This window comes from Agrobacterium sp. rho-8.1 (genome assembly GCF_033957725.1).
Taxonomy (GTDB): Bacteria; Pseudomonadota; Alphaproteobacteria; order Rhizobiales; family Rhizobiaceae; genus Agrobacterium.
Genome location: NZ_CP192788.1, coordinates 2,221,065 through 2,334,470, shown reverse-complemented (window position 1 = coordinate 2,334,470; position 113,406 = coordinate 2,221,065). Strand labels below are relative to the sequence as shown.

Below are 113,406 nucleotides of genomic sequence, written 5' to 3'. Positions count from 1 at the left end.
AAGCGCGGCGAAGATATCGATACGACGCTGCGCCCGCAGACGCTGGATGATTTTACCGGCCAGGCGGAGGCGCGGGCTAACCTCAAGATTTTTATCGAAGCGGCGAAGAACCGTGGCGAGGCTCTGGACCATGTGCTGTTCGTCGGGCCGCCGGGGCTGGGCAAGACGACGCTGGCGCAGATCATGGCCAAGGAGCTGGGGGTGAACTTCAAGTCCACCTCGGGACCCGTGATCGCAAAAGCGGGTGATCTGGCGGCGTTGCTGACCAATCTGGAAGAACGGGACGTTCTGTTCATCGACGAAATCCACCGGTTGAGCCCTGCCGTGGAAGAAATCCTCTATCCGGCGATGGAGGATTTTCAGCTCGATCTCATCATCGGTGAGGGACCGGCTGCGCGGTCCGTGAAAATCGATCTGTCGAAATTCACACTGGTTGCGGCCACCACCCGGCTCGGGCTTTTGACCAACCCGTTGCGAGATCGCTTCGGTATTCCCGTTCGCCTGTCTTTCTATACGGTGGAAGAACTTGAACTGATCGTCCGGCGTGGTGCGCGCATCATGGGATTGCCGATGACGGAAGAGGGTGCTCGAGAAATCGCGCGTCGTTCGCGTGGCACGCCACGCATCGCCGGGCGGCTGTTGCGCCGTGTGCGTGACTTTGCCGAGGTGGCGCGGGCAGAATCCGTGACGCGACAGATTGCCGACGAGGCGCTGACGCGGCTGCTCGTGGACAATATGGGTCTTGACCAGTTGGACATGCGTTATCTGACGATGATCGCCGTAAACTTCGGCGGTGGTCCCGTTGGCATCGAAACGATCGCAGCTGGCTTGTCTGAGCCACGCGATGCCATCGAGGACATTATCGAGCCCTATATGATCCAGCAGGGTTTCATTCAGCGCACGCCGCGCGGACGTATTTTGACCGCAACGGCGTGGAAACATCTGGGCCTGCAGCCGCCGAAAGATATCGAAGCGGCGCAGTTTCGTTTGACGCTCGAGGACGACTGATCGTGATTACCCGTCGCGCATTGCTCAAGACGGCTGCCACCATGGCGGCGGGTCTGGTTTCTCTTGGCGCCTATGCGGGTGGCATCGAGCCTTTGGCGCGGCTATCGACCACGCGATATCGCATCAACCCGCCTGGCTGGCCCAAGGGGCAAAGGCTGCGGATCGTGGCGCTCGCGGATTTTCACGCCTGCGAGCCATGGATGCCCGCTGAGCGCATTGCCAAGATTTGCGATTACGCCAACACACTGGGTGGCGATGTCATGCTGTTGCTGGGCGATTATATGTCCGGCATGAAACTGGTGACAGGTGTCGTTCCACCGGAAGACTGGGCAAAGGCTCTTTCGGGATTAAAAGCGCCGCAGGGTGTGCATGCCGTGTGCGGCAACCATGACTGGTGGCAGGACCTTGAAGCGCAGAGACTGCGGCTGAAGGAAACGGTCGCGCATAAGGCGCTGCGATCGGTCGGCATTCAGACCTATTCGAACCGTGCTGTCCGTTGCGGTTCCGACACTCAACCGTTCTGGATTGCGGGGATCGAGGACCAATGGGCCTATTTGACCGGACGCCGCACGACGGGTCTGGACGATCTTCCCGGCACGCTTGCACAGGTCACGGATGACGCTCCCGTCATTCTTCTTGCGCACGAGCCTGACATTTTCGTTTCGGTCCCGGATCGTGTTTCGTTGACGTTGTCTGGCCATACCCATGGCGGACAGGTCAATCTGTTCGGGTGGCGTCCAGCTGTGCCGTCGCGCTTTGGCGAGCGTTTCGTCTATGGTCACGTTGTCGAGGATGACAGGCACCTCGTCGTCTCCGGCGGGCTTGGATGCTCCATCGCACCCGTTCGATTCATGTCGCCGCCAGAGGTCGTGGTGATCGATCTGGGCGAGGCATAAGGAACCATCCCGCACTTTGTGCCATTCACCGTTTTTTGGCGAGGAGCGCGTTATGACGAAATTCCGCAGAGGTACGAAAGTCCAGTGGAAATGGGGTTCGGGTAAAGGAGAAGGCAAAGTCGCCGAGAGCTTTACCGAAGACGTCGAGCGGAAGATCGAAGGCTCGGTCATCAAGCGCAAGGCAAGTGCGGATGAACCCGCCTACCTGATTGAGCAGGAAGATGGCGGGAAGGTCCTGAAAAGCCATTCGGAACTGGAAAAGATGGATTGATCCGTCACGGGTGACGGGTGCTCCTGATTGTTTTGCAGGTTGAGGAAAGTACTGTGGCCTATGATCCCGCGCGCGCATTCAAGAAGTTGGCGCGTAACAATCGTCTGGCCAATCTGAGGCTTCATGAGGCATGTCTTCAGCTGTCTCTTGATGACTTCGTGGCGCCGCGCACCAGCTTTTTTCCGACGATCTGCGCGACTTTGAACCACATCTATCTGGTCGATCTGTTTTACACCGACGCTTTGAGAGGCGGCGCGCTGGGATATGCGGCATTTGCTGATGACGAACCTTACACCGACATGATTGCCTTGCATAACGCCCAGTCGCAGCTTGACGAGGGATTGATTGCCTTTGTTGACAGGCTCCAGGCCGTCGATCTGGCAGCGACCGTTGACGTTCATCGCGCAGGCAGGATTCAACATGACCGTTGCGACGATATTTTGAGCCATCTTTTCCAGCACCAGACTCATCACCGCGGGCAGGTGCACGCAATGCTGTCCGGAACATCTGTCAAACCACCGCAACTTGACGAGTTTATTGTGAGCGACGACGCAGGGGTTCGCAAAGCCGAACTGGACGCGCTAGGTTGGTCTGAACGTGACCTCTTGTTCCCGGAAGAAAAAACGCATGACTGAAGATCTTCGCATCCGCATCAAATTCAAGCTGAAACGCATTTTTCAGATGCGGGTAGCGGGCATCGCTTTTCGGGATGGCCATGTGCTGGTGCACCGGGCGACGCACGAGAAATTCTGGAGTTTTCCCGGTGGCCGGGCGGAAATGGGCGAGCAATCGCAGGAAACGCTGGCGCGTGAGATGGTGGAAGAGCTTGGTGTCGAGGCCAAGGTCGGGCAGCTGCTTTGGGTTGCGGAGAATTTTTTCCATTATGAGGGCAAGGACTGGCACGAGCTTGGTTTCTATTATCTGATGGAATTGCCCGAGACGTTTCCTTTCCACGACGAAAACATTGTCCACCGCATCCAGGATGGCAAGCACCCGCTGGAATTCCGCTGGGTAAGAGCAACAACCGAAGCCTTGACGCAGCTGGATATTCCGCCCTATTTCATTGCCGGTGAGATCGAAAACCTTCCTGCCTCTACCCGGCATGTCGTCTGGGATGACGGCAATCTGGACGACAAATGAGCGATGTCATATCTTCACGGCACATGATCAGACTGGATCACAAGCCGCAGCTTTTCAGCTTTCGTGTGGCTGGCCTGGTGTTTCAAAACGGCCATCTTCTGGTCAATCGCAGTACGACGGACCGTTATTGGGCGCTTCCCGGTGGTCGCGTCGAGATAGGCGAAAGCTCTGAAGAAACCATCCTGCGCGAGATCAAGGAAGAGCTGCACGTAACAGCGCGGATCGAACGCCTTCTGTGGTCAGCCGAGAGCTTCTTTCCCTACGGCGAATATGACGCACATGAGTTGGCATTCTATTATCTGATCCATCTCGAACAGGCTTTTCCCTTTCATGAAACCGACATTGTCCATCGCGTCGTGGATGGCGTGGAAATCGAGTTTCGATGGTTGCCAGCAACGGCTTCGGCGTTGAAGGCGAACGATCTGAGACCCGCCTTCATTGCACAACGGATCGAGACATTGCCACACCGGCATGAACATCTGATCGTGCGTGAGGGAAAAACGCCAGACACACTGCAATCGGGACCTGCATATGACTGACCTTACCGTACCCCTATCGGGTGAGCTGATCGAACACGGCCACCGGCTGACGCAGCGCGTCTATTATGAGGACACGGATTTTTCCGGCCTCGTGTATCACGCGCGCTATCTGCATTTTCTGGAGCGTGGCCGTACCGATTATCTGCGCTGCCTTGGCTGCGAGCAAAGCACGCTTCTGACTGCCGATGACGAAGGGCTGGTTTTCGTCGTTCACCGCATGGAAATCGACTTCAAGTCGCCCGCGCGCATGGACGATGTGCTTGTCATCACCACGCTGACCGAAAAGGCGGGCGGGGCGAAAATGGTTCTCAATCAGGAAATACGACGCGGCGAAACGCTACTCATTGCCGCAAAAGTGATTATTGCCGTGATCAATTCGAAGGGAAGACCGCGTCGTCTGCCGGACGCGATTGCAGAGAAGTTTCTGAAGTAAGAGCTGAGAAATACGCGGCGGCTGTTAGACGTGCCTATTTCGTAACACTCTCTTAACCATAGTGTAGTCTACCTTAACCATTCGGTATTTGTGCGCCACACGCCTTCCTTTTACCAAATTTACGGTCAAGGAAGGCTAAATGGTAATATCGGGGCACGGCTCAAGGGTTTTTCGGCAATCGCCGCAGGACTTCAAACGTTGATGCGCGTTTAGATCGCCCGGTCATGCACCGGGCGTTTGGATTCGGGGATTGGATTTTTATGGAACAGGCAGGTTTGGCCGCGGCAACGCACGACGTAAGTCTTTGGGCTCTGTTCATGCAAGCTGGCCTCATCGTCAAGCTGGTTATGATCGGTCTTCTGGCCGCATCAGTTTGGACGTGGGCTATCGTCATCGACAAATATGTGTCCTTCGGCAAGGCAAGGCGCCAGTTCGATCAGTTCGAACAGGTTTTCTGGTCTGGCCAGTCGCTTGAAGAGCTGTACCGGACGCTGGCCGAACGCCAGAATACGGGTCTTGCGGCCATCTTCGTGGCGGCGATGCGCGAATGGAAAAAGTCATTCGAGCGTGGTGCGCGGTCTCCTATCGGTCTTCAGATGCGTATCGATCGGGCGATGGACGTGACCATGGCGCGTGAAGGCGAGACCTTCGAGGCGCGTCTCGGGTCGCTGGCAACGATTGGTTCGGCAGGCCCCTTCATCGGTCTGTTCGGGACTGTTATCGGTATCATGACGTCGTTCCAGGCGATTGCGGGTTCCAAGTCCACCAACCTTGCGGTCGTGGCACCTGGTATCGCGGAAGCGCTTCTGGCAACGGCCATCGGTCTTGTCGCCGCTATTCCGGCCGTTATCGCATACAACAAATTCACAGGCGATGCAGGCAAGCTCTCGGCGCGCATGGAAGGTTTTGCGGATGAGTTTTCCGCTATCCTTTCGCGCCAGATCGATGAGAAGCTGCAGACACGCCAGGCCGCGCAGTAAACGCGCTTCCGAGCGAGTGGAGTAAAACGATGGGAATGTCAGCAGGCGGTGGCGGCGGTGGATCCGGCGGACGCCGTGGTCGAGGCCGGGGTCGCCGCAAGGGTGGCGCGATCAGCGAAATCAACGTGACGCCACTTGTGGACGTCATGCTGGTGCTGCTCATCATCTTCATGGTGGCCGCACCGATGATGACGGTCGGCGTGCCTATCGATCTGCCGCAGACATCAGCCAATGCGCTGAACTCGGACACGCAGCCGATTACCATTTCGGTCAATGCAGAGGGTGTGATCCATTTGCAGGAAACCCCGATCGAGGCGGCGGAAGTTGCCGACAAGCTGCAAGCGATTGCGACCACCGGCTACAATGAGCGCATTTTCGTGCGTGCCGACTCGGTTGCGGCCTATGGCATTGTGGCCGATGTCATGGCGCGTATTCAGGCTGCGGGTTTCAAGAATATCGGCCTCGTAACGCAGCAGAAACAGGGTAATTGATCTCGGTATGAAGGGCAGCGTCACCACATCTGCGATCGTGCACGCCTCCGTGCTGGCTATTGCCTTGGTTTCCCTGGGCTCGCCGGCACCTTTGGAGGTGTCTCAGGCTGAGTCGATGCCCGTCGAACTCGTGTCCGTCGAAGAGATGACGCAGATCCAGCAGGGCGACAAGAACGCGCCCAAGGCCGAAAAGGCTGCTCCTGTTCCGACCACCCGTCCTGACATCGTTCCCAATGCCCAAAACGCCGGCAACAACAGCGCCGATCTCGACGCGCCGCCGACGCCGACGGAAAAACCCAACAATAACGACAGTGCCGCGGCTCCTCCCAAGCAGGAGAAGCCAGCGCCTGTTGTGGATACCAAGCCCAACGACGTCAAAGACATCGTCAAGGAAGAGACGTCTGCGCCAAAGCCGCAGGAAACGGCGTCACTGCCTATTCCAAAGCCGGAAATAGCAACGCCGCCGACGCCAACACAGCCTCCAGCGCAGCAACAGGCGCAGGAGCCTACGCCGCAAAATCAGGAACCGGCGGAAATTCCCGTGCCGCCGAATGTGCCGCGTCCGAATTCACGGCCAACTCCGCCTGAGCCGAAGCCGGAACCGCCCAAGGAAGCCGAGCAAAAACCGGCTGAGCAGAAGCCTGCTGAAAAACCTGCGGAAAAGAAGCCGGAGCAGGCCAAGTCGACAGAGAAGCCGTCCGACAAGAAACCAGCAGACCGCAAGCAAGAGACCGCCAAGTCTGCCGCTTCGCAGGCCAGCGAGTTCAACGCCGACGACATCTCAAAGCTACTGAACAAGCAGGCCCCGTCCGGCGGCGGTGCGAAACGGTCGACCGAAACCGCATCGCTGGGCGGCAAGAAGACGATTGGCACCGGCTTGAGCGCCAGCGAAATCGACAATGTCAGAGGCCAGATTCAAAACAACTGGAATTTGACTGCTGGTCTGACAGGGGTTGAAGAGGTGCGGGTTGTCATTCGCGTATCTCTCGACGAGGCCGGAAATATTGTGGGGACACCCGAGATCACTGCGACAGGTGGCCCGGAAGGAACGCGTCGCGCTGTCGAAAGCAGTTCGCGCCGTGCTCTTTTGAGGTCTGCGCCTTTGAAAAACCTGCCTCGCGAGAAATATGACGGTGAAAAGGGATGGAACACCCTGGTTCTGAACTTTGACCCATCCGAATTTGCGACTTAAACCGACAGTTTTGGGACCGATGACGACACATAAACCCAACTCGATGTCCAATTTTTGTATGAAGCTGAAAGGCTTGTCTCAATGATCAAGTTCTCTCTCCTGCGCGCGATGATGGTTGCCTCCGGCATGCTGTTGTCTTTCGTTGCAGTCACACCCGCCAGTGCCGAAGTTCAAATCAACATCAACAAGGGCAGTGTGCAGCCGTTGCCGATCGCCATCACCGACTTCATGTCGGGTGACGGTATCGGTGCGCAAGTCTCGCAGGTCATCGCAGCCGACCTCCAGCGTTCCGGGCTGTTTGCACCCATCGGCAAAAATGCGTTTATTGAAAAGATCAGCAATCCCGATCAGCAGCCGCGTTTTGAAGACTGGAAGGTCATCAATGCTCAGGCACTGGTCACCGGTCGTGTGACGAAAGAAGCTGATGGCCGCCTGCGCGCCGAGTTTCGCCTTTGGGATACGTTCGCAGGTCAGCAGATGAGCGGCCAGCAGTTCTTCACCCAACCGGAAAACTGGCGTCGTGTGGCCCATATTATTGCCGACGCGATCTATGAGCGCGTAACGGGCGAAAAGGGTTACTTCGATACCCGTGTCGTTTTCGTCTCCGAAAGCGGTCCGAAGACCGACCGCAAGCGTGCGCTGTCGATCATGGACCAGGATGGCTTCAATGTTCGCAATCTGACGACCACCAAGGATCTCGTCCTGACGCCGCGTTTTTCGCCGAGCCGTCAGGAAGTGACTTATATGTCGTTCGAGGGTCAGCAGCCGCGCGTCTATCTTCTGCAACTGGAAACCGGACAGCGTGAAGTTGTCGGCAACTTCCCCGGCATGACGTTCTCCCCGCGCTTCTCGCCCGACGGGCAGAAGGTCATCATGAGCCTTCAGCAGGAAGGCAATGCCAACATCTACACCATGGACCTGCGTTCGCGCACCACAACGCGCCTGACCAATACTGGTGCCATCGACACGGCGCCGTCCTATGCGCCGGATGGACAGCGCATTGCCTTTGAAAGCGACCGTGGTGGCCGTCAGCAGATTTACGTGATGAATGCCGATGGTTCCGGCCAAAACCGCATCTCCTTCGGCGATGGTTCCTACTCCACGCCAGTCTGGTCTCCACGAGGCGATCTGATCGCCTTTACCAAGCAGTCGGGTGGCAAGTTCTCCATTGGCGTGATGAAGCCGGATGGTTCCGGCGAGCGTATTCTGACCTCGGGCTTTCACAACGAAGGGCCGACATGGGCACCAAATGGCCGCGTGCTGATGTTCTTCCGTCAGGCAGCAGGTGCCGGTGGTCCGCAGCTCTATTCGATCGATCTGACCGGATACAACGAGCAGATGATCAAGACGCCGACATTTGCATCCGATCCGGCATGGTCGCCGCTTCTGGATTGATAACGCCATTGTGGCGGGATGTTGCAAGCATGCCGCCATATTTTCTACACCTGTGATACCGGGAGCTGTCTCTGCTTTTGCTGCCAAGTTGTTGTGAGGGCGCAAAAAAAAGCGGGACATTTCCTTTCTGTTAACCATAATTGTTTGGGGGCAATTAACTGCATTCGGTTATTGTCTGGCAACGTTACTGAAATTCTAAGGAGAGACCGGCTATGAGCCGTACAAACACTTCGGCACTCGGCCCGATGCAGAAAATTGCCCGTAACCCGGCTGTTATCGCCTTGACGCTGGCGCTTGCGCTGGCTGGTTGCGCCAACAAGAAGAACATGCCCAACAGCGCCGGCGAACTTGGCCTTGGTGGTGGTGCAGGTTCTGCGACGCCTGGGTCCGCACAGGACTTCACCGTCAATGTCGGCGACCGCATCTTCTTCGATACCGACAGCACGTCGATCCGCGCAGACGCGCAGCAGACCCTGCAGCGCCAGGCCCAGTGGTTGGCCCGTTACCCGAACTACGCCATCACGGTCGAAGGTCACGCCGATGAGCGCGGCACACGCGAGTACAACCTTGCACTGGGCGCACGCCGTGCAGCCTCCACCAAGGAATTCCTCGCTTCGCAAGGTGTTCCTGCAAACCGCATGAGGACTATTTCCTACGGTAAGGAACGTCCGGTTGCCGTTTGCGACGACATTTCCTGCTGGTCGCAGAACCGTCGCGCTGTCACCGTTCTGGGCGGCGCTCGCTAACGGTCTCGCGATTGTGTGATGATTTTTGAGAGGCGGTCTTCGGGCCGCCTTTCTTTTTTCCATAGTTTGGCCGAACTTAAGTTGCTTTTTGACGCCAAATGGAAAAAATCCGGATTTGCGTCGTTGGGGCGCAAATCAACCAGACAGGACGCAACATGAAGAAACTTGTCGTGGCGGGAATGCTGGGGCTTGCAGCCTGCACCGGCTTGGGCGGCGTGGCCGTCTCGGGGCCGTTGTTCGGTTCGGGTGGGGCCTTCGGCACGTTGAATACGCAAAATGCACCTGTCGTGAAGGTGCAAGCAAACGATGCCTATCGTGTCCAGCAACTCGAGGAGCAGATTCGCCAGCTGAACGGCCGTATCGAGGAAATGAGTTTCCAGTTGCTGCAAATGCAGGAAACGATCCGTAAAGCCCAGGAAGACAACGAGTTCCGTTTCCAGGAGCTTGAAGGTGGCAAGGGCGCCGCACCTGCACCGAAGAAGAAGGCGGAAGCCGACATTCCATCGGTCGGCCCGCAGGATGACGTTGCAACCATCATTGAAACGCCGTCCCAGGGCGGCGCTTCAGTGGGTGGCGGTGAGCAGGGGACAGGTCCGCTGGCGGCAGCGCCACGCAGCAATGCGGCTCCGGGAGCAAGCACGCTCGGTTCCATCGAACTGGATTCGCGTGGACTGCCCGTTGGTGGTTCGATGAACCCGAACGCCAATAACTCGGCTGGCAAGCTGCCTGGTGTCGAGACCGGCCGTTCAACGACTACCGATCCCGTCAATACAGCGGCGCTCACCAGCGAGAACGATATCTATCAAGCCGCCTACAGCCACGTTCTGTCCGGCGACTACAAGGCTGCGGAAAAGGGTTTCGAGCAATATATCCAGGGCTACCCAAAGGGTGCAAAAGCAGCGGATGCCAATTTCTGGCTGGGCGAAGCCCAGTATAGCCAAGGCAAATTTACCGATTCTGCCAAGACGTTTCTGAATGCTCACCAGACCTACAGCAAGTCGCCCAAGGCACCCGAAATGCTTTTGAAGCTTGGAATGTCGCTGGCCGCGCTCGACAACAAGGAAACTGCCTGCGCGACCCTTCGCGAAGTGCCCAAGCGCTACCCCAGCGCATCCAAGACCGTCCTGGGCAAGGTTACCAGCGAACAGAAACGCCTGAGCTGCTGAGCCAGTGACGACCGCTGACCATGGCAGGTCGTCTTCAGTGACGCCGGTTGCGCCCCTTGAGGCTGCTCGGCTTTTTATCCAGAAAATTTCAAGGCCGTCCTGTGTTCTCGTCGCCATTTCCGGCGGTAGCGATTCCACCGGATTGCTGTTGGCGCTGCATCAGGCCATTCGCGATCTCGGCAGGCAGGATGTTTCTCTTAAGGCCGTTACGATCGACCACACGCTCCGTCCTGAATCGGGGGAGGAAGCCGAAGGCGTTGCCGTTTTTTGCCGGACCCTTGGTGTCCCGCATCACCTTCGCCGTTGGGAGGGTCAGAAACCGAAGACAGGATTGTCTGCGGCGGCGCGGCTTGAGCGTTATGCGCTCATTGGAACGGTCGCAGATGAGATCGAGGCCGATATGGTCGTCGTTGGCCATACCCTGGGTGACCAGCAGGAAACGATCGCCATGCGCGGTGCCCGAAGCGAGCGACCGGACAATCTAGGTCTCGCTGGCATGGCGGATGCGGTGCTCTACGACGCGCGCCACTGGGTCATTCGTCCCTTCTTGAACGTGACACGACGGGACATTCGAGATTTCCTCGTTGCGCAGGGACAATCCTGGTACGACGACCCCAGCAATGACGATGCGAAATACGAACGCGTGCGGGTGCGCAATACACCTCGCGACGCCGAGGGGATGTTGATTGATCAGTCAATCAACCGGGCGGCGGCATCATCGGACGCCGCCCAACTCATCGGACAATACGCAATATGTTGCAGCTATGGGCTCGTTGCACTGGATGCAGGGTGTCTGAGTGGGAACTCAACAACGCTTCGACATGCGCTTTCTGCTCTTGCCTGTGTCATCGGTGGTCGGCGGTTCGCTTTGGCCGCTGCGAGCATGGACAAGGTCCTGTCCTTCGCCCTTGCTGGCGAGCAGGGACGGGTGACGGCCAGCCGGGTAGTGTTCGAGCGACGCAAGGGCGCCCTTTATCTGATGCGTGAAAACAGAGATGTTCCCGACGTGACGGTGGTCAGAGGTGCGAGCGTTCGATGGGATGAACGTTTCGATATCACGAATGGGTCAAACGAGGATGTTGTGGTTCGCGGATTTGGCACGGTCGATATGTCGACGCCTCATGACAATGCATCTTCCGTTCCGCTGAGCATCGTCAAGCGCGCCGTTCAGGCGATGCCGATCTACGGGGGGGAGGGCGCCGCACCATCGTTGACACCACCGCCTGGGGTGACCAGTCAATTCAGGCTCGCGCCTTATGATCTCTTTCTCACGCGATTTGATTTTGAATTGGCGAAGACCATTGCGAGGCTTGTCGGCCGGTCTGCCTATCCGCAGCCGCCTGTTTGAAGGTGCAATGGCGAGAAAAACGATTTTTCTCAGAGTTTTTACCGCAAATCGCAACTCATCTCTTCGCCTGCCTTGGAAACGGCAACTGTCCTCCTTATGTTAAGCGCAACATAATGGCGGGCGCACATTCGCCCGTTGCAGTTCGGGGAGTTCGATGAACCCAAATTTTAGAAATTTCGCCCTATGGGCAGTGATCGCTCTGTTGCTGATCGCTTTGTTCAGCATGTTCCAGACGTCGCCGTCACAATCGGCGTCACGAGAGGTTGCCTATTCGCAGTTTTTGAGTGATGTCGACGCAGGGCGCGTCCGTGAGGTGACCGTTACCGGCAACCGCGTTCTCGGCACATACACCGAAAGCAACACGGCGTTTCAGACCTATTCGCCTGTGATCGATGATGCGCTGATGGACCGTCTCCAGGCAAAGAACGTGGCTATCAACGCGCGTCCGGAAAGCGATGGTTCCTCTGGTTTCCTGAGCTATCTGGGCACGCTTCTGCCGATGTTCCTTATTCTGGGCGTCTGGTTGTTCTTCATGCGCCAGATGCAGGGTGGTTCACGCGGAGCGATGGGCTTTGGAAAATCAAAGGCCAAGCTTCTGACCGAGGCCCATGGCCGTATTACCTTTGACGATGTCGCAGGTGTGGACGAAGCCAAGCAGGATCTGGAAGAGATCGTTGAATTCCTGCGTGACCCGCAGAAGTTCCAGCGGCTGGGCGGTAAAATCCCACGTGGCGTTCTGCTTGTCGGTCCTCCAGGTACAGGTAAGACCCTGCTGGCACGGTCTGTCGCAGGTGAGGCCAATGTTCCGTTCTTTACGATTTCTGGTTCGGACTTCGTTGAAATGTTCGTCGGCGTCGGTGCCAGCCGTGTCCGCGACATGTTCGAGCAGGCCAAGAAAAATGCGCCTTGCATCATCTTCATCGACGAAATCGACGCAGTCGGTCGTCATCGTGGCGCTGGCCTTGGCGGCGGTAACGATGAGCGTGAGCAGACGTTGAACCAGTTGCTGGTCGAAATGGATGGTTTCGAAGCCAATGAGGGTATCATTCTCATCGCTGCGACCAACCGCCCTGATGTTCTCGACCCCGCACTGCTTCGTCCAGGCCGTTTTGACCGCCAGGTTGTCGTGCCAAACCCTGATATCGTTGGCCGTGAACGCATCCTGAAGGTTCACGCCCGTAACGTGCCACTGGCACCGAACGTCGATCTCAAGGTTCTGGCGCGTGGAACGCCCGGTTTTTCCGGTGCGGATCTTGCAAACCTGGTCAATGAGGCAGCGCTCATGGCGGCACGTCGCAACAAGCGTGTCGTGACCATGGCTGAGTTCGAAGACGCCAAGGACAAGATCATGATGGGTGCCGAGCGCCGCTCGTCTGCCATGACCGAAGCCGAAAAGAAGCTGACGGCCTACCACGAAGCCGGTCACGCGATCACCGCATTAAAAGTTCCGGTCGCTGATCCGCTGCACAAGGCAACGATCATTCCGCGTGGTCGCGCACTTGGCATGGTCATGCAGTTGCCGGAAGGCGATCGCTACTCCATGAGCTACAAGTGGATGGTATCGCGCCTCGTCATCATGATGGGTGGCCGTGTTGCCGAAGAGCTGACGTTTGGCAAGGAGAACATCACCTCCGGCGCGTCTTCCGATATCGAGCAAGCCACCAAGCTTGCCCGCGCGATGGTGACGCAGTGGGGCTTCTCCGATGCCTTGGGTCAGGTTGCCTATGGTGAAAACCAGCAGGAAGTCTTCCTCGGTCACTCCGTCTCGCAGTCCAAGAGCGTGTCCGAAGCAACCGCGCAGACCATCGACACAGAAGTGCGTCGTCTGATTGATGAAGCCTATACGGAAGCGCGTCGTATCCTGACGGAAAATCACGATGGCTTTGTTGCCATTGCGGAAGGTCTTCTGGAATACGAAACGCTGACCGGCGAAGAAATCAAGGGGCTGATCCGCGGCGAAAAGCCCGCGCGTGATCTGGGCGACGATTCGCCGAGTGGTCGTGGTTCTGCCGTACCGAAGGCCGGTACCAAGAAGGACGGCCCAACGGAAGCCAAGGATGGCGGTGAGGCCGAAGACGGCATGGAACCACAGCCTCGCTGATCTCTTCATGATCCAAATTTAAGGGCCGTCCATCAGGGCGGCCCTTTCGCGTTTTAACGTGTCTTGCGTGCACTCAATGGTTGGTAACAACATATATTGGCTGTTAGCGGTAATTGACGTGCTGTCGGCAGCCTTTTATGGCATTGAGCGAAAAAGGGACGTGGCGCGTATGATCGCAGCCCCTTCCGTGGAACAATCTGGAGCTCACATGACACGTCGCTATTTCGGAACCGATGGAATTCGCGGGGAATCCAATGTGTTCCCGATGACACCGGATCTGGCCATGCGTGTCGGTATTGCGGTGGGTACGATTTTTCGACGTGGTCAGCATCGCCACCGTGTCGTGATCGGCAAGGATACGCGCCTTTCCGGCTACATGCTGGAAAATGCGCTGGTTGCCGGTTTCACGGCCGCCGGGCTGGATGTATTCCTTTTGGGACCGATCCCAACGCCTGCGGTGGCCATGCTGACGCGCTCTTTGCGGGCGGATATCGGCGTGATGATTTCCGCCTCTCACAACCCGTTTGCCGACAATGGCATCAAGCTTTTCGGGCCTGATGGCTACAAGCTGTCCGACGAGTTAGAGCTCGAGATCGAAGAGCTTCTCGACCGCGATCTCTACGCACAGCTTGCCAAGCCGCACGAAATCGGTCGTGCCAAGCGCGTGGATGGTGACATCTATCGCTACATCGAATTCGTCAAGCGCACCTTGCCGCGTGACGTGACCTTGAGCGGTTTGAGGATTGCCATCGACTGCGCAAATGGGGCCGCCTACAAGGTTGCGCCTGCCGCTCTTTGGGAGTTGGGTGCCGAAGTCGTGACGATCGGTAATGAGCCGAATGGTACCAATATCAATTTCGAATGTGGCTCGACCCATCCCGATGCGTTGCAGAAGAAGGTGCATGAAGTCCGGGCAGACATCGGTATCGCGCTGGATGGTGATGCGGACCGGGTGATCATCGTGGACGAGCGTGGCCAGATTGTCGATGGCGATCAGTTGATGGCGACCATTGCCGCAAGCTGGGCCGACGACGATATTCTGCGCGGCGGCGGTATCGTTGCGACTGTCATGTCCAACCTCGGGCTTGAGCGTTTCCTGGATGACAAGGGTCTGACGCTTGCGCGCACCAAGGTCGGCGATCGTTACGTGGTCGAGCACATGCGCAACAACGATTTCAACGTCGGTGGTGAACAGTCGGGCCATATCGTTCTTTCGGATTACGGCACGACAGGCGATGGCCTGGTCGCAGCGCTTCAGGTGCTGGCGCGCGTCAAGCGGTCAGGTCGCCCGGTGAGCGAAGTCTGCCGCAAGTTCGAGCCGGTGCCGCAGCTGCTGAAAAACGTCCGTATTTCCGGTGGCAAGCCATTGGAAAACCCGGTGGTGAAGCAGGCTATTGCCGATGCGGAAAGTGCTCTCGCCAATAATGGTCGTCTGGTGATCCGCCCATCGGGCACTGAGCCGCTTATCCGTGTGATGGCAGAAGGCGATGATAGCGCGCAGGTCGAGCGTATCGTCAACGATCTCGTTGGTGTGATATCCAACGCCAAGACGGCGGCATAGCTGTTTCGCTCTGTCCATTTGACAAGAAGACCTTCCAGAGGCGAAGGAGTACGCGCCTATGGGCGCGTTTCCCGCTCGACCTTCATCTCGGCCATCTGGCCATCCCGCCTGCGCAATCGCTCCAGGCTTGCAAGACCATGTTCGTGACGCGCGATCGTGTCCGGCGGCAGCAGTGTGTAAGGCTGCGGGTCTTTCCAGACGGGTGGGTTAAGCTTGCGTAAATGATAGAGATAGAGTGCCGCAAAGCCCAGCGCGAAGACGCAAGGCATATAGATCAGCAGCACCTTGACACCATCCGACATCATGCGGAACGTTTGCAGAAGATCGGCCCAGAAACTGTATGTTTCCATTTCATTTCCCCATTTGGCGGCTGGACGCCATCCTGTTGAAACGGAAGCGACCGCCGGAGGGACGGACCTCTGGCGGCCGGGGAGTTAGAAAGCCGTAACTGGACGACCGCCCTGACCTTTAGGCGTGAGCCTTGAACATACGTCAGGACCTCCCCAGCCATATAAGAGGCAGAGAAGCTATATAGTCACAATGGACCGCCTCAGCCACAGATAATATGGCTGAGGGGTGTCATCACGGCCGACACCGGCCGCCAGTTAAGGGGTTTCTATGCCCCAAGACCGGCCCGTTATCTCCGGTCTCACTGCAACCATAGCGAAAGTTGCGCGGTTGGGAAATAGCTAGATTTAGCATGCGGCATGCTACGCGCACCGAGGCCGAGCTTGCTTTCGGTTTATGTCCAAACAGGTTTGCCCGGAACGGAAAGGCTGTTGTGTCAGAGGGGTGCTGGCCTTTTTTGCCCGTCAGGAGGCCAGCGGTTCTGCAGCCCTCGATATTTCCTCCGCGCACAGGAAATCGGCTATATCGCTCTCCGCCATGGGGCGAGAGAAGTAATATCCTTGCACCAATGTGGCCCCGAGATTGCGAATGACAGCCATTTGTTCTGCGGTTTCAACGCCTTCGACAATAGCGTCCAGCCCCATTTCACGGCTGAGGATCAGCACGGATTTGACAATTTTGTAGCTGGCCGGATTGCTTTGTACTTCATGGACGAAGCTGTGGTCGATCTTGATCTTTGTGAGCGGCAGCGAATGGAGCGATGTGAGGCTGGAATAGCCGGTTCCGAAGTCATCCAGTGAAATACCGCAGCCGATCTGTCTTAGCATCTCCACCGATTGCCGTGCTTGCCACGTATCGTGGATGAACGCCGTTTCGGTAATTTCGAGATCGAGGCGTGAAGCGGGAAAGCCGCTCGTCTCGATGATCGCGATGATGCTGATCACGGCTTCGGAACTGTTCAGATCCTGAGCCGACAGATTGAAGGACAGACGGATATCGGCCGGCCATTTGATGGCTGCATCTAGGGCTTTTTTCAACAGCGGCCGCGTGAGACTTCCGATGATGCCTGCGCGTTCGGCAATCGGAATGAACTGGCCGGGGGAAACCGGGCCCAAATGTGGACTGTTCCAGCGGGCCAGCGCCTCGAAGCCCGTCGTTCTATGCTGCGCGATATCGACAATAGGCTGGAAGACAGTGGAGAGTTCCCTGGTCAGGTCCGCTTGCTTCAGCGTTTGCTCTATGCGCGCATCGCGATGAATTTCTGCAACGTGCTGTGCGGTGAAGAGCGTGCTGTTGCCAGGCTTTCTTCGTTTGCCGTGATAAAGCGCATAATCGGCCCGGTCGAAGAGCTCGTCAGGCGTGGATGCAAGGTCTGGAAAAACGGCGATGCCGATGGAGCCGGAGATCATGATCGTGGCGTCGGGAAGGTTGAACGGCGAGCGCAGTTGGTCGCACATGCGGTTGCCGTCTCCCACGATATCATGGTCATGCGAGACCTCCGAAATGACGAACGCAAACTCATCGCCGCCGAGACGGGATAAAAACAGGTCCGATGAAGCGAAAAGCCGGCCAAGCCGGTTGCTGACTTCCACCAGAAGCCGGTCCCCCGCCGAGTGCCCGTAGAGGTCGTTGACGGGTTTGAAACCATCCAGATCGATCACACCGACCGCGAGCCGTTTGTTCTCGGCCTTCGCCGATTCAAATGCGTCCGCGAGGTGCTGGAAAAATGCCCGTCGGTTCGGCAATCCCGTGAGGCTATCGATATTTGCCAGCCGAAGGTTTTCGTTGCTGAGTGCCTGGGTCTGCTGCTGCGCAACGATCATCCGTTCGAAATTGCCATAATTCACGGTCAGCACCGCAAGCATGCCAAAACTGACCAGCAGGATGTTGATCGCGATGGCGAGGAAAGTCGGCTGGCCGGTGGTGGCGAAAAAGACGATGAAGGTGCCGTTGACGATGACCGCCACCATGAAGGCGGCAGAGCGAACATGCATCAGGCAGAAAATGCAAGAAATGACCGTGATCGCCATGTAAAAAGCGATGTGGGATTGCTGATAGGCGTTGCCATAGGGATAAAGCAGGAAAGACCAGAGCGTGAATGCGCCCGCTATGCCGATGGACAGGAGTTGGGTGCGCTTGAGAGCCGAAAGCGCCTGAGCTGCAGAAGGGGATTGCTTGCGCGATGTCCACCAGAAGACGACCCTGATGGCGCTGATCAACGTGAAGAGAGATGGCACGAAGATGGTCAGTAACGCCGGTGCAACCGACATATGCGTTGCCGCAAGCGCCCAAGTGCTGGAAATCAAGATGAAGTACATCATCGGCATCTGCTTGCAGAACGCGCGATATTTTGCCTTCAGCATATCCGGATTGTTGTCTGGAATGCGGAGGAATTCGATAATGTGATTCAAGGTCCTGCTCAATGCGTGACAATCCTGCCGTCGTTGCGGTGATGTTCGCGAGAATGCATCGCGCGGTCGTGTGGAATGTTATTTTTTGACCGGTCAGCGCATCATGGCTGCCTTAAACCGTGGATCGGTTAAGTGATCACAGGGCTTATACTGATGATGTCCTATGATTGTTGCGATTGGCACAATAATATTAGCTAACGAAACATTATTTTATATTGATATTATTACTTAAAGGCGCCGTAACGAAACATTCCCGAGCGCGTTGCAAGGGCTTCCAGCCTGCGTTCACCGCACATTAACCGTGAATGTTAGGAAATGAGGCGGCCATATCGGGATTTTAAGAGTGATTTAACTATTTTCCTTCAGATTTCATACATGAACAAATTAACGGGTCTTGCCGCGCTGGGCGCCTTTACCGTTTATGGAGCCGCAATCATGAAGAAGAGCCTGATCGGTCTTGTTGCCGTATTATTTGCGAGCCACACCGCATTTGCAGCTGATGTCTACCAAGAGCCACCACCGGCATTCGTCGATCAGGCGCCTGAAGTCGCCGTTCAGGAAGCCAGCGGCTGGTATCTTCGTGGTGATGTCGGCTATTCGTTCAACAAGGCGCGTAGCTTCGAATTTAGCCGTGCGAGTGGCGGAACGAACACTCTCATCCACTCTTCCAGAACCGACGCGGATGACAGTTTCCTCTTCGGCGCGGGTGCTGGCTATCAGATTAACAATTACCTGCGCACGGACTTGACGTTCGACTACATGGCGAAATCAGATTTTCACGGTCAGGCAAGTGCGGCGGGAGGCGGTGTTGATAATTTCAGCTCGTCGCTGCGTGCCTACAGCCTGTTGGCCAACGCCTATGTCGATCTTGGGACATACGGTCGCATCACCCCTTATCTGGGTGCGGGTATCGGTGGAGCACACGTGAAGTGGGACACAGTCAAACTTGATAGCGGTTGCTGCGAGTTTGAAGGTAAGGGCGATTGGCGCTTTGCTTACGCACTGATGGCCGGCGCATCCATCGATGTGACGTGTAATCTCAAGGCCGACGTTGGTTATCGTTTCCGACAGATCGGCAGTGGTGACATGTTTGGTGGCCGTGGTGCTGTCAGTCCAGGTCGTGACAAGGGTCTGACCTCGCATGAAGTGCGCATCGGTGGCCGTTATGTCTTCAACGGCTGCGATACCGCCCAGTATATTCCGCCCGCAGACATTCCGCTTCAGCCTGCGGTTTACAAATAACCGTCACGTTCAAGCTTTAGAGATGAACCGCTCGTGTCCATGCTGGATGCGGGCGGTTTTTGCTGTTTGGGCTTTTGGTTGCGTGGAGTCGCTGTGTCGAAATTCTTGTCGGCGGCGACATATTCCACTTGACCGGATCGGGCGAGAGGAATAGCAACGACGGCAGGCCACCTCTCCCTAACGAGAGGCTTTCTATCTGGAAGGATAGCATGATGACACAGATTACGAAGCCGGACCTGCGTCCGCAAAATTCTCATTTCTCTTCTGGTCCCTGCTCGAAGCGCCCCGGTTGGTCGCTCGACGCTCTTGCTGATGCACCGCTCGGTCGCTCGCATCGCGCCAAGGTTGGCAAAGCCAAGCTCAAGCAGGCCATCGATCTTACTCGCGAAGTTCTCAATGTTCCCGCCGATTATCGCATCGGTATCGTTCCGGCGTCCGACACTGGTGCCGTTGAAATGGCTCTGTGGTCGCTGCTCGGTGAGCGCGGTGTGGACATGGTTGCGTGGGAAAGCTTCGGTGCCGGTTGGGTCACGGACGTCGTCAAGCAGCTGAAGCTGAAGGACGTTCGCAGAATTGAAGCCGATTACGGCGTTCTGCCTGATCTTTCCACGATCGATTTCGACCGTGACGTGGTCTTCACCTGGAACGGCACGACCTCAGGCGTTCGCGTTCCCAATGCTGATTTCATTCCGGCAGACCGTCAGGGTCTGACGATCTGCGATGCGACATCTGCCGCATTCGCGCAGGATATGGATTTCTCCAAGCTCGATGTTGTGACCTTCTCCTGGCAGAAGGTTCTGGGCGGTGAGGGTGGCCACGGCGTCATCATTCTGTCGCCCCGTGCCGTCGAGCGTCTGACGACCTACGTTCCCGCATGGCCGCTGCCGAAGATTTTCCGCATGACCTCTGGCGGCAAACTGATCGAAGGCATCTTCACCGGCGAGACGATCAACACACCGTCCATGCTCTGCGTCGAAGACTACATCGATGCGCTGCTGTGGGCGAAGAACCTCGGTGGCCTGAACGCCCTGATGGCGCGTGCCGATGCCAATGCAAAAGTTATTTTCGACTTTGTCGCCGAGAATAACTGGATCGCCAATCTGGCGGTGGTTGACGAGACGCGTTCCAACACGTCCGTTTGCCTCAAGATCGTTTGCAAGGACGTGGCGGCTCTCGATGCTGCCGCGCAGGCCGATTTCGCCAAGGGCATGGTTGCCCTTCTCGAAAAAGAAAACGTGGCACTCGATATCGGCGCTTACCGCGATGCGCCATCAGGCCTTCGCATCTGGGCCGGTGCCACCATCGAAACGGCTGACATGAAAGCTGTCATGCCTTGGCTGAAATGGGCTTTCGAAACGCAGAAAGTTGCGGTTTTCAAGGCTGCTGCCTGACCTATTCCGGCCCTGCTCCGGTAGGGCCGCTCATGCCTCACTCTCAAGAATAAACCCATTTTCAAGGAGCCCATACAATGGCACCTCGCGTACTCGTATCTGACGAACTGTCGGAAACCGCCGTCCAGATTTTCCGTGATCGCGGCGTCGACGTCGATTTCCAGCCGAAGCTCGGCAAGGATAAGGACAAACTGGCCGAAATCATTGGCAATTACGATGGTCTCGCTATCCGTTCCGCCACCAAGGCAACGGAAAAGCTGATTGAAGCTGCGACCAATCTGAAGGTCATTGGCCGCGCCGGTATCGGTGTCGATAACGTCGATATTCCAGCAGCCTCGCGCCGCGGTATCATTGTCATGAACACGCCGTTCGGCAACTCCATCACGACAGCCGAACACGCGATTGCGCTGATGTTTGCCGTCGCTCGCCAGCTTCCTGCCGCCGACACGTCCACGCAGGCCGGCAAGTGGGAAAAGTCGAAGTTCATGGGTGTCGAAATCACCGGTAAGACGCTCGGTGTCATCGGTGCTGGCAACATTGGCGGCATCGTCTGCTCGCGGGCGCTTGGACTGAAGATGAACGTCCTGGCCTACGACCCCTTCCTGTCGCCAGAGCGTGCGCAGGAAATGGGCGTGACGAAAGTCGAACTGGACGAGTTGCTCGCACAGTCCGATTTCATCACGCTGCACGTTCCGATGACCGACAAGACGCGCGGTATTCTGGGCGCTGAAAATATCGCCAAGACCAAGCCCGGCGTTCGTATCATCAACTGTGCCCGTGGTGGTCTGGTGGATGAGGCAGCGCTTGCCGATGCCATCAAGTCCGGCCATGTCGCCGGTGCCGGTTTCGACGTGTTCGAAGTTGAGCCTGCGACGGAAAGCCCGCTGTTTGGTCTTCCAAACGTCGTCTGCACGCCGCATCTCGGTGCATCGACCACCGAAGCACAGGAAAATGTTGCACTTCAGGTTGCCGAGCAGATGTCGGATTACCTCGTCAAGGGTGCCGTTTCCAACGCCATCAACATGCCGTCGATCACGGCTGACGAAGCACCGCGCCTCAAGCCCTTCATCAAGCTGGCAGACGTTCTCGGTTCTTTCGTGGGTCAGGTGCAGGAAAGCGCCACCAAGGAAATCGAAATTCTCTACGATGGCGCAACCGCCAACATGAACACCAAGGCGCTGACATCCGCGCTGCTGGCCGGTCTCATCCGTCCGCAGGTGGCAGACGTCAATATGGTTTCCGCTCCGATCATGATCAAGGAGAAGGGTATCATCCTTTCCGAGGTCAAGCGCGACAAGACCGGCGTCTATGATGGCTTCATCAAGGTGACGGTGAAGACAGAGAATCAGGTTCGTTCGGTGGCCGGTACGGTGTTTTCGGACGGCAAGGCTCGTTTCATCCAGATCAAGAACATCAACATGGATGCCGATGTCGGCCAGCACATGATCTACATCACCAACACCGACGTTCCCGGCATGATCGGTTTCATGGGGATGACGCTGGGTGAAGCGGGCGTCAACATCGCCAACTTCCAGCTGGGCCGCGAAAAGGAAAGCGGCGATGCGATCGCGCTTCTCTACGTCGATGGTCCCGTGTCCGAAGAGGTGCTGGACAAGCTGCGCGCCAACCCGGCCATCCGTCAGGTCAAGTCGCTGTCGTTCAACATCGACTGAGCACTTCTGATATCAACACACGGCAATCATCACCCGGCACAGAAGAAATTCTGTGCCGGGTTTTTTATGTTTACGACCAGAGATTTATCTATGGTTGCATATCACGAAAAATTTTATGCCATGTCCCTAAAAATGATGATCCATAGTTGCTATATCGACGATAACGAGCCGCTCAATGGGAGGGTGGCGTAACAGGAGAAGACGATGTTTGCTGCCATCAGGCGCTTTAGGGGTGTGTTTGCGGTTGCCGCGCTGGGCATTGCCGTTTCATTCATTGCCGTTGACATGGCTGAGGCCAGACGTGCGAGCGGTGGATTTGGCAGCCGTGGCACGCGCACCTTTTCTGCGCCGCCGACAACCAACACCGCTCCTGGTCAATCTGCCCCTATCAATCGTAGCATGACGCCCAACACCAACCAGGCGACCCAGCCGGGTGCTGCTCAGCCGGCACGTCCGGGTGCGCAGGCCCCGCAACAGAGCCGCGGTATGTTCGGTGGCATGATGGGCGGTCTCATGGGTGGTTTGCTGATGGGCGGCCTGTTCGGCATGCTCATGGGCGGCGGCTTCGGCGGCATGGCCGGTTTCTTCGGCATGTTGCTTCAGGGTTTGCTGATCGGCGGTCTGATCATGCTGGCGATGCGTTTCTTCGCATCGCGCCGTAAGGGTCAGCCAGCGTTCGGTGGTGCACCCGGCAACACGTCGTCTCGTCATGATTATTCTGCACCGCAGACCAATCAGGGTTCGACGGGCGGGTTCAAAATCCCGCAGATGGGCTCCAAGGCCGGTGCTGTTGCAGGTGCTGCGGCAGCCACAGCCGCGCCCCGGGCGACACCGCATGAAAATGCGGTCTCGCAGGGCGATGAGATTGGTGTGACGCCTGTTGATCTCGAAACGTTCCAGAAAACCTTGCAAGACGTTCAGTCGGCTTATGCCGCCGAGGATTATGGCACGCTTCGCAAGCTGACCACGCCGGAGGCCATGTCCTATCTGGCCGAAGAGTTGAGCGACAATGCCACGAGTGGCGTGAAGAACGACGTTCGCGACGTGACGCTGTTGCAGGGTGACGTCGCCGAAGCCTGGCACGAAGAGGGCAAGGATTACGCAACCGTCGCCATGCGGTATTCCGCGATCGACGTCATGCGGGATCGTAACACCGGCAAGATCGTTCAGGGCAATGAGCACGAGCCGGAAGAATCAGTCGAGATGTGGACGTTTGTCCGCAACGGCAAGGCGGAATGGCAGGTTGCCGCCATTCAGGAAGCTGCTTGATCGTTTGAAATAAATCTCGCGGGAATTGTGGCCGGTGCAGGACGTGTTCTGCACCGGCCTTTTCGTTTTCAGATGCCTTGCAGGGCAGGGAAAAGCGCATTGTCGGCCATCAAGTGCTTGTTTCTGCTGGGCTCGATCTTTCCACGCAAATGCCTTTTTCCGTTCATCCAGCGTTCAGTCGTTCCCCTCTAACCAGAGCCGGAACACAGCAATGTGAAACTGACGCGAGCAGCAAAACGCGTTTTTCAGCGGAACCGTAGCTCTAAAACGGCGTTCACGATCCAAGTTCGGATGGTACCCCAAGAACCATCCCCTCAACCGGATCAGGCAACCTTAGCTCGTTAGGTTCCTGCGAGTATGGAGAGCAAGCAAGATGAAACGCTTCGACCTGATCGATGGAATGCGCGGGTATTTCCTCGTCTTCATGCTAATCAACCACCTCGTTTTTGCGGGCGGTCTGTGGCTGATGGAAATCAACCACAGACAGCTTGCCTTTGTTGAAGATGCTCAGGGCTTCGTCTTCCTGTCCGGTCTGCTGATCGGTATGGTCTACGCTCGCAAGATGATGAAATACGGATATGAGCAGGGCCGCGACCTCATCTGGGCGCGTGCACTTGAGCTTTACAAATATGCGATGGGCCTTGTTATTGCGGTGATGTTTGTCCGCATGATTATCCCGCACGCACCTTACATCTGGTACAATTGGCTCGGCATGACGTCGTTCGACGATCCGTTGCGCCTTGCAGCGATTGCGACCTTCCTGTTCCAGCCCACCTTCATGGACATTCTCCCACAATACATCGTCTACATGATCTTCGCTCCGCTGTTGGTGAAGCTCTGCCTTGATGGCAAGTGGGCCTATGTCATCGCCGGTTCGTTGCTGGTGTGGATGGCTGGTCAGCTTGGTTTGCAGCAGCTGTTTACCGCGCCGCTCAACGAGCTTGTCAAGGGTGCCGACGAGCAAGGCATTCGCGTCAGCTTCAATCTTTTCGGCTGGCAGCTCGTGTTCTACTCGGGCTTGGTCCTGGGCGCGATGACTGCGCAGAACAAGATTGCCTGGACGAAGATTTTCTCGCCTCAGCGTAGCTGGATTCCGAAGGCTGCTCTTCTCGTCTGCCTGTTCTTTGTACCGTTGCGGATCGCAACCGCTTGGAACCTGATGCCTGAATTCATGCTGGGCAAGTTCTCCACCATGGAAATCCGTGCAGACTTCGGTCCGGTCTACCTCATTAACTTCCTGGCCGTTGCGGTCGGGCTGACGTGGTTGCTGATTGCCGGCCCCAAGCACCACAACCCGCTGGTTCAGAAGGCTGCCGGCGCTGTGATCTGGGTTCTGTCGCTGAAGTTCCTGCAACTGCTGGGTCGCCATTCGCTTCAGGTCTATGTCTGGCACGTCGCCATCGTCTACGGCATCTACTATCTCGATGGCCGTACAGCGGAACTGACGCAATTTGAAAAGACCATCATTGCGCTGGTTGGCGTGGCGATGCTGGCTCTTCCAGCCCTGTGGCGTGAGCGGGACAAGTGGATCGGCAGCGGTCAGAAGACAGCTGGCGCCTGAAGCACTAAAATCCGAATTCTTAATGCGTAGAGGGCGGCCCTGCCGCCCTCTACTTGCGTCTTCGCTCAATTTTTTCTATATGCAGGCCAGAAAAATCTGGCTGAAGCCCGTGTGGATCGCGTGATCCCTCATCGGCTGGCCAGACACGACAGGCGGCGGGGCCTTGAACCTCGGTATGACTGACGATTGGAAAACTCGTGAACACGCTCGACTTTGATAAGAAGCCGGAAGACACCCGTATTGTTGTTGCCATGTCTGGCGGGGTCGACTCCTCGGTGGTCGCAGGCATCCTGAAACGCGAGGGTTATGATGTCCTTGGTATAACCCTTCAGCTCTACGATCACGGTTCGGCCGTTCACCGTGCAGGTTCCTGTTGCGCTGGACAGGATATCGATGACGCCCGCCGCGTCTGCGAAACGCTGGGCATCCCCCATTACGTCCTGGACTACGAGGCGCGCTTTCGCGAGACTGTGATCAACCCCTTTGCCGAAGCCTATGCCATGGGTGAAACGCCGGTGCCGTGTGTAGCTTGTAACCAGACCGTCAAATTTGCTGACCTGCTGGCGACTGCGCAGGAATTGGGAGCGGACGCGCTGGCGACCGGCCACTACATCCGCTCGCGCCTCAATCCCGTCCCCGAGCATCCCAACCGCCGTGCGCTCTATCGCCCTATCGATAGCGACCGTGACCAAAGCTGGTTCCTGTTTGCCACCACGCAGGAGCAGATCGATTATCTGCGCTTTCCGCTGGGTGGGTTGTCCAAGGCGCAAACGCGTGAGCTCGCGGAAGAGATGGGGTTGGTCGTCGCCAAGAAGGCCGATAGTCAGGACATCTGTTTTGTGCCGCAGGGCAAATATACCGATATTATCAACAAGCTGAAACCGAATGCGGCGCTGGTGGGCGATATCGTCCATCTCGACGGCCGCGTGCTGGGTCGTCACGATGGTATCGTACACTACACGATAGGACAGCGTCGCGGCATCGGCGTCGCCACTGGCGAGCCGCTCTATGTGGTACATCTGGACGCCCGTGGTCGCCGCGTCATCGTTGGCCCGCGCGAGGCGCTGGAAACCCACCGCGTCTATCTGCGGGACATGAACTGGCTGGGAGACAATGCACTTCTGGACGACGCCATCGGAGGCTTTTCCTGCTTCGCCAAGGTCCGCTCCACACGCCCTCCGGGAGAAGCGGTGCTGCATGCCGACGACAAGGGTATCTATGTGGATCTCGCAGTCGGGGAGGCGGGTGTGGCACCGGGACAAGCCTGCGTTCTCTACTCTGCCCCCGGTGCTGACGCGCGGGTCTACGGTGGTGGCTTCATCGAGCGCTCGGAACGCTCCGCAGACGCCGAAGCAGCACTGAAAGCCCTACTCCAAAACAAGGTTGCGGCCTGAAGTCGCTGAGGTTTTTGTCGCAAGACATAAAGCGACGTTTTTACGCATCTTGCGCTTGACACTCAAGGGAGCGGCACCTTATAAGCCGCTCATCCTTAGGGACGGATAGTAACGCAACTGTCACGTCCCTCTGTGGCGGGGTAGCTCAGGTGGTTAGAGCAGCGGAATCATAATCCGCGTGTCGGGGGTTCAAGTCCCTCTCCCGCTACCATTAATCTCTCAATGATTTCAATATTTAGAGCGAATTAGTCACGGTTGTAGGCTGTAGCGCGTTTCGGAATTTTGACACAGGAAGCCGGAATTTCTCACTTTTCCAAGTCTCGTGTCAAAGAATGACTTCGCCTGTTATTTTTGCTTTTCAGTAACACCTTGCCAAGGCAGGCTGATCTGTTTGGAGCGTCTGCCGAAGTGTCGGCGCGGCCACACACGGCTGTGATATCCGATTCTCGTTCTCAAGCCTTTTTTGCATTTCCAGCGAAAATCTCACGCAACGAAAAGGGCCGCCTTTGCAGGCGACCCTCTATTCGATCTTGCTGGTCGAGCGTGTCAGCCTTGGCATGAGGCAAGGTCTGAGCTCTCCAATTAAGGCTTACAGGCCAGGGCGGGGGTGGCGGTCGCGTTCCTTAGCGATCTGGTCTGCATCGTACGGATCGAGTGTGTCGTCGAACTGCTTCCAGCCTTCCTGATTGTAGGCTGTTCTGCGTTCAGTTGGGTCGACCCAGTTGGATCGCTGCAGGATCGCTTCTGCTTCGGGTACCATTGCTTCATCGACACGGGCGGTGACAATCGTACCGCCGCGGCGTACACCTTCGGCGTATACATGTGCATCTTCCTCGGATACGCCGGAGCCTGTGAGCGCGCCAACGATCCCGCCTGCTGCACCACCAGTGACCGCGCCTGCAACAACGCCAGCGGCCGTCGCTGCAAGCCAGCCTGCTGCGACAACGGGACCTACACCCGGGATCGCCATAATACCGAGACCTGTCAGGAGGCCGCCTGCGCCACCAACGACTGCGCCGATACCGGCACCAGTGCCCGCACCTTCGGCGGCTTTGGATTCGCCATCGACATCGCCACGGTGGTGACCATCGGTGTTGTGATTGTTCGAAACGATGCTGATGTCGCCCGACGGCACACCATGTGCCTCAAGGGCGTTAACCGCAGCGCGCGCATCGGAATGGTCGTCGAATAGTCCTGTGACAGTTTTCATGGATTCATCCTCAAATTGTGTTGGCTTACTTGGCGACGACGTTGCCCTGGTAGTCCAGAGCGACAGAGACGGTCTTGCCGTCCTTCATGCCCGATGCCATCCAGATGCCCTTATCGTTCTTCATGAGCTCTTTGACACCCGTCACGCCGTTTTCTTCCATGCGTGTCTTGGCCTGTTCTTCCGTGAAGCTGTTGGCGCCTTCTACAGGGGCGGGTGCATTGTTTGCACCCGGCGTGGCGACTGCGGGGGTGCTGCCGTCAGCGGTCGGTGCTGGTGTCGTCTGGGCCATAGCGGAAAGAGCGGACGCGCCAAGCAGCGCTGCCGCAACAATGATCTTCTTCATGGTGGTTTCCTCTCATGCGGGCCAGTCTCTGCGGCTCCGTGGTGATCTAACCGCCTCTACGGTCTTTCGTTCCATATTAGTTACATAAAATGAATAAGCATGGCGCGGCGCACTATTGTCCAACAATGTCGCCTTCCCGCCATTATCCTTGGTTCAATCAGGCGGTCGCGGCGATGCCACGTCATGTTTTTTTCGAAAGGACATTTGCGTCCTTCCCTCGTCACAGCATCCGTTTCGCTGACATCTGCGGTGACAAAAACAGCTAAGCTCTCGCAGAAATCAAGGCAGGGGACAGGCATCGTCGAAGAAGCTCTCCCCAGCGTCGCTCCCTCGCATCCTGGAACGACCGCGATTCTGGGTATCCGGAACTTTGACAAGGGAGGATGATAATCTCGAGGACAATTCGAACGCGCATTTGCCAAGTAACGCACCGCAGTTTAAAAAATTGACCTATGCCTAACGCGGTGGCGAATGTTGTTTTGGGTGCTTACCTCAACTTGAGATATGCAGTCTGATCTTTCGTTGATGACCTCCGAAGCGCTTGCGTTTTAAGGGATTAACGCAATTTTTTACATACGACGGAAAGCCTGTCTTTTTTTGGAACGAAATCCGGCGCTGGGAATTGTAGCGTTTGGGTGCAGTACGTGCGGGGACTATTTTGAAATTCATCGGCGGTGGCGAATGCGGGGATTTATTCCGGGATTTTGCTTGGGAGCAAAGTCCGCTGGGATTGCCGGATGAATGGCCCGTTGAATTGCAGACGCTCGTCAACGTGATGCTCGGGTCACTCCAGCCCATGTTGATGGTGTGGGGACCGGAGCAGATCACACTTTACAATGATGGCTATGCAGAGATGTGCGGCAATCGTCATCCTGCCGCCTTTGCACATCCATTCAAAGATCTTTGGTTCGACATTTGGGATGGTGTCGAGCCGATCATATCGGCGGCCTATGCTGGGCAGGGGACTTCGATGGATGACATCGAATTCATCATGCATCGCAAGGGCTATCCGGAAGAAACGCATTTCTCTTTCTCTTATACCCCAGTCCGCGACCGTGATGGTGTGGTTCTGGGCATGTTCTGCGCATGCTCTGAAATCACCACCGAAATCATGCTTCGGCGAGAACAGAAGAGCCAGCAGGAGAAGTTGCTTCAAATCTTCGAAATGTCGCCTGCGGGTATCGCCATGCTGAATGGCCCGACGCATGTGTTCGAATTTGCGAATGAGGAATATTACTCGATGATCGGCGTTGGCCGCGACATTATCGGAAAGCCGGTGGCTGAGGCCGTTTCTGAGGTCGTTCGGCAGGGCTTTATCGATCTGCTTGACGCGGTGTACAGGACAGGGGAGCCTTTTTCTGCGCGTGCCGTGCCGGTCGAGCTTAATCGTGGGCCGTCCGGCGAGCGGCAAAAGCGTATGATCGACCTTGTCTATCAGGCCATGCGATCGTCTTGCGGAGAGATCATTGGTATTCTGGTCCAAGCCCAGGACGTGACCGAGCGTCTTGCAGAGCAGAAGCACCGGGAATTGATATCCCACGAACTCGGCCACCGTCTGAAAAACCAACTTGCCATGGTGCAGGCGATTGCGTCGCAAACACTGAGGACGGCCAAGGATATTTCATCCGCCAGGCGGACGCTCTCCGATCGTATCGGTGTCTTAAGCGCAGCGCATGATACGGTTATTCTGGGCGGAATAGGAACATCCGAGGTCCACAAACTCGTCAACCAGATGATGCAACTGCACGACGATCCCATGGCGCCAAGGATTTTTGTATCAGGACCGAAATTGAGGGTCGGTTCGCGCCCGTCGCTCTCGCTGTCACTCATTCTGCATGAGCTGGCGACCAACGCGATCAAATATGGAGCGCTGTCATCGCCGGACGGCAAGGTGAATATTCATTGGGACGTCGTTGAGCATCATCCCGAACGGTTTGAGCTTGTCTGGAGCGAAAGAGGCGGCCCTGCGGTTGTCGCGCCCGAAAAGGAAGGGTCCGGTTCTCGTTTGATCAAGGCGGGCCTTGCCGGCGCCGATGACAGCCGCGTCGAGATCGACTATGACGCACGCGGCGTGCGCTGCCGGATTTCGGCAGAGCTGGTCAGTTTCCAGCGGGAGCATTAGCAATGCAAGAGCAACCACGCCTTCTCGTCGTTGAGGACGATGGGCTCATCCGACTTGATCTCGTCGATATGATCTCCGATCTTGGCTGTCTGGCATATGAGGCTTCGACGGCTGATCAGGCGGTGATGGTACTCGAGCGACAGCAGTCTATCAGCGCCATCCTGACCGATATCGACATGCCTGGGTCAATCAACGGTCTGGGCCTTGCCAACGTTGCGCATCGACGTTGGCCGCATATCAAGGTCGTGGTTATTTCCGGACGTTACACTCCCGCGGAGGGTATTTTGCCACCTGGGGCGATATTCATAACCAAGCCTGTTTCACAGCAAAGCGTTGAAAAGGCGCTCTCGGCAATTGGTGTTCTCTCGCTTTAGAAAAAATATATATTCCTTCCACGCACCGCTGCTGGCGATTTTCAGAGACGACAATATAGCAACGGTCGGACATCTTCTGCAAACTCACGAAATCAATCATTGATAATTCGTTAAAATCAGATTCGACATCTGATTCGATGCGGTGTAGAACTTAAGCGTTCAGTAAAATGAACGTCAGCATTTGGCATGTCTTGGGAGGATAAGTCTTGTCTTATGTGGCTTTTGAACGTGTCGGCGCACAGTTGTCGCCCCAGCAGGTCACTGATCTGCAAACTATATTCGATGGCGTGTGCTTTGAATGCCTTGAAGACCGCAGCAGTGACGTCGCCAATAAATGTGCAGCCGTTCTAATCCGAAGTGCTCAACGGGGTATTTGGGATCACGATATGTTGCGTGATATTGGTAAAGCGGTTCTCAGACGTCATTGACGTCTACAGGTACGAATAGTCCAAGCGCCCGGTTGCCCGGGCGCTTTTGTTTGTATCAGGCTTTTTCCTGAACATGGGCTTCCAGAAACCAAAGCGACTTATCCAGATCACGCGATGCGGCAGTGAAGATATCGGCGGTATTGGCATCACCGGCATCGTCCGCTTCATCGATGGATTTACGGATCAGGTTCGCAACGTCGCCGTAGCGCTCGATGAGTTCATCCAGATGGTCGTGAATTTTGAAGATGTCTGTCGGGTAGGCTTTGAGCTTGGAGGTCGAAGATACCGACTGGACGCTTCCTAGCGCGGTGCCCCCGAGCTGCACAGCGCGCTCCGCGATCGTGTCACTGTGCTTGTCCAGTGATGTGCGGAATTTGTCCAAGAGTTCGTGGATCGCGATGAATTGTGGACCTTTGAGGTTCCAGTGGGCCTGCTTGGTGACCAGCGACAGGTCGATAACAGAGGCTAGTGCCTCGTTCAGAAGTCCGATGACCGTTGCTTTTGCGTTGGAGGGTAAATCGTTTCTGGTCTTATGGGTTCTCATTTTCTTCTCCTGAAACACCGCTCGTTACTTTATTGTTTTGGGACGTTCGAGAAAGCAACGAGTGGGAGCGGCAGTCGTTCCAAAATCTATCTGTGTCTGAAACATTTCGTGTGGTGCTTACCGGTCAGGAGGTAAATCGCTCATGATCACACGGTTCATCAGGATGAGGGAGCGGTCCGGCGCAATGCGGTACGTCTCGTGAGCACGCCGACCATCTCCCATATTGAAATCGTGGCTCAACGTGCTTCCAACGGGCGACTTGGTGAGCTTCGTTCGCGGCTGTCCGCCATAAGTGATGCTGCCAGGGATGGGTTCAACGGTGGATGTCGCGGTCGTGCATGAGGCAAGTGCGACGGCGCACAAGAGAGCAGCGAGTTTGTTCATTCCCGTGTTCCTCGGTTCAAGCTCAGTCATACAATCATAACCAACCCGTAGCATTTGCGTTCCAGACATAAAAAAGCCCCGCATTCTTTCGAATGCGGGGCAGGGTCCTTGGGAGGATTGCTTTGTCAGTCTTCGTTGGCAGCAAGCTGTGTCAGCACCTGGCCGCGTCCGCGAATGCGCATGATCAACGGGATGAGGAAGGCGGCAGCTGCGACGGCAAACAGCGCGACCGCAATCCACGATGTGAACAGCACGGAGGGATCTCCCTGTCCGATGGCCAGCGCACGGCGTAACTGCTGTTCGGCGAGTGGTCCGAGGATGAGGCCGACGACGGCAGGCGCAATCGGGTAGCCGAAGATACGCATGATGTAGCCAAGGATACCAAAGGCGAGCAGCATGCCGAGTTCGAACACCGACGGGTTGGCACCAATCGTACCGAGCGTTGCAAACAGCAGAATGCCTGCATAGAGCCAAGGCTTGGGAATGGTCAGCAGCTTTACCCATAGGCCGATCAACGGCAGGTTGAGAACCAGCAGCATGACATTGGCGATGAACAGGCTGGCGATCAGACCCCAGACGAGCTGCGGGTTGGTCGCAAACAGCAGAGGACCTGGCTGAAGGCCGAACTGCTGGAAGCCGGCCAGCATGATGGCAGCGGTTGCGGTTGTCGGCAGACCGAGCGTCAGGAGCGGCACGAGTGTGCCGGCAGCGGATGCATTGTTGGCCGCTTCCGGACCGGCGACACCCTCGATGGCGCCGTGGCCGAATTCTTCCGGGTGCTTCGACAGCTTCTTTTCCGTCGCATAGGACAGGAACGTACCGATTTCAGCGCCGCCTGCAGGCATTGCGCCAATCGGGAAGCCGATCAATGTGCCGCGCAGCCATGGCTTCCACGACCGTGCCCAATCCTGCGCGCTCATCCAGACCGAACCCTTGACGGCTTCGACCTTTTCGTCGCCGCTCTGGCCTTGTGCGACGATGAACAGTGTTTCGCCGATGGCGAACATGGCGACCGCCAGTGTAGTGACTTCCACGCCATCCAGCAGATCGGGAACGCCGAAGCTCATGCGTGTCTGGCCGGTCAACTGGTCGATGCCGACGATGGCAAGCGTAAAGCCGATGAAGAGTGAGGTGAGGCCACGCAGGGCGGAATCACCGAAGGCAGAGGACACGGTGACGAAGGCCAGCACCATCAGCGCGAAATATTCACGCGGACCGAAAACCAGCGCCAGCTTAACGATGTAAGGTGCGACGAAGGCAAGCGCGATGGTGGCGATCAGCCCCGCAACGAAGGAGCCGATGGCAGCGGTTGCCAAGGCCGGTCCTCCGCGCCCCGCTCGGGCCATCTTGTTGCCCTCCAGCGCGGTAACGATGGACGCACTTTCCCCGGGCGTGTTGAGGAGGATCGATGTCGTCGAGCCGCCATACATGCCGCCATAATAGATACCGGCAAACATGATGAGCGATCCGGCAGGATCGAGCCGGTAGGTGACCGGAAGCAGCAGCGCGACGGTCAGCGCAGGGCCAATGCCGGGCAGAACGCCCACGGCTGTGCCAAGCGTGACACCGATCAGCGCGTAGAGAAGGTTCATCGGTTGCGCAGCTATCGCGATACCTTGTAGCAGAAACTCAAAAGTGCTCATGGACAGTTGTCCCCCTGTCGGGTGAAGCCCTCGCTGCCCTTAGAATGCGGGCGCCAAGGCTTCATATCTTCGTTGTTTATCGAGTGGATCGACCGTTAGAAAAACAGCCGTTCCAATGGGCCAGCGGGCAGCGACAATTGCAGAAGTTGCGCAAAGATGACCCAGATGACGAAGCTGAAAACGATACCGATCGGGATCGAATACCAGAGCTTGCGTCTACCGAAGGCGCGCGCCGTGAACGCGAAGAGCAGGCCTGTGGCAATCGAGAACCCGGCGATTTTCAGGAGCAGCATCTGTGCGGCAAGACCCGCGATAACCCAGAACACAGGTCCCATTTCCTGTTTTTCACGGGTCGGAAACTCGTTGCGCCACGCTTCGACCGCCGTCCAGATCGCCAGCCCGATAAGACAGGCACCAATGGCGTAGGGAACGGTTGCCGGGCCAACCGGAGAATAGCCGGTGACGCTGGCAAGCCGTGCCGAATCCCAGAAAATGACGGCTGCAATGGCGACCAGAAACACGGCGATGGCGAACGCCGCCCAATCAGGGCGGCGCTTTGTGGGTTGGGAAGGGGATGAACCCTGGCTCATTTTACCAGTCCGATATCTTTGAGAATGGTTTCTGTCGAAGCGGTGTCTTTTTCAAGCTGTGCCTTGAAGGCATCGCCAGCAAGATAGGTGTCCATCCAGCCCTTGGTTTTCAGTGTTTCCTGCCACTTGGCAGACTTCACCAGCTTTTCGATATCGGCACCAACGGCCTTTTCCTGCTCAGGTGTCAGCCCTGGAGGGGCAGCAACCATGCGCCAGTTCTGGATCACGACGTCGAGGCCGCTTTCCTTCAGCGTTGGGGCGTCGATACCGTCGAGCTTTGCTTCGCTGGAGATGGCGAGAATGCGAACGGTGCCGGACTTGACCTGGCTTTCGAATTCGCCGTAGCTGGAAATGCCGGCCGTAACCTGTGCGCCGAGAATGGAAGCGAGCGCTTCGCCGCCACCGGAATAGGCGATGTAGTTGATCTTCGTCGGGTCAACACCCGCAGCCTTGGCAATCAGTCCAGCCGTGATGTGGTCGGTGCCGCCAGCGGAGCCGCCGCCCCATGATACGCTGCCTGGATCTTTCTTGAGCTGCTCGATGAGTTGGCCGATGTTTTCGATGGGCGACGATGCAGGAACGACGATGGCTTCGTACTCACCGGTCAAACGCGCAATTGGCGTGACTTCCTTCAGCGTAACCGGAGCCTTGTTGGTGAGGATCGCGCCGACCATGACGTAACCGCCGACGATGAGCGCATTCGGGTTGCCGCTCTGCTGGCTTGCGAACTGGGCGAGACCGATGGTGCCGCCAGCGCCTGGAACGTTCTGAACCTGAACGCGCTTGGAAATGCCTTCTTCCTGCAGCACGCTCTGCAACGAACGCGCGGTCTGGTCCCAGCCACCGCCGGGGTTTGCCGGTGCGATGATGGTGTAGTCAGCTGCTGCTGCTGGAAGTGCGATTGCGCCTGCGAGAAGCGAAGCGATGAGGAAATGCTTCAAAGGGAACCCTCCTTGTATGCCGTTTCGGCACTGTTGTTGTGATCGCGGAAGGGGCGCGCACGGACGACATCAAGGGTGGCAATAGCAACCCGAACCATCTGTCCTGTGAGATTTTCCTCCCGCTTCTTCAGCCCGCCTCCACGGATGAACGAAGAATTGCACAGCACCATAGAAAGCTGTCATCTAACTGACGCTTGGCAGTTCCTCAGCGTATTTACTCTCTATTAATTTTTGAAATCCGTCTACTGGGCGCGCAAAGCTTCGTTCCAGCGCTCGATAATGCGGGCGCGCTTGACCTGATCGAGATAGACCATCAATCCCGGACTGACGGGAACCGGCCGCAATTGTGCGCCGTGGATGGCCTGCATCATGTTGGCGGTGTTTTCTCCCGCCACATCCGGGCTGACGGCGGGTATCTGCAACTGCCGGGCCATGATGGTCTGGCCTTCCTTGGACATGAAGAACTCCAGATAGCGGCGACCGAGTTCAGCATTCTTGGCCGCCTGCGGCACCAGTCCTATGCGCGACATGACGACGGTATAGTCCTTGGGCAGCACGATCCCGACATCAGGATGCCGAGAGGCCCAATCCGCGGCGTAGGAGCCGAGGATGTTGTAGCCCAGCACAAAGCGGCCATCGGAAATGCGCTCCAGAATGGCGGAGCTGGTGGAGTAAACCTTCACGCCCGCCGTTCCCATTGATTTGATGACGTTCCAGATATCGCCGAACTGTTCCTGATCGCGCGACATGAACAGGAAGCCGACGCCGGAGCGTTCGATGTCATAGGTCGCGATGCGCCCGTGCACCTCTTTCGCGTGGCGTTCCAGATAATCCACGAATTCGGCGCGGCTGGCCGGTGGCTTTTCCGTGGTGAAACTCGGCTTATGGTAGACGAAGACGGCGGGCTCGAAGGTTAGCGCATAGGCCGTGTTGCGCCAGTTGGCCCATGCGGGCCAGCGTGCGCTCATCGGCAGGTCGGATCGCTGGGCATAGCCGTCATTGCTAAGTTTGACCTGAAGATCCATGGCGGAGGAGAAGGCGAAATCGGCGGTTTTTTCACCCGCATCTGTTTCCCGGACGATGCGGTCGTAAATCTCGCCCGTCAGCATATCCTCGTAGGAAACCGCCACATCCGGGTTCGCCTTCTGGAAGCCCTCGATCATAGGGGTTGCCAGAGGTTCGTCCAACGAGGAATAGACCACGAGCGTTTCTGCATCCGCCTTGCCGGACAGGGCAGGAAACACCATCGGCTGCGCCTGCGAACAGGTGGCGACACCAAAGAAAAGACAGAGGGATAGAAGAATACGCATGGAAAAGATCATGCCGCAGGCCCTTGCCATTCACAAGACGGAACGGCTTCGATAAATTCGATCCAAATGGAGGGCGTCTGCTTGCGAATTCTGCTTGTGGAGGACAATCAGGTTCTGTCGGAAGGGCTTTCTGCGTTGTTGCGGGGTAGCGGCTACGCCGTGGATGTGGTGTCCGACGGCGCTTCGGCTGACGCCGCCATTGCCGCTGAAAATTTCGATCTGGTCATTCTCGATCTTAACCTGCCGGAAATGGACGGCATCGAGGTGCTGCGCTCGATGCGTGACCGCCAGGACAAGGCGGCGGTGATGATCCTGACGGCGCGTGGCACGCCGGAAGAGCGGGTGAAAGGACTGGATCTCGGCGCTGACGACTATATGACCAAGCCATTCGATATAACCGAGTTCGAAGCGCGGGTGAGGGTGCTTTTGCGTCGCAATGCCGGTTTGCGCTCTTCGCTCGTCAATTTCGGAGGGGTCTCTTTCGATCTGACATCGCGCACATTTTCCGCCGAGGGCATTCCGCTCGATATTCCTGCGCGTGAAGTAGCGCTTCTGGAAGTGCTGTTCATGCGGGCCGGAAAGGTGGTGGCAAAGGAAGCCATCGTGCAATCGCTGACGGGTTTCGACGACGAGCTGTCCGGCAATGCGATCGAGCAATATGTCAGCCGTCTGCGCAAGCGACTTGCTCCCCATGGGCTGACGGTAAAGACGGCACGCGGCATCGGTTATTATCTCGAAAAGTTGCCGGAGATGGCGCAATGAGGCAAGCCGCCTATTCGCTGCGGCGGCGTCTGCTGGGCTGGCTTCTGATTTCCACCGCCATCATCGGCTGCGTGGCGCTGGCCGATACTTATCGCGAAGCCATCAACACGGCCAATATCGTCTCCGACCGGGTGCTGTCCGGTTCCGCCTTGGCCATCGCCGAGCGGGTCGTCGTCTCCGAGAATGGGTCACTTGAGGTGGATATCCCATATGTTGCACTGGAAATGCTGACATCGGCGGCGCAAGACAGGGTGTTTTACCGGGTGGATGGCCCGAACGGTCAGTTTCTGACCGGCTATCAAAACCTGCCTTCGGTGGAAAAGGCGCGCAGCGACACGCCTATTTTCATAGATGCCGAATTTCGCGGCGAGCCTATTCGTGTGGCCGCAATCGAGCGTTTTGCATCGACGGGTGTGAATTCCGTGCCGTTTACCGTAACTGTTGCGGAAACTACGATTGCCCGCAGTCGCTTAGCGCAGGCCATTATCATTCGCTCGGCCTTGCGTCTTCTCTTCATGATTGTCGGTGCCGCCATCATCGTCTGGATTGCCGTGACGATTTCGCTGCGTCCGCTCTATCGGCTGAGCGAAGCCATTGATGAACGCAGCCCCAACGATTTGCACCCCATCCGCCAATCAGTGCCGGTTGAGGTCGAGAACCTCGTGGAAACCGTCAATTCCTTCATGGTGCGGCTGCAATCGGCATTGGATGCGCTGAGGCATTTTACCGGCAATGCCAGCCATCAGCTGCGAACACCGCTGGCCATCATCCGCACCCAGCTTGCGCTGTCGGCGCGGGCATCCACCTTGCAGGAGGCGCAGGCCGCGGCGCACAAAGGTGATGCTTCAGTCGCGCATGCGGAACATATTCTGGCGCAGCTTTTACGCATGGCGAACATTGACGCTGCCGGATCAGGGGAACAGCAGAGCCTTGTCGATGTCGATCTTGTCTCGTTGGCCCAATCCGTGACCGCCGATTATGTGCCTGTCGCCGCCGAGGCAGGGATCGATCTGGGGTTCGAACACGTAGAAACGGCCAGCATCCCGGCAGAGCCGCTTTTGCTCGGCGAGCTCCTCGGTAACCTCATCAGCAATGCCATCGCCTATGCGGGACGCGGAGCGGAAGTGACGGTCAGGGTAGGGAAGACCAAGGGGTTGGCCTACATCGAGGTGGAGGACAACGGCCCTGGCATCTCAGCCGAAAAACGCAGCGTGGTGCGCCAGCGTTTTGCCAGAGGAGACGGCAACGCAGCACCCGGTGCGGGTCTTGGTCTTGCGATCGTCGAGGAGATTGCATCGCTTTTCAATGGGCGGCTTATGCTGGAAGACGGCGCGTCTGGAAAAGGCCTGAAGGCGACCGTTCGCTTTTAAGGAAGCGGCGTATTGGCGCCGCTTCCGTCTCTATCAGGCGAATTTACTCGTTAATCTTGTCGATCAACTGCATCATGATGTCGGCGCACGCCTTCATCGGCTCGTCATCGGCACATTTGATGTCGATCTTGGTCTCGCCCTGTTCGAGGCGGAAATGAGCGCCTTTCGATGGCGGAGGTGGTGGCGGCATCATCATACGCTCACGCGGGCCGCCGTCTCTCGGGCCACCCTCGCGCGGACCCCAATGGCCAGGCGGTAGGGGCGGTGGAGGAGGGGCTTCCGCTCTGGGGCCAGCACCTGGCGGCGGAGGTGGTGGCGGTGGCGCGTCCGTCTGTTGACCAGCATCTGGTCCACCGGCTGGCGGTGGCGGCGGTGGTTGTTGGGCAAACGTCGAACCTGCCGCGAGCAAGAGCGCGGCACCGGCGATAATCAACTTTTTCATGAGGGAGACCTCTGGTGTGTGACAACGCAGGACAAACGGCCTCGAAAGCAACTCGGTTGCTCCTCGCCAAAAATAAAGATCGATGGTTTACCGTCAGGTCACCCCATCCGCTCTGACGCATAGGAGCCGGGGCTGGGTGGGAAGACGACAGTGCGGTTGCCATTGATGAAGGTGCGATGGTGGATGTGGGCGTGGATGGCGCGGGCCAGCACCTGGCTTTCGACATCGCGCCCCAGCGACACGTAATCTTCCGCCGATTGCGCGTGGGTGACGCGGACCGTGTCCTGTTCGATGATCGGACCTTCATCGAGATCGGCAGTGACGTAATGGGCCGTGGCGCCGATCAGCTTCACGCCACGGTCATAGGCCTGCTTATAGGGGTTCGCACCCTTGAAGCTCGGCAGGAAGGAGTGGTGGATGTTGATGATGCGGCCCGACATCTTGCGGCACATTTCATCGGACAGCACCTGCATATAACGGGCCAGCACCACCAGTTCCGTGCCGCTGGTTTCGATCAGGTCGATCAGCTGCGCTTCCGCCTTCGGCTTGTTGTCCTTCGTCACCTTGATGTGGTGGAAGGGAATGTCGTGATTGACGACGACCTTCTGATACTCGAAATGGTTGGAGACAACGCCGACAATGTCGATGGGTAGTGCGCCGATCTTCCAGCGGTAGAGCAGGTCGTTGAGGCAATGCCCGAAACGCGAGACCATCAGCAGTGTTTTGGTGCGCTCGCCATCGCTGTAGATAGCAGCATCCATGCCGAACTCTACGGAGATGGGAGCAAAGCCGGCCTGGAGCGCTTCCATGCTCTCGCCCTCTTCGGAAATGAAGGAGACGCGCATGAAGAACTTGCCGGTTTCGAGGTCGTCGAACTGGGAGCTGTCGACAATGTTGCAACCCTTCGCCGCCAGATAACCCGAGATAGCAGCGACGATGCCGCGTTTGGATTGGCAGGCCACGGTCAAAACATAGGTCGTCATCGGCTTTCCCTCATGATGTGTCGCAACGGCCTATAGCGCAGGTCGAGATTGGCGCAAAGCACTCTCGTGCCTTACCAAGGCCTTGAATTGATAGGGCATGTTGGGAGGGGTGAGACATGCCGGAAGCGACATTCTATGTTCAAAGGAAAAGCCGCCACCAGATTTCCGGTGGCGGCTTGCAATCCTTGTCAGGCGAGAAAGCTGTCGCGCAGCGTCTCGAATTTCGAGAGCTGGTCGGACAGCAGATCCTTGTTCTCGTCACGGCGCACGAAGAGCTTGAACATCGCGCTGCCACTGGCATTCATGAACCAGACCGAAAGCGACCGGCGCCCATGAAATTCCCGATCGATGAACGTGATCGACGCGCAATTGTCTTTCTTGATGTGCCCTCCGATAGGACTGTCGCCATGAATGTTGAACCAGCCATGTCCGTCCGTTCCCTCGGGCAGATGCCCGGGAACCTCGAAGACGATATCAGGCGTCTGAACGATCATCAGGACTTCGCCCCAGGAGCGCAATTCATTCCAGATGTCATCGAATTTTTCGGCAGGCGCTGAGACGGCTGCGCCACGCGGCAAAAGTGCCAGAATGTCTGCCGGTGTCACATCTGCCTTGGCGGCAATGGCTTCCACGACGCCATCCGGCTTTTCGGCAAGAGCGGCTTTCGCGCGCTCAAGCCGCGTATCGACGTTCTCAATTGTTGCGCTCATGGTCGTCATCACGCCGCAACTGGACGATCTTGCCCATCCTTGTCTTCGTGGATGATCACGTCAAAACCTTCGAAATGCGGGCCGGAGAGATATTCGACCTTGCCGCGATTGTTACCGGCATTGGCGTGGGCTGCTCGGAACTGCTCGGATTTCGTCCAGGCGGTGAAGTCATCCTTCGTGGCCCACAGGGTGTGGGAGGCATAGAGCGTATGATCGTCAGCCTTCGCACCCTTCAACATGTGGAACTCCAGATAGCCGGGCATTTCAGCCAGATGACGCTTGCGCTCGCGCCAGATGGTTTCGAACGCTTCCTCAAAGCCTGGCACGACGCGGAATCGGTTCATGGCAATAAACATCGATAGTCTCCCTTTGAATGTGCGGTACCGGATACCGGCACGCTACCCCTGAAAAGCGGAGATATAAAAGATAACGGAAATAGTCAACTTATCGGATTGTGTGGCTTTAAAAGATGTGTAATTAACTCAACTTATATGGCGTGCAGGCTGTCGCGCGCCGCATTGTTCAGGATCATGTCATGCCGTATTTGCTTCGCTCGCTTGCTTTTGGTGCCACTTTTCCCGTTGCGCTGGCATTGTCTTCGCTCGCTGCCCACGCTTCTGATAAGGGCAATCCCGAGGCGAAGCAGATCGTTGCACTTGGCGGCACGGTGACGGAAATTCTATACGCGCTGGGTGCCGGAGATCGAATCGTGGCGCGTGACTCGACCAGCAGTTTTCCCGCTGACGCGTTGTCCAAACCGGATGTCGGTTATATGCGTGCGCTCTCCTCCGAAGGCATTCTGTCGCAAAAGCCGGATCTCATTTTGTCGGAGGATGGGGCAGGCCCAGCAGATGTGATCGGCATTTTGAAAGCCAGCGAAGTGCCGATGGTGACCGTCGACACGCCGCCTGAAGGCAGTGCCATCGCAAAGAAAATCAAGGATGTCGGCGCGGCTGTCGGCCTTGATGACAAAGCAAACGTGCTTGCAGAGCAGGTCAATTCCGAGCTCGCGACGCTCGCCAAGGACGTTGGCGCTGTTGGCGACAAGAAAAAGCGGGTACTTTTCGTTCTTTCTACCGCTGGCGGACGCATCATGGCAGCGGGAAAAGACACCGAAGCGGCAGCGATCATCGAACTCGCCGGTGGCATTAACGCTGCTGAGGAAATAACTGGGTATAAGCCCCTGACCGATGAGGCCGTGATTGCCGCGGCGCCCGATGTCGTTTTAACCATGCAGCGCGGCAATCATGCGGGAACTCCCGATGAGATCTTTGCGCTTCCAGCCTTCCAGTCCACCCCGGCGGCGGCCTCCAAATCGCTGATCAGCATGGATGGATTGTATCTGATCGGCTTTGGTCCGCGCACGCCCGCTGCCGCTCGTGAATTGGCTTCGCAACTGTATCCCGAGGTCATCAAACCGTGAGCGCGCTGGCTGTGACCGAGGTCGCAGGTCCCATTCCCGGCGATCGTTCGCGCAAGGGCGCTATCACCCTTGGGGCGTTGTGTATTTTTCTCGTCGTGGCCAGTCTCGTCTCCCTCGCCAGCGGTCCGACTGGGGTGGGCCTGCATGAGCTGTGGCTCTATTTCACCGGGCATTCACAGACCATGGAGCCACGCGACCGGGTGATCCTAGAAGCCGTTCGCCTGCCTCGTACCGGTTTAGGTCTCATGATCGGGGCTGCACTGGCGGTTTCCGGAGCTATGATGCAGGGCCTTTTCCGAAACCCGCTGGCTGATCCCGGCCTTGTCGGCGTCACGTCGGGTGCCGCACTATGTGCCGTGGCCGCTCTGGCCCTGGGTGGCAGTCTGCTCACGCCTCTATCCGCCTTGTTCGGCGTTCACTTTCTGCCGCTGATGGCGTTTTTCGGCGGGTTGATGAACACGCTGCTGCTCTACATGATCGCGACCCGGAACGGCGCGACGTCGACCACTGTTCTGATCCTCGCCGGTATTGCCGTTGCAGCGTTGAGTGCCGCTCTTATGGGATTGATGATCTTCATGGCGGATGACCGTGCCCTACGTGACATCACCTTCTGGAGCTTGGGTTCACTGGGTGGCGCGACGCCGCTCAAGATTTGGACGACGTTGCCGTTTTTCATCGTCATCATGGCCAGCATTCCCTTTGTTTCAAAGGGGTTGGATGCGCTGATCCTGGGGGATGCGGCTGCTTTTCATATGGGTATTCCGGTTCAACGCCTGAAGCGCATCGTCATTCTGGCGGTCGCCGCTGCCTGTGGGGCAAGTGTCGCCGCAGCCGGGTCCATCGGTTTTGTCGGTATCGTCGTGCCGCATCTGTTGCGGCTGGTGATCGGGTCTTCTCATCGCTTTCTATTGCCCGCGTCTGCCATTGGTGGCGCAGGGTTGCTGCTTCTGGCTGATAGTTTTGCGCGCACGGTCGCCGCGCCCGCCGAGTTGCCGATTGGTGTCGTGACCGCGCTGATCGGCGCGCCGGTTTTCCTGTTTCTGCTTCTGGGTAAAGGCAACGGTCTTGGTTTGAGGAACGTGTCATGATTTCCACACGTTGCGTTACCGTAATCCGTTCAGGGCGTAGATTGCTGGACGAGGTCACGATCAGGCTTGAGCCCGGCACATTCAGCGTCATCATCGGGCCGAACGGCGCTGGAAAATCGACTCTGATGAAGGTGCTGTCAGGTGAGATGACCGCCGATGCTGGGGATATCACCTATCACAAGATCGATGTTGGCGTCTTCAAACCTGCGCAACTGGCACGCATTCGTGCCGTTTTACCGCAGAGTACAGTTCTGTCCTTTCCCTTTACGGCGCTGGAAATCGTGCGCATGGGGGCTGTGGCGCAAGGCTCGCTGAAGCCTGAGGCGCAGGCGAGGCAGGCGCTTGCCAAGGTCGGCCTCAGCGGTTTCGAGGGGCGGTCCTACAATATGCTGTCCGGAGGAGAGCAACAGCGGGTGCAGTTTGCGCGTGCCTTGGCGCAGGTGCCTTATGCGGTGGAGAGCGGCGAAGCGAGAGCGCTTTTGCTGGACGAGCCGACATCAGGCCTCGATCTTGGCCACCAGATTTCCGTGCTGGAGACCGCGCGCGATTTTGCGCGTGATGGTGGGACCGTGCTTGCGGTTCTGCATGATCTCAATCTCGCCGCCGAGTTTGCCGATCAACTTATCGTCATGCATCATGGCAAAATCACAGCCTGCGGCCCATCGATCGACACCATCAACGACGAGACCATTGCGCGGGTCTATGGCATCGGCGGCACGGTCGGGCGCATTCCTGCGCGGCACATTCCCTATGTGCTGCCGCAATCGCGGCACCGCTGAGGTCGGCTGTCAAGGTTCCGGTCGGGTTGTGACGAACAGCGCTGCACCCAGCATCAAGGCGGCAACGAGTGTGGCTCTGAGAGGCGTTGGCTCCGTAGCAAACCAGAAAATGGCGTAACTCATTGTCATCAAAGATACGGCGGCGATTTTTGCCTTGCGGGGAATGGCGCCTTTTTCGCGCCAGCTGCGTAAGGACGGTCCGAATTTGGGGTGGGATAAAAGCCACGCCTCAAGCTTTGGCGATGATTTGGAAAAGCACCAGAGCGCGATCAGCAGAAACGGTGTCGTCGGCAAAACAGGCATGACAGCACCGATGATACCGGTGACAACCATGAGCCAGCCAAGACAGAGATAGAGGACGCGCATGCCTGCCGTTATCATGAGTTTCCATGTCATGATAGTGTGAAAGCGTGACGCCAAACGGGTGTGTGACGATCCGCTGTGAGACGCGAAATGGCCTCAAGGGTTGAAACTCTGGGCTCCAGCCGTTATTTGGCTGCCCGGACGCCCGTGGCTTAAGCGGGCCAGCAGGATGCAGGACAAAGGAAACACCATGGCCAAACTTATTCACTCTATGGTCCGGGTGCTGGACGAAAAGCGTTCGGTCGGTTTTTATAGCCAGGCTTTTGGTCTTGGCATTGCAGAACGCTTCGAGTTCGACACGTACACACTGGTCTATCTCAGCAATGCCGAGGGTGATTTCGAGCTTGAGCTGACGATCAATAAGGGTCGCGAGGTGCCGTACGCGCTGGGCGATGGCTACGGCCACATAGCCGTCAGCGTCGACGATGTGGAAGCAGAACACGCCCGCTTGACGGAGCTTGGTCTTGTCGTGGGTAAGATCATCAACGCTGCCTACAGGGGCGGCCCTTTCGCAAAATATTTCTTCATTTGCGATCCCGATGGCTACAAGATCGAAGTGCTCGAGCGCAGCGAACGTTTTAAATAATCAAGAGGACTTTCATGGCAAAGGTTGGTGTGAAACTGGACGAGAGCTGGAAGCGTGCGCTTTCTGTCGAATTCACCAGCCCCTACATGCAAAAGCTCAAAGAGTTCCTGCTAGCTGAAAAGAACGCCGGCAAGCATATTTTCCCCAAAGGGAGCGAATATTTTCGCGCTTTGGATTTGACGCCCTTGAATGAAGTGAAGGTCGTCATTCTGGGCCAGGACCCCTATCACGGCGCGGGACAGGCACACGGACTTTGCTTTTCCGTACAGCCAGGCGTGCGAACGCCGCCTTCGCTCGTCAATATTTACAAGGAATTGCAGAGTGATCTGGGTATTTCACCGGTGAAGCATGGCTTTCTGGAGAGCTGGGCCGGTCAGGGTGTCTTGTTGCTCAACAGCGTTCTCACGGTAGAAGAAGCGCGCGCTGCGTCCCATCAAGGGCAGGGCTGGGAGAAGTTTACGGATGCCATCATCCGCACCGTGAATGACCAATGCGATAGTGTCGTTTTCCTGCTTTGGGGTTCTTACGCGCAGAAGAAAGCTGCATTCGTGGATCAGACGAAACATCTTGTTCTGAGATCACCGCATCCGTCGCCGTTGTCTGCCCATAACGGGTTTTTCGGAAACCACCACTTTTCGAAAGCCAATGAATTTCTCGTTTCGCGTGGCCGCCAGCCGATCGATTGGCAATTGCCCGAAAAACTGTGATCGAACTTGGCAAAAACCGCTTTGCACTTTGAACAAGGGTGATCTAAAGATAACCGGACTGTAATCTGAAGGATTTAAGCCGGTGCTTCTGTCTGCGCAAACATCTGTCGTTCTTCCCGATCCAGCCGCCATCGTGGATGCTTTCCACGAACATTTCGCCGAGTACATGACGATGACCCGCGAGGGTGAAGCGCTGCACTTTGAAGCTGATTACGGCAATGGCACATTCGGTGCCGAGAATGGGCGGTTTGCGGCAAGGATCAATTGTGTTTCGGAAAATGTCCTGCTGTCCGTCAAAGCCATGGTGGCTGAACATATCGTTGAGTTTACCGGCGATACGTCTCTAGACTTTCGCTGGGAAGGCCATGGCTCGGATATGCGGGAAATGCCCAACCTCTTCAGCGGTCGGGTCGCGCGCGCTTACAATCTGACGCCGAGAATGCGACGGGTCGTGATTGCCATCGATAAGGGCATCGAGCGGCTGATGAGTGGCGGTCTGCATGTCCGCATCCTGATCCTTCCCGATCAGGACCGCGCGCCGGTGTGGCCATATCTGTCGAAAACCGGTGCCATCGTTTGGGCCAAGGGCGAGGACGAGCAGTCGCGCCGTGTCTATACCATCCGTTCGGGCAGTGTCTTGCGCGGGGAGATCAATCTCGATTTTGTCATGCACGAGGGCGATGATATGCCCGGTGCACATTTCGGTGCAACGGCTTCTCCAGGCGATCTCGTCGGCATCGTTGGTCCCGGTGGCGAGCTACCGGATGCAGATCATTACGTTTTTGCCGGTGATGAAACCGCGCTGCCTGTGATGCTGCGAATGGCTGAAGACATGCCAGCGGGCAAGACGCTGACGGTTTATGCCGAAATCGACAATCCCCAGGAGCGGCAGGAGATTTCGTCTCAAGCGAACGTCAATTGGCACTGGCTCTATCGCAACGGTCAAGAGGCTGGAACGGCGGGATTGCTGGAGCGGGCACTGCGGTCCCGTCCATGGTCCGGTGCTGATGGACTGCATGTTTTCGTTGGCTGCGAGAAGGGCGAAGCACGTTCCGTCAAGAAAATGCTTGGCGAAGAAGCACGTCTTCCAAAGACTGCGTTCGTGACGGCGGGTTACTGGGTCAGGGGTGCGAATGATGACCACTGACCATCATGTCATTTGCTGAACAGTTCCGTTCGTTGTCCACAAATTGAGAACAATCCGTTCTGAACGTCCAGTCTATGCGCGCGCCCTGATCTGCACCATCTTGAACCCATGAAAGAAGGGCCTCGCTTTCCTGCGAGCTCATCCAATCGGAGGGTTTAAAATGTTGAACCAGATCAGAGGTCTGCATCACGTCACATCCATGGCAGCGAGTGCAAGTGGGAACAACCGTTTCTTCACGGACACGCTTGGCCTGCGCCGGGTTAAGAAGACCGTCAACTTCGATGCGCCGGACGTTTACCACCTCTATTATGGCGATGAGGTCGGCACGCCCGGCTCCGTCATGACCTACTTCCCGTTCCCACACATTGCACGCGGTCGCCAAGGCACCGGCGAAGTTGGCACGACGTTGTTCTCTGTGCCCGAGGGTTCGCTTGCCTATTGGCAGGACCGCTTTTCCAAAGCCAATGTGGACGGTTTGAAAGTCGATGACGCCTTTGGTAACAAGCGCCTGCATTTTGCGGGTCCCGACGGTGATGGTTTTGCGCTTGTCGAAATCAAGGATGACGCACGGGCGCAGTGGACGGGCAATGGCGTTGGTGAAGACCAGGCCATCAGGGGTTTTCAAGGTGCATCTCTGCGGCTTGCGGATGAGGGGGCTACCGCTGAACTTCTGAAATTCATGGGTTATCAGGAGGTCGACCGGCAGGATGGTGTGCTGCGGTTGGGCATGCCCGGCGGCAATGGTGCCGATTTTATCGACATAGAGACGATGCCGAATATTTCTGGCGCGCGTCTAGGGGCCGGTTCGGTTCACCACATCGCATTCGCCGTCGATAATCGTCAGACGCAGCTTGAGGTGCGGAAAGCTCTCCTGGATACGGGTTATCAGGTCACGCCGGTCATCGACCGCGATTACTTCTGGGCTATCTATTTCCGCACACCCGGTGGCGTGCTGTTTGAAATCGCCACCAACGAGCCCGGTTTCGACCGGGACGAGGACACGGCACATCTGGGCGAGGCACTGCAGTTGCCACCGCAGCACGCACATCTGCGCGCGACGCTTGAGCAACATCTCGAGTCGCTTGAAAACTGATTTTTTTCGAAAAGAAGAGGATGCCTGCGGCTTGAGCGCCGCAGGTCGTTCTCAGGAGATATTGCCATGAGCAAAGATGCTTATTCCCACAAGGTTCGCGCCGGTGCGCCGGGCCAGCCAGCATTTTTCGTCTTTCACGGCACGGGCGGGGACGAGAACCAGTTCTTCGATTTCGGTACCCGGCTGTTGCCAAGCGCGACCATCATTTCGCCCCGTGGCGACGTTTCGGAATTCGGTGCCGCACGCTTCTTCCGCAGGACGGCCGAAGGCGTCTACGATATGGCCGATCTCAGTCGTGCCACGCAGCAAATGGCGGCCTTCGTCAAAGCCAACCGCGATTATCATGCGTCAGGTCTCGTACTGGGCCTCGGTTTTTCCAACGGTGCGAATATTCTGGCCAATACACTGATCGAGTTTCCTGATCTGTTCGATGCCGCGGTGTTGATGCACCCGCTGATCCCGTTCGAGCCGAAACCTGCACCCGCACCTGCCTCACGACGGGTGCTGATCACGGCGGGCGAACGTGATCCGATCTGCCCCGTGCCCCTGACCAACGGTCTGGTGGACTACCTGAAAGCCCAGGGCGGTGAGGTTGAGATGGAGTGGCACTCTGGCGGCCATGAAATTCGCGGGAATGAGATTGAGGCGGCGAAGGCGTTTCTGGCGCGATACGTGTAGGTGTTCAAGATAGTTTTGGCCAAACCCGCCGCCGGCATCCTCGGGCCAAGTCCGAGGATGCCATGGCCGCCATCTAAGGGCGCACGATATGCGAATCCGCTTTAAGCACACGGTGCGCCGGAGATTGCGACATGTCTACCGGTAGCCGCAATCCTGCAACTGCTTCTCGTAACGCATCGCAATGTTGGCAGAGCGGCGGGCCGCATTCTTGATAGCGGTATTGCTGCGCCAGACGCCATTCGCATAGCCCGTATGTCCGGAATAATAGGCCAGGTAAAGATTGTAGGGATCGTTGAGCGCAATGCCGTTCTGGCGGTTGCTCTTGGCATGGTACCAGCCGACGAAGTGAATGGCGTCCGTGAAATCCGTGCGGCTGGCGTTCCAGCGTCCGGTTTCGCGCTGATAAACCTTCCATGTGCCATCCAGCGCCTGCGCATAGCCATAGGCGGTTGATTTGCGTCCCCAGGGAATGAAGCCGAAGAGTTTGTTGCGAGGCGGACGGGCGTAGGGCTGGAAGCTGGATTCGGTGTAGATGGTGGCCATCATGACCGGCACCGGCACGCCGAACTCCCGTTCTGCCGCCTGCGCATCTTTCTTCCAGTTGTTGAAGATGCCGTTTCGCTGTTCGAAGATCGCACAGGCATTGCTAATCTGCGACGGCGCTGTCGCGCAGCCAGCCAGAACAGTCAAAAGAAAAACGACGACAAATACGCCACGCATCGCGAAACCTCTCGTTCCGCCCATTACTAAATTGTAAATGTTAACGCTCGGTTTTGAGACAAGGTTAATACAAATGCGATCTGTTAAGGTTTTGTTGACAATCAGATACGGCCGATAGTGCTTGCCATTTGGTAGAGTGCCAGCCCTGAGGCGGTACCGGCATTCAAGCTGTCCAGTTGCGGCGACTGGGCAATGCGAGCGGTGTGGAAACGGCTCAGAACGTCCGGCGGAAGGCCATCGCCTTCCGTGCCTATGACGAGGGCCATGCGGTTGGAAGCTGGTATCTCCCTGATTTCCTTAGTGCCTGCGGGGGATAGGCTCCAAATGTCGAAATCTTTTGCTGCCAGTGTTTCCAGCAATTCGACTGCATCGCCGCCACGATGATAGGGTACGGACAACACCGAGCCGACCGAGACGCGCAGCGACTTCCGATAAAGCGGATCGCAGCAGGTGCTATCCATGAAGACGGCATCTGCGTAGAAGGCCGCTGCATTCCGGAACATGGAACCGAGATTGTCGTGGTTGGAAATACCGCAGCCGACGAGCACGAGGGATGATTGCGGCAATCGGCCGATGGTTGCCGCCAGGTCTGTCTCGCTCTTGCGCTTTCCAAGCGCCAGAATGCCGCGATGCAGGTTGAAGCCGACGATCTCGTCCAGCACCGATGCGTTGGCCACGTAGATCGGTACTTCAGACGGAAATTCGCTCAGAATCTCCGCCACTCCCGCAAGACGATTTTCGAGGATCAGGATGCTTTCAGCCTCAAAATCGAGACCGGCCTTGTGCGCCTGAGCCAACATGCGCAGCACGACGGTGCCTTCGACAATGAAACGACCATGCCTGCCGGTCAGGTCACGCTCACGGATGTCGCGAAAGACGGCGATGCGTGGATCGTTTGCTTCGGTGATCGGGTTAAGAGCAAGATCACCGGGCATCGATGGTGATGTCTGCCACGAAACGGCCAGCCTGTACGTTGAACACCAGTGCCTTGCGTGTGCCGTTGGCGAGCCGTCCGTAGAACAGCATATCGCCGTTGGCAAACGAGACGGTCTCGATGGTAAAGCCTTGCGGCAAGCTGGCAGTGGCAGCAACCGGCGCGTCGGATGGGACTGCATTCGTCGTGGCTGTCGTCGTGGTCCTGGATGGACCGACCGCCTTGTAGACAACCGCACCGAAGACAGCCATAAGGCTGATGAACATTACGGCGCCCGACACGATCTGCAAACGGATCATCTTGCGGCGAACTTTTTCCATGGCCGGGTCTAACGGCTGGTCGTCCTGTTCGGCTTGCTCGATCTGCGTCATCGGGATCCTTGGATATTGTTGATTGATCGGAACATAAGAATGAACGACCCCTTTAAACAAGGCGGAGACGCAAGGAAAGTCCTGATTGCCGGGGAAAACGCCGAGGGCCGCCTCGATGCGTGGCTCGCAGCCGAAGTCGAAGGCGATCTGTCGCGCAGCCGCATCAAGGCCTTGATCGAGCAGGGCGCAGTTCTCCTCAACGAAAAGCCTGTGACCGAGCCCAAAAAGAAGGTCCATCCCGGCGATCGCATCGAGATCACCATGCCGGAACCGGAAGATCCGGAACCCAAGGGCGAGGATATTCCGCTCGACGTGGAGTACGAGGACGAAGACCTGATCGTGCTACTAAAGCCGGCTGGTCTCGTCGTGCACCCCGGCGCCGGTAACTGGACGGGAACGCTTGTCAACGCGCTGATCCACCATTGTGGCAATAGTCTCTCGGGTATTGGCGGCGTCAAGCGCCCTGGCATTGTTCACCGCTTGGACAAGGAAACCAGTGGTGTCATGGTCGTGGCCAAAAACGACAACGCCCACCGCAAGCTCGCCGCCCAATTTGCAGACCACGGTCGCACCGGGCCGCTGGAACGCGCCTATAAGGCGATTGTCTGGGGCCGCCCCAAGACCTTGCGGGGCACGATCGATGCAGCTTTGGGCCGGGGTGCTGACCGAACCAAACGCGCCGTCAAGCGGGAGGATACAGACGATGCGCGTGAGGCCATCACACATTATGAAGTCGTCGAGCGCTATCACGAGAAGCCGGATGCGACCTGCCTCGCCTCTTTGGTGGAATGCCGTCTCGAAACCGGGCGGACCCATCAGATCCGCGTTCACATGGCGCATATCGGCCATCCGCTGATCGGTGATCCTGAATATGGTGCGGCCTTCCGCACCAAGGCCAACCTGTTGCCGGACGAGGCGAAAGAGGTGGTCAACCGGTTCCCGCGGCAGGCCCTGCATGCTTACCTGCTCGCTTTCGAACACCCCCGCACAGGCGAGGTCATGGAGTTCGAAACAGATATGCCAGCCGATATGGAAGAGCTGGCGCAGGCCCTTCGAGCCTGAAATTGCCCAAATACCAACACAGTCACTCCGGGAGACGTCAGTCCCCCGAGTGGCTTTTCTCGTCAAAAATTTTCGTAAGCATTAAATTACACTTATACATTAGTTTATGATAATTACGTAAATAAACGATCTGTATTACAGTCTCATTTTTGCTTCAATTACTCCTATTTTTTTGCATTGCAATAAAGCGTTCAGTCGAAGCCAGTATTCCCTCCGGCGGTAGGCAGCCGATGGTTGAAATCTACTTTGCAACCTGTTCGTTAAAATGCTTAAACTAGGGGTTGATCGCCGTGAATGTTAATGACCGTAAATTCATCTTTCATGATCTACAAAAAATAGAAGGCTATATTGATCCGCCTGACGCCCTCGTGTTCACGTCGCTACTGCATGCCCAGCAGAAAAGGGCTTTCGAGGGGGGCGTCGCCGAAATCGGCGTGTTTTATGGGCGCTCCTATTTTCTCCTGCGAAAAGCGGTTGGCGATGATTGCCGTGTTCTTGCGGTAGACCTTTTCGATCTCGAAGATGGCGATGGCGAAAGTCGCCAGTACGAGCGCTTTATAGACAATGGCAAGCGTCTGGATTTGCGGGTCGACGAAGACCTCGTCATTAAGGGCGACAGCACGCAACTCAACCCGGAGGAAGTGCTGGAGAAAGTCGGAAAAGTCCGTTTTTTCAGCGTCGACGGTGGCCATATGCTGCATCACGTTCTGGCTGACAGCAAACTTGCGATGGAGGTTCTAGCAGATCACGGGGTTATTGCTTTCGACGATACCTTCAATCCGCAATGGCCCGAAGTGACCGTTGGCGTTTCTGACTTTCTCCGTGCGCAGGGCGACCGTTTTAGCGCCTTTTGCATGACCAAATACAAGACCTATGTCTGCCGTCGCGAGTATCACGACTACTATCAGCAGGTCGTGCTGCAATCACCGGAATTGTTGGCATTCGATCATGTGGAAACGGAGTTCTTGGGGTCGAAAGTTACGCGCCTGCACAACCCCATGGGTCGCCGTATGATCTATGAGTTGATGATCCGTTCCGGGCTCACGAATTTTTCGGAACGAATTTATCGCTGATTTGTTTTTAACAGCAGACTGGAGCGACATTATTCTGTAACGCGCATTTCAATTGCGCGCGCTTGAAACGTGGGTTTCCAATACATATTTGTCATGTGGGTTCGTGCGGGGTCGGAGTTCGACACGCAAATTTGGTTTGCCTGCGAGGGGAGCCAGCCCGGAACATAGATAAGGGGGTGCTTTATGGCCCGCAACAGTTTGCCTTCGATTACTGCCGGTGAAGCCGGCCTCAATCGATATCTCGACGAAATTCGCAAGTTCCCGATGCTTGAGCCGCAAGAGGAATACATGCTCGGTAAACGGTACGCCGAACACGGCGATCGTGATGCAGCTCACAGGCTTGTGACGAGCCATTTGCGTCTTGTGGCAAAGATCGCCATGGGCTATCGCGGCTATGGCCTGCCGATCGGTGAAGTCGTGTCGGAAGGCAATGTCGGCCTGATGCAAGCGGTCAAGAAATTTGACCCAGAGCGCGGCTTCCGTCTTGCGACCTATGCGATGTGGTGGATCAAGGCGTCCATCCAGGAATATATCCTGCGCTCGTGGTCTCTCGTGAAAATGGGTACGACGGCCAATCAGAAGCGCCTGTTCTTTAATCTGCGCCGTCTGAAGGGCAAGATCCAGGCTATCGACGAGGGTGATCTGAAGCCTGAGCATGTGACCGAGATCGCTACCAAGCTTCAGGTTTCCGAGGAGGAAGTCATCTCGATGAACCGCCGCCTCCACGGCGATGCGTCCCTGAACGCGCCTATCCGGGCTGCGGAGGGCGAAGCAGGACAGTGGCAGGACTGGCTGGTCGATGATCACGAAAGCCAGGAAACGGTGCTGATCCAGCAGGACGAGCTGGAGACACGCCGCCGGATGTTGGCCAAGGCCATGGGCGTGTTGAACGACCGCGAACGCCGCATCTTCGAAGCTCGACGTCTGTCTGAAGACCCCGTGACATTGGAAGAGTTGTCGACCGAATTCGACATCAGCCGCGAGCGTGTTCGCCAGATCGAAGTTCGAGCTTTCGAAAAAGTTCAGGAAGCGGTTCAGAAAGACGCACTCGAGACCGCAAAAGCCCTGCGCGTCGTGGACGCGTGAGGCTTACATCCCTCGCTTTCGTTATTAGCAAAAAAGCCCCGAATGGAGACATTCGGGGCTTTTTCCATTTATATCAACACTCACGAGAATGTTATCACTGATTGCTTGCTGGTGCGGCTGCGCTCCACTCGCGCAGAGCCGTATCGAAAGCGGCCTTGCCGTCGGCACCCTTTTGCAGTGTCAGAAGTGCGCGGCGGCCATTGCGATATGAGACTGGAATATCGATCCAGTCACGAGTCCGCATGAGCTCCAGATTGGTCTTCAACGCATCCGGGAAGTCGTTCAGCGCGATCATGTGGAAGTCATCCGTAATCTTTGCTGGAACGGCGATCAATGCGTTGCCGCGATCCTGTTCTGTGCTCTTCATGGCTATACGCTGAACGCTGTCGATAGCGCCGCCTTCAAAGCCGGCTCCGACCGAAAAGACGATCTCGACCAGATGGCTGGCGGGCAATGATGGATCGGTGTTGCGCTTGAAGGTAATCAAGGCACTCAGGCCACGTCCGGGGATGGTGATCTGGCCCTGAACGGTTGCAGATGGCTTGCCCTCTGCGTCCGCGTCGTTTTGCAGCGACCAGGACACTGTTCCTTCGATTGCCGTCGGGACAGTCTGGCCGAGCACCTCTTCGTAGAGGAACATGCGATGGCCGGCCGCTGCCGCAGCTGCCTGTTGAGCAGGCGCTGCCTGTCCGGCTGGTGGTGTTACCGTTCCGCTTGCTGCAGCCGGTGTCTGAGCTGGCGCTTCGGGCACAGCTTCCGTCTGCTGGTAGACGGATTGGCCTTCGGCGGTCACAGGCTGGCCATTGGGCCCTGGACCTGCCCCTTCGTCTTTTTCCGTACCATTGGCCAGAAGGCGCTGGGTGAACTTAGTGCCCGTCACAGAGCCATCATCAACAGGAGGCGTATTGGACGCGGCCGGCTGCTGGCCCGTGGTCCCGCTTTGCGAAGGTGGTGTCGTGGTCGCAGGTGAATTTGCAGGTGCGGATGCCGTCTCTGTCGATGGCGTTGATGGAGTGCTGGTACCGGTTTTCGCTGATTGTACGAGGCCACCAACCATGTCGTTCAACGTATCGCGGTTGATCCATAAAGCATAAGCGCCGCCAGCGAGAAGAACGACACCACACAAGCCGAGAACCATGCCAGCATAATTTCGCTTCTGCTTTTTCTTCGTTCTGTAGGCAGACGCGGGAATGCCGTCGGCAGAGATGCCAGAATCAAAATCATTCTTGTTGGCATTACCCGTCGTATTGCCGGACGTGCCATCGTAACCGATCAGTTCTTCCAGATCGTCCCAAGGTGTGCGTTCCCTGTCGTCCTTTTTGCCCGCTTGCGGTGCGAAGGGATCTTCGTCTGCGCGGGGAAGGCTTGGGGTGGATTTTGTCGTCAGATCGAGCGACGTGTCTTGAAAATAGGTCGAGTAATCTTCGACAACAGCCGTGGACTGCTTTGGTGCTTCCTGTTTTTGATCTTGGTAAAGTTTATCGTCATCTACAAAGGTCGGAGCTTCGCCGAAGTGGACGTCGTCGGTCCGCTTTTCCGCATAAGGCTCCTCCTTAGCAACATCCTGATAATAGGGCGAAGGGGCCGAGTAGCTCGCATCATAGGGCTGGGGCGTGTTCTTGTGGAATACGCCGCTTTCATCGGCGTGTGGCGCCGGTTCCTGATGAAGGTCGTCCACGGGCTGATGAGCAGGCTCTTCAGTCTGATATGCGTAACGCTCTTCGGCAGGGCTGTCCTGTCCAACCCAGTCTTGGTGGGCATGGTCTCCATTTTCCACCGAGCTAGGTGCAGGACCTACCTCAGCTTCGATAGGGGCCGGGGTGTAGCGCGCCTCTTCCGTCGCCGTCGTAAAATAGGTCGGCGCTTCAGGGTCGCGAGGAACGTAGTCTTCTACCGGCGCGACGTGGGGCTCTTCAGCCTTTGGATCTTCATAGTATGTTTCAGGCTCGACAGGAGCAGGCTCAACCGGCGTGTAACCCTGAGGCTCTACCGGTGCCGGTGCTTCCTCATAGACGCGCTGCTCTTCCGCAACTGTTTCTTCGTAATAGGGCGAGGAGACATCCGGTGCGGGCGGCGTCGCAACCGGTGTTACTGCGGCGTCTAAATCGTCTTCGTCTTCATCGATGGCGGGAAGCGCCTCCGAATATTCGCCCTCTACCTCGGCAATAGCGGTGTCGAGCTTTAGGATTTGCCGCTTCAGCAGTTCTTCCGGCGGACGCGGCTTCATGTTTTCAAGCTGGCGCACGACAGCGCTACGCGCCTTGTCGTACACCTTCACCCGGTTTTCGGGGGTATTGTTCGCTAAGCCATCCACGGCCTTGCGAATGACTGCTACAAAATCCGCCATAAGCACTTTCTCGTCGAGGCCAATGACGTTCTGGCCCGATATGGTTTATGAAACTTGATCGCTGAGGACATTAATCCTCAAACGGATCAGTCACAAGTATTGTGTCATCCCGCTCAGGACTGGTGGAGAGAAGAGCGACCGGCGCTCCGATCAGCTCTTCGACCTGACGGACATATTTGATAGCTTGAGCAGGTAAATCCGCCCATTTACGGGCACCGACAGTGGATTCTTTCCAACCTTCGAGGGTGATGTAGATGGGTTCCACGCGGGCTTGGGCGCCCTGGCTTGCCGGAAGATGGTCGACTTCCTGTCCGTCTAGCTTGTAGCCGACGCAGATTTTCAACTCTTCCAGACCGTCGAGAACGTCCAGCTTGGTGAGCGCTATGCCGGTGATGCCGTTGGTAGCGACAGACTGACGAACCAGTGCAGCGTCAAACCAGCCGCAACGGCGCTTGCGGCCCGTGACGGTGCCGAATTCATGGCCTTTTTCACCAAGGAATTGTCCGACTTCATCGAGCAGTTCCGTGGGGAAGGGGCCTTCACCGACGCGCGTCGTGTAAGCCTTGGTGATGCCGAGGATATAGCCGAGCGAGCCTGGGCCCATGCCCGATCCTGCTGCGGCCTGCCCAGCAACCGTGTTGGACGAGGTGACATAGGGATAGGTACCGTGATCGATATCGAGCAGCGATCCTTGCGCGCCTTCGAACAGGATACGCGCACCTGCGCGGCGCTTCTTGTCGAGCAGCAGCCATACGGTTTCGCTGAAGGGCAGAATCTGATCGGCAACCGATGTCAGTTCCTGCATGATGGTTTCATGGCTGACTTCCGCTGCACCAAAGCCCCGGCGAAGCGCATTGTGGTGCGTCAGAATACGGTCCACCTTGGCAGAAAGCGCGTCGGTGTCTTCCAGATCCATGACGCGGATGGCGCGACGGCCAACCTTGTCTTCATAGGCCGGGCCGATGCCGCGGCGGGTCGTGCCGATCTTGGTGCCGCTGTTGGAGGCAGCGTCTTCACGCATGCCGTCCAGTTCGCGGTGAAGCGAGAGAATGAGCGTCGCATTGTCTGCAATGCGCAGGTTCTCAGGTGTCACTTTCACGCCCTGGGCGTCGAGACGGCCGATTTCCGCGATTAGCGCATGCGGATCGACCACGACGCCATTGCCGATCACGGCCAGCTTGCCGGGACGAACAACGCCGGACGGCAGAAGCGACAGCTTGTAGCTGACGCCATCGATAACAAGCGTATGACCTGCATTGTGACCACCCTGGTAGCGCACGACAACGTCGGCGCGCTCGGATAGCCAGTCTACGATCTTACCTTTGCCTTCATCGCCCCACTGCGAGCCGACCACCACGACATTCGTCATTTGCTGCTTTCCTGCTCCTGGCGTCGAAACGCCCCTAACTCAAACCCGCGAATGTATACTGCGTTGTTTTGCGGAAAGCGACCCTGTTTATGGGGTGAAACCTTGTTTTTCCGGCATAATTCGGTTCGGGCTCGTCTCTTGTGGCGGTATCCGTCCTTGCGGAACGCGAATCGGCGGTGCAGAACAACGACGGTTGTTGAGCTGAAGGTCAAAGTTTCCGTGTCATCGAAAGCCTATCTCGTTTTGATCATCGCGACGCTATGCTGGGGCGGAAACGCCGTAGCTGGAAAAATGGCGGTGGGCCATATCAGCCCGATGGTGTTGACCTGTCTCAGGTGGACGATCGCTGTTGCTCTTATCACCGCCATTTCGTTGCCGCAGCTTGTGCGCGACTGGCCGGTGGTGAAAACGCGCCTGCCTTATTTCTTCGCATTGGGCGCTATCGGCTACACCTGCTTCAACGCAACGCTCTACACGGCACTGAAATACACCTCGGCCGTCAATGTGGCCGTTATTCAGGCGGTCATTCCAACGGTGATTTTCGCGCTCAATTTTGCGCTTTTTCGGACCCGTATCTTTGCCGGTCAGATTATCGGTTTCATTCTGACCATCACGGGGGTGGCGCTTCTTGCGTCGCGTGGCGATCTCATCTCCCTTTTGGCGCTGGAAGTGAACATTGGTGATGCGATCATGCTGCTCGCCGTCCTTGCCTATGCGATCTACACCGTCATGCTGCGGTGGAAACCAAAGGTGAACTGGCGTACGCTGATGGCCATTCCGGCGATGGCTGCTCTGATGTCCTCCATTCCGCTTCTGTTATGGGAGGTGTCACAGAACGAAGCGATATGGCCCGATGCCAAGGGTTGGATGATCACAGTCTACACGGCGCTGTTTGCATCGCTCATTGCGCAGATATTCTTCATCCTCGGCGTGGAGCGCATCGGTCCCAACCGCGCCGGGCTTTTCATCAACCTTATTCCGGTTTTCGGAACGCTCCTGTCCATCATGATTCTGGGCGAGACGCTCCATCCCTATCAAATTCTCGCATTGCTGCTGACACTCGGCGGAATTGCCGTGGCCGAAAGAAAAAAACCGCCACTTCCATGAGGAAGCGGCGGCAAGTCAGTCATGATTCGAAAATGATGTGGGGTTACTCAGCGGCCCGCGATTGATCAAAGCCTGAAAAGTATTGATCGAGTGCGGACATGGTCTGGTCGCGGGTTACGTTGATCCTGTCGGCGCTGTTCAGTGGCGCGACAGATGCGACAACCCGATATTCCTCAGCTGAAAATCCACGGGCGAAACCGGCAGGGCCTGCCGCGTCGGCATGGCTGGTGATCGAGGCGATAACGATACCACAGATGGCAGCAGCAAAGAGTTTCTTCAGCATTGTCACACCCTGTTTTTGAGCGTCGGCCAGCTTGTTGCCGGTCTTATCCGCTTGTCCTTTTGGCGCTGGACATCTTGTCCGGGCCAGTGATGACGACATTACAGGCCAGTCTTTTCGGGGGATTTAAGCCAATAGCTACAATTTTATCGGTCTTTAATTTTAATGCGAACAATCAATTTTCTTCAGCCTCGCCACAGCTTAGTTCCTCTGCCCGGCCATGATGTCGCTCGCACGGCTCGCCAGGTTTTTTCTGCTGCTTTTGCTCGAGACATTCGAAATGAGCGAGGGCAAGGTCGATGTTGTGCCCTCCTGGGCTGCGGTCAAGGCGATCATGCGCGCGGCAATCTGTGAAATCTCATTGCGGATCGCGTCATCATTGCCAGTGCCCTTGCCATTCAGCAAACGCTCGGTCAATGCGGTTCCCTGATGACGAATGTCTTCGATTTCCCGCGCGATCTGCTCAGGCGTGGCCGTAGTCTGGTTCAGGAATTTTGCAGTCTGGGCTGGTTCGAGCAAGGTGCTTTCATCGTTTTCGGTGGTGACACCTTTCAGGCGGCTGATTTCCTGCGTCCGACGTTCCAACAGGGTCTCATTGTCGGCATTGCGCGCTGCTTCCGTTGCAAGCTGTTCTTCTAGCCTGGCAATCCTGCGGCTTTCGCGGGTCATCTGGTGAGCGGCTTCGCGGTTCCGTGCTGCCGCTTCTTCCAATTCCCTGGTGATCGTCTCGCGCTCTTTGCGCCAAGACGCGAGCTTGTGTTTGGCCTGTTCCACTTCGATGTCGCGGGCCGACAGCGCTATTTTCAGGTCATCGAGTTCGCGTGAAATGGCACTGACGCGTTTGGTGAGATTCGAAATTTCCTGTGTGCGGGAGATCGCGGTTTCCTCGGCATCGTTCAAGGCAGCCTTCAGTCGTGCGGATGCATCTTCGTGGCGACGGGCTTTGGCGCGTAACTCGCTTGCCTCCAGTGTCAGCGTTTCGAGCTGGCTTTTCAGTTCACGCGCTTCGGCCAGAAGAGCCGTCGTGTCGCTGAGTGCGCTGTCGTTTCTGAACTTCAGGGAATGTGCTTTTTCACGTTCCGCGTCCAACTCCTGGCGGGTGCGGGCATTTTCCGCCGCATAGAGCGCGCGCGCCATATCTTTCTGTGCACGCACTTCCTGCGGGCTGATCGGCATCGTCGCGCGCAAGCGCTTTTCTGTATAAACGACGATGCGGCGATGGATCGACGGCGCCAACAGCGAAACGAGCAGAATGGCGGAGAGAAAACCGAGTCCGAAAAGAAGGGCGTATTCGATCACGCGGGTCGTCTCCACTCACAAAAGGCAATGATGGCCATCGGTGATGGCGTTTCAACGTCTTGGCCTGTTAATACAAGCCTTCGATTATCTCATGTCAAACTTGCGCCAGACCTGATCGAAGGTGCTCATATTACGCAAATTTGCTAATGTTGCGAATCAGAATGGATTCCAGGTGGGCTGCTGGGTGAGCTTGAGGTAGCCGACATTGATGCCGAGACGGGCGCCGATGCCAGTTCTGATCGGAGCTATGGTGACATCGCTGTTTTTCAAAACGGTCATGCCCACCCCGGCGACGATGAAGGCGGAGCCGCTGACGCCGCCGTAACGACGGTAAAGCGAATCGACTGCGGGAAGATTGTAAACCAGCATCATGGCACGTGTGCCCTGGCCGCCGTAATCCAGTCCGAGCGAAGGGCCCTGCCAGAAAACGGGATGCTGACCGGCGTTCTTGGTGTAAAGCTGGCCTTCGCCATACGTCAGGCCAGCAACGAATGCACCCGAACCTTCCTGTCCGAGAATGTAGCCGTTGGGCAGTCCATATTGCTGAAACGCACGCTCAACGACCTTCGCTAGCCCACCGGTCGTTTCACCGAAGAAACCGTGGCCTGCGTCAATGATTTCCTGAAATGAATACTGGTCACTGCTTTGGGCAGAGGCCTGGCCTGAGAAAATGCAAAGGCTCGCGAGTACCACGAAAATCTTTACCAGTCCCAGGCGTACAATGGTGCGGAGTTCGGTAAATCGCATCGTCAAGTCCGTCCGTCTGTTGGTTCGTTTTGCCCTGTTAAGGCATTTGGCATTTTGAAACCATGATATTAACAATCGGTTTACCAAATATGGTGTCATTATGGCTTAATAACTTCCACACGGTCCGCGCAACCCTTGCGCAGGAGAGAATTCTATGACTAGCAAACCAAACCTGACGCTATCAGGCCCGGATCTGGCAGCCCTTCTGTGCAGTCGCGTATGCCATGACGTGATTTCTCCTGTCGGCGCCATCAACAACGGATTGGAACTGTTGGATGAAGGTGGCTCCGACGCCGATGCGATGGACCTTATCCGCACATCGGCTATTAACGCTTCGGTTCGTTTGAAATTCGCTCGCCTCGCTTTTGGTGCATCCGGTTCTGCTGGCGCCTCCATTGATACGGGCGAGGCGGAAAAGGCAGCAAAGGATTTCGCCGCTGCCGAAAAGAAAGCCGAAGTGACCTGGAACGGTCCGCGTGCCATCGTGCCCAAGAACCGGGTCAAGATGCTGCTGAACCTGTTCCTCGTTGCCTACAGCGCTATTCCACGCGGTGGCAACGTGGATGTCGTGATTGAAGACCCCGAGACGGATGCCCGATTCGAAATCACAGTTAAGGGACGCATGATGCGTCTGCCCGCAAAATTCGTGGCGCTGTCTGAAGGCACGGAAGAGGAGGCAGTGGATGCCCACTCCGTACAACCTTATTATACGCTTCTGATGGCGCATGAGGCTGGGATGACGATTGAATATGCCGTGCACGACGACCGGATTGTGTTTACGGCGTTTACCATCGACGCCGCCGCCTGATCGAGCGCAACACGATATGGTGATCGGGGCTGCCTCTGGCGGCCCTGTTGGCATTCAGGCTGGCTCATACGGTTTCCCGCTTCATCACCTCGTTGAGATAGACCTCATCCGCGATTCGGAAATGCGTTTGCCCCGAAAGGGAGAAGCCGCACGCTTTGTAGAAATCGATTGCTTTATGGTTCTCTGAATTGACAGTCAGCCAGACCTCGGAGATATCCCGCGCCCAACATAAGCGTAGTGCTTCGTTCAATAGGCCCGAGCCAAGTTTTCTCCCATGATGCCTCGGCTGAACATACAAGGTGCGAATTTCCGTTGCGCAGCCGTCACTGTTTGGCGCAGGACTGTCAAATGACAGGCGGATGAAGCCATCGATGCCATTCTCGTTTTGAGAAACAATGATGGTTTCGCTCTCGCTTGCGAGGATGGCTTCGAATTTGGCTGCTGTCAATTCGCTCAACGCATGCTCGGCGAAGACGGCATTAACGCCTTTTCGTACATAGGTACCGATCCAGACCTCGACTGAGATGGCTGCCAGGCTCGCCGCATCGTCCGCGCGGGCAGGTCTGAAATGCATCGGCTCTACTTTCTGTGAGGTCGGACGGAAATTTCATGCTCGTAGAGACAAAAAAACCGCCGGAGAGGGCGGTTTTTTGTATGCGGGCATGCTTGGGAGGCTATCAGGCTGTTTCGAGGAACTCGGTTACAGCGTCCGGCTCGCGCAGAACGTATCCACGGCCCCAAACCGTTTCGATATAGTTTGCACCGCCAGCGGCATTCGCCAGCTTCTTGCGCAATTTGCAGATGAAGACGTCGATAATCTTCAGTTCTGGCTCATCCATGCCGCCATAGAGGTGGTTGAGGAACATTTCCTTTGTCAGCGTGGTGCCCTTGCGGAGCGAAAGAAGCTCCAGCATCTGGTATTCCTTGCCGGTCAGGTGAACGCGTTGACCGCCGACTTCCACCGTCTTGGCATCAAGGTTCACAATGAGCTCGCCGGTTGCGATAACCGACTGGGCGTGGCCCTTTGAGCGGCGAACGATGGCGTGAATACGTGCAACAAGCTCATCCTTGTGGAAAGGCTTGGTCATATAGTCGTCCGCGCCGAAACCGAGACCGCGAACCTTGTCTTCAATGCCGGCCATACCGGAAAGAATGAGGATCGGTGTCTTGACCTTGGACAGACGGAGCGTTCTCAGAACCTCGTAACCCGACATGTCGGGCAGGTTGAGGTCGAGAAGAATGATATCGTAATCGTAGAGCTTTCCAAGATCCACGCCTTCCTCACCGAGGTCGGTTGTGTAGACGTTGAAACTTTCGGACTTCAACATCAGCTCAATGCTCTGAGCCGTTGCGCTGTCGTCTTCGATCAATAGAACCCGCATAATTATCCCCTTTGCCGCCGCGGAAGGTAATGATTGCCTTTTGCGCGATACGGATCCAGTCGTTGCCTGATTTGCAGGCTGCCACCAAATGGTTAACAAATTCTAATTACCTTTGGCAAGGTGTGTAGAATTTATTAAATAATGGCTCCAGTCTGCTGATATTCAACGTGAATCCGCACCGCCAAACATGAACCATAGCGTGAAGTTATCCCGCTAAGTGATTCAACCGACTCTTACATTGTCGTGCCCGTTGTTTTTCGGGCTTGGCATTTACCGACCTTTAAATGATCTGCCTTATCATTAACGATGCCCGTAAACGAAAGGTTAACGACGTCGATTTTTTATTAACGTCCGGTAACTTTTCATAATCATTCCGGCACATGCCTGGGTGAAGGGCCGGTTCCAGTTTTTACCGGGGTCTCGCTATCCACGGAGTATTGCGTATGAAGTCGCGTGACAGCCTAGTTCGCCTGAAGGAATTTCAGGTCAACGAAAAACGTCGTCAGTTGCAACAATTGCAGTCGATGATGTCCGAATTCGAACGAATGGCCAAGGAGTTGGTCCATCAGATTTCTCTGGAGGAGAGCAAATCGGGAATCACAGATCCGTCGCATTTCGCCTACCCGACTTTCGCCAAGGCCGCTCGTCAGCGCGCGGATAATCTTCAAGTCTCCATTCGCGAACTGAAGATGCAGGAAGAGGCGGCGGAAGCCGTGTTGGAAGAAGTGCAGGCGGAATACGACCGGGCAGCAGCCCTTGAAAGCCGAGACGTTGCTATTCGCGCTCGCGCCTGAGGCATAAATTAAGAAACGAAGACGTCCTCATTGACGGTGGCCAGTGGATCAGGAGGCTGCTTTCAATGGCGTGACGTCACGTCTTGTCGCTGGAAGCAATCAGTCAGATTTGCCCGGCGCAAATTCCTGTTCCGGGATCTTAAAAAAAACCGCTCGATGGACGAGCGGTTTTTTTATGCGGCGTGCTTTGTCGATGATGATCGGCTACACAACCTTAATACGTGAAGGTTGGGCATCCATGGGCGGCATCGCAAAAATAGCTATGGCACGAAAAATGACACGGGGTTCCTGTCTCTGCGGGAAAGTACATTGGGAATTTCGGGGCGAAATACCGGATGCCACGATCTGCAACTGCACCGCGTGTCGCCGTTACGGCGTTCTATGGGCCTATGATTATGAACATCATGGCATCTCGATAGATGATCCGCACGGTCAGCTCGTCGGATATCAGCGCGGTTCAAATGTCTTGTCTTTTAACTTCTGCAAGACATGCGGCAATCTGGTCTCATGGCGCAGGACGAAGACAGAGGACGATGGCCGATTGAGGATCGCAGTCAACCTGCGCCTTGCCGAACCTGCCGATGTCGCGGATATCCCGATCGTCCGCTTCGACGGTTTGCACAGCTTTGAAGACTTGCCGATGGACGGGCGAACGGTAACGGGCTTTTGGTTCTGATCCCGTTTTAGTCACCGAGAATAAATCAGCGCCACGCATTCCCCACAATCTCGGGGAAAGGTGACGCTTGATTTCTTTGCCATCGATATGCCCGTTTGACGGGGCAACAACAGAGCTAGTGGCGGTATTGCTGGATGCGCGTTGTGCGCAGGCCAGCAAGACCGTGGTCACTGATGGAAGACTGCCAGGAGAGGAATTCCTCCACTGTCAGTGTATAACGTTCGCAGGCTTCCTCAAGGCTCAATAGTCCTCCTCGTACCGCGGCGACAACCTCTGCCTTTCGACGAATGACCCAGCGGCGCGTGTCCGCAGGAGGCAAATCGGCAATCGTCAGAGGGCTGCCATCGGGGCCGATGACATATTTAACTCGTGGGCGTATCATTTCGGTCATTGGACACTCTACACAAACTCAAGACCATATCTGATGCACTTTAGGGCCGTACCTTTAAAAATTACCTAAGCAGTCAGAGACATTTTGTTAAGAATTTGAATGGTTTCGCCTGATTTGTTCGAGCTTTGCTGGATTCTTGTGCCAAAATAAAAAAATCATTTTATTATTTCTTGCCTCAATAACGTCCAGCAACGCCATATCTGAATTTCATAATATTATCTTAGACTTAGAATCTTGGTCGACCTGATCGCGCCTGCCGCTTGCTTTGTGGAAGCGACAGGCGCGGAAGAAGAAATTCTAAAGCGCCGCCATCAAGAGTTCTGTTTTTCCTGATCCGTAATCCAATTGGCACGTGCCGCCATGCGTTAGCGAGATGCGATCCTTCTCGTTTAACGACACAATGAAGCTTGCTGATTGCGTACTGTTTTCAGCGGACGTGGTACCAGATAGTGCAAAGGAAGTGTTGGCGTCATTGATCCTGAGTGTGACGGTGTGGCCTGAGGATGTAACGACGGACAGTGATAACGTGATCAGATAAGGGCCTGTCACGGGTACCACTAGATCCCTCAGCACATCGACCACAATATTTCCCAGCGCAAAGCCGCCTTGCTGGAGAGGCAAGTCCGTGAAGCCGGAGATGGTGCCAGCCGTGTGAGCAACAGTTTCTGCTGCGCGTCCTGCCCGCACGAGCGGACGCTCCGGCATCGAGACCTGGCCTGTACCGGAAATGGAGAGTGCAGTTTTCCAATCCGATCCATTTGCCGACGTCTTGATGGAAAAGCTGTCGTTTCCCGCCAATCCCATTTCGGCCCGGCCTGACCAACCGGATTGAAACAGCAGCGATGCGGTGTCGGTAGGCGCTGCCTTGTTGACCTTTATCTGGTGCCCACCGCCCGCATTGGTGAACAAGCTGGCCGGTGATGCCACCGTGAGCCTGTTTTGCGTGTCGGCAGAGGCGTTGATGCCCAATTGTTGGAAAGCGCCTGTTGCTGGCAGGGGGATATCCTGCCAGGTCCCATTGCTCAGCACCCTCATCTGGCCGGTTTCCATAAACCACGCACGCCATCCTTCACGCGGAACGATGTAGACCCATGCGTCGTCCTGCCACAGGCCAAGTTTCTCCACGTGTCTCTCCCATTCTCCAGTGGGTGCGGAAGCGATGAGGAAGCAATCGCCATCTTCCATCGTTTGCGGTGGTTGGTTGATTTCGCCGATAATGGTCAGTTGTGTGACCGCGTCCAACTTTTGCAGAGCTTCGTTATGCGTCACGTGTTTTTGCGCCTGAGAAGGCAATATGTAGGGTAGTTCAAGTCTCGACGTCTGTTCGGTCATTTCTCAATCTCCGTTGCATGGGAGATTGTGTGGCCATCCGATAGCCGTGGAGAAAAAAATAAAAATAATTTTTGCGCGTTAAGGTGCAGCGCCCCAAGCGATGAAATCAGGGTTTGCGAGTGCGTCCTCGTTGCTGTCCTTAACCTCGTATCGCAAGGGAAGGCCTGCAATATCAAGCGTTATGCCGCCTGCCGCGCGTAGCACGGCATCACCAGCTGCCGTATCCCACATCATGGTCCGGCTGAAGCGCGGATACACATCGGCAGCACCTTCGGCCAGCATGCAGAATTTGAGCGAAGAGCCGATGGAGATGCTGTCGATCAAACCATGTTCTGCCACGAAAGCTTCGGTCTTCGGCGTGCAATGCGAGCGGCTGATGACCGCAATCGGAATGGTTGGCTTGGCCCGGCAACGGACGTGGCGGACGTCGCTTGGTTCAAAATCGTCGGTGACTTGGACCTTACGTGCGACTTCGCCGTCTCCGGTCCACATGACTTTCAATGCTGGCGCGTAGACGACGCCCAGGACTGGCGTTCCATTGCGCACCAACGCAATATTGACCGTAAAATCCTGCTTGCCGGCAATAAATTCCTTGGTGCCATCAAGCGGGTCCACCAGAAAAAACTCGTCTTCGGCTTTGGGGACGATGCCGGCGGAGGCTGCTTCTTCGGCAATGACCGGTATGTTGGGGAAATTCAATGCAAGTGCTGCCAGAATCACGGCTTCCGCCCGCTGATCCGCCTCTGTGACGGGCGAACAGTCGTTCTTGTACGTCACGTGAGGACCAGCCGCATGCACCGCCATGATTTCTCTGCCAGCCTTCAATGTGGCCGCTGTTAAGATGTCGAGCATCGAGATCCTTCTGCCGATCGCCGGACGCGTTACATTTGGCATCCGACATAAGCGTTTAGAACCCCGTTTACAACGCAACCAGTCTGCCGCCAAGGCATGAAAATATGCGGTAACAAGTTGGGATTTTATGAGGATGAGCCGCTTTTTACAGCATTCCCTGCCAAAAATATGATCTTTGTGAACCCTCAGGTGGCATTCAATGTGGAAACACTAAATAAAAAGCTGTTTTACAGATTTTTGACTTCACATTTCTTCCGAACGCGATATGGGTTTTAGTCAAGGGGGACAGAAAATGCAGCCCCCGGAAGCAACATAACGAGACCTGTTCCATCGAGAATGGGTCCGGGGGAAAGATATGGAGTATTTTGTCCAGCAGCTCATAAACGGGCTGACTCTTGGATCGATCTATGGCCTCATCGCGATTGGCTATACGATGGTTTACGGCATTATTGGAATGATCAACTTCGCCCATGGCGATATTTTCATGCTCGGCGGTTTCGCTGCATTGATCGTTTTCCTTGTTCTCACATCCTTTTTTGCCGGTATCCCCGTCGCGGTCCTACTTTTGGTGATGATGGTCGTTGCAATGCTGATGACTGGCCTGTGGAACTGGGCCATCGAGCGCGTCGCGTACCGCCCTCTTCGCGGCTCCTTCCGCCTCGCGCCTTTGATCACCGCCATCGGCATGTCGATTGCATTGTCCAACTTCATTCAGGTGACGCAGGGCCCGCGCAACAAGCCGATCCCGGCGCTCGTGACAGACGTGTACCACTTTGGTGCGATCACCATTTCGCTGAAGCAGTTGCTGATCGTGGCGATCACCTCGGTTCTGCTGCTCGCTTTCTGGTATATCGTCAACAAGACGCCACTTGGCCGTGCGCAGCGTGCAACCGAGCAGGATCGTAAGATGGCGGCCCTTTTGGGTGTTGACGTCGACCGCACGATTTCCATCACCTTTGTCATGGGCGCAGCACTCGCCGCCGTCGCCGGTTCGATGTACCTGATGTATTATGGCGTTGCGTCGTTCAATGACGGCTTCATTCCAGGCGTCAAGGCGTTTACCGCAGCCGTTCTCGGCGGCATCGGATCGCTTCCTGGCGCTGTTCTGGGTGGGTTGCTGATCGGCCTCATCGAAAGCCTGTGGTCGGCCTATTTCTCCATCGCCTACAAGGACGTCGCAGCCTTCGGCATCCTCGCATTCGTGCTGATTTTCAAGCCGACCGGTATTCTGGGTCGCCCAGAAGTCGAGAAGGTTTAAGATCATGGCAAATATCGCTTCCGAAAAGGATATGCCTGGCTCGAGCCTGATGGTTCAGGCTGTCAAGGAAGGCATCTTCGCTGGCCTCGTGTCGCTGGGGATGTTCATCCTCTATGTCGGTATCGTCACCTATCAGGATATCAACAACCAGTTGATCTGGGGCACGCGCTGGGGTCTTCTGGCCATCTTCGTCGGAGTTGCAGCCGTCGGCCGGTTTCTCGTCGTGGGCTTCTTGCGTCCGCATTTGGACAAACGGAAGATTTCGAAGGCGAAGACCGGCATTCTGGAAATTTCCGAAGAGAAAGGCTTCTTTCGCAAGCATTTCCTGAAGATTGCGCTCGTCTTTCTGCTGATTTACCCCGCCATCGCCGTTGGTCTCTTCGGGTTCCAGGGTTCTTTGAAGCTGGTCGACAACTTCGGCATCCAGATCCTCATCTACGTCATGCTGGCATGGGGCCTGAACATCGTCGTTGGTCTCGCGGGCCTGCTGGATCTGGGTTACGTCGCCTTTTACGCGGTTGGCGCCTATTCATACGCATTGCTGTCCAGCTACTTTGGCCTGTCGTTCTGGGTTCTGCTTCCCATGGCCGGTATTCTGGCGGCGTTCTGGGGCATTATCCTCGGCTTCCCGGTCCTGCGTCTGCGCGGTGACTATTTGGCGATCGTCACACTGGCCTTCGGTGAAATTATCCGCCTCGTGCTGTTGAACTGGACTGAGGTCACCAAGGGAACATTCGGTATTTCGGGCATCGCGAAGGCATCCGTCTTCGGTATCTGGTCCTTCGATGTCGGCGCTCCCAACAACTTCGCCAAGGTCTTCGGGTTGCCGATGTCCTCGTCCTATTACAAGATCTTCCTGTTCTACGTCATTCTGCTGCTGTGCATGCTGACGGCCTACGTCACCATCAAGCTTCGTCGCATGCCGATCGGTCGTGCTTGGGAGGCATTGCGTGAAGACGAAATCGCATGCCGCTCGCTCGGTATCGATACGGTCAAGACCAAGCTGACAGCCTTTGCAACGGGCGCGATGTTCGGTGGCTTTGCCGGATCGTTCTTTGCGGCGCGTCAGGGTTTCGTGTCACCGGAAAGCTTCGTATTCCTCGAATCAGCCGTCATCCTCGCGATCGTCGTTCTTGGCGGCATGGGCTCGTTGACAGGCATCGCCATTGCTGCCGTCGTCATGGTCGGCGGCACGGAGTTGCTGCGCGAAATGGAATTTCTCAAGCATATCTTCGGTCCTGATTTCACGCCTGAACTCTACCGTATGCTCCTGTTCGGCCTGGCGATGGTCATCGTGATGCTGTTCAAGCCACGTGGCTTTGTCGGGTCTCGTGAACCCACGGCTTTCCTGAAAGAGCGCAAGTCCATTTCCGGCGACTTCACCAAGGAAGGTCACGGCTGATGGCTTCCGGAAACATTGAAATGACAAAAGACACAATCCTCAAGGTCGAACACCTTTCCATGCGGTTCGGTGGTCTGATGGCGATCAACGACTTCTCCTTCGAAGCCAAGCGCGGTGAGATCACTGCGTTGATTGGTCCGAATGGTGCAGGCAAAACGACCGTCTTCAACTGCATCACCGGCTTTTACAAGCCGACGATGGGCATGATCACGATGCGGCGGACCACGGGCGAGGAGCATCTTCTCGAACGCCTGCCGGATTTCGAAATCACAAAGAAAGCCAAGGTCGCGCGGACCTTCCAGAACATTCGCTTGTTTTCCGGCCTGACCGTGCTGGAAAATCTTCTGGTTGCGCAACACAATGCGCTGATGAAGGCGTCCGGCTACACGTTCTTGGGTCTGCTTGGCATGCCTGCCTATAAAAAGGCTGCTGCCGGTGCCATCGACAAGGCGAAATACTGGCTCGATAAGGCCGATCTGACGGATCGTGCCGACGATCCGGCTGGCGATCTTCCCTATGGCGGGCAGCGTCGTCTGGAAATTGCACGCGCCATGTGTACGGAACCGGAGCTTCTATGCCTCGACGAACCCGCTGCAGGTCTCAACCCGAAGGAATCGCTGGCGCTCAACAATCTGTTGCGCGGCATTCGCGCTGAGGGCACGTCTCTGCTCCTCATCGAGCACGATATGTCGGTGGTGATGGAGATTTCAGACCACGTCGTGGTTCTCGAATACGGCCAGAAGATTTCCGATGGCACGCCGGACCATGTGAAAAACGACCCGAAGGTCATCGCCGCCTATCTGGGTGTCGAAGATGATGAAGTGGAAGAAGTGATTGCAGAAGAACTTGGGGGAACGGTCTGATGTCCGGTGAACCCCTTCTCAAAGTCCAGAACGTCGAAACCTATTATGGAAACATTCGGGCGCTGGCGGGCGTCGATGTGGAAGTGAACAAAGGCGAAATCGTCAGCCTGATCGGCGCCAACGGTGCCGGCAAGTCGACGCTGATGATGACGATCTGCGGAAGCCCGCAGGCGCGCACCGGTTCGGTGGTTTTCGATGGCGAAGACATCACGAAAATTCCGACACACCTCATTGCTCGTCGGCGCATCGCGCAGTCGCCGGAGGGGCGTCGCATTTTCCCGCGCATGACCGTTCTGGAAAATCTTCAGATGGGCGCCAATCTGGATAATCTGAAATACTTCAAGGAGGACGTCGAGAAGATTTTCACGATGTTCCCGCGTCTGAAGGAACGTCAGAGCCAGCGTGGTGGTACGCTGTCTGGCGGCGAGCAGCAGATGCTGTCCATCGGTCGCGCTTTGATGTCGCGTCCCAAGCTGCTTTTGCTGGATGAACCGTCGCTGGGTTTGGCACCCCTGATTGTCAAGGGCATCTTCGAGGCGATAAAGACGCTCAACAAGGAAGAGGGGCTGACCGTCTTTCTTGTCGAGCAGAACGCGTTCGCCGCCTTGAAGCTGTCTGACCGGGCCTATGTCATGGTCAACGGCAAGGTCACGATGAGCGGGTCTGGTAAAGAGCTTCTGGCCAACCCTGAAGTGCGTGCAGCCTATCTTGAAGGCGGTCGCCACTGATAGGTGATTTGCGCCTGACGGGCGCAGACGTCTGTCTAAAACGGCAGATCACGATTTAGAATAAAGCTTGGCGGTGAAACGGCGAGCGAGAGAGAAAGATAGACCCTGTCACAACGATGCGGGGCACTGATGGGGAAAAAGATGCAGGGACTTTTTTTCGAAAGCGATAGCGGCGTTCGATACATCTTGCGCGGGCTGGTTGTTCTCCTCGGATTCTGGACGGCCTGGCGCACGGGCAAGTCGGTAGCAGACAGCTGGGAGAACTATCCGCGCGTGGTGGTCTACACCCTGCTTCTCGGTGTGGTGATGCGGTTCATGCATTATGCATTGTTCGCCGGACCTATGCTGAACGGCGTTTATTACCTGATGGATGTGGTTGTTTTGCTGGTGTTTGCGACCGTCGGCTTTCGCATGCGCCGGACCAATCAGATGGTCAATAACTACTATTGGCTTTATGATCGAACTTCATCATTTTCTTATAAGAAGAAAGATTGACAGCGGCGTTTTTCTGAATTCAGAATGCCCGCAAGAGTGGAACAGCCTGATCAGTTAAGGTGGGTGCTGAGCAGGCAGGGATAAACAACCCAACCATGGAACTGGGAGTAATATAATGAAGAAGTCTCTTCTTTCCGCAGTTGCGCTGACCGCAATGGTCGCCTTCAGTGGTTCTGCCTGGGCTGACATTCTCGTCGGCGTCGGCGGCCCTCTGACAGGCCCGAATGCGGCCTTCGGCGCACAGCTCCAGAAGGGTGCTGAGCAGGCTGCGGCAGACATCAATGCTGCTGGTGGTATCAACGGCGAACAGATCAAGATCGTTCTGGGCGACGACGTGTCCGACCCGAAGCAGGGTATCTCGGTTGCCAACAAGTTCGTTGCTGACGGCGTCAAGTTCGTTGTTGGTCACTTCAACTCCGGCGTTTCCATTCCGGCGTCCGAAGTGTACGCAGAAAACGGCATTCTCGAAATCACGCCTGCCGCCACAAACCCTGTTTTCACCGAACGCGGCCTTTGGAACACATTCCGCACCTGCGGACGTGACGACCAGCAGGGCGGCGTTGCCGGCAAATATCTTGCCGACAATTTCAAAGGCGCCAAGATCGCCATCGTTCATGACAAGACCCCATACGGTCAGGGTCTTGCAGACGAAACCAAGAAGGCCTTGAACGCAGCAGGCGCGAAAGAAGTCATCTACGAAGGCATCAATGTCGGCGACAAGGACTTCTCAGCTCTGATCGCGAAGATGAAGGAAGCGGGCGTATCGGTCATCTATTGGGGTGGCCTCCATACAGAAGCCGGTTTGATCATCCGTCAGGCCGCAGACCAGGGTCTGAAGGCCAAGCTCGTTTCCGGTGACGGCATCGTCTCCAACGAACTGGCTTCCATCGCAGGCGACGCCGTCGAAGGCACGCTGAACACATTCGGCCCTGATCCAACCATCAACCCTGCCAACAAGGATCTTGTTGCCAAGTTCAAGGCTGCAGGCTTCAACCCTGAAGCTTACACGCTCTATTCCTACGCTGCCGTGCAGACGATCGCTGCTGCCGCCAAGGATGCAGCCTCGGTTGATCCAGAAGCTGTTGCTGCTGCGATGAAGAAGGGCAAGTTCATGACCGTTCTCGGCGAACTTTCCTTCGACGCAAAGGGCGACCCGAAGGCTCCTGGTTACGTCATGTACGAGTGGAAGAAGGGCCCGGACGGCAAATACAGCTACTTCCAGCAGGGCAGCTAAGTCCTGCCGAAATTTAAACGGAAGCCCGGCAGCGATGCCGGGCTTTTTTCGTTGAAAGGCCCGCATCTCGTTATCGCCACAATGGAGACATCAAGGCGGATCACACATCGGTATGTGAAAATTGCAATTAGGGATAGAGATGACGACGCGGCGCACTCTAACGGGCTCCGGCATTCTTGCCATCTTGCTGGTCGTGGTCGTATCGCTCCATATGTTCAGCAATGCCAGAACGACCCAATTGTTCGGGGACATCATTGCCCGGGTTGAAACGGACAAGCCCGTCGTGGCCCTGACATTCGACGATGGTCCTTCAGCGCGCTTTACGAAAGACGTGTTGACGATCCTGAAAGACAGGAACGTGACGGCGACATTTTTCCTGATCGGCAAGGAGACCGCTGAAAATCTGCCGCAAGCGCGGCTCATTGTCGATGCCGGACATGAGATCGGCAATCACTCCTACACCCATTCCAACATGGCGTGGATGGGGCCGGGCAGCGTGAAAGATGAGATAGAGCGCACGGATGCCGCCATCCGAACGGCTGGATATCAGGGTGAAATCCTGTTTCGCCCGCCCTATGGCAAAAAACTGCTGACCCTGCCGTGGTATCTTTGGCAGCACGATCGCAAGACGATCATGTGGGATGTCGAGCCGGAATCCTTTGCCGACATTGCCGGGAATGTCGACGCCATGACGCGCTATGTCATCGACAACGCCAGAAACGGCTCCATCATTATCCTGCATGTGATGTATCGTGGAAGGGATGTCTCCCGTCAGGCCTTGCCCCAGATCATCGACGGGCTGCGCCAGCGTGGCTTCGGCTTCGTGACAGTCTCGGAGTTGCTCAAAGACCGGACCTAATGCTGCGACGTGAGTGCTTATCTTTCAGGCGGCTTAAAACCATGTCGGCACGTTCGCTTGTGGTTGTTTTCGCAAGAATAATGGTCTCGTAGCCCAGTGTGCGATAGTCGCGCATAAGCCTCTCGTATTCCGCTTCGGCTGCACCAAAATCATGTTGACGCTCGCTGTCCGTGACATAGATGTCCAGCCAGGGAGGCGTCATGAAGACAATAGGGTTATATCGGTGATGCAGCTTCAGCGTCAGAAGCAAACCATCTCCGCCAACATGGTGGAGGGCAGAAGCGGCATCAATCAGGCCTCGGTCGAAGAATACCCAGTCGCTATCAGGCGCTTGCGTGTGATCCGCCAATGCCATCGAGACGGCACGGCGAGCAAAAGCTTCCATATCGATCCATGGAAGGGCAGTGCCGCCAGAGCTCAGTTCAGCCGAAACGATCCGTCTGCCGGGTTCTTCGATGGTGGCGTAACCACGTCTTGCCAACTCCGCCAGCAGGGTGGATTTGCCGCCGCCGGAACAGCCGGAAATGACGACCAGATTATCTGATGTTTCATTCATCCCAGTGTGCCTCCAACTCTTGAAAATTTTAACTTTTTAGTTCCGAAACATTACCGTGTATTAATGTTCGAGACGGGAACCGAAAGCCAGATGTGACGTTTTGCTGGACAATCAATGAGGTCTTAAAATGAAAACTCTTCTCATCTCGTCCCTGATCGCTGTTTCGTCTGTCATCACCTTCGCGGCACCGTCATTTGCGCAGGGTGTAACCGTTACGACGACCGAACGCGTCGTCCGTCAGCCCGTACGTGATGAATACCGTCCGCGCCATCATCGTGCTCCACGCGATTGTTTCGTCAAAAAGGTTCGCACGAAGCATCACGGCCGGGTCGTCGTGCGGGAAACCCGCGTCTGCCGCTAACCGGTTGGTTTGAGTTTAAAGTTCGGAACGCGGGCGCAGTATCGGCGCCCGTTTTCATGTGTCGTGCAGGATATGGGCTGCCTTAACGGCGGCAGACGCACGGTTTTCAACGCCAAGTTTGACGTAGATCTGTTCAAGGTGCTTGTTCACGGTGCGAGACGATAGCCCGAGAATGTCTCCGATGTCCCGGTTGGATTTGCCTTTGGCGATCCAAAGCAGGACCTCGGATTCTCGGGTGGTCAGTGAAAAATGCTGGCGCAACATCACATCCGCAGATTTGTCGCTGGCGGCCATCAGCCGGAACAGATGCTCATCCGGCCCCATCGCTCCAAGAAATGTCAGTTGTAACATGGCGCGGTCCGCCTGTTGGATGGTGAGCGGCAGATCTCTCGACGTATCGTTTCTGCGGTTGGCCAACCACTCTGCGACGTGTTGCGTGACGATCTCAAGACCGTCATCCCGCCCTGTTGCAGCATTGACCAGCCGTGTTGCCTGCGGCGTTGACCAGTGGATCGCTCCGTTGCTGCGCACAGCCAGGAGATGGCGTCCTGCTGCATCCAGCGCGACCCGCGCGCTTTGCGCAGAACGTGCGTTGGACAAATGGACGCGAATTCGAGCACGCAATTCATCTATGTTGATCGGCTTGGTCAAGTAGTCTACGCCACCGGCCTCAAGCGCCCGGACGACGTGCTCCGTTTCGGTCAACCCGGTCATGAATATGACCGGAACCTGCGTCACCGCCGCGTTGGATTTCAGCCGCATGCAGGTCTCGAACCCATCCATCGACGGCATGACCGCATCGAGCAGGATGACATCTGGCGTGATGCGTTCGGCGATGTTGAGAGCAGATTGTCCTGAGGTGGCGATCAGGACAGAAAAGCCCGATTGCTCCAGCGCATCAGTCAGGAAGCCCAGCGCGTCAGGGCTGTCATCGACCAACAGAACGATATCCTTCGCTAACGCGGCAGTAGATACGCTCATGGTTGACGCTCCTTGTGTCCGGCACTCTCGAAACGGCTAAGAAATGCGGCATAACCCGCCATGTCGAAGGCGTGCACGTAACTTGCCAGTTTTTCGGTAAAAGGCAGGTTCTCTGATGTTCGTGCGAGATCGTTGAGCTTTGCCTCGATACCGCGTATATAGCCAATTTCACCCAGTTGCTGCAAATCCTTGATGTGCGACGGCCCCGGCGTGGTGATTTCGGCCTTGGCGGGTTTGACCGGTGCGGGCGTATCAGCTTCATAGACCCACGTAAGGCCTAGATGCACGGCGAGCTTGTCGCAGAGACGGCGGAGATCGACCGGCTTGGCGATCGTATCGTTGTGATTGTCGTCGCCCGCACCGGCGATTGAGCCATCGCCGATATTGGCCGAAAGCATGATGAGCGGCGCTGTCTGCCCCGCCTCGCGCAATTTCGTCACGAGCTGCCAGCCGCTCATGCCGGGCATGGAGATGTCGATGAGGAAAAGGTCTGGCTGAACGCCTTCAATAAGTGTCAAGCAATCCGGGCCGCTCTGTGCTGTAAGTACGACGAAATCCAGGGGACCTAGGACCTCGCGCATCAGTTCGCGGTGATCCTCATTGTCATCGACGACGACGATGGTCCGACGCTGGCCCGAATAGGAGACAATGGTTTTTTCCGGGGCAGGGGTCGTATTTGGACGATGAACTGCCGACAGCATCAAACGCACCTTGAAGGTCGAACCCTTGTCCTTTTCGCTGACGACAGAGATTTCCCCGCCAAGCGTGTTGGTGAGAAGCTGTGTGATGGTAAGCCCCAGACCGAGGCCTGGCATAGGACGAATGCTCTCTGCCTCACCACGCTGGAACGGCTCATAGATGCGGCTCAAATCCTTTTCGGCAATGCCGCGTCCGGTATCCGAGATGCTAAAGGTTGCCACCTGACTGCGATAGGCGACATCGAAGTTCACGGTACCAGTATCGGTGAACTTGATGGCATTGGAGAGAAGGTTGACGAGGATCTGGCGCAGGCGCTTCTCGTCTGTGCGGACATATTGGGGCAGGGCACGGGTGCGTTCATGTTTCAGTTCCAAGCCCTTTGCCTGTGCCTGTGGGCGGAACAGATCAATGATCTGGTCGAGAAAATCCTGAATGTTGATTTCGTTGGAGTAGACCTGCAAGCGGCCCGCTTCGATCTTGGAGATATCAAGGAGACCGTCTATCAGGCCGGAAAGATGATCTGCGGAACGGCGGATAACCTTGATGGCCGACTGGCGCGGTTGCGGAATTGTCTCGTCACGCTCGAGGATTTGCGCATAGCCGAGAACGGCGTTGAGCGGCGTGCGCAATTCGTGGCTGAGGCCGACCACGTAACGGCTTTTTGCGCGGTTGGCGGCTTCCGCCGTTTCCTTGGCATTTTGAAGCGCTGCGTCGGTTTTCTTGTGGGCCGCGATTTCCTTGAGAAGGAGCGTGTTCTGGCGTGAGGATTCCTCTTCCGCGACAACGCGACTGTCATGGGCAAGAACCAGAAACCAGCAGACGATGCCAGCGATAACGGCAAAGACGAAGAAAACGGCGAGGATGGTGCGGTTCACCACATCGACGGTGGTGGGCGAGGCCGTTCCCACCTGGTGAGCGATCAATGCGAGTGTCGCACCGAGTATCGCGATGGCAAGCGCTGCCGACATGACGTATCGGCCCAGACGGCTTGATAGCCGGGCCACGAGATCATTCGGCAGGAACGTACGGGCGACGGTTGCCACCTGATAGTTCAGTTTAGCTTTCGGCTTGCACATATCGTGGCAGCGGCTGTCCAGCGAGCAGCAGAGCGAGCAGATTGGCGCGGCATAGGCCGGGCACCAGGCCATGTCTTCCGGCTCGAACGGATGTTCGCAGATGGAGCAGGTAATGCTGCTTTCCTGCTTCCATTTCTGTCTCGGCTTGCGGGCAAGGTAGAATTTCCCCTTGGTGCCCCAGGCGATCAATGGCGAGACTGTAAAAGCGACGACGAGGGTGAGATAGGGCGCCAGGGATGCTGCTAAAGTACCGAATAGTCCGAAGTGGGCGGTGAGAGCGATGGTTGCGGCCAGCGCCATTGTGCCAACGCCCACGGGGTTGATGTCATAAAGATGTGCGCGCTTGAATTCGATGCCGGGTGGCGCAAGGCCGAGCGGCTTGTTGATGAAAAGATCAGCCGAGATCGTGCACAGCCATGCCATGGCGACGATGGAGAAAATGCCGAGTGTTTCCTCCAGCAGTCGGTAAATTCCAAGCTCCATCAACAGCAATGCGATCAGCACGTTGAACACCAGCCAGACGACGCGACCGGGGTGACTGTGGGTAAGGCGGGAAAAGAAATTTGACCAGGCTAGTGACCCGGCATAGGCGTTCATGACGTTGATCTTCAATTGCGAAACGACGACGAAGGCCACCATCAGCAACAGGGCGGCGTTTTCATTGGGTATCATGTAGCCGAACGCGGTGAGGTACATCTGCGAGGGATCGGCCGCGCGGTCCACGGGAACGCCGGAGCTGAACGTCAGCACGACGAGGAAGGAGCCCGCCAGAAGTTTCGGCACGCCAACCAGAACCCAGCCCGCGCCTGCCAGAAACACGGTAAACCGGTGTCGCAACTTCAGCTTGCCATCGGCGGGCAGGAAGCGAAGGAAATCCACTTGTTCGCCGATCTGCGACATCAGCGCCAGGATGACGGCAGAGGCAGCTCCGAACTCCACCAGATTGAAATCCGCAACGGTTCCGGGCGGACCGGAAGCATGGTGGATGCCCGCAAAGGCGCGCCACAGATCGAATTTCTCCCAGTCCAGAAATGCAATGAAGATGAAGGGCAGGATGTTGAGAACGATCCAGAAGGGTTGGGTGATGATCTGGAAACGGCTGATAAGGCGCACGCCATGGGTGACGAGCGGGATGACCATGATGGCCGAAACGATGTAGCCGATCCACAGTGGGATGCCGAGCGCCAGTTCCAACGCGCCGGACATGATCGACGCTTCGATGGCAAACAGCATGAAGGTGAAGGCGGCATAGATGAGCGAGGTGATGGTGGAGCCGATATAGCCGAAGCTTGCGCCACGTGTCAGCAGATCGATATCGACGCCATAGCGGATGGCGTAACGGCTGATCGGCACACCCACGGCCAACATGACGGTCGCAGCGACGAGAATAGCGAAAAAAGCGTTGGTCGTGCCGTAGGAGAGCGTAATCGCGCCGCCAATGGCTTCCAGGGCCAGAAAAGAGATGGCACCGATGGCAGTGTGGGAGATGCGGCTGGAGGAAAATTGGCGGGCGCTTTTGGCCGTAAAACGCAGCGCGTAGTCTTCGAGCGTCTGGTTGGCAACCCAGCGATTATATTCGCGGCGGACGGGGATGATGCGTTGCCGTGCGGCCATGCCAGTTTTCCAGAGGCTTCAGGAAGCCAATTGCCGGGTCGCGGGGCCGGTGGCTGTAGGCTCACAGAAAAATGGCGTCGCCCCAACCGGGCGACGCCATTCTTATAAATCAGGCAGCTGCCGACTTTGCGAGCGGCACTTCTGCAATCGTCTTCAGAACGACGGACGCGATCTGGTAAGGGCAGCCCTGTGAGTTCGGACGACGGTCTTCAAGGTAACCCTTGTAGCCGTTGTTGACGAAGGAGTGCGGTACGCGGATCGACGCGCCACGGTCAGCAATTCCGTAGGAGAACTTGTTCCATGGTGCTGTTTCGTGCTTGCCCGTCAGGCGCAGATGGTTGTCCGGGCCATAAACGTCGATGTGTTCTTTCCAGTTCTTTTCGAAAGCACCCATGAGCGCTTCGAAATACTCCTTGCCGCCAACTTCACGCATGAACTTGGTGGAGAAGTTGCAGTGCATTCCGGAACCGTTCCAGTCTGTATCGCCGAGCGGCTTGCAGTGGTATTCGATGTCGATACCGTACTGTTCCGTCAGGCGCTGAAGCAGATAGCGAGCAATCCAGATCTGATCGGCGGCGCGCTTGGAGCCCTTGCCGAAAATCTGGAATTCCCACTGACCCTTGGCCACTTCTGCGTTAATGCCTTCATGGTTGATTCCAGCTGCAAGGCATTGGTCTAGGTGCTCTTCAACGATTTCACGAGCGACCGCACCGACACTGCTGGCGCCAACGCCGCAGTAGTACATGCCCTGCGGAGCAGGGTAACCCTGATCAGGGAAGCCAAGTGGGCGGCCGTTCTCGTAGAAGAAGTATTCCTGCTCGAAGCCGAACCATGCATCTTCATCGTCGAGAATGGTTGCGCGGCTGTTGGACGAGTGTGGTGTAACGCCGTCCGGCATCATGACTTCGCACATAACGAGTGCGCCGTTTGTGCGGGCAGGGTCAGGATAGAGAGCGACTGGCTTCAGAACGCAATCGGAGCTGTGACCTTCGGCCTGCATGGTGGAGGAGCCGTCGAAGCCCCAGAGCGGAAGCTGCTCGAGTGTCGGGAATTCGTCGAATTCCTTGACCTGCGTCTTGCCACGCAAGTTTGCGACCGGCTTGTAACCATCCAGCCAGATGTACTCGAGTTTGAACTTAGTCATTACGAACCTCTCATAGGTTAAGATGCGAAGCCTTGATATCCTTCTGCGGGTGAAACTGTCTTTCGAACCGCCCCGCTTTCAAGTGCTGCCCAGACAGAAGCATTCCCCGTGCCAGTTTGACGACGAGAACCAGTGAGTCGTCTTTTTTTGGCGCGACTGGGTTCCTGAAAGCAGAAAAACGAAAAATACTCCGAAGATGAATTTTGGAAAATACTTTGATTTTCTGTGTTTTTACGCGGGCAGGCACAGTTTCTGATCAAAAATGATGCCGTTTCTCCGACGAAGCGTATTTTTCCCGCAGAAATTTCTGAGTTTCCGACGCGATCTGCATAAAGACTGTTCTTTAGACCTTCGTGATTTTGATTTGTCTATTTTTTAGGCGTTTTGATATTTTTTTAATCAGAAGGGATGTTTTTCGGCTTTTTTCGGCGTATATTCGGGTTGAGGCAACAATGCTGGCTATTCAACGAAAGAGTGAATGTCATGAGAAGCGATCCGCACATGGAAAGTGCAACGATCTACCAGTTCCCCGTCGGTGGCCGTGCAGGCTTTAAAGGTCTCCGTAAAGACGCGATCCTCCATGGGCCGACCGTCGCCGCACCGAAGACACACATCGATTTCGACAGTTGGTATCATCAGGAAGCGATCCAGGAAAATTCGGACCTCGGCAAGCCTCACAACTGAGCGTTCGACCAGACACCCTGACCCGCCTTCATGCGCGGGTGAGGTGAGGCGAGATTTCCTGTTTCGCCACCCCGCCTACGTCAATTGACGTATACGGTTTTGCAGATGCGAGACCGATAGTCCCCTCCAGCAGCGGTAAAATAACCGCTGAGCCCAAAGAGGCTGAACAGGAGAGGGGTCCTTCCTATGACGTTAAAGAAAATGCTGTCCGGCGCTTTGCTCGGTGCTATTTTGTCCACCACCGCATTCCACGGTGCATTCGCCGCTGACGACACCATCAAGGTCGGTGTGCTCCATTCGCTCTCCGGCACCATGGCGATTTCCGAAACAACGCTGAAAGACGCCATGTTGATGCTCATCGACGAGCAGAACAAAAAGGGTGGTGTTCTTGGTAAGAAGCTCGAAGCTGTCGTCGTCGATCCTGCATCCGACTGGCCGCTCTTTGCTGAAAAAGCCCGCCAGCTGATCAGCCAGGACAAGGTCGCCGCCGTATTCGGCTGCTGGACGTCGTCCTCACGCAAATCCGTTCTGCCCGTTTTCGAAGAGCTGAACTCCATCCTCTTCTACCCCGTTCAGTATGAGGGTGAAGAATCCTCCCGCAACATTTTCTACACCGGTGCCGCTCCAAACCAGCAGGCCATTCCGGCTGTCGATTATCTCGCCAGCACCGAAGGCGTCGAGCGCTGGGTTCTGGCTGGTACCGACTATGTCTACCCACAGACCACCAACAAGATTCTCAAGGCCTATCTGGAATCTAAGGGCGTGAAGCCTGAAGACATCATGGTCAACTACACGCCATTCGGCCATTCCGATTGGCAGACAATCGTTTCCGACATCAAGAAGTTCGGTTCGGCTGGCAAGAAAACCGCCGTCGTGTCTACGATCAACGGCGATGCGAACGTACCCTTCTACAAGGAACTGGCAAACCAGGGCGTAAAGGCCGAAGATATTCCAGTCGTTGCCTTCTCTGTCGGTGAAGAAGAACTTGCCGGTCTCGATACGGCTCCGCTGGTCGGCCACCTTGCCGCCTGGAACTACTTCCAGTCCGTCGATGCGCCTGTGAATGCCGAGTTCATCAAGGAATGGCATGCCTTCACCAAGAACGACAAGCGTGTAACCAACGACCCGATGGAAGCCGCCTATATTGGCTTCAACGCATGGGTAAAGGCTGTGGAAGCCGCTGGAACGACCGATACGGACAAGGTTCTCGATAGCATCATCGGCGTATCGGTACCGAATCTGTCTGGCGGCTACGCCACCGTCATGCCGAACCACCACATCACCAAGCCGGTGCTGATTGGTGAAATCCAGGCGGATGGCCAGTTCGAAATCGTGCAGCAGACTGCGCAGGTCGTGGGCGACGAATGGTCAGATTATTTACCGGACTCGAAGGACTTGATCTCCGATTGGCGCAAGCCGATGGAGTGCGGAAACTTCAACGTCGCCACAGGTAAATGCGGTGGCAAGGGTAAGTAATCCTCGCCTCTCGGCCCCTCCACAGAATCGGAGGGGCCTCAATGTCTGCACAGACGCTTTCACCACTCTCGACGTCATCCTCGGGCTTGACCCGAGGATGTGCCACCACTTCTCCAAACTCTTCGTCAGCGAGAAAATGCCGCTGCTGTTGCAGATCCTCGGGACAAGCTCGAGGATGACGTTGGGTTGGGATTGCTCTGAGGTGGAACGCGCCGTCGCTTACAGTTCTGCTTGCCGGTTTTCAAACACTGTGCTCGCTCCAAGGGGGACTTGGGATAATGTTTCTTCGTGTTTTGCTCATCATCGGCGTGCTGCTTGGCTTCGCTGCGCCCTCCGTTGCGCAGCAAACCGACCCCAAAGCCCTCATCAACGCACTCGGCACCGCAGACTTCAAGCAGGCAGAAACCCTGACCGGGCAGATTGCCGCAACAGGCGACCCGCGTGTCGTGCCAGCGCTCGAAGCATTTGCGGATGGTGACCTCTACATTCGCAAATCCGACAATCTGGTTTTTATGACCAAAGCTGCGGGTGCCAATTTCACGCTGATCGATCCGCTGACCGGTGAGAGTGCTGGCGAAGCGCCGAAAGCTGGCGTTACCAAGATCAGGGTCAATAACAATCTGCGCCGCATCATCCGCGCGGCGCTAGGCGGATTGACACTTCTTAGCCCGGAAAAATCCGTTCGTTTATCTGCTGCCGATGCCGTGCTGAAAGCGCCGAGTGCTGAAAATCTGCAATTGCTGGAGACAGCACTGGCAAAGGAAACCGACGCGCAGGTTCGCACCCGTATGGAAGAGGCGAAGGCCGTTTCTCTGCTTGCCTCTGATCGTTCGATTGAGGAAAAGCGAGCCGCTATCGAGACCATCAGAAATCTCGGTGGACGCGGTGCAATCAGCATTCTGATGGCGGCTTCGTCGGTCACGGATTCCAGCCTGAAACCCGATGTCGACGCGGCGATTTCAGATATCGAGAGCACGCTTGCGCTCTGGGATGCGGCGCAGAACATCTGGTATGGCCTGTCGCTGGGCTCGGTTCTGTTGCTGGCGGCCATTGGTCTGGCCATTACCTTTGGCGTGATGGGCATCATCAACATGGCGCATGGCGAGATGGTGATGATCGGCGCTTACTCCACCTTCATGGTGCAAGAGGTGATCCGCAGCAATTATCCTGGCCTGTTCGACTGGTCGCTGACCATTGCGCTGCCGGTGGCGTTTCTGGTCACGGGTGCTGTCGGTCTCGTGATGGAACGTGGGGTTATCCGTTTTCTCTACGGGCGTCCGCTGGAAACATTGCTGGCAACCTGGGGCATTTCTCTGATGTTGCAGCAGGGTGTGCGGTCCATTTTCGGGCCGACCAACCGCGAGGTCGGCAATCCCAGCTGGATGTCTGGCTCGTTCAGCGTCGGTTATCTGAACTTCACCTGGAACCGCGTCTGGATCGTCTGCTTCTCGCTGTCAGTGTTCTTTGCCTTGCTCGTTCTGCTCAAGCGCTCTGCTTTTGGCCTGCAAATGCGCGCTGTGACCCAGAACCGTCGCATGGCGTCATCCATGGGTATCCGCACGCCGTGGGTGGATGCGTTCACCTTTGCGCTCGGCTCCGGTGTTGCCGGGCTGGCGGGTGTCGCACTCTCACAGATCGACAATGTGTCGCCCAATCTCGGCCAGTCCTACATCATCGATAGTTTCATGGTCGTGGTGTTCGGCGGCGTCGGTAATCTGTGGGGCACGTTTGTCGGGGCGCTGACGCTCGGCGTGCTCAACAAGTTCCTTGAGCCGACGGTGGGCGCGGTACTCGGCAAAATCCTCGTCCTTGTTCTCATCATCCTGTTCATTCAGAAGCGGCCACGCGGTCTCTTCGCACTCAAGGGAAGGGCGATCGAAGCATGATTACCGGCTTCCTCCTTCGCGCGCTCGACCGCCGAATTCTGATTGCCATCGGCATTATTCTGGCCATTGCGGTGCTCGTCCCCGCATCCAACCTTTTGCTTCCCGCAGACAGTGCCTTCCGCATTCCGACCTACATCATGTCGATGCTGGGCAAGTATCTGTCCTACGCAATCCTTGCGCTGGCGCTTGATCTGGTGTGGGGATATTGCGGCATTCTGTCTCTTGGCCACGGCGCTTTCTTTGCCCTCGGCGGTTATGCCATGGGCATGTATCTGATGCGGCAGATCGGCACCCGAGGAACCTATGGCCATCCCATTCTGCCAGACTTCATGGTGTTTCTGAACTGGAAGGAACTGCCGTGGTTCTGGCACGGCTTCGACATGTTCTGGTTCGCCATGTTGATGGTGCTGGTTGTTCCAGGCTTGCTCGCATTCGTCTTTGGCTGGTTTGCCTTCCGCTCCCGCGTTAACGGAGTCTATCTCTCCATCATCACGCAAGCCATGACTTACGCTCTGCTGCTGGCCTTCTTCCGCAACGATATGGGCTTTGGCGGCAATAACGGCCTCACGGATTTCAAGGATATCCTCGGCTTTTCCGTGCAGGCAGATGGCACCCGCGCGGTTTTGTTTGCAATGACAGCCATCATGCTGGCGCTGTGTCTGCTGATCGCATCCGGCATCGTCAATTCCAAGTTCGGAAAGGTGCTGGTGGGCGTACGCGATTCCGAGAGCCGGGTGCGTTTTCTGGGTTTCCGCGTGGAAAACATCAAGCTCTTCACCTTTGTCGTCTCGGCCATGATGGCGGGTATCGCCGGAGCCTTGTTCGTGCCGCAGGTGGGCATCATCAATCCCGGTGAGTTCTCGCCAGCCAACTCCATTGAAGTCGTCGTTTGGACGGCAGTCGGCGGGCGCGGAACTTTGATCGGGCCGATCCTGGGCGCAATCCTGGTCAATGGCGGCAAGAGCTATTTCACCGGTGCATTTCCCGAGTTCTGGCTGTTTGCGCTGGGCGGACTGTTCATTGCGGTGACACTGTTTTTCCCCAAGGGCATTGTCGGTACCGTTCAGCACTATCTGGCAGGACGGCGCGAGAAACGGCAGGTGGCGTCCACCGAAGCTGCCAAGACGGCGCAACAGGCAGCGGAGTAACGGATATGAACACGGTTTCTGAAAACAGAAAGAAAAGCTTGCTCTATCTGGACGGCGTTTCTGTCTCCTTTGATGGTTTCAAAGCGCTGAACTCGCTGTCCTTCGTGGTCGAGCCGGGCGAACTGCGCGCCATCATCGGTCCCAATGGTGCGGGCAAAACGACGATGATGGACATCATCACCGGCAAGACGCGGCCCAACAGCGGCACGGTGCTGTTTGAAGACAGCATAGATCTGACGAAGAAAGATGAGGCGGACATCGCCCAACTCGGAATCGGCCGTAAGTTTCAAAAGCCAACCGTCTTCGAAAGCCACACGATATGGGACAATCTGGAGCTTGCGCTGAACCGCAAACGCGGCGTGTTCGCCACCCTGTTCTACCGGCTGACGGAAGAGGACAAGCTGCGCATCGAGGAAATCCTCGCGACCGTGCGCCTCTCCCATCGCCGCAACGATCTGGCCGCCAATCTTTCGCACGGACAAAAGCAGTGGCTGGAAATCGGCATGCTGCTGGCGCAGGAGCCGAAATTGCTTCTAGTTGACGAGCCGGTGGCGGGCATGACGGATGCCGAGACAGCGGAGACTGCTGTGTTACTGAAAGAGATCGCGAAGACCCGTTCCGTGGTGGTGGTGGAACACGATATGGGCTTCATCCGGGACCTCGGTGTCAAGGTGACGTGCCTGGCCGAAGGCTCGGTGCTGGCCGAAGGGTCGATTGATTTCGTGTCGAACGATCCGAAGGTGATCGAGAACTATCTGGGGCGTTGAGAAGGGCAAGAGAAGACTTGAACGTGCAATCACAACCCGCTTTAAATGAGAAAATTTAAATCTGGAGTTGATCGAATGGCGTTGGTTGGATTGTTGGTCATGGCTGTCGGGGGTGCTGCTATCTGGTATTGGCGGCTCAAGATGATGAAGGAAGCGGGAAGCGAGATTATCGATAAGGTGGAGAAAATGCGCGGCGCCTACAAACGCCGATCATTCCGCAAGAAAGCCGAAGTCGCACCCATCGCCTCCATCCGTGATCCGGCCATCGCCGCGGTTGCGTTCTTCATGTGCCTTGCCAACGAAAAGCCGATGCATATCGAGGCTGCCAAAGCCGTGGTGCGCGAGAGGATGGAGGGCATCATTTCTCCTGCGGATATGGAGGAAATCATTGTTTTCGGGGAGTGGGCCTCAAAGAATGTCGTCAACCCGGAAGACCCGATCCGCAGATTTCGTGATTTGTGGGCAAATGCGCTCGATATGGATGAGCGTCTCCAGTTGATCGATATCGCCGATGCTGTGGCCCTCGTGGGCGGTGAAAAGACAAATGAGCAAGAACTTGCCCTTCAAGCCTTGCGACGAACGTTACTGAACTAGGACAGGTGGATGGAATGCTGAGCGTTGACAACATCAATCTTCACTATGGCGCGGCGCAGGCTTTGCGCGGCATTTCGCTGAATGCTGAAATGGGAAAGATCACGTGCGTCCTTGGTCGCAACGGTGTCGGCAAAAGTTCGCTGTTGCGGGCCGTGACGGGGCAACATGCGCTCAGCAGCGGCAATATCAGTTTTGGTGGCGAAAGCCTCAACGGTCTCGCACCTTACCAGCGCGCCAAACGCGGCGTGGGCTATGTGCCGCAGGGACGGGAGATTTTTCCGTTGTTGACCGTGCAGGAAAACCTGCAATCGGGTTATGCGCCGCTGCCGCGTAAAGAGCGGTTCATTCCGGATGATATTTTTAGCCTGTTTCCCGTGCTGCAATCCATGCTCGCGCGCCGGGGTGGCGATCTTTCCGGCGGGCAGCAGCAACAACTGGCGATCGGCCGTGCATTGGTGACGCGCCCGAAAATTCTTGTTTTGGACGAGCCGACGGAAGGCATTCAGCCATCGATCATCAAGGATATTGGCCGGGCAATCAAGTATTTGCGGGATTCGACGGGTATGGCGATCTTGCTGGTGGAGCAGTATCTTGATTTCTGCCGGGAGCTTGCCGATTACGTCTACATCATGGATCGCGGTGAGATCGTCCACGAGGGAGCGGCAGAGACGCTGGACACACTGGAAGCACGACGTCATCTCACAGTATAGAACGACGATTTGAACGAAAGATGTGCTCACGGACAAATAAAACATTACAAAAATGTGACCGCTATGCACGGCTGCATAGCAATCATGCGCAATTTTAGCGTTTCATTGACTAAAAACGTATGTTATTGGCAACGAAACTGCTGCATGCAAGACACAATGGCGAGGCCATCTGCATGCTGCTCCCGTCGATCCCTTACATTCCACGTATTTTCCGGCATACTGTCGGGGACTTGTGCCAATAAAGGCGTGCCGATGAATTTTACGACTGCTGCTGGCCGGATGTCCCGGTTTGTTCGTTCCGTCCGCGCCATTGCCGCGGGATTTGCCATTCTCACGGCCACAAGCTCCGCAGCCTTTGCATCAAGCTGCGGTGAGACCACTCAGCCGGGTAGACACGCGTTTTCGCTAATGTCTGAGGGGTCTAAACGCAACGGTGTTTATTTTGTTCCGTCTTCTTATGACGGTCGTAAAAAAATGCCTGTCGTGTTTGATTTTCATGGCAGCAACAGCAATCCGAACGGACAACTGGACCGCAGTGGTTGGGACAAGGTCGGCGAGCGTGAAGGCATTATCGTCGTGGCGCTTCAGGGCAGCCTGAGTGGCGAATTGCCGGGCACGAATGCCTGGAACGTTCCCGGCGTGACGAAGCGTGATGGCGGCCTGGATGAGCCTGGTTTCATCCGCGATGCCATCGGCATGGTCAAGTCCAAGCTGTGCGTGGACGAGGCGCGGTTCTACGGCTCCGGCTATTCCGGCGGAGGGCGCATGTTGTCGCAATATCTATGCAGTGGCAGCAACGATTTTGCCGCGGCAGGTTTCGTTGCCTCGCTGCGCGCTGGCCTTCCTCAGGAAAATGAGGGCAAGTGGGCCCCGGACGCAAAAAGCTGCGCGCCTGCAAAGCCGCTGTCCATCGTCGCTTTTGCTGGCCTGAAGGATCCGGCCAACCCCTATCAGGGTGGCGGAAAGCCATATTGGCAGTATAGCGGCGAGATAGCGTTGAAGCGCTGGGCGGAAATGGATGGCTGCAAGGGTGCGGTCAAGAGCAAGTCCACCGACAGCTTCACGGTTAACTCCTACGATGTCTGCAAAAGTGGCTCACGCATCCATTCCTATGTCATCGATGCGTGGGACCATGCATGGCCACGTGCGACGATGAAGGCGGATGTCGTTGCATCGGCCGCGGCCATCATCCGCAAGCCATCAAGCGACGCCACGGCGAAGGTGCAGCAGGTGGTGGAGCGCAAATTGCCTTCGACAGATACGGTCCAACGGCTTGATGCGGCTGAAAGAATGTGGGACTTCTTCCAGAATACGGAAGGGCAGATGGTTGTCGACGCCACCGCGAAGACGGATTGCTCGGTGAAAGCGGTTCCCGCTTCCGCATCCGCCAAAGCTTTGGAGACCACGTGCAGCCAGACCAGCAAATCATCTCTCAACAGCGCCCGCAGCGTGCCCGCGGTCGAGGGCGCATTGTAACGAAAGCTTTGGCAGGACGCAGCCGTCTGGACGAATTGTTTCAGGAAGGCTGCGCCAAGATCAGGCTTCCCGAGACGTTCTCTCATGAAATGGAAGCCATTCTTATCAACTCCTCCGGCGGATTGACCGGGGGAGATGAAATCGAATGGCAAGCGGTGGCCGGCGCAGGTACATCGTTGGTGGTGACGACGCAGGCCTGCGAAAAAGTCTACAAGGCGGCGTCCGGCACGACCACGGTTACAGCCCGCATATCCGCTGGCCCGCACGCCAAACTTCACTGGCTCCCGCAGGAAACCATTCTCTTCAACCGCGCTTCGCTGACCCGCCGGCTGGAAGCGGATATCGATGCTTCCGCCGAATTCATCGCTGTCGAAGCTGTTCTTCTCGGTCGTCAAGCCATGGGCGAAGCGATGGAAGAGGGGTTGTTTAGGGATCGGTGGCGCATCCGCCACGGCGGCAGGCTGGTTCATGCCGAGGATATCAGGCTCGATGGGAGAATTGCCGAACTGACCAGTGCCGCCCCGGTTCTTTCCGGCCAGGTGGCATTCGCGACACTCCTGTATATCGGCCCTCTCGCTGAGGCTCTTTTGCCTAAAATACGTGCTGTTGCCGGGTTTTCCGGCGGTGCTAGCGAATGGCAGGGAAAGCTCGTGGTGCGCCTGTCGGCTTCGGACGGATTTACCTTGAGAAAAATGCTGTTTCCGATCATTTCGCTCTTGCGGAATGGTGCGCCAGTGCCGAAAGTCTGGAATCTCTGATGCGCGAATTGAATAAGAGTTCGAGTGTCCTTTATGCGTCCTCAACAACGCATGGCGCTCTACAGACGGGACAAACATGAACCTCACCCCCAGAGAAAAAGACAAGCTTCTGATTTCCATGGCCGCCATGGTGGCGCGTCGGCGTCTGGAACGAGGCGTAAAGCTCAATTACCCTGAAGCCATTGCCCTGATTACCGATTTCGTCGTCGAAGGTGCGCGCGATGGCCGCGCTGTCTCTGATTTGATGGAAGCCGGCGCGCATGTCATTACCCGAGATCAGGTCATGGATGGCATTGCCGAGATGATCCATGACGTGCAGGTGGAAGCGACGTTTCCGGATGGTACCAAGCTGGTGACCGTTCACGAACCCATTCGCTGAGGACGCATCATGGCACTTGAGCTCCGTCCTAACTGTGAATGCTGTGACAGGGATCTGGCCCCCAATAGCTTGGATGCCGTCATGTGTTCGTTCGAATGCACCTATTGCAGCGACTGCGCCACCAATGTGCTAGGTGGCAAGTGTCCCAATTGCGGTGGAGAACTGGTGCGGCGTCCGATCCGTCCGGCGGAAAAGCTTGTGAACAATCCGGCTTCGACGAAGCGGGTTTTGAAGGCACAGGGTTGTTTGCCCGCCAAAGCTGCGTGACGATGAGAGGAAAAGATCATGATCCCAGGTGAAGTCACTGCCGCAGATGGCGAGATCGAACTGAATGCCGGGAAACCGACCACGACAATCGAGGTTTCCAATACGGGCGACCGGCCTGTTCAAGTCGGTAGCCATTATCACTTTGCGGAAACCAACGCGGCTCTGGCTTTCGAGCGGGGGAAGGCGCACGGCATGCGTCTGGATATTCCTGCGGGAACCGCTGTTCGCTTCGAACCCGGCCAGAAGCGCGAGGTGACGCTGGTGCCGTTTTCCGGCAAGCGTGAAGTCTATGGTTTTCGCAAACTCGTCATGGGGAGGCTTTGACTATGAGTGCCGAACATTATAACGGAAGCTGCCAGTGCGGTGCAGTGAGTTTCGAGGTCGATGCCGATCTGGACAGAACGGTGGCATGCAATTGCTCGCGCTGCAAACGGCTCGGTTCCGTGCTCACCTTCGTACCGAAAGACCAGTTCACGCTGCTCTCAGGCGAAGGCCATCTGACAGAATATCTTTTCAACAAAAAACAGATACAACATCTTTTTTGCGGTGATTGTGGCGTAGAAAGCTTTTCCTACGCCAACGCGCTGGATGGCACGCCGATGGTGGCGGTAAACGCCAATTGCCTCGATGGCGTTGATGCACGTTCGCTGAAACCACACGCCTATGACGGTGCTTCGGCATGATCTCATGCATTCAGATGCTTCGTTTTTCATGCGGTCTCGTGCTGCTTTGCACCACCCTGCCATCGGCCGGTTTTGTCCGTGATGTCCGCGCACAGGATACACCGGACTGTGCCGAGCCGACGACGCAGAGTGACATGAACAGCTGCGCCGCGCTCGATTACGAAGCAGCAGACAAGGATTTGAATAAGGCCTATCAGCAGGTTCGCAAAAAGATGGGTGATTGGGACAAGAGCACCGACGACGACAGCAAGGGTGCAGTCGAAGCCCTTGTCGCCGCCCAGCGCGCCTGGGTAGAATTCCGCGATGCCAACTGCGAAGCGACAGGTTTTCAGGCGCGGGGAGGATCGATGGAGCCGATGCTCGTCTCCTCTTGCCTTGCCGATATGAGCACCAAACGCGCCGCAGAACTTCGTGAGCTTTCGGACGGTTTCTGATGGTGTCGCGGGTGGAGCAGCCACCAACATCTGATAGCCATCGTCGCCTTGCCGGCATCTCGTCTATATTGCTTTCCTCCGTCTTCCAAGGAGCCTGATTCCTATGCCTTACAAGATTTCCCGCGCATCCTACGCCAGCATGTTTGGTCCCACGGTGGGTGACAAAGTCCGTCTTGCCGATACCGAACTCTTCATCGAAATCGAAAAAGATTTCACGACCTACGGCGAAGAGGTCAAATTCGGCGGCGGCAAGGTTATTCGTGATGGCATGGGACAAAGCCAGGCCACGCGCGCTCAAGGCGCTGTCGACACCGTCATTACCAATGTCGTCGTCGTCGATCATAGCGGCGTCTACAAGGCCGATATCGGTTTGAAGGATGGCCGCATCCACGCCATCGGGAAAGCCGGTAATCCCGATACGCAGCCGGGAGTTACCATCATTGTCGGTCCCTCGACCGAGGCGATTGCGGGAGAAGGCAAAATTCTTACAGCTGGTGGTATGGATGCCCATATCCATTTCATCTGCCCGCAACAGATCGAAGAAGCCTTGATGAGTGGGGTGACCACCATGCTGGGCGGCGGCTCGGGTCCGGCGCATGGCACGCTGGCCACGACCTGCACGGGCGCTTGGCACATCGAGCGCATGATCGAAAGCTTCGATGCCTTCCCTATGAATTTGGCACTTGCGGGCAAAGGCAATGCGTCCCTGCCAGCCCCGTTGGAAGAGATGATCCTTGCGGGTGCATCCTCGCTGAAGCTTCACGAGGATTGGGGTACCACGCCTGCTGCCATCGACAACTGCCTGACGGTTGCCGATCAGTTCGATGTGCAGGTGATGATCCACACCGACACGTTGAACGAAAGCGGCTTCGTGGAAGACACGATTGCCGCCATCGACGGGCGCACCATCCACGCCTTCCATACGGAAGGGGCGGGCGGTGGCCACGCGCCTGACATCATCAAGATTTGCGGCAACCCCAACGTCATTCCGTCGTCCACCAATCCGACGCGGCCCTATACGATCAATACGCTGGCAGAGCATCTGGACATGCTGATGGTTTGCCACCATCTGTCGCCGTCGATACCGGAAGACATCGCCTTTGCGGAAAGCCGCATCCGCAAGGAAACCATCGCGGCTGAAGATATTCTGCACGATATCGGCGCGTTCTCGATCATTTCCTCTGACAGCCAGGCCATGGGCCGCGTGGGGGAGGTTGCGATCCGAACGTGGCAGACGGCGGACAAGATGAAGCGGCAGCGCGGTCGGCTGAAAGAGGAAAAGGGCGAAAACGACAATTTTCGTGTTCGCCGTTATATCGCGAAATATACTATCAATCCCGCCATCGCGCATGGTATCAGCCACGAAATCGGTTCGATCGAGGTTGGCAAGCGTGCCGATCTTGTTTTGTGGAACCCAGCCTTCTTCGGTGTAAAACCGGAAATGGTGCTATTGGGCGGCTCGATTGCCGCGGCTCCCATGGGCGATCCCAATGCCTCGATCCCGACGCCGCAGCCGATGCATTATCGACCCATGTTTGCGGCTTACGGCAAACTGCGCACCAATTCTTCTGTGACCTTCGTATCACAGGCGTCTCTGGATGGTGGGCTGGTACAGCGCCTCGGCGTTGCCAAAAAGCTTTTGGCCGTGCGCAATGTGCGCGGTGGTATCTCCAAGGCGTCTATGATCCACAATTCGCTGACGCCGCATATCGAGGTCGATCCTGAGACCTATGAGGTTAGGGCGGATGGTGAGCTTTTGACGTGTGAACCGGCAACGGTTCTGCCGATGGCGCAGCGTTATTTCCTGTTTTAAGAAGCTTGGTCGGTTGCGCTGAAGCCCGCGGCTGGTCGGGCGTCCCTCGCATATGCCCACATCCGAAATCCAAACTACCTCATGAAATCATTAATGATCGTCATAGGTTGCACCTGTTTTCCACTCTTTTGGAAATAGGTAAATTCGGGTTTAAATAAAATGGGCATCTGCTCGATCGGGCCATAGACGTCGGACCTTTTGCCCTCCGTTCAAAGGCCCGTAGCCTGAAAGACCATTGCAGTCACGAGCGGAATTAAGCATATATTTACTGTCAAAAATAATTTTAAAATATACCTATGGTAGATAAAAATTTATACAACCACTTTACTTTCAGCCAATCTCTGAAGGTTATCGATAGGTCATGCAAGGGGAGGTGTGATGATTGAACATAAAAAAAAAATGATTTCGTTAGAAATGAGTTTGAGCGAGGCTGGCCAAGGCCAAAATCTCCGCAATTTTGCAGCGAAGATGGTTTTTATTTCCATTATCCTATCCGTCATCGTCAGTACCGCAGTTATCGCTGTGGGCGCATTTTTCGATGTCTTGCCGCTGCCGCTTTACAAGGCGCTGGCTTACAGCGTGGTCATGGCATGGATCGTCGGCGGCATCGTCACCCTGATCTTATGTGCCGTCCTATCCAAAGCGGTTCGCAAGCTGCACGATTCCCATGCGGAGTTCGAGCGGCTGAGCAAAACCGACACGCTCTCCGGCCTTGCCAACCGTCGTGCGTTCAATCAGTGTTTCGAGGAAGTCCTTGACGATGCTTCGCTCGCGATCTTCGATCTGGACCGGTTCAAGGGCATCAACGATAATTATGGCCATGCTGCCGGAGATGTCGTCATCAAGAAAGCTGCTGCAGCCATCGCCGATGTCTTCGGTGAGTTTCACTGCGTGGCCAGACTCGGCGGCGAGGAGTTTGCGGTCATCGTTCGCGGTGGTCACATCAAGGATCGGCTCGCTTTGATAGAGCTGGCACGTATTCGCGTGTCTTGCCTGACGATCAACTTCAACTCGCATCAGGTGCAGACAACGGTCTCTGTCGGTATTGCCGATATTGATTCGGCACGTTCCAAATACGACACGTTTTCGGCTGCCGACAAGGCGCTTTATCTAGCCAAGGCCTCCGGTCGCAATTGTGTTCGCCACGAAAGCGACCTGCCCATTGCACAAGCCGTGGGAGACCTGAAGGCGACTTTGGCGGTCGCATCCTAATTTGTGGATTATCGACGTTTTTATGTCGTGGATCTTGCTGCTTTCACCATACGCGGCTTGCATTCGCTGGCAGCATCCTTCAGGTTTCGGTGTCGATGAAAACCAATTCCGGATGACTTCATGCTGCGCGTACAGTCCTATCTTCCCGCTGGTACACCGGGTGACGAACCCTCCGGTTATGTCACACTCGCCCATGACCAGAGGCACCTGCGTCGCAAGTTGCTGCACCTCCAGAATGATGAAATGGTGATGCTCGATCTCAAGGAGCCTGTGCTGTTTGCGCATGGCGATCTGCTGGTCATCGAGAATGGTGATCTCGTTGAGGTTCGAGCAGCCACAGAAAAGCTGTTTGAAGTCACGGCCAAGAGCACGCTCCATCTCATCGAGCTCGCCTGGCATCTCGGCAACCGCCATCTTGCCGCGCAGATCGAGGAGGGTCGGATCGTCATCCTTCGTGACCACGTCATCCGCGCCATGCTGGAGGGATTGGGTGCAACGGTGCGGGAGGTGGAGGAACCGTTCCAGCCTGCGCGTGGTGCCTATCATGCCCATGGCGGTCATTCGCACGGTCACGATCATCACAACCACAGCCACGACTGATCCATGACGCACAAACGTAGCGTCGATGCCTTGCTGAGATTGATGGCATGGATGTCTCCTGCCTTTCCGGTCGGAGCCTTCTCCTATTCAGGCGGGCTGGAAAGCGCCGTAAATGATCGGCGTCTATCGACAGCGCTTGATCTTCGCAACTGGATCAGCCTGCTTTTGCAGCGTGGAACGCTGTGGAACGATGCCGTTCTGTTGGCGCAGGCTTGGCGCTGCCATGACGACTTGGAAGAGCTGGGCGAGTTGACGCAACTGGCGCAGGCCTTGGCGGGTTCGGCAGAGCGCTACCGCGAAACGGTCCTGCTGGGCGATGCCTTTGCGGATGCCGCCGCCGCATGGCCGAATGCTGTTTTTCAACGTCTGGCGAAATCAACACCCTATCCTGTCGTCGTGGGCGCGGTTGCCTCTGCACATGGGGTTGACCTTGAGGACGCACTGGCGGCCTATCTGCATTCCGGTGTGTCGCAATTCGTGTCTGCGGGTATTCGTCTGGGCGTTGCAGGCCAGAAAGATGGCGTTGCCATTCTTGCGTATCTGGAAAGCGATATCGCATCCGTGGCAAAACGTGCGGCGGTCTCGACGTTGGATGATCTTGGCTCTGCGACCATTCTTGCCGATACGGCATCGATGCGCCACGAGGTGCAGGAAACGCGGCTTTTTCGGTCATGAGAATGGCGTAGAATTTGCATGCCTCTTTTCAATGGGGCCTCGAAATCGCTCGTATGGAATAAAATGTCATCCGGAAGGAAAATCCAATGAAATCGGGAAATGGTCCACTTCGGGTCGGTATCGGTGGGCCTGTCGGCTCCGGGAAAACGGCTCTGACAGAAAAACTCTGCAAGGCCATGAGCGCCGATTACTCGGTCGCTGTCGTCACCAACGATATCTATACGAAAGAGGATGCTGAAGCGCTGGTGCGCATGCAGGCGCTGCCTTCCGAGCGCATCGTTGGCGTGGAAACGGGAGGTTGCCCGCACACGGCTATTCGCGAAGACGCGACCATTAATCTCCAGGCCATTGCCGGTCTCAACGAACGTTTTCCAGATCTCGACATCGTCTTCATCGAATCCGGCGGTGACAACCTGGCTGCGACGTTTTCACCCGATCTAGCCGATATCACGCTCTACGTTATCTCCGTCTGTCAGGGTGAGGAAATCCCGCGCAAGGGTGGCCCCGGCATCACACGCTCCGATATGCTGGTCATCAACAAAAAGGATCTTGCGCCTTATGTCGGTGCCGACCTTGGCGTGATGAATACGGACGCTAAGCGCATGCGCAAGGAGATGCCGTTTGTTTTCACAGATATGAAGCGCGGCGAGGGCGTGGGAACCATCGTCGACTTCCTCCGGCAACATGGCGGGTTATAAGGCTGGAAAATAATCGAAGTGGAATCGAGGCCGTTTCAACGATCTCGATTTCGATCAACCCGCTTGCTTCTTTCATCCGAAGAATGAAACAGGAAACACCGGACCGTCCCGATGTTTCCTTGGCTATCGCTGATAACGTTATTCTGCGGCCAGTGGCGGCAGACGCAGAACATTGCTGGCATTGTCGTTGTTGTTTTGGCCTGCACCGTTTTTTCGCTCGATGTTTGCCAGACGCTCTTCAAGGCCAGACAACGCGTCTTGATTGGTACGGGCCGCTTCCGATAGTTCCTCGCTGGACAGGACCGGATGCTCTTCCTCCTTCTTGCCGATGAAGCGACCGAAGATGCGACCGAGAAGTAGTGACAGGTCGTCCATGATCAGGAAGAAGGCAGGAACGACAACCAGAGACAGGACAGTCGACACGATGATGCCGCCAATGACGGCAATGGCCATCGGGGAACGGAAGGATCCACCTTCGCCCACGCCCAGCGCAGACGGCAGCATGCCTGCCGACATGGCGATGGAGGTCATGATGATGGGGCGCGCTCGCTTGCGCCCAGCCTCAACCATGGCATGAACCCGCTCTATGCCGTGACGACGCATTTCAATGGCGAAATCCACCAAAAGAATGGCGTTTTTGGTCACGATACCCATCAGCATCAGGATGCCGATCAGGACCGGCATCGACAGCGCGTTGTTGGTGATGATGAGAGCCACCGCCACACCGCCGATGGCCAACGGTAGCGAAAACAGGATGGTGAAGGGCTGGATGACATCCTTGAACAGCAGAATGAGAACTACCAGCACCAAGAGCAGGCCGAGCAGCATGGCATTGGTAAAGCCCTGCTGCATTTCACCCTGTACCTTTGCGTCGCCACTTTCGGCAAGACGCACGGTGGCGGGCAGCTTGGTCTCGGCAACGATGCGCTTGAACTCTGCCGAGGACGTGTCCAGCGCCGTGCCAAACGGGACATCAGAACCGATGGAGACCACGCGGTTGCGATCGTTGCGCTTGATCGAACTTGGACCCTCGGAGTAGTCAATGTCGGCAACGCTGGAGAGTGGCACCGTGGCGCCCGTTGCCGTCTTGATCTTCAGGGCCCGGATGGAGGCCAGATCGCGACGAACGTCGAGCGATGCCTGAACGCGGATCGGGATTTGCCGATCATCCAGAGAAATCTTGGTGAGCTGGGCATCGATATCGCCGATGGTCGCCACACGCACCGTCTGCGATATCTGCTGCGGCGTAATGCCAAGGCGAGCGATCTCGTCCTTGCGCGGACGAATTTGCAGTTCCGGGCGTGGAAGTGCACCTTCCGAGCTGATATTGACGAGGATCGGCGAGGCGCGAAGGTGCGCCTCCAGGATGCTCACCGCTTTTTGCAAATCCTCTTCGCTCGACGACAGGAAGTTGAAGCTCAGTTCCCGTTCGCCACGATCGTTCAGCTTGATGATACGAACGTCCGGTATGGCATTCACCTTGGCGAAAATATCCCGCTCCACATCCCATTGTGGCCGTGTTCTGCCCCTGTCCTCGACTTTGGGAAGGTACGGGCCGATCAGCGGTATCGAGCCCAGCCCGCTGTTGACGAGTGTTTTCAGCAACGAGTGATCGATGTTCTGGAGAATGACGCGGACCGTCGCACGTCGCAACTCGAGGTCGCCCTTGGGCGATGCGCCGCCAAGAATGAAAACGCTTTCGACGCCGTTGATATCTTTCACGGCCTGATAGATTTTCGATGTCGTTGCGTCGGTTTCTTCAAGTTTTGCGTTTGGTGGAAGCTCTACTGACAGCACGACGCGCGATGCGTCATCCGGCGGCAGGAAGCTGCCTGGAACGCCGCTGAGAAGCACGATGGAGCCGACGAGGAAGCCGATGGCACCCAGCAGTGTCAGATAACGCGCCCACCATTTGCTGGTGGTCGCCGTGACCATCCGCGTATAGGATTTCATCAGCCAGCCGTCATTGTCGTGGTGATCATCGACAGCATCATCGGAACGCATGAGATAAGCGGCCATCAGTGGCGTGATGAGACGGGCGACCATCAGTGAGAAGAACACCGAGAACGCAACTGTGAGGCCGAACTGAATGAAGTACTGACCCGGTATGCCCGGCATGAAGGACACCGGTACAAAGACCGCGATGATGGTGAAGCTGGTGGCGATGACCGCAAGGCCGATTTCGTCGGCGGCCTCCAGTGAGGCACGATAGGGCGATTTGCCCATCTTTATGTGGCGGGATATGTTCTCCACCTCCACGATGGCGTCATCAACCAGAATACCGGTCGCCAATGTCAGTGCCAGGAAGCTGACGAGGTTGAGTGAGAAGCCCAGTACGTCCATGACCCAGAAGGTGGGGATAGCTGACAGTGGCAACGCCACGGCAGCAATCAGCGTCGCGCGCCAGTTTCGCAGGAAAAGCAGGACCACGATAACGGCGAGAATCGAGCCTTCGACGAGCGTGTTGAGGGCAGCTTCGTAGTTGCCATAGGTGAAGTAGACGGAGTCATCGACCATTTCGATGGAGACATCGGGATGGTCTGCGCGCACTTTATCGAGATTTTGCGCGACCGTTTCCGCAACGGAGACCTCGCTTGCGCCTTTGGAACGGAAGACGGCAAAGGTCACGCCCGGGTTGCCGTTGAAGCGTGAAAAGGATTTCGGCTCTTCATAGGTGTCGGTGACGGTCCCGAGTTCCGACAGCTTGACGAAGCGACCATTGGACAGCGAAATCGTGGTGTTGGAAAGCTGCGCCACATCACGGGTATCGCCTAAGGTGCGGATTGTCTGCTCGTTGCCCGCCACCTGTCCGCGACCAGAGCCGAGATCGATGTTGGTGCCGCGCAGCTGAGTGTTCACATCCGATGCGGTGATACCGTAGGCATCGAGTTTGGCTGGATTGAGAGACACACGCACTTCGCGGTCCGCGCCGCCGTAACGGTCGATCTTGCCGATACCCGACTGGCCCTGAAGCGCCCGCTTGATGGTGTCGTCCACGAACCAGGACAGTTCTTCCAGCGTCATGTTGGGCGACGAGACGGCAAAGGTCTGGATTGCCTGTCCTTCGACATCGATCTTGCTGACGACTGGCTCTTCGATATCCGCAGGCAACTCGCTGCGGATTTTATCGATGGCATCCTTGGTGTCCTGAACCGCTTCTTCCGTGGGCTTTTCGATGCGGAACAGAACAGTGGTCAGCGACTGACCGTCTGTGACCGTGGATTGAATCTCATCGATACCGCTGATGGACGAGACCGCGTCTTCGACCTCCTTTGTGACCTGCGCTTCGAGTTCAGAAGGTGACGCGCCGCTTTGCGTGACGGTAATGGCCACCACCGGCACGTCGATGTTGGGAAAGCGGGTGATCGGCAGATCATAAAATGCCTTGACGCCTAAAAACAGCAGCAAGGCGAAGCAAAGCAGCGGTGCGATCGGATTGCGGATGGACCATGCGGAAAAATTCATGGTGTTCTCTCAGTCAGTTCGAGGCTGCGGCATCAGCCGGTACCGGGTTGATCTTGTCACCATCGCGCACGAATGCGCCCGCTTTTTCGACGACCACGTCACCCACAGAAATCCCGTTTTTGATTTCCACGAAACCACCGTCCTGAATGCCGATTTCGACAGCCACCTGCCTGACCACGCCATTTTCGACGCGCCTGGTGGTCGAACCATCGCGGCCTGAGGTTACGGCGGAGAGCGGGAGTGCCAAGGCGTTGGCGGAGGCTATCACCACTTCGGCGCTACCATACATACCGGCGCGCGCCGGGCTATCAGCCGGCAGCAGAATATGGACGGAGCCGAGGCGCGTTGTCGCGTCAACTGTGGGTGAGACCAGCCGTACCTTGCCTTCTATCTTGTTGCGACCACCAGCAACCGTGATGACTGCCCGTTGCCCGGGCTCGACTTTCTGGATGTCGGTTTCCGAGAGATCGGCAACGAGTTCGATCGCGTTGTCCTTGATAACCGTAAAGAGTGGATCGCCGCTGCCGCTGGCAATGGCACCGACACGGGCATTCTTCGCCGAAACGATACCAGCTACAGGTGTTTTGACGCTGGTGCGCGATAGTTTCAGATCGATATCCTTAATCTGCGCATCCACGACCTTGATGTCGGCTTCACCAACCGTGACGGCCTGTCTGGAGGCCTGAAGGCGGGCCTGAGCGACATCGGCCGCGGCGGCGGTCTGTTCGACCTGAGAAACCGAACCAGAGCCTGATTTGCCGAGACGGTCTGCCCGGTCACGTTGGCGAATGGCGTCGTCGTAATTGGCTTGCGACTCTATGACCTGAGCGTTGCTTTGCGCGACGGAGGCTTCCGCCTTGGCCCTGTTGGCTTGCAGCTGACTTTTTTCCAGGACGAGGCTGTCCTTCGAAAGCTCGGCAAGCGAGGCACCGGCCTCAACCTTATCGCCGATATCGACATTCAAGGTGTCAATCGACAAGCCATCCACCAGCGGCTGAACATAAATCTCATCGACTGGCCTCAGTGTTCCAGTCGCCACGACACGGTCCACGAGATCACGCGTCGTTGCTTCACTGACGACGATGGAGGGCAGATTTTTGCGGTCCGCTCCACCCTGCGCACCAGCAAGCCCGGGCGCAATGAGTGCCGAAACCATGAGGATCGCGAGCCCGGGTGCGATTGTCTTACGCTGCATGTGCCTGTCCGTTCCAGATATCGGATCGCACTTCCGGCCAACACATCAGGTGCCTTTGAAGGTCATGCGAAAATGAAAGCAAAAATCCGGGTGACAAAACCTTCGCCCACCTCGCAGATTTCTGCATCCTTCAAGAAACATGCCCATCTAAAAAAGGCAAAATTTATCGCAAGGCAAATATTCAACTTTGTCGTGATGGAGTGTAATTGGTCACGAGAGGTAATTCAATCCGTCTTACAGGTCGGTTGGATCTACATTTCGTATGTTAAATCTCGTGGCTTGGTTGGTTCCTATGGGAAGCTCAGGGCGCGAAAAATTGCTCCGCGCCCTGAAGATGGTGATGTCCTACTTCAACGCAGCATCGGTGATTTCAGTTGTGAATGCACCGGTCGGCTCCTTTGTGATGACGGGGTCGGAGCCACCGCCCAGCAACGTTTTGACGGTGCGGTCGTAATCGGCTTTGTCGAGAGCGCCCGTGGAGCCGGCGGTCAGCTTGGCAACTTCCGTCATCATGCCCTTCTGGTGCGCTTCGGTCTGCGCGCCGGATGCGTCGTTTTCCAGGATGATGTCGGCGGCATCGTTGGGGTTTTCTTCCGCCCACTTCCAACCCTTCATGGAGGCGCGCACAAACTTGACCATGTTCTCCTTGAACTTGGCATCCTTCAACTTGTCTTCCAGCACGTAAAGGCCGTCTTCCAATGTCGCGACGCCTTCGTCCTCGTATTTGAACGTGACGAGATCGCTGGCTTTCACGCCTGCTTCCAACACCTGCAAATATTCATTGTAGGTCATGGTGGAAATGCAGGCGGCCTGCTTCTGCAACAGCGGATCGACGTTGAAGCCCTGCTTCAGCACCGTCACGCCATCGGCACCGCCAGTGGTCGGAATTTTCAGGTGCGCCATCCACGACAGGAACGGATATTCGTTGCCGAAGAACCAGACGCCCAGTGTCTTGCCCTTGAAATCATCAGGCTTGGTGATGCCGGTTTCCTTCAGGCAGGTCAGCATCATGCCGGATTTCTTGAAAGGCTGGGCAATGTTGACGAGTGGAACGCCCTTTTCACGGGTTGCCAGCGCAGAAGGCAGCCAGTCCACGACCACGTCTGCGCCGCCGCCTGCCAGAACTTGGGCAGGCGCGATGTCAGGGCCGCCAGGCTTGATATCGACGTCGAGACCTTCGGCTTCGTAAAAGCCCTTGTCTTTTGCGACGTAATAGCCAGCGAATTGAGCTTGGGTCACCCATTTGAGTTGAAGTGTGACCTTTTCGGCAGCCTGTGCGCCGAACCCTGTCATCAGGGTCGCTCCGGCCAGAAGCATGGATGCAAGTCTGTTTTTCATCGCTGTTCCCTTTTTTGTTGTTTACGTCCGTCCACTGCGGACGGACGGATGCCAGAAAGTGACGGCGCGCTCTGCCAGCGCCACCAAACCGTAGAAGCCCGAACCTGCCATTGCCGCGACGGCAATCTCGGCCCAGACCATATCCACATTGCTCCGGCCCATTTCGGCCGAAATGCGAAATCCCATGCCCACGATGGGCGTGCCGAAGAACTCGGCGACGATGGCACCGATCAGCGCCAGCGTGGAGTTGATCTTCAAAGCGTTGAAGATAAAAGGCCAAGCAGCCGGAAGGCGCAGTTTCACCAGGGTCTGCCACCAGCCAGCAGCATAGGTGCGCATCAGGTCGCGCTCCATGTGGCTGGAAGCGGAGAGCCCCTGCACCGTGTTCACCAGCATGGGAAAGAACGTCATGATGACGACGACAGCGACCTTGGACTGCCAGTCGAAGCCGAACCACATGACCATGATCGGCGCGATGCCGACGACCGGCAGCGCCGAGACGAAATTACCGATGGGGAGAAGCCCGCGTTGCAGGAACGGTGAGCGGTCAATAATAATGGCGATGGCAAAGCCCAGACCACAGCCCAGGATATATCCGGTCAGCACAGCTTTGAGAAACGTCTGCCGGAAATCCGCCCAGAGAATGGGGACGGAGCTGACGAGACGAACGAAGATGGCGCTGGGCGCCGGCAGCAGGATTGGTGGAACGGAAAAGCCGCGCACCATGCCCTCCCACAGCATGAGGATGGCCGCCCCGAAGATGAGCGGGATGGCAATGCCGCTGGCGCGTTGTGCAGCAGGTGTCTGAAAATGCTGGCGCACCAGCCATTCGTTCAAAGCCCAGGCGGCAAGCCAGAACAGCACCGCGCCGATGACCCAGCCGGGACTGCTCATGGCCGCTCTCCCATTCTTCTGAGAACCAGCGTATGGGCGATGCCGACAATCGAGACGAGAATGGCGGCAACGCCGGCAGCCATAAACAGTGCTGCCCATATCTGCACGGTCTGGCCGTAGTACGAGCCGGAGAGAAGCCGTGCGCCGAGGCCAGCCACCGCACCCGTTGGCAGTTCTCCAACGATGGCTCCAACCAGCGAAATGGCGATAGCGATTTTCAGTGAGGTAAACAGGTAGGGCAGGGCGGACGGCCACTGCAACTTCCAAAAGATTTGCGAGGGTGCCGCATAATAGGTGTGCATCAGATCCAGCTGAATGCTCTCAGGGCTGCGAAGCCCCTTTACCATGCCGACGACGATGGGAAAGAAGCTGAGATAGGTGGAAATCAGCGCCTTCGGCAACAGGCCGGAAATGCCGATGGAGTTCAGCACGACGATGATCATCGGTGCCACAGCGATAATCGGTATCGTTTGGCTTGCAATGATCCAGGGCATGACGGAGCGGTTCATCGCGCGGTTATGGACGATTGCCACGGCCAGCAGAATACCAAGCCCGGTGCCGATGGCAAAACCCAGTAGTGTCGCCGAGAGCGTAATGCCCGCATGATAGATAAGGCTGCGCTTGGAGGTAATGGCCTTGTTGACGGTCGTGTCCCAAAGCTCTGCGATGATCTGGTGCGGCGCGGGCAGGACGGGGCGCTCCTGTGCGAAGGTTTGGGGCAGTAGTTCGGAGAAGCTCGGTTGCTGGCCTGCTCTTGCCGCCTGATCGCGTGCGAAGGGCATGTTGAGGTAGACGACTGCGATATGCCAGATAACGAGAATGGCGAGGAGGATGGTGAGGACGGGGAGAATGTGGTGACGAAGGGTTGCGACATGCAAAAATGAAAACGGCTCACTCCTCATAACTATGCCCCGCCTTCAACCCTTCGCGCACGCGGTGTGCAATTTCCAAAAACTCCGGCGTCTCTCGAATTTCCAGAGGTCGTTCACGTGGCAACGTCGACTCGATGATATCAGTCACCCGGCCGGGGCGAGGGGACATGACGACGATCTTGGTGGAGAGGTAAACCGCCTCGGGAATGGAGTGTGTGACGAAGCAGATGGTCTTGCCGGTGGCGCTCCACAGTTTGAGAAGCTGCTCGTTGAGATGGTCGCGGACGATCTCGTCCAGCGCACCGAAGGGCTCGTCCATCAGAAGAAGATCAGCATCGAAGGCGAGCGCGCGGGCGATCGAGGCGCGCTGCTGCATGCCACCGGAAAGCTGCCAGGGAAATTTCTTCGCAAAGCCGCTGAGATTGACAAGATCAAGCGTGCGTTTTACCCGCGCCTGCTGCTCGTCCCTCGTGTAACCCATGATTTCAAGCGGCAGGGCAATGTTCTTTTCGATGGTGCGCCATGGGTAAAGGGCCGCTGCCTGAAACACATATCCATAGGACCGGTCCTTGCGGGCGTTTTCAGGCGTCGTGCCGTTGACGGTGATCTCACCTGACGTGTGCTTTTCCAGATCGGCGATGACGCGCAGAAACGTCGTCTTCCCGCATCCAGACGGACCGATGAAGGACACGAACTCGCCCTTCTTCACGTCGAGATCGACGTTGGACAGTGCATGAACCGGTCCGTCGCCCGTTTTAAAGGTAAGGCCAAGATTTTTGGCGGAAACGACGGAGAAGGAAGGCGGTGCTGTCATTGGCATTTCGGAAGCGGTCCCCAGCTTGTGCCATCTTTAAAATTAATCGTGTAGCCCTTGGCGCTCTTTTTGAGATCGACCGTTTCCTTCGATTCTTTTTCTCCTTCGCTCTCGCATTGGGCTGTAATTTTGAAGCCGGAAGCGGTCTTCGTGGCATTGCCGGAAAAAGCGCAGAAGGCGGTGGATGTGGTAATTCCCTCATCGTTCAGCAGGAAAAATGTATCCGCACCGCTCGATTCTCCTGTCTTGGAATAGGTGCATCCCTCTGTTTCGCCATAAGCGCCATCAAGAAAGGTAGCGCTGCTGGCCGTAGAGGCGAGTAGCGCGGACATCATGGCGACCATCAAAAAGGTCTTCATTTTTACACCCCGCTCGCCGGTATGCCTGTGCGTTCCACCTTGCGGGGCGCGACGAGTTCTTTCCATGTGGACAGCGCCTTGCTGACGGCGGGGTAGGGCTTGCGGGCCACGAACTGGCCGTGGCCTTCCCTCGTTTTGACCGTGCTTTCCTCGATCGCCACGACACCGCGAGAGAGCGTGAAGCGCGGTAGGCCTTTGACCTTCTGTCCTTCGAACACATTGTAATCGATGGCAGATTGCTGGTTTTTCGCAGTAATGGTTTTTTGGCGGTTAGGGTCCCAGACGACGATGTCGGCATCGCTGCCGACGAGGATTGCGCCCTTTTTCGGATAAAGATTCAATATCTTGGCTATATTGGTCGAGGTCACAGCAACGAACTCGTTCATCGTCAGGCGGCCTGTTGCCACGCCATGTGTCCAGAGCAGTGGCATGCGGTCTTCGAGCCCGCCGGTGCCATTCGGTATTTTGGTGAAGTCTCCGACACCGTTCCGTTTCTGTTCGGTCGTGAAGGCGCAATGGTCGGTGGCCACGCATTGGAGCGACCCTGCGGCAAGTCCGGCCCAGAGGCTGTCCTGATGCTGCCTGTTGCGGAACGGCGGCGACATGACGCGGCGGGCAGCGTGGTCCCAATCGGGGTTGGCATATTCGCTCTCGTCCAAAATCAGATGCTGGATCAGCGGTTCACCATAGACCCGCATGCCATTCTGCCGCGCCCGGCGGATGGCTTCATGCGCCTGTTCGCACGAGGTATGGACGACATAAAGTGGCGCACCCGCCATATCCGCGATGATGATGGCGCGGTTGGTGGCTTCGCCTTCGATCGAGGCTGGCCGAGAATAGGCATGGGCTTCCGGACCGTTATTGCCTTCCGCCAGCAATTTGGCCTGCATCTGCGCAACGATATCGCCGTTTTCCGCATGCACCATGGGAAGCGCGCCGAGTTCCGTGCAGCGGGAGAAGGACGCGAACATCTCGTCGTCATTCACCATCAACGCACCCTTATAGGCCATGAAGTGCTTGAAGCTGTTGATGCCCTTGTCCTGAACGACGGTCTTCATCTCGTTGAAGACCTGCTCGCCCCACCAGGTCACGGCCATGTGGAAAGCAAAATCGCAGTTGGCCCGCGTCGCCTTGTTGTCCCAGCGATTGAGGGCATCGAGCAATGATTGTCCGGGTTCCGGCAGGCAGAAGTCCACGACCATCGTCGTCCCGCCGCTCAAGGCCGCGCGTGTGCCGCTCTCAAAATCATCCGCCGAATAGGTGCCCATGAAGGGCATTTCCAGATGCACATGCGGATCGATACCGCCGGGCATCACGTAGCAGCCCGTCGCATCCAGAACGCTATCGCCGGAAAGGTCCGGCCCGATCTCGACGATGACACCGCCTTCGATTTTGACGTCGGCCTTATACGTCAGGTCGGCGGTGACGATGGTGCCGTTCTTGATGATGGTGGTCATTCCACGATCTCCGCAGTTTCCAGCACCGCGTGTAGCAATACATTGCAGCCGGCAGCGGCCCATTCGGGAGAGATGTCTTCGGCCTCGTTGTGGGAAAGGCCGTCCACGCAGGGGCAGAAAATCATGGTGGAAGGCGCGACCTGGGCTGCCCAGCAGGCATCGTGGCCCGCGCCTGAAATGATGTCCATGTGGCTGTAACCCAGCTTTAACGCTGCGTCGCGCACACGACCGACCAGAGCGGGATCAAAGGTCACCGGATCGAAATGGCCGATGGCCTCTATTGTGCAACCAACGCCGAGCTCCTCCGCAATGTTCGGGATTTCCTTCTCGAAGATGGTGCGCATTCCATCCAGCTTTTCCTGCGAGGGTGTGCGCAGATCGATGGTGAAAACCACTTTTCCGGGTAGCACATTGCGGGAGTTGGGTGAAAAGATCATCTGCCCGACACCGGCAACCGCGCCGGGTTGATGGGCCATCGCGACATCCTGCACCTTTTCCAGAATGCGGGCGGCCGCGAGCCCTGCATTGACGCGCATGGCCATGGGGGTGGAGCCGGTATGCGCTTCCTTGCCAGTCAGCGTCACCTCCAGCCACCAAAGGCCCTGGCAATGGGTAACGACGCCAATCTGTTTGCCCTGCGCTTCGAGGATTGGTCCTTGTTCGATGTGATATTCAAAATAAGCGTGCATCTTGCGTGCACCGACTTCCTCTTCGCCAAGCCAGCCGATGCGTTTCAGTTCGTCACCATAGGTCTTGCCTGCCGTATCGGTACGGCCATAGGCGTAATCGAGGTCATGCATGCCAGCAAATACGCCGGATGCCAGCATGGCGGGGGCAAAACGAGCGCCTTCCTCATTGGCCCAGTTGGTCACGACGATTGCGTGTTTCGTTTTGATGTCGAGGTCGTTGAGGCTTCGCACCACTTCCAACCCGGCTAGAACGCCTAGGACGCCATCAAACTTTCCGCCGGTCGGCTGGGTATCGAGATGGCTGCCGATATAGACGGGCAGCGCTTCCGGATCCGTGCCGGGGCGAGTGGCGAACATCGTGCCCATGGCATCGACGCCCACGCTCATCCCTGCGGCCTCGCACCAGCGTTTAAAGAGGTCACGGCCTTGCGCATCTTCATCCGTCAGGGTCTGGCGGTTGTTTCCATGGGCGATGCCGGGTCCGACTTTTGCCATGTCCATCAGACTGTCCCACAGACGGTTGCCGTCGATGGTCAGGTTTTTTCCGATTGCTTCATTTTTTGCGGGTGTTTCCGGCATGCCAGTCTTTTCCTCACCTGTTTTGGACGTCATCATGCAAGGGGCGTGCCGTTCGCAGTAGGATTCGATGAAATACGAAAGCAGAGCGGCATGCAGTTAATTTGACCGACTGGTAAACATTGTTATTTCGGACTTTGACGACTAGAAGAAATCGAGGGATTTTCACCGTGTAAAGCGGTATTTTATGGTTGAGCTTTCATCACCGATTATTTTTTGCCCAAACCGACCTGCCAATTGCATTTAAAACAGACAGAGATTCTTCATGGCCATACCCAGAGCGGCGAAAACGCAAAAACGAACGCGGATACAGGAAGAAAAAGAAGAGATCATTTTAGAAGCGGCTTTGGATGTCTTTTCCGTAAATGGCTTTCGCGGCACGACCATCGACCAGATCGCCGAAGTGGCGGGCATGTCGAAGCCGAACGTGCTCTATTATTTCCGTACAAAAGAGACCATGCACCGCGCCTTGATCGAGCGTGTGCTGGATACCTGGCTGGACCCGCTTCGTGCTTTCGATGCCAAGGGCAATCCAGAAACGGAAATCAAATCCTACCTTCGCCGCAAGCTGGAAATGGCACGGGACTATCCCAGAGAAAGCCGTCTGTTTGCCAATGAGGTCCTGCAAGGTGCGCCTCATGTGGAAGATGAATTAAAAGGTCCGCTGAAACAGCTGGTGGATGAAAAGGCTGACGTCATTCGCACCTGGGCCAAAGCCGGACGGATCACGGCGTGCGACCCTTATCACCTGATCTTCTCTATTTGGGCCACGACCCAGCACTATGCCGATTTCGATGTTCAGGTCCGCTCAGTTTTGGGATCAGCGCATGCAGGCGAGGGGCGGTTTGAGGACGCAGCGCGGTTTCTGGAGCAGCTGTTCATGGGTGGTCTGGGCATCATCCCGGCGTCGCTCAAAAAAACATGATATAAATTATCAACTTTATACTTTACTCTAAAACTCATCTTTACTATCGTGCAGCCAGTCTGAGTGAACAGGCAGCGGGTTTTGATAAAAAGGTGAGGCATGGCGCGAAAAGAAAAGAAGAAGGCGGAGCGAAACGGCAAGCGGGAGAATCGCTCGCAACAGGTCGCACCTTCAGCGTCTATGCAAGCAAAAGTTGCGCCCAAAAGCTTTCTTTACGTCGGCGGACGTGACTGTCAGGTCGCCCATCTTCGCCAGATTGCCAGCAACTTCGATGCGGAACTCATCCACCACGACGGCGGCCTGCGAGAAGCTGTTTCGCGCATTGATACGCTTCTGCCGTCGGTCGATTGCGTGTTTTGCCCCATCGACTGTATCAGTCATGATGCGTGTTTGCGTGTAAAGTCCGGCTGCAAGAAATTCGGCAAGACCTTTGTACCGTTGCGAAACGGCAGCAAATCCAGTTTGGAACGAGCGCTCCAGACGATGAATGATCCCAGTGCTACGAACTGACTCTATCGGCGCGCTTCTGCGAAAAAGGCGGCGCTGGCAAGAGCCAGCCAACCCAAGATCATGCCGAGCCCGCCAATGGGTGCGGCCATGGGGAACAGACCGCTTTCGGTAAAATGTCTCGAGACGAGATCGGCTGCGAAAACGAGTGTTCCCAAACCAAGCAGAGCCGCTACGGGTGCAGCCGTCTTGATGCGTTCCCAACCCAGGTAGAGGCCGAGAAGTACAGGGGCGTGGGCCAAGCACATGGCTGAAGCGTTTCCCAGCAGCTGCGTCGCGCCCGTATGTGTTGCCGCAGCCGCAAGGGCGACGCCTGCTCCGCCCAAAATACCCGAGAGGAAAAGGCTTGTCGGGCGCAGCCAGCTGCTTTTCATGGGCGTGGTTCTTCCTGGTTTTGCATATGGAAAGCCAATCGCTCGACGGGCGCCCAGATGATCTCGCGAAGCTTCGGGTTTTCGATGGTGTCGTTCATCGCACGGCTGAAGCACAGCAGCCATTCGTCACGCTCGGCAGCGCCGATGGGCGCAACAAAATGACGTCTTCGCAGCATGGGATGGCCGTGTTTCTCGACATAGATCGGCGGGCCACCAAGATAGCCGATCAGATATTCGGTGAATTTGCTCTCGCTGCCTGACAAATCCGGCGGGTGGATGGCGCGGCAGTTGGCGGCTTCCGGCAAGGTGTCCATCAACTCATAGAAGCGTCGCGTCAAGGCACGAACCGTGTGCTCCCCACCGATGGCCTCATAAAGCGTGATGGTTTCATCTGCCACGTCTCGCCGTCTCCTGTTCGAGCCGTTTTGCGGCTTTCGTTCACAAAGCGCAACTGTAAACGGCAGATGCGACAGAGCGTATTGCCGCACTTGGCGAGTGTGTATCAACCGAAATTGCGAAGAAGGTCCAGTCCCTTGGCGAGTAAGGCGTTGGCTTCATCCTCATTGGCTGCTTCAACATAGCAGCGCATCTCGGGCGCGTTGCCGGATGGTCGGAAGTGGATGGTGCTGCCATCGGTCAGCGTGACGCGAAGTCCATCGATATCGCTGGTGTCCTTAACGGTCCCCACAGGTGCTAGGAAGGCATCCAGGTTGGCGCGAGAAGACCGCAGGTGATCCATGATGGCGGCACTCTTGTCCTGCGGAAAATCCTGCAAACGATCGGCAGCAGCGACGGGCAGCTTATAGGCGGCAGCGATCTGTGACATCGGCTTCTTCTGGTCCGCAGCCAGCTTCAAGGCAGCCAGCAGCGGCAGGAAGCAGTCGCGCGTTGGAAGTGGGGAGATGGTTTTGTCGCCGAGGTCGAACGGTGACGCCGTCAGAAATCCACCATTGGCTTCGAAACCGATGATGCCGTTTTTATCGGCGGCCAGCGCTTCATCCATTCCAGCAATCACGAAGGGTGAACCAACCTTGGTGCGCACGACCTCAAACGCGCCACTCGATTCGATGCCGGAATTGGAGGTCACCGGGGTGACAACCACATCCGCTCTCAGGAAGTTCGCGGTCATCAGACCGATGAGATCGCCGCGCAGGGGTATGCCATGTTCATCGGCCAACAAGGGCCGGTCGCCATCACCATCGGCGGAAATGATAGCGTCGAACTGATGTTCTGCAGCCCAAGCTTTGAGCTTTTCCAGCGTATCGGCGGAGACGGCCTCCGTGTCGACGGGAATGAAGGTCTCGGAGCGACCGAGTGCTACGACATCTGCTCCATAATGTTTCAGAACATCGACAAAGAGATCACGGGCAACGGTGCTGTGCTGGTAGACCCCGACTTTGAGACCTGTCAGGGCTTGGTGCGGAAGCAACGAAGCATTGCGCTGAAAAAACAGGGTGTTGGCTTGCTCAGCGTGGCTATCAGCCTGCGCGGTGTCTGCAGTCACACCATCGGCTTCAAATTGCTTGGCGATTTCAGCAATCGCCAATTCGTCCTTCTTGTCGATCTCTCCATCCGGACGATAAAATTTGATGCCGTTACGATCTGCGGGAATATGGGATCCGGTGATCATCAGAGCTGCGGCTTTCAACGAATGACCGTAAAGCGCCAGAGCGGGGGTTGGCAGCGTCCCGCAATCGAGCGGGGTCAATCCGGCTGCCTTCAATGCGCCAATGCAGGTCTGTGCGATATCCGGGCTGGAATCGCGGAAATCCTGGCCGATGAGGATCGGATCCCCGGCCTTCGCCATGCCAGAAGCCAGAAGGTGTCTTGCAAAGGCTGTTGCGTAGATTGCCGAGGCCTTGCCTTTCAAATCCTGTGAAAGTCCGCGAAGACCGCTCGTTCCAAACTTCAGGCTCATGTCAAATGCTTCCTTATGCCGGTCGTTTCATGCCGTTTCGATCCAGATGATCGCGAACGTAACGCAATAATGCGTTGCATCGATCCCAATCGAGATGTGTTCAAGGGTGGTAGCCGATCAGGAATGAACTCTCAAGTTTTGACAGCTCTGACAGACGGAGGCTATATCAAACCCCGCGCCGGGATGGCTCATTTTGACGGAATTGGATTGCATGGATACTGTGTCGATAGACAATCGCGGCGATTTCGGCCTGTGGGCCATAGAACGCGCGAAAGCCATTATTGCTGTCGAAGGGTCAAATCTGGCGATTGCCTCTCGGCAAGGCGACGATGTCGCCATTCGCGAGGCCGCAAATGCTCTTGGCACCGCAATCTCTGCTGCATTGTTGGAGGTTTACGACGGTCTCGCACCGGAGGACTGATCGCCCTTGTCCAGACCGGAATAGCGTAACGCGATGAAGGCTGTCAGGCATGCCACGGCGAAAGCGTTGAGGTTGAACAGTTTGGCGAGATCAGGCGCGGTCCAGATATGCATTGCGTCACCGATCAGATAGCGCGTGAACAGAAATCCGGCGAAGACCACACCGGTCATGCCAATCTGCCACATCTTTTCGTTTGCCTTGAACGACAGGGCGACGAGCATGATGCAGGCGGCAAAAAACAGCTCTGTTCCAGCTGCGGTGCCAAACAGCTTGGTCTCAAAGATCGTATCGATGGTGCCGATCAACGGCAGTGCGACACGTGCAGCAAGCGCTGATCTGCGGGAGATCAGGGGAATGGCCAGAAAAAACAGCATGGAGGCAACGCTGATCAACGATGCCTCGACGCCATTTCCAACCAGCCACCAGATGGACAGAGGGTAGAACGGTTTGTTCAAGATGATGACCCAGGCAACGGTCATCGTTGCTGCGGTCAAGGGATCACGCGTTCCATCCTTGTTTGTCATCGGTTAGCGTTTCGCGGGCGAAAGTAGATAGTGGCCAACGCCCCATACGTCGCCTTTTGCATGGCCAAACAACCCGGCTGTGGCGAGGAAGAAGAGTCGCCAGCGACGCCGCCACAGAACCGCGTCTGCGCCGTAAACCTGCTTCAAGATCGGGGTAATACGCTCAGCTTCCCGGTCGAAGTTCGCCAGCCAGTCCATGGCCGTGCGGCGGTAATGTTCACCCGACCATCGCCATTCAGCCTCAACTTCATACGTATCGTCGAAGCGGTGCGGAAGGTCGTGTGCCGGCATGATGCCGCCGGTAAAGAAATGCTGTGCGATCCAGTCAGTCGGGTCGCTGGG

At 56.5% G+C, this 113,406-nt stretch carries 116 protein-coding genes, 1 tRNA gene and 1 pseudogene (2 of these 118 running past the window's edge); 72 read left to right on the top strand and 46 right to left on the bottom strand.

From position 1 onward, the window contains the following. The 16 genes from ruvB to glmM all read left to right on the top strand — a co-directional run. Nucleotides 1-1,008: the 3' portion of a Holliday junction branch migration DNA helicase RuvB gene (gene ruvB / locus RMR21_RS11620; protein ID WP_498668168.1), read on the top strand. The gene continues 33 nt to the left of window position 1, outside the view; 1,008 of the gene's 1,041 nt are visible here — the last part of the coding sequence; the start codon falls outside the window, past its left edge; the stop codon is at nt 1,006-1,008. 2 nt (nt 1,009-1,010) lie between these two features. Further along, nucleotides 1,011-1,904 carry a metallophosphoesterase gene (locus tag RMR21_RS11615; RefSeq protein ID WP_498668167.1) on the top strand — a complete coding sequence of 298 codons (894 nt, stop codon included), beginning with the start codon at nt 1,011-1,013 and terminating at the stop codon, nt 1,902-1,904. 52 nt (nt 1,905-1,956) lie between these two features. Further along, nucleotides 1,957-2,175 (top strand): hypervirulence associated TUDOR domain-containing protein, encoded by a 219-nt coding sequence (locus tag RMR21_RS11610; RefSeq protein WP_498668166.1) that lies wholly within the window; start codon nt 1,957-1,959, stop codon nt 2,173-2,175. A 53-nt stretch (nt 2,176-2,228) separates the two neighbouring features. Further along, complete coding sequence (locus RMR21_RS11605) at nt 2,229-2,810, top strand: DinB family protein (RefSeq protein WP_498668165.1); 582 nt, start codon at nt 2,229-2,231, stop codon at nt 2,808-2,810. After that, a complete protein-coding gene (locus RMR21_RS11600; protein ID WP_498668164.1) occupies nt 2,803-3,315 on the top strand; it encodes an NUDIX hydrolase in 513 nt (170 codons plus the stop codon). The genes RMR21_RS11605 and RMR21_RS11600 overlap by 8 nt, the downstream gene beginning before the upstream one ends. Then, on the top strand, nt 3,312-3,854 hold the full coding sequence (locus RMR21_RS11595) for an NUDIX hydrolase (RefSeq protein ID WP_498668163.1): 543 nt from the start codon (nt 3,312-3,314) through the stop codon (nt 3,852-3,854). Before RMR21_RS11600 ends, RMR21_RS11595 begins: the two co-directional genes overlap by 4 nt. Then, the gene (gene ybgC / locus RMR21_RS11590) at nt 3,847-4,287 is read left to right on the top strand and encodes a tol-pal system-associated acyl-CoA thioesterase (RefSeq protein WP_498668162.1); all 441 of its coding nucleotides are present in this window, start codon (nt 3,847-3,849) and stop codon (nt 4,285-4,287) included. Before RMR21_RS11595 ends, ybgC begins: the two co-directional genes overlap by 8 nt. A gap of 260 nt (nt 4,288-4,547) precedes the next feature. Further along, a complete protein-coding gene (tolQ, locus tag RMR21_RS11585) occupies nt 4,548-5,267 on the top strand; it encodes a protein TolQ (RefSeq protein ID WP_498668161.1) in 720 nt (239 codons plus the stop codon). 29 nt (nt 5,268-5,296) lie between these two features. Beyond that, complete coding sequence (gene tolR / locus RMR21_RS11580) at nt 5,297-5,758, top strand: protein TolR (RefSeq protein ID WP_498668160.1); 462 nt, start codon at nt 5,297-5,299, stop codon at nt 5,756-5,758. A 7-nt stretch (nt 5,759-5,765) separates the two neighbouring features. Next, nucleotides 5,766-6,950 (top strand): cell envelope integrity protein TolA, encoded by a 1,185-nt coding sequence (gene tolA / locus RMR21_RS11575; protein WP_498668159.1) that lies wholly within the window; start codon nt 5,766-5,768, stop codon nt 6,948-6,950. Between the two features lie 81 nt (nt 6,951-7,031). Next, the gene (gene tolB, locus RMR21_RS11570) at nt 7,032-8,345 is read left to right on the top strand and encodes a Tol-Pal system beta propeller repeat protein TolB (protein ID WP_498668158.1); all 1,314 of its coding nucleotides are present in this window, start codon (nt 7,032-7,034) and stop codon (nt 8,343-8,345) included. A 212-nt stretch (nt 8,346-8,557) separates the two neighbouring features. Further along, a complete protein-coding gene (gene pal, locus RMR21_RS11565; RefSeq protein ID WP_498668157.1) occupies nt 8,558-9,091 on the top strand; it encodes a peptidoglycan-associated lipoprotein Pal in 534 nt (177 codons plus the stop codon). 155 nt (nt 9,092-9,246) lie between these two features. Further along, a complete protein-coding gene (gene ybgF / locus RMR21_RS11560) occupies nt 9,247-10,257 on the top strand; it encodes a tol-pal system protein YbgF (RefSeq protein ID WP_498668156.1) in 1,011 nt (336 codons plus the stop codon). Between the two features lie 4 nt (nt 10,258-10,261). Beyond that, nucleotides 10,262-11,605 carry a tRNA lysidine(34) synthetase TilS gene (tilS, locus tag RMR21_RS11555; RefSeq protein ID WP_498668155.1) on the top strand — a complete coding sequence of 448 codons (1,344 nt, stop codon included), beginning with the start codon at nt 10,262-10,264 and terminating at the stop codon, nt 11,603-11,605. Between the two features lie 154 nt (nt 11,606-11,759). Then, the gene (gene ftsH / locus RMR21_RS11550; protein ID WP_498668154.1) at nt 11,760-13,706 is read left to right on the top strand and encodes an ATP-dependent zinc metalloprotease FtsH; all 1,947 of its coding nucleotides are present in this window, start codon (nt 11,760-11,762) and stop codon (nt 13,704-13,706) included. A gap of 208 nt (nt 13,707-13,914) precedes the next feature. After that, on the top strand, nt 13,915-15,267 hold the full coding sequence (glmM, locus tag RMR21_RS11545) for a phosphoglucosamine mutase (RefSeq protein ID WP_498668153.1): 1,353 nt from the start codon (nt 13,915-13,917) through the stop codon (nt 15,265-15,267). Nucleotides 15,268-15,323: 56 nt separating this feature from the next. Here glmM and RMR21_RS11540 read toward each other — a convergent pair whose 3' ends face one another. Both RMR21_RS11540 and RMR21_RS11535 read right to left on the bottom strand, forming a co-directional pair. After that, entirely contained in the window at nt 15,324-15,617 is a 294-nt protein-coding gene (locus RMR21_RS11540) for a hypothetical protein (protein ID WP_498668152.1), read from the bottom strand. Nucleotides 15,618-16,079: 462 nt separating this feature from the next. Further along, a complete protein-coding gene (locus tag RMR21_RS11535; RefSeq protein ID WP_498670148.1) occupies nt 16,080-17,978 on the bottom strand; it encodes a putative bifunctional diguanylate cyclase/phosphodiesterase in 1,899 nt (632 codons plus the stop codon). Between the two features lie 483 nt (nt 17,979-18,461). Between RMR21_RS11535 and RMR21_RS11530 the strand changes: the two genes are divergently transcribed. The 7 genes from RMR21_RS11530 (at nt 18,462) to RMR21_RS11500 (ending at nt 26,767) form a co-directional block, all read left to right on the top strand. Then, nucleotides 18,462-19,268 carry an outer membrane protein gene (locus RMR21_RS11530; RefSeq protein ID WP_498670147.1) on the top strand — a complete coding sequence of 269 codons (807 nt, stop codon included), beginning with the start codon at nt 18,462-18,464 and terminating at the stop codon, nt 19,266-19,268. Nucleotides 19,269-19,480: 212 nt separating this feature from the next. Further along, the gene (locus tag RMR21_RS11525; protein ID WP_498670146.1) at nt 19,481-20,659 is read left to right on the top strand and encodes a phosphoserine transaminase; all 1,179 of its coding nucleotides are present in this window, start codon (nt 19,481-19,483) and stop codon (nt 20,657-20,659) included. A 77-nt stretch (nt 20,660-20,736) separates the two neighbouring features. After that, nucleotides 20,737-22,332: a phosphoglycerate dehydrogenase gene (serA, locus tag RMR21_RS11520; protein WP_498668151.1), complete on the top strand. Its 1,596-nt coding sequence runs from the start codon at nt 20,737-20,739 to the stop codon at nt 22,330-22,332. 204 nt (nt 22,333-22,536) lie between these two features. Next, nucleotides 22,537-23,601: a Tim44 domain-containing protein gene (locus RMR21_RS11515; protein WP_498668150.1), complete on the top strand. Its 1,065-nt coding sequence runs from the start codon at nt 22,537-22,539 to the stop codon at nt 23,599-23,601. Between the two features lie 373 nt (nt 23,602-23,974). Continuing rightward, nucleotides 23,975-25,162 carry an OpgC family protein gene (locus tag RMR21_RS11510; protein ID WP_498668149.1) on the top strand — a complete coding sequence of 396 codons (1,188 nt, stop codon included), beginning with the start codon at nt 23,975-23,977 and terminating at the stop codon, nt 25,160-25,162. Nucleotides 25,163-25,359: 197 nt separating this feature from the next. Continuing rightward, the gene (gene mnmA / locus RMR21_RS11505) at nt 25,360-26,556 is read left to right on the top strand and encodes a tRNA 2-thiouridine(34) synthase MnmA (RefSeq protein WP_498668148.1); all 1,197 of its coding nucleotides are present in this window, start codon (nt 25,360-25,362) and stop codon (nt 26,554-26,556) included. Nucleotides 26,557-26,690: 134 nt separating this feature from the next. Next, nucleotides 26,691-26,767, top strand: a tRNA-Met gene (locus tag RMR21_RS11500). A 378-nt stretch (nt 26,768-27,145) separates the two neighbouring features. Here the strand turns inward: RMR21_RS11500 and RMR21_RS11495 are convergent. Together RMR21_RS11495 and RMR21_RS11490 are read right to left on the bottom strand one after the other, a co-directional pair. Beyond that, nucleotides 27,146-27,766, bottom strand: a complete 621-nt coding sequence (locus RMR21_RS11495; RefSeq protein ID WP_498668147.1) for a hypothetical protein — start codon at nt 27,764-27,766, stop codon at nt 27,146-27,148. Between the two features lie 25 nt (nt 27,767-27,791). Continuing rightward, complete coding sequence (locus RMR21_RS11490; protein WP_498668146.1) at nt 27,792-28,109, bottom strand: PepSY domain-containing protein; 318 nt, start codon at nt 28,107-28,109, stop codon at nt 27,792-27,794. Between the two features lie 658 nt (nt 28,110-28,767). On the opposite strand from RMR21_RS11490, the gene RMR21_RS11485 reads away from it, so the two are divergent. After that, on the top strand, nt 28,768-30,231 hold the full coding sequence (locus RMR21_RS11485; RefSeq protein WP_498668145.1) for a sensor histidine kinase: 1,464 nt from the start codon (nt 28,768-28,770) through the stop codon (nt 30,229-30,231). A 2-nt stretch (nt 30,232-30,233) separates the two neighbouring features. Then, nucleotides 30,234-30,605 carry a response regulator gene (locus tag RMR21_RS11480; protein WP_498668144.1) on the top strand — a complete coding sequence of 124 codons (372 nt, stop codon included), beginning with the start codon at nt 30,234-30,236 and terminating at the stop codon, nt 30,603-30,605. Between the two features lie 483 nt (nt 30,606-31,088). Here RMR21_RS11480 and dps read toward each other — a convergent pair whose 3' ends face one another. The 6 genes from dps to RMR21_RS11450 all read right to left on the bottom strand — a co-directional run bounded on the left by dps (nt 31,089) and on the right by RMR21_RS11450 (nt 36,445). Continuing rightward, nucleotides 31,089-31,577, bottom strand: a complete 489-nt coding sequence (gene dps, locus RMR21_RS11475; RefSeq protein ID WP_498668143.1) for a DNA starvation/stationary phase protection protein Dps — start codon at nt 31,575-31,577, stop codon at nt 31,089-31,091. Between the two features lie 117 nt (nt 31,578-31,694). Next, a complete protein-coding gene (locus RMR21_RS11470) occupies nt 31,695-31,961 on the bottom strand; it encodes a hypothetical protein (RefSeq protein WP_498668142.1) in 267 nt (88 codons plus the stop codon). Between the two features lie 125 nt (nt 31,962-32,086). Further along, the gene (locus tag RMR21_RS11465) at nt 32,087-33,604 is read right to left on the bottom strand and encodes a tripartite tricarboxylate transporter permease (protein WP_498668141.1); all 1,518 of its coding nucleotides are present in this window, start codon (nt 33,602-33,604) and stop codon (nt 32,087-32,089) included. Nucleotides 33,605-33,699: 95 nt separating this feature from the next. Continuing rightward, the gene (locus tag RMR21_RS11460) at nt 33,700-34,194 is read right to left on the bottom strand and encodes a tripartite tricarboxylate transporter TctB family protein (RefSeq protein ID WP_498668140.1); all 495 of its coding nucleotides are present in this window, start codon (nt 34,192-34,194) and stop codon (nt 33,700-33,702) included. Then, on the bottom strand, nt 34,191-35,135 hold the full coding sequence (locus RMR21_RS11455; RefSeq protein WP_498668139.1) for a Bug family tripartite tricarboxylate transporter substrate binding protein: 945 nt from the start codon (nt 35,133-35,135) through the stop codon (nt 34,191-34,193). Before RMR21_RS11455 ends, RMR21_RS11460 begins: the two co-directional genes overlap by 4 nt. A gap of 242 nt (nt 35,136-35,377) precedes the next feature. Continuing rightward, nucleotides 35,378-36,445 carry an ABC transporter substrate-binding protein gene (locus tag RMR21_RS11450; protein WP_498670145.1) on the bottom strand — a complete coding sequence of 356 codons (1,068 nt, stop codon included), beginning with the start codon at nt 36,443-36,445 and terminating at the stop codon, nt 35,378-35,380. A gap of 81 nt (nt 36,446-36,526) precedes the next feature. Here RMR21_RS11450 and RMR21_RS11445 point away from each other — a divergent pair, with 81 nt between their 5' ends. Together RMR21_RS11445 and RMR21_RS11440 are read left to right on the top strand one after the other, a co-directional pair. Then, a complete protein-coding gene (locus RMR21_RS11445) occupies nt 36,527-37,207 on the top strand; it encodes a response regulator (protein ID WP_498668138.1) in 681 nt (226 codons plus the stop codon). After that, nucleotides 37,204-38,577: a sensor histidine kinase gene (locus RMR21_RS11440; RefSeq protein ID WP_498668137.1), complete on the top strand. Its 1,374-nt coding sequence runs from the start codon at nt 37,204-37,206 to the stop codon at nt 38,575-38,577. The genes RMR21_RS11445 and RMR21_RS11440 overlap by 4 nt, the downstream gene beginning before the upstream one ends. Nucleotides 38,578-38,620: 43 nt before the next feature. On the opposite strand, the gene RMR21_RS11435 is transcribed toward RMR21_RS11440, so the two are convergent. From RMR21_RS11435 to hmuQ, 4 genes are all read right to left on the bottom strand, one after another. Beyond that, entirely contained in the window at nt 38,621-39,019 is a 399-nt protein-coding gene (locus RMR21_RS11435; protein ID WP_498668136.1) for a hypothetical protein, read from the bottom strand. Nucleotides 39,020-39,117: 98 nt separating this feature from the next. Beyond that, complete coding sequence (gene purU / locus RMR21_RS11430; protein ID WP_498668135.1) at nt 39,118-40,002, bottom strand: formyltetrahydrofolate deformylase; 885 nt, start codon at nt 40,000-40,002, stop codon at nt 39,118-39,120. Between the two features lie 188 nt (nt 40,003-40,190). After that, nucleotides 40,191-40,712, bottom strand: a complete 522-nt coding sequence (gene hutX, locus RMR21_RS11425; protein WP_498668134.1) for a heme utilization cystosolic carrier protein HutX — start codon at nt 40,710-40,712, stop codon at nt 40,191-40,193. A gap of 8 nt (nt 40,713-40,720) precedes the next feature. Next, nucleotides 40,721-41,068 carry a heme-degrading protein HmuQ gene (hmuQ, locus tag RMR21_RS11420; RefSeq protein WP_498668133.1) on the bottom strand — a complete coding sequence of 116 codons (348 nt, stop codon included), beginning with the start codon at nt 41,066-41,068 and terminating at the stop codon, nt 40,721-40,723. A 179-nt stretch (nt 41,069-41,247) separates the two neighbouring features. On the opposite strand from hmuQ, the gene RMR21_RS11415 reads away from it, so the two are divergent. The 3 genes from RMR21_RS11415 to RMR21_RS11405 are packed head-to-tail and all read left to right on the top strand — an operon-like array spanning nt 41,248 to nt 44,002. Beyond that, complete coding sequence (locus RMR21_RS11415; RefSeq protein WP_498668132.1) at nt 41,248-42,135, top strand: heme/hemin ABC transporter substrate-binding protein; 888 nt, start codon at nt 41,248-41,250, stop codon at nt 42,133-42,135. Beyond that, the gene (locus tag RMR21_RS11410; RefSeq protein ID WP_498668131.1) at nt 42,132-43,223 is read left to right on the top strand and encodes a FecCD family ABC transporter permease; all 1,092 of its coding nucleotides are present in this window, start codon (nt 42,132-42,134) and stop codon (nt 43,221-43,223) included. Before RMR21_RS11415 ends, RMR21_RS11410 begins: the two co-directional genes overlap by 4 nt. Then, a complete protein-coding gene (locus tag RMR21_RS11405) occupies nt 43,220-44,002 on the top strand; it encodes a heme ABC transporter ATP-binding protein (RefSeq protein ID WP_498668130.1) in 783 nt (260 codons plus the stop codon). Before RMR21_RS11410 ends, RMR21_RS11405 begins: the two co-directional genes overlap by 4 nt. 9 nt (nt 44,003-44,011) lie before the next feature. On the opposite strand, the gene RMR21_RS11400 is transcribed toward RMR21_RS11405, so the two are convergent. After that, on the bottom strand, nt 44,012-44,368 hold the full coding sequence (locus RMR21_RS11400; protein WP_498670144.1) for a YbaN family protein: 357 nt from the start codon (nt 44,366-44,368) through the stop codon (nt 44,012-44,014). A 187-nt stretch (nt 44,369-44,555) separates the two neighbouring features. On the opposite strand from RMR21_RS11400, the gene RMR21_RS11395 reads away from it, so the two are divergent. The 5 genes from RMR21_RS11395 (at nt 44,556) to RMR21_RS11375 (ending at nt 48,576) form a co-directional block, all read left to right on the top strand. Beyond that, nucleotides 44,556-44,951, top strand: a complete 396-nt coding sequence (locus RMR21_RS11395; RefSeq protein ID WP_498668129.1) for a VOC family protein — start codon at nt 44,556-44,558, stop codon at nt 44,949-44,951. A gap of 14 nt (nt 44,952-44,965) precedes the next feature. Further along, on the top strand, nt 44,966-45,658 hold the full coding sequence (gene ung / locus RMR21_RS11390) for a uracil-DNA glycosylase (RefSeq protein WP_498668128.1): 693 nt from the start codon (nt 44,966-44,968) through the stop codon (nt 45,656-45,658). An 82-nt stretch (nt 45,659-45,740) separates the two neighbouring features. Then, on the top strand, nt 45,741-46,805 hold the full coding sequence (locus RMR21_RS11385; protein ID WP_498668127.1) for a DUF2218 domain-containing protein: 1,065 nt from the start codon (nt 45,741-45,743) through the stop codon (nt 46,803-46,805). 160 nt (nt 46,806-46,965) lie between these two features. Continuing rightward, a complete protein-coding gene (locus tag RMR21_RS11380) occupies nt 46,966-47,898 on the top strand; it encodes a VOC family protein (protein WP_498668126.1) in 933 nt (310 codons plus the stop codon). A 66-nt stretch (nt 47,899-47,964) separates the two neighbouring features. Further along, a complete protein-coding gene (locus RMR21_RS11375) occupies nt 47,965-48,576 on the top strand; it encodes an alpha/beta hydrolase (protein WP_498668125.1) in 612 nt (203 codons plus the stop codon). Nucleotides 48,577-48,711: 135 nt separating this feature from the next. Here RMR21_RS11375 and RMR21_RS11370 read toward each other — a convergent pair whose 3' ends face one another. From RMR21_RS11370 to RMR21_RS11360, 3 genes are all read right to left on the bottom strand, one after another. After that, a complete protein-coding gene (locus tag RMR21_RS11370) occupies nt 48,712-49,296 on the bottom strand; it encodes a transglycosylase SLT domain-containing protein (RefSeq protein ID WP_498668124.1) in 585 nt (194 codons plus the stop codon). A 101-nt stretch (nt 49,297-49,397) separates the two neighbouring features. Then, complete coding sequence (locus RMR21_RS11365) at nt 49,398-50,231, bottom strand: TrmH family RNA methyltransferase (RefSeq protein WP_498668123.1); 834 nt, start codon at nt 50,229-50,231, stop codon at nt 49,398-49,400. Continuing rightward, entirely contained in the window at nt 50,221-50,601 is a 381-nt protein-coding gene (locus RMR21_RS11360; protein ID WP_498668122.1) for a hypothetical protein, read from the bottom strand. The genes RMR21_RS11365 and RMR21_RS11360 overlap by 11 nt, the downstream gene beginning before the upstream one ends. Before the next feature lie 39 nt (nt 50,602-50,640). Here RMR21_RS11360 and RMR21_RS11355 point away from each other — a divergent pair, with 39 nt between their 5' ends. From RMR21_RS11355 to rpoH, 3 genes are all read left to right on the top strand, one after another. Continuing rightward, nucleotides 50,641-51,663, top strand: coding sequence for an RluA family pseudouridine synthase (locus tag RMR21_RS11355; RefSeq protein ID WP_498668121.1), 1,023 nt, complete (start codon nt 50,641-50,643; stop codon nt 51,661-51,663). A gap of 290 nt (nt 51,664-51,953) precedes the next feature. After that, nucleotides 51,954-52,736, top strand: a complete 783-nt coding sequence (locus RMR21_RS11350; protein WP_498668120.1) for a class I SAM-dependent methyltransferase — start codon at nt 51,954-51,956, stop codon at nt 52,734-52,736. A gap of 183 nt (nt 52,737-52,919) precedes the next feature. After that, nucleotides 52,920-53,822, top strand: a complete 903-nt coding sequence (rpoH, locus tag RMR21_RS11345) for an RNA polymerase sigma factor RpoH (RefSeq protein ID WP_498668119.1) — start codon at nt 52,920-52,922, stop codon at nt 53,820-53,822. A gap of 94 nt (nt 53,823-53,916) precedes the next feature. On the opposite strand, the gene RMR21_RS11340 is transcribed toward rpoH, so the two are convergent. Both RMR21_RS11340 and RMR21_RS11335 read right to left on the bottom strand, forming a co-directional pair. Next, nucleotides 53,917-56,169: a hypothetical protein gene (locus RMR21_RS11340; protein ID WP_498668118.1), complete on the bottom strand. Its 2,253-nt coding sequence runs from the start codon at nt 56,167-56,169 to the stop codon at nt 53,917-53,919. A 70-nt stretch (nt 56,170-56,239) separates the two neighbouring features. Beyond that, entirely contained in the window at nt 56,240-57,538 is a 1,299-nt protein-coding gene (locus RMR21_RS11335) for an adenylosuccinate synthase (protein ID WP_498668117.1), read from the bottom strand. Nucleotides 57,539-57,757: 219 nt separating this feature from the next. Between RMR21_RS11335 and RMR21_RS11330 the strand changes: the two genes are divergently transcribed. Continuing rightward, nucleotides 57,758-58,645, top strand: coding sequence for a DMT family transporter (locus RMR21_RS11330; RefSeq protein WP_498668116.1), 888 nt, complete (start codon nt 57,758-57,760; stop codon nt 58,643-58,645). Nucleotides 58,646-58,688: 43 nt separating this feature from the next. Here the strand turns inward: RMR21_RS11330 and RMR21_RS11325 are convergent, their stop codons facing one another. The 3 genes from RMR21_RS11325 to RMR21_RS11315 form a co-directional block, all read right to left on the bottom strand. Continuing rightward, entirely contained in the window at nt 58,689-58,928 is a 240-nt protein-coding gene (locus RMR21_RS11325) for a hypothetical protein (RefSeq protein WP_498668115.1), read from the bottom strand. A gap of 198 nt (nt 58,929-59,126) precedes the next feature. Then, complete coding sequence (locus RMR21_RS11320) at nt 59,127-60,224, bottom strand: coiled-coil domain-containing protein (RefSeq protein ID WP_498668114.1); 1,098 nt, start codon at nt 60,222-60,224, stop codon at nt 59,127-59,129. Between the two features lie 156 nt (nt 60,225-60,380). Further along, nucleotides 60,381-60,977: a DUF1134 domain-containing protein gene (locus RMR21_RS11315; protein ID WP_498668113.1), complete on the bottom strand. Its 597-nt coding sequence runs from the start codon at nt 60,975-60,977 to the stop codon at nt 60,381-60,383. A gap of 148 nt (nt 60,978-61,125) precedes the next feature. Between RMR21_RS11315 and chpT the strand changes: the two genes are divergently transcribed. Beyond that, on the top strand, nt 61,126-61,779 hold the full coding sequence (gene chpT, locus RMR21_RS11310; protein ID WP_498668112.1) for a histidine phosphotransferase ChpT: 654 nt from the start codon (nt 61,126-61,128) through the stop codon (nt 61,777-61,779). Between the two features lie 64 nt (nt 61,780-61,843). On the opposite strand, the gene RMR21_RS11305 is transcribed toward chpT, so the two are convergent. Beyond that, nucleotides 61,844-62,236, bottom strand: coding sequence for a GNAT family N-acetyltransferase (locus tag RMR21_RS11305; protein ID WP_498668111.1), 393 nt, complete (start codon nt 62,234-62,236; stop codon nt 61,844-61,846). Nucleotides 62,237-62,456: 220 nt separating this feature from the next. Continuing rightward, on the bottom strand, nt 62,457-63,161 hold the full coding sequence (gene ctrA / locus RMR21_RS11300; RefSeq protein ID WP_183895790.1) for a response regulator transcription factor CtrA: 705 nt from the start codon (nt 63,159-63,161) through the stop codon (nt 62,457-62,459). Between the two features lie 443 nt (nt 63,162-63,604). Between ctrA and RMR21_RS11295 the strand changes: the two genes are divergently transcribed. Both RMR21_RS11295 and RMR21_RS11290 read left to right on the top strand, forming a co-directional pair. After that, complete coding sequence (locus RMR21_RS11295) at nt 63,605-63,955, top strand: hypothetical protein (protein ID WP_045228529.1); 351 nt, start codon at nt 63,605-63,607, stop codon at nt 63,953-63,955. 43 nt (nt 63,956-63,998) lie between these two features. Beyond that, nucleotides 63,999-64,631: a GFA family protein gene (locus RMR21_RS11290; protein WP_498668110.1), complete on the top strand. Its 633-nt coding sequence runs from the start codon at nt 63,999-64,001 to the stop codon at nt 64,629-64,631. Nucleotides 64,632-64,746: 115 nt separating this feature from the next. On the opposite strand, the gene sciP is transcribed toward RMR21_RS11290, so the two are convergent. From sciP to cysQ, 3 genes are all read right to left on the bottom strand, one after another. Continuing rightward, entirely contained in the window at nt 64,747-65,022 is a 276-nt protein-coding gene (gene sciP, locus RMR21_RS11285; RefSeq protein ID WP_027675777.1) for a CtrA inhibitor SciP, read from the bottom strand. A 297-nt stretch (nt 65,023-65,319) separates the two neighbouring features. Then, on the bottom strand, nt 65,320-66,354 hold the full coding sequence (locus RMR21_RS11280) for a DUF2793 domain-containing protein (RefSeq protein WP_498668109.1): 1,035 nt from the start codon (nt 66,352-66,354) through the stop codon (nt 65,320-65,322). A 78-nt stretch (nt 66,355-66,432) separates the two neighbouring features. Further along, nucleotides 66,433-67,206 (bottom strand): 3'(2'),5'-bisphosphate nucleotidase CysQ, encoded by a 774-nt coding sequence (gene cysQ, locus RMR21_RS11275; RefSeq protein ID WP_498668108.1) that lies wholly within the window; start codon nt 67,204-67,206, stop codon nt 66,433-66,435. 355 nt (nt 67,207-67,561) lie between these two features. Here cysQ and RMR21_RS11270 point away from each other — a divergent pair, with 355 nt between their 5' ends. The 7 genes from RMR21_RS11270 to RMR21_RS11240 all read left to right on the top strand — a co-directional run bounded on the left by RMR21_RS11270 (nt 67,562) and on the right by RMR21_RS11240 (nt 74,045). Continuing rightward, on the top strand, nt 67,562-68,464 hold the full coding sequence (locus RMR21_RS11270) for a branched-chain amino acid ABC transporter permease (protein WP_498668107.1): 903 nt from the start codon (nt 67,562-67,564) through the stop codon (nt 68,462-68,464). Between the two features lie 4 nt (nt 68,465-68,468). Beyond that, nucleotides 68,469-69,866, top strand: a complete 1,398-nt coding sequence (livM, locus tag RMR21_RS11265) for a high-affinity branched-chain amino acid ABC transporter permease LivM (RefSeq protein ID WP_498668106.1) — start codon at nt 68,469-68,471, stop codon at nt 69,864-69,866. Continuing rightward, on the top strand, nt 69,866-70,729 hold the full coding sequence (locus RMR21_RS11260; protein ID WP_498668105.1) for an ABC transporter ATP-binding protein: 864 nt from the start codon (nt 69,866-69,868) through the stop codon (nt 70,727-70,729). The genes livM and RMR21_RS11260 overlap by 1 nt, the downstream gene beginning before the upstream one ends. Continuing rightward, on the top strand, nt 70,729-71,457 hold the full coding sequence (locus RMR21_RS11255; RefSeq protein WP_498668104.1) for an ABC transporter ATP-binding protein: 729 nt from the start codon (nt 70,729-70,731) through the stop codon (nt 71,455-71,457). The genes RMR21_RS11260 and RMR21_RS11255 overlap by 1 nt, the downstream gene beginning before the upstream one ends. Before the next feature lie 141 nt (nt 71,458-71,598). Further along, nucleotides 71,599-71,952, top strand: coding sequence for a DUF6867 family protein (locus RMR21_RS11250; protein ID WP_498670143.1), 354 nt, complete (start codon nt 71,599-71,601; stop codon nt 71,950-71,952). Between the two features lie 115 nt (nt 71,953-72,067). Continuing rightward, the gene (locus tag RMR21_RS11245) at nt 72,068-73,186 is read left to right on the top strand and encodes a branched-chain amino acid ABC transporter substrate-binding protein (RefSeq protein ID WP_498668103.1); all 1,119 of its coding nucleotides are present in this window, start codon (nt 72,068-72,070) and stop codon (nt 73,184-73,186) included. Nucleotides 73,187-73,325: 139 nt separating this feature from the next. Beyond that, nucleotides 73,326-74,045, top strand: a complete 720-nt coding sequence (locus tag RMR21_RS11240) for a polysaccharide deacetylase family protein (RefSeq protein ID WP_498668102.1) — start codon at nt 73,326-73,328, stop codon at nt 74,043-74,045. On the opposite strand, the gene RMR21_RS11235 is transcribed toward RMR21_RS11240, so the two are convergent. Continuing rightward, nucleotides 74,029-74,601, bottom strand: a complete 573-nt coding sequence (locus RMR21_RS11235; protein WP_498668101.1) for an AAA family ATPase — start codon at nt 74,599-74,601, stop codon at nt 74,029-74,031. The two genes, RMR21_RS11240 and RMR21_RS11235, sit on opposite strands and share 17 nt — an antisense overlap. A 127-nt stretch (nt 74,602-74,728) precedes the next feature. On the opposite strand from RMR21_RS11235, the gene RMR21_RS11230 reads away from it, so the two are divergent. Continuing rightward, entirely contained in the window at nt 74,729-74,962 is a 234-nt protein-coding gene (locus tag RMR21_RS11230) for a hypothetical protein (RefSeq protein WP_498668100.1), read from the top strand. Between the two features lie 54 nt (nt 74,963-75,016). Here the strand turns inward: RMR21_RS11230 and RMR21_RS11225 are convergent, their stop codons facing one another. The 3 genes from RMR21_RS11225 to RMR21_RS11215 all read right to left on the bottom strand — a co-directional run bounded on the left by RMR21_RS11225 (nt 75,017) and on the right by RMR21_RS11215 (nt 80,476). Further along, nucleotides 75,017-75,943 (bottom strand): response regulator, encoded by a 927-nt coding sequence (locus RMR21_RS11225; protein WP_498668099.1) that lies wholly within the window; start codon nt 75,941-75,943, stop codon nt 75,017-75,019. Continuing rightward, nucleotides 75,940-79,332: a hybrid sensor histidine kinase/response regulator gene (locus RMR21_RS11220; protein WP_498668098.1), complete on the bottom strand. Its 3,393-nt coding sequence runs from the start codon at nt 79,330-79,332 to the stop codon at nt 75,940-75,942. The genes RMR21_RS11225 and RMR21_RS11220 overlap by 4 nt, the downstream gene beginning before the upstream one ends. Nucleotides 79,333-79,441: 109 nt before the next feature. After that, on the bottom strand, nt 79,442-80,476 hold the full coding sequence (locus RMR21_RS11215; RefSeq protein ID WP_498668097.1) for a glutamine synthetase beta-grasp domain-containing protein: 1,035 nt from the start codon (nt 80,474-80,476) through the stop codon (nt 79,442-79,444). Nucleotides 80,477-80,959: 483 nt separating this feature from the next. Here RMR21_RS11215 and RMR21_RS11210 point away from each other — a divergent pair, with 483 nt between their 5' ends. The 19 genes from RMR21_RS11210 to ureG all read left to right on the top strand — a co-directional run bounded on the left by RMR21_RS11210 (nt 80,960) and on the right by ureG (nt 96,736). Then, nucleotides 80,960-81,160, top strand: a complete 201-nt coding sequence (locus tag RMR21_RS11210; protein ID WP_498668096.1) for a DUF2735 domain-containing protein — start codon at nt 80,960-80,962, stop codon at nt 81,158-81,160. 186 nt (nt 81,161-81,346) lie between these two features. Then, nucleotides 81,347-82,636 (top strand): urea ABC transporter substrate-binding protein, encoded by a 1,290-nt coding sequence (gene urtA, locus RMR21_RS11205; RefSeq protein ID WP_498668095.1) that lies wholly within the window; start codon nt 81,347-81,349, stop codon nt 82,634-82,636. 278 nt (nt 82,637-82,914) lie between these two features. Then, entirely contained in the window at nt 82,915-84,522 is a 1,608-nt protein-coding gene (gene urtB, locus RMR21_RS11200) for an urea ABC transporter permease subunit UrtB (protein WP_498668094.1), read from the top strand. Then, entirely contained in the window at nt 84,519-85,670 is a 1,152-nt protein-coding gene (gene urtC, locus RMR21_RS11195; protein ID WP_498668093.1) for an urea ABC transporter permease subunit UrtC, read from the top strand. Before urtB ends, urtC begins: the two co-directional genes overlap by 4 nt. A gap of 5 nt (nt 85,671-85,675) precedes the next feature. Next, a complete protein-coding gene (urtD, locus tag RMR21_RS11190; RefSeq protein WP_498668092.1) occupies nt 85,676-86,437 on the top strand; it encodes an urea ABC transporter ATP-binding protein UrtD in 762 nt (253 codons plus the stop codon). A gap of 75 nt (nt 86,438-86,512) precedes the next feature. Then, entirely contained in the window at nt 86,513-87,031 is a 519-nt protein-coding gene (locus RMR21_RS11185; RefSeq protein ID WP_498668091.1) for a hypothetical protein, read from the top strand. A gap of 14 nt (nt 87,032-87,045) precedes the next feature. Then, nucleotides 87,046-87,741 carry an urea ABC transporter ATP-binding subunit UrtE gene (gene urtE, locus RMR21_RS11180; RefSeq protein ID WP_498668090.1) on the top strand — a complete coding sequence of 232 codons (696 nt, stop codon included), beginning with the start codon at nt 87,046-87,048 and terminating at the stop codon, nt 87,739-87,741. Between the two features lie 252 nt (nt 87,742-87,993). Continuing rightward, nucleotides 87,994-89,217 (top strand): CE1 family esterase, encoded by a 1,224-nt coding sequence (locus tag RMR21_RS11175; protein ID WP_498668089.1) that lies wholly within the window; start codon nt 87,994-87,996, stop codon nt 89,215-89,217. Then, complete coding sequence (locus tag RMR21_RS11170) at nt 89,148-89,975, top strand: urease accessory protein UreD (protein ID WP_498668088.1); 828 nt, start codon at nt 89,148-89,150, stop codon at nt 89,973-89,975. The genes RMR21_RS11175 and RMR21_RS11170 overlap by 70 nt, the downstream gene beginning before the upstream one ends. A 76-nt stretch (nt 89,976-90,051) precedes the next feature. Then, nucleotides 90,052-90,354, top strand: a complete 303-nt coding sequence (locus RMR21_RS11165; protein ID WP_174153780.1) for an urease subunit gamma — start codon at nt 90,052-90,054, stop codon at nt 90,352-90,354. Nucleotides 90,355-90,363: 9 nt separating this feature from the next. Beyond that, nucleotides 90,364-90,621, top strand: coding sequence for a DUF1272 domain-containing protein (locus RMR21_RS11160; RefSeq protein ID WP_498668087.1), 258 nt, complete (start codon nt 90,364-90,366; stop codon nt 90,619-90,621). Between the two features lie 18 nt (nt 90,622-90,639). After that, the gene (locus RMR21_RS11155; protein WP_498668086.1) at nt 90,640-90,945 is read left to right on the top strand and encodes an urease subunit beta; all 306 of its coding nucleotides are present in this window, start codon (nt 90,640-90,642) and stop codon (nt 90,943-90,945) included. A gap of 2 nt (nt 90,946-90,947) precedes the next feature. Beyond that, a complete protein-coding gene (locus RMR21_RS11150) occupies nt 90,948-91,304 on the top strand; it encodes a GFA family protein (protein WP_498668085.1) in 357 nt (118 codons plus the stop codon). A 14-nt stretch (nt 91,305-91,318) separates the two neighbouring features. Next, nucleotides 91,319-91,738: a lysozyme inhibitor LprI family protein gene (locus tag RMR21_RS11145; protein WP_498668084.1), complete on the top strand. Its 420-nt coding sequence runs from the start codon at nt 91,319-91,321 to the stop codon at nt 91,736-91,738. A gap of 103 nt (nt 91,739-91,841) precedes the next feature. Then, nucleotides 91,842-93,551, top strand: a complete 1,710-nt coding sequence (ureC, locus tag RMR21_RS11140) for an urease subunit alpha (RefSeq protein ID WP_498668083.1) — start codon at nt 91,842-91,844, stop codon at nt 93,549-93,551. Between the two features lie 468 nt (nt 93,552-94,019). Continuing rightward, on the top strand, nt 94,020-94,763 hold the full coding sequence (locus RMR21_RS11135) for a GGDEF domain-containing protein (RefSeq protein ID WP_498668082.1): 744 nt from the start codon (nt 94,020-94,022) through the stop codon (nt 94,761-94,763). 120 nt (nt 94,764-94,883) lie between these two features. Beyond that, a complete protein-coding gene (gene ureE / locus RMR21_RS11130) occupies nt 94,884-95,363 on the top strand; it encodes an urease accessory protein UreE (RefSeq protein ID WP_498668081.1) in 480 nt (159 codons plus the stop codon). A gap of 3 nt (nt 95,364-95,366) precedes the next feature. Beyond that, nucleotides 95,367-96,038, top strand: coding sequence for an urease accessory protein UreF (locus RMR21_RS11125; protein WP_498668080.1), 672 nt, complete (start codon nt 95,367-95,369; stop codon nt 96,036-96,038). Between the two features lie 86 nt (nt 96,039-96,124). Further along, nucleotides 96,125-96,736, top strand: coding sequence for an urease accessory protein UreG (ureG, locus tag RMR21_RS11120; RefSeq protein WP_498668079.1), 612 nt, complete (start codon nt 96,125-96,127; stop codon nt 96,734-96,736). Nucleotides 96,737-96,874: 138 nt separating this feature from the next. Here ureG and RMR21_RS11115 read toward each other — a convergent pair whose 3' ends face one another. The 9 genes from RMR21_RS11115 to RMR21_RS11075 form a co-directional block, all read right to left on the bottom strand. After that, entirely contained in the window at nt 96,875-100,201 is a 3,327-nt protein-coding gene (locus RMR21_RS11115) for an efflux RND transporter permease subunit (protein ID WP_498668078.1), read from the bottom strand. Nucleotides 100,202-100,214: 13 nt separating this feature from the next. Further along, nucleotides 100,215-101,396: an efflux RND transporter periplasmic adaptor subunit gene (locus RMR21_RS11110; protein ID WP_498668077.1), complete on the bottom strand. Its 1,182-nt coding sequence runs from the start codon at nt 101,394-101,396 to the stop codon at nt 100,215-100,217. A 345-nt stretch (nt 101,397-101,741) separates the two neighbouring features. Beyond that, a complete protein-coding gene (locus RMR21_RS11105) occupies nt 101,742-102,734 on the bottom strand; it encodes an ABC transporter substrate-binding protein (RefSeq protein WP_498668076.1) in 993 nt (330 codons plus the stop codon). Between the two features lie 21 nt (nt 102,735-102,755). After that, a complete protein-coding gene (locus RMR21_RS11100) occupies nt 102,756-103,628 on the bottom strand; it encodes an ABC transporter permease (protein WP_498668075.1) in 873 nt (290 codons plus the stop codon). Then, entirely contained in the window at nt 103,625-104,530 is a 906-nt protein-coding gene (locus tag RMR21_RS11095; RefSeq protein ID WP_498668074.1) for an ABC transporter permease, read from the bottom strand. The genes RMR21_RS11100 and RMR21_RS11095 overlap by 4 nt, the downstream gene beginning before the upstream one ends. Next, nucleotides 104,520-105,314 (bottom strand): ABC transporter ATP-binding protein, encoded by a 795-nt coding sequence (locus tag RMR21_RS11090; RefSeq protein ID WP_498668073.1) that lies wholly within the window; start codon nt 105,312-105,314, stop codon nt 104,520-104,522. Before RMR21_RS11090 ends, RMR21_RS11095 begins: the two co-directional genes overlap by 11 nt. Beyond that, a complete protein-coding gene (locus RMR21_RS11085; RefSeq protein WP_498668072.1) occupies nt 105,311-105,673 on the bottom strand; it encodes a hypothetical protein in 363 nt (120 codons plus the stop codon). The genes RMR21_RS11090 and RMR21_RS11085 overlap by 4 nt, the downstream gene beginning before the upstream one ends. A 2-nt stretch (nt 105,674-105,675) precedes the next feature. Beyond that, nucleotides 105,676-107,130, bottom strand: a complete 1,455-nt coding sequence (gene hydA / locus RMR21_RS11080) for a dihydropyrimidinase (RefSeq protein ID WP_498668071.1) — start codon at nt 107,128-107,130, stop codon at nt 105,676-105,678. Continuing rightward, the gene (locus tag RMR21_RS11075) at nt 107,127-108,398 is read right to left on the bottom strand and encodes a Zn-dependent hydrolase (RefSeq protein ID WP_498670142.1); all 1,272 of its coding nucleotides are present in this window, start codon (nt 108,396-108,398) and stop codon (nt 107,127-107,129) included. The genes hydA and RMR21_RS11075 overlap by 4 nt, the downstream gene beginning before the upstream one ends. 262 nt (nt 108,399-108,660) lie before the next feature. Between RMR21_RS11075 and RMR21_RS11070 the strand changes: the two genes are divergently transcribed. Together RMR21_RS11070 and RMR21_RS11065 are read left to right on the top strand one after the other, a co-directional pair. Continuing rightward, nucleotides 108,661-109,320: a TetR family transcriptional regulator C-terminal domain-containing protein gene (locus RMR21_RS11070; protein ID WP_498668070.1), complete on the top strand. Its 660-nt coding sequence runs from the start codon at nt 108,661-108,663 to the stop codon at nt 109,318-109,320. 198 nt (nt 109,321-109,518) lie between these two features. Continuing rightward, nucleotides 109,519-109,830 (top strand): annotated as a pseudogene (locus RMR21_RS11065) (DUF2325 domain-containing protein); the annotation flags it as partial. A gap of 2 nt (nt 109,831-109,832) precedes the next feature. On the opposite strand, the gene RMR21_RS11060 reads toward RMR21_RS11065, so the two are convergent. The 3 genes from RMR21_RS11060 to RMR21_RS11050 all read right to left on the bottom strand — a co-directional run bounded on the left by RMR21_RS11060 (nt 109,833) and on the right by RMR21_RS11050 (nt 112,119). Then, complete coding sequence (locus RMR21_RS11060; protein ID WP_498668069.1) at nt 109,833-110,201, bottom strand: DUF423 domain-containing protein; 369 nt, start codon at nt 110,199-110,201, stop codon at nt 109,833-109,835. Further along, nucleotides 110,198-110,599 (bottom strand): group II truncated hemoglobin, encoded by a 402-nt coding sequence (locus RMR21_RS11055; protein ID WP_498668068.1) that lies wholly within the window; start codon nt 110,597-110,599, stop codon nt 110,198-110,200. Before RMR21_RS11055 ends, RMR21_RS11060 begins: the two co-directional genes overlap by 4 nt. A gap of 104 nt (nt 110,600-110,703) precedes the next feature. Then, entirely contained in the window at nt 110,704-112,119 is a 1,416-nt protein-coding gene (locus RMR21_RS11050; protein ID WP_498668067.1) for a phosphomannomutase, read from the bottom strand. Nucleotides 112,120-112,330: 211 nt separating this feature from the next. On the opposite strand from RMR21_RS11050, the gene RMR21_RS11045 reads away from it, so the two are divergent. Then, the gene (locus tag RMR21_RS11045) at nt 112,331-112,540 is read left to right on the top strand and encodes a hypothetical protein (RefSeq protein ID WP_498668066.1); all 210 of its coding nucleotides are present in this window, start codon (nt 112,331-112,333) and stop codon (nt 112,538-112,540) included. On the opposite strand, the gene RMR21_RS11040 is transcribed toward RMR21_RS11045, so the two are convergent. Then, nucleotides 112,513-113,064: a hypothetical protein gene (locus tag RMR21_RS11040; protein WP_498668065.1), complete on the bottom strand. Its 552-nt coding sequence runs from the start codon at nt 113,062-113,064 to the stop codon at nt 112,513-112,515. The genes RMR21_RS11045 and RMR21_RS11040 overlap by 28 nt on opposite strands. Nucleotides 113,065-113,067: 3 nt before the next feature. After that, nucleotides 113,068-113,406 carry the final stretch of an SAM-dependent methyltransferase gene (locus tag RMR21_RS11035; protein WP_498668064.1) on the bottom strand. It continues 693 nt past the right edge of the window, so only the last 339 of its 1,032 coding nucleotides appear in the window; the start codon falls outside the window, past its right edge; it ends in the stop codon at nt 113,068-113,070.

Coding starts and splice junctions, on each gene's coding strand:
- RMR21_RS11245 (WP_498668103.1), top strand. CDS start 72,068: ATGAAGAAGTCTCTTCTTTCCGCAGTTGCGCTGACCGCAATGGTCGCC.
- urtC (WP_498668093.1), top strand. CDS start 84,519: ATGATTACCGGCTTCCTCCTTCGCGCGCTCGACCGCCGAATTCTGATT.
- RMR21_RS11490 (WP_498668146.1), bottom strand. CDS start 28,109: ATGAAGAAGATCATTGTTGCGGCAGCGCTGCTTGGCGCGTCCGCTCTT.
- RMR21_RS11185 (WP_498668091.1), top strand. CDS start 86,513: ATGGCGTTGGTTGGATTGTTGGTCATGGCTGTCGGGGGTGCTGCTATC.
- ureG (WP_498668079.1), top strand. CDS start 96,125: ATGAAATCGGGAAATGGTCCACTTCGGGTCGGTATCGGTGGGCCTGTC.
- RMR21_RS11210 (WP_498668096.1), top strand. CDS start 80,960: ATGAGAAGCGATCCGCACATGGAAAGTGCAACGATCTACCAGTTCCCC.
- tolB (WP_498668158.1), top strand. CDS start 7,032: ATGATCAAGTTCTCTCTCCTGCGCGCGATGATGGTTGCCTCCGGCATG.
- RMR21_RS11260 (WP_498668105.1), top strand. CDS start 69,866: ATGGCTTCCGGAAACATTGAAATGACAAAAGACACAATCCTCAAGGTC.
- tolA (WP_498668159.1), top strand. CDS start 5,766: ATGAAGGGCAGCGTCACCACATCTGCGATCGTGCACGCCTCCGTGCTG.
- RMR21_RS11415 (WP_498668132.1), top strand. CDS start 41,248: ATGCCGTATTTGCTTCGCTCGCTTGCTTTTGGTGCCACTTTTCCCGTT.
- RMR21_RS11610 (WP_498668166.1), top strand. CDS start 1,957: ATGACGAAATTCCGCAGAGGTACGAAAGTCCAGTGGAAATGGGGTTCG.
- urtD (WP_498668092.1), top strand. CDS start 85,676: ATGAACACGGTTTCTGAAAACAGAAAGAAAAGCTTGCTCTATCTGGAC.
- livM (WP_498668106.1), top strand. CDS start 68,469: ATGGCAAATATCGCTTCCGAAAAGGATATGCCTGGCTCGAGCCTGATG.
- RMR21_RS11365 (WP_498668123.1), bottom strand. CDS start 50,231: ATGCCCGGTGATCTTGCTCTTAACCCGATCACCGAAGCAAACGATCCA.
- RMR21_RS11360 (WP_498668122.1), bottom strand. CDS start 50,601: ATGACGCAGATCGAGCAAGCCGAACAGGACGACCAGCCGTTAGACCCG.
- cysQ (WP_498668108.1), bottom strand. CDS start 67,206: ATGCTCGACATCTTAACAGCGGCCACATTGAAGGCTGGCAGAGAAATC.
- RMR21_RS11175 (WP_498668089.1), top strand. CDS start 87,994: ATGAATTTTACGACTGCTGCTGGCCGGATGTCCCGGTTTGTTCGTTCC.
- RMR21_RS11240 (WP_498668102.1), top strand. CDS start 73,326: ATGACGACGCGGCGCACTCTAACGGGCTCCGGCATTCTTGCCATCTTG.
- rpoH (WP_498668119.1), top strand. CDS start 52,920: ATGGCCCGCAACAGTTTGCCTTCGATTACTGCCGGTGAAGCCGGCCTC.
- RMR21_RS11495 (WP_498668147.1), bottom strand. CDS start 27,766: ATGAAAACTGTCACAGGACTATTCGACGACCATTCCGATGCGCGCGCT.
- RMR21_RS11525 (WP_498670146.1), top strand. CDS start 19,481: ATGACACAGATTACGAAGCCGGACCTGCGTCCGCAAAATTCTCATTTC.
- urtA (WP_498668095.1), top strand. CDS start 81,347: ATGACGTTAAAGAAAATGCTGTCCGGCGCTTTGCTCGGTGCTATTTTG.
- RMR21_RS11435 (WP_498668136.1), bottom strand. CDS start 39,019: ATGAAAAAGTTGATTATCGCCGGTGCCGCGCTCTTGCTCGCGGCAGGT.
- RMR21_RS11235 (WP_498668101.1), bottom strand. CDS start 74,601: ATGAATGAAACATCAGATAATCTGGTCGTCATTTCCGGCTGTTCCGGC.
- RMR21_RS11220 (WP_498668098.1), bottom strand. CDS start 79,332: ATGGCCGCACGGCAACGCATCATCCCCGTCCGCCGCGAATATAATCGC.
- RMR21_RS11135 (WP_498668082.1), top strand. CDS start 94,020: ATGGTTTTTATTTCCATTATCCTATCCGTCATCGTCAGTACCGCAGTT.
- RMR21_RS11050 (WP_498668067.1), bottom strand. CDS start 112,119: ATGAGCCTGAAGTTTGGAACGAGCGGTCTTCGCGGACTTTCACAGGAT.
- RMR21_RS11400 (WP_498670144.1), bottom strand. CDS start 44,368: ATGCGCGTCCTCTATCTCTGTCTTGGCTGGCTCATGGTTGTCACCGGT.
- tolQ (WP_498668161.1), top strand. CDS start 4,548: ATGGAACAGGCAGGTTTGGCCGCGGCAACGCACGACGTAAGTCTTTGG.
- RMR21_RS11075 (WP_498670142.1), bottom strand. CDS start 108,398: ATGCCGGAAACACCCGCAAAAAATGAAGCAATCGGAAAAAACCTGACC.
- RMR21_RS11060 (WP_498668069.1), bottom strand. CDS start 110,201: ATGAAAAGCAGCTGGCTGCGCCCGACAAGCCTTTTCCTCTCGGGTATT.
- RMR21_RS11165 (WP_174153780.1), top strand. CDS start 90,052: ATGAACCTCACCCCCAGAGAAAAAGACAAGCTTCTGATTTCCATGGCC.
- RMR21_RS11045 (WP_498668066.1), top strand. CDS start 112,331: ATGGATACTGTGTCGATAGACAATCGCGGCGATTTCGGCCTGTGGGCC.
- RMR21_RS11225 (WP_498668099.1), bottom strand. CDS start 75,943: ATGAGCGTATCTACTGCCGCGTTAGCGAAGGATATCGTTCTGTTGGTC.
- RMR21_RS11480 (WP_498668144.1), top strand. CDS start 30,234: ATGCAAGAGCAACCACGCCTTCTCGTCGTTGAGGACGATGGGCTCATC.
- RMR21_RS11110 (WP_498668077.1), bottom strand. CDS start 101,396: ATGCAGCGTAAGACAATCGCACCCGGGCTCGCGATCCTCATGGTTTCG.
- RMR21_RS11370 (WP_498668124.1), bottom strand. CDS start 49,296: ATGCGTGGCGTATTTGTCGTCGTTTTTCTTTTGACTGTTCTGGCTGGC.
- RMR21_RS11600 (WP_498668164.1), top strand. CDS start 2,803: ATGACTGAAGATCTTCGCATCCGCATCAAATTCAAGCTGAAACGCATT.
- tolR (WP_498668160.1), top strand. CDS start 5,297: ATGGGAATGTCAGCAGGCGGTGGCGGCGGTGGATCCGGCGGACGCCGT.
- RMR21_RS11280 (WP_498668109.1), bottom strand. CDS start 66,354: ATGACCGAACAGACGTCGAGACTTGAACTACCCTACATATTGCCTTCT.
- RMR21_RS11535 (WP_498670148.1), bottom strand. CDS start 17,978: ATGCTGAAGGCAAAATATCGCGCGTTCTGCAAGCAGATGCCGATGATG.
- RMR21_RS11465 (WP_498668141.1), bottom strand. CDS start 33,604: ATGAGCACTTTTGAGTTTCTGCTACAAGGTATCGCGATAGCTGCGCAA.
- purU (WP_498668135.1), bottom strand. CDS start 40,002: ATGACGACCTATGTTTTGACCGTGGCCTGCCAATCCAAACGCGGCATC.
- RMR21_RS11335 (WP_498668117.1), bottom strand. CDS start 57,538: ATGACGAATGTCGTGGTGGTCGGCTCGCAGTGGGGCGATGAAGGCAAA.
- RMR21_RS11100 (WP_498668075.1), bottom strand. CDS start 103,628: ATGAGCAGTCCCGGCTGGGTCATCGGCGCGGTGCTGTTCTGGCTTGCC.
- serA (WP_498668151.1), top strand. CDS start 20,737: ATGGCACCTCGCGTACTCGTATCTGACGAACTGTCGGAAACCGCCGTC.
- RMR21_RS11510 (WP_498668149.1), top strand. CDS start 23,975: ATGAAACGCTTCGACCTGATCGATGGAATGCGCGGGTATTTCCTCGTC.
- RMR21_RS11325 (WP_498668115.1), bottom strand. CDS start 58,928: ATGCTGAAGAAACTCTTTGCTGCTGCCATCTGTGGTATCGTTATCGCC.
- ctrA (WP_183895790.1), bottom strand. CDS start 63,161: ATGCGGGTTCTATTGATCGAAGACGACAGCGCAACGGCTCAGAGCATT.
- RMR21_RS11215 (WP_498668097.1), bottom strand. CDS start 80,476: ATGACTAAGTTCAAACTCGAGTACATCTGGCTGGATGGTTACAAGCCG.
- RMR21_RS11255 (WP_498668104.1), top strand. CDS start 70,729: ATGTCCGGTGAACCCCTTCTCAAAGTCCAGAACGTCGAAACCTATTAT.
- RMR21_RS11530 (WP_498670147.1), top strand. CDS start 18,462: ATGAAGAAGAGCCTGATCGGTCTTGTTGCCGTATTATTTGCGAGCCAC.
- RMR21_RS11355 (WP_498668121.1), top strand. CDS start 50,641: ATGAACGACCCCTTTAAACAAGGCGGAGACGCAAGGAAAGTCCTGATT.
- RMR21_RS11095 (WP_498668074.1), bottom strand. CDS start 104,530: ATGAGGAGTGAGCCGTTTTCATTTTTGCATGTCGCAACCCTTCGTCAC.
- RMR21_RS11395 (WP_498668129.1), top strand. CDS start 44,556: ATGGCCAAACTTATTCACTCTATGGTCCGGGTGCTGGACGAAAAGCGT.
- RMR21_RS11040 (WP_498668065.1), bottom strand. CDS start 113,064: ATGACAAACAAGGATGGAACGCGTGATCCCTTGACCGCAGCAACGATG.
- RMR21_RS11450 (WP_498670145.1), bottom strand. CDS start 36,445: ATGCGTATTCTTCTATCCCTCTGTCTTTTCTTTGGTGTCGCCACCTGT.
- pal (WP_498668157.1), top strand. CDS start 8,558: ATGAGCCGTACAAACACTTCGGCACTCGGCCCGATGCAGAAAATTGCC.
- RMR21_RS11125 (WP_498668080.1), top strand. CDS start 95,367: ATGACGCACAAACGTAGCGTCGATGCCTTGCTGAGATTGATGGCATGG.
- ftsH (WP_498668154.1), top strand. CDS start 11,760: ATGAACCCAAATTTTAGAAATTTCGCCCTATGGGCAGTGATCGCTCTG.
- RMR21_RS11155 (WP_498668086.1), top strand. CDS start 90,640: ATGATCCCAGGTGAAGTCACTGCCGCAGATGGCGAGATCGAACTGAAT.
- RMR21_RS11270 (WP_498668107.1), top strand. CDS start 67,562: ATGGAGTATTTTGTCCAGCAGCTCATAAACGGGCTGACTCTTGGATCG.
- RMR21_RS11105 (WP_498668076.1), bottom strand. CDS start 102,734: ATGAAAAACAGACTTGCATCCATGCTTCTGGCCGGAGCGACCCTGATG.
- RMR21_RS11380 (WP_498668126.1), top strand. CDS start 46,966: ATGTTGAACCAGATCAGAGGTCTGCATCACGTCACATCCATGGCAGCG.
- RMR21_RS11250 (WP_498670143.1), top strand. CDS start 71,599: ATGCAGGGACTTTTTTTCGAAAGCGATAGCGGCGTTCGATACATCTTG.
- ureC (WP_498668083.1), top strand. CDS start 91,842: ATGCCTTACAAGATTTCCCGCGCATCCTACGCCAGCATGTTTGGTCCC.
- RMR21_RS11070 (WP_498668070.1), top strand. CDS start 108,661: ATGGCCATACCCAGAGCGGCGAAAACGCAAAAACGAACGCGGATACAG.
- ybgF (WP_498668156.1), top strand. CDS start 9,247: ATGAAGAAACTTGTCGTGGCGGGAATGCTGGGGCTTGCAGCCTGCACC.
- RMR21_RS11595 (WP_498668163.1), top strand. CDS start 3,312: ATGAGCGATGTCATATCTTCACGGCACATGATCAGACTGGATCACAAG.
- RMR21_RS11470 (WP_498668142.1), bottom strand. CDS start 31,961: ATGAACAAACTCGCTGCTCTCTTGTGCGCCGTCGCACTTGCCTCATGC.
- RMR21_RS11160 (WP_498668087.1), top strand. CDS start 90,364: ATGGCACTTGAGCTCCGTCCTAACTGTGAATGCTGTGACAGGGATCTG.
- ureE (WP_498668081.1), top strand. CDS start 94,884: ATGCTGCGCGTACAGTCCTATCTTCCCGCTGGTACACCGGGTGACGAA.
- RMR21_RS11295 (WP_045228529.1), top strand. CDS start 63,605: ATGAAGTCGCGTGACAGCCTAGTTCGCCTGAAGGAATTTCAGGTCAAC.
- RMR21_RS11090 (WP_498668073.1), bottom strand. CDS start 105,314: ATGACAGCACCGCCTTCCTTCTCCGTCGTTTCCGCCAAAAATCTTGGC.
- RMR21_RS11405 (WP_498668130.1), top strand. CDS start 43,220: ATGATTTCCACACGTTGCGTTACCGTAATCCGTTCAGGGCGTAGATTG.
- RMR21_RS11340 (WP_498668118.1), bottom strand. CDS start 56,169: ATGGCGGATTTTGTAGCAGTCATTCGCAAGGCCGTGGATGGCTTAGCG.
- dps (WP_498668143.1), bottom strand. CDS start 31,577: ATGAGAACCCATAAGACCAGAAACGATTTACCCTCCAACGCAAAAGCA.
- RMR21_RS11540 (WP_498668152.1), bottom strand. CDS start 15,617: ATGGAAACATACAGTTTCTGGGCCGATCTTCTGCAAACGTTCCGCATG.
- urtB (WP_498668094.1), top strand. CDS start 82,915: ATGTTTCTTCGTGTTTTGCTCATCATCGGCGTGCTGCTTGGCTTCGCT.
- RMR21_RS11375 (WP_498668125.1), top strand. CDS start 47,965: ATGAGCAAAGATGCTTATTCCCACAAGGTTCGCGCCGGTGCGCCGGGC.
- glmM (WP_498668153.1), top strand. CDS start 13,915: ATGACACGTCGCTATTTCGGAACCGATGGAATTCGCGGGGAATCCAAT.
- RMR21_RS11440 (WP_498668137.1), top strand. CDS start 37,204: ATGAGGCAAGCCGCCTATTCGCTGCGGCGGCGTCTGCTGGGCTGGCTT.
- chpT (WP_498668112.1), top strand. CDS start 61,126: ATGACTAGCAAACCAAACCTGACGCTATCAGGCCCGGATCTGGCAGCC.
- RMR21_RS11230 (WP_498668100.1), top strand. CDS start 74,729: ATGAAAACTCTTCTCATCTCGTCCCTGATCGCTGTTTCGTCTGTCATC.
- RMR21_RS11145 (WP_498668084.1), top strand. CDS start 91,319: ATGCTTCGTTTTTCATGCGGTCTCGTGCTGCTTTGCACCACCCTGCCA.
- ybgC (WP_498668162.1), top strand. CDS start 3,847: ATGACTGACCTTACCGTACCCCTATCGGGTGAGCTGATCGAACACGGC.
- hmuQ (WP_498668133.1), bottom strand. CDS start 41,068: ATGTTTATTGCCATGAACCGATTCCGCGTCGTGCCAGGCTTTGAGGAA.
- RMR21_RS11115 (WP_498668078.1), bottom strand. CDS start 100,201: ATGAATTTTTCCGCATGGTCCATCCGCAATCCGATCGCACCGCTGCTT.
- RMR21_RS11085 (WP_498668072.1), bottom strand. CDS start 105,673: ATGAAGACCTTTTTGATGGTCGCCATGATGTCCGCGCTACTCGCCTCT.
- hutX (WP_498668134.1), bottom strand. CDS start 40,712: ATGAGCGCAACAATTGAGAACGTCGATACGCGGCTTGAGCGCGCGAAA.
- urtE (WP_498668090.1), top strand. CDS start 87,046: ATGCTGAGCGTTGACAACATCAATCTTCACTATGGCGCGGCGCAGGCT.
- RMR21_RS11515 (WP_498668150.1), top strand. CDS start 22,537: ATGTTTGCTGCCATCAGGCGCTTTAGGGGTGTGTTTGCGGTTGCCGCG.
- RMR21_RS11150 (WP_498668085.1), top strand. CDS start 90,948: ATGAGTGCCGAACATTATAACGGAAGCTGCCAGTGCGGTGCAGTGAGT.
- hydA (WP_498668071.1), bottom strand. CDS start 107,130: ATGACCACCATCATCAAGAACGGCACCATCGTCACCGCCGACCTGACG.
- ung (WP_498668128.1), top strand. CDS start 44,966: ATGGCAAAGGTTGGTGTGAAACTGGACGAGAGCTGGAAGCGTGCGCTT.
- RMR21_RS11460 (WP_498668140.1), bottom strand. CDS start 34,194: ATGAGCCAGGGTTCATCCCCTTCCCAACCCACAAAGCGCCGCCCTGAT.
- sciP (WP_027675777.1), bottom strand. CDS start 65,022: ATGACCGAAATGATACGCCCACGAGTTAAATATGTCATCGGCCCCGAT.